The organism is Terrabacter sp. AAH1 (assembly GCF_054456855.1).
In genome coordinates this window covers 1-114073 of the sequence record NZ_JBTJJV010000009.1, presented here as the reverse complement: position 1 = coordinate 114073, position 114073 = coordinate 1, and the positions used below count along the sequence as shown (strand labels likewise).

Below are 114073 nucleotides of genomic sequence, written 5' to 3'. Positions count from 1 at the left end.
GCCACCTCGGAGAACAGGTGCCGGCCCATGCCGACCTCGACGCCGCGTTTGAGGTCGACGCCCCAGAGCCGGACCAGCCCAGCGCGGACAGCCGGTGCGAGGCCACCGCACACGCCCCAGAAGATCGACCCCTTCCCGGAGCCGGAGCAGCCGACCACGAGTGTGTGCCGGCCCGTTAGCGGCAGCAGCCAGCGTGACCCGTCCTGACGTCGACCGACCGAGACAGCGTCGACCGTGATGTCGAGCGGGGCTGCAGCGGGCCGGACCGGCGCGAGGCGGTCGGCCATGATCAGGACGTACTCGACGGTTGACGGCGAGAGGGCGCGGCAGCGGAACGAGCGCGCCGAGGCAGCAGCGGCCAGCGCGGGTGCGGCCTTCTCGAGGTCTTCGACCGTCTGCCCGGTCCGGGCACGCGCGGTGATGGTCAGGGCGACGCCGCGTGCCGTTACCGAGCACAGCCGTGGGTGCACCCACACCGTCGAGCCAGCGGCAGGACGTCGGTGGGCGATCGCTCGCATGGCGGAGGCGGACCAGCTCGCGCGCTCGTCACGCTGAACCGACAGGCCACACTCCCGAGCCAGCACGGGCCAACGGCGACGAGCCCAGCGACGCCACGAAGCCCGCTTCAGGGGGCCGGCTGCCCACCGCTCGTACGAAGCCGGCCACCAACGAGCCCACACCACCGCGACGAAGGCAGGGACAACCCAGCCCAAGATCAGCAGACGGATGGCGATCGGTTGGCCGCCCGGGAGCAACCGCACCGCGAACGCTAGGCCCGCGACCGAGACCACCCACCGCAGGTGCCGGTACGTCCAACGCACGAACAACCAGACGAGGACCGCAGCGACGCGCAGGGCGCAGGCAGCCTGGCTCGCAGCAGCAGCCAGACTCGGGACGCCCCGGGAGCGTTGGAGCCCGACTGGGATTGGGGCACCCATTACGCGGCCCCCTTGGCCTGGCCGGACGAGGCACCGGACTGGCTTGACTGGCCGGGAGCGGTCATCGACTCAGCACGGAAGGACCACGAGATCCGGCCGCGACCCATCGACGTCTCCTCGATCCACGGCAACGCAGTCAGACCGGTGAACTCGACCGGCGTCCAAGGGAACGGCGTCTTGTTCTCCGGCGGCACCGGCTGCACCTTCGCGAAGAACTTCACCGTCACTGCTGTCTCCCGCTTGCTGGCCTCTTCGTCCGCATCGAGCACCGTCACCGACCACACGAGCAGGCCCGTCTCCGGGTCGACCTGCTGGGGCCGGGACCCGTCCGCTCGCTTCTCCGCGTTGAAGTCCAGGACCGGCTCCACCGAGCCCTTGAGGAACGCACCGTTCGGGAACACGTTGCTGAACCCGACCTTGAATCGCTTCTGCATTGCCATGACTACTCCTTATCCAGTCGTCTAGAGCAGTTGCTCCGTGACAACAGTAGACCACTCATCTAGACAAGCAGCAAGGGATGGAGTCAGTTGGCCGGGAACCGGTACTCGAGGACGTAGCTCGGAGCCGCCTTAACGGTGTCGGTCAGTTCGACAGGCAATCCGTTGGTGTCAAAGGCGATTCGCCGCACGGTCAGGACTGGCGTTCCGGCTGGCAGACGCAGCCGGCGACGCTCCTCCGGCGAGGGCATCCGAGCAGCAACTTCCTCGGAGAACTCAGCCAGCGCGTGGCCGGCCTCCTCGATGCGCGCGTAAATGCCGCCTGGGCCGGTATCTGCGGCCTCGATTGCGGTTCCCTGCGCGATCGACAGCGGCACATAGGAGGACGCCAGCTCGACCGGCTGCCCATCCATTAGGTAGCGACGTCGACGCGCGACTACCCTCGACCGCGCCGGCAGGGAAAGAGCCTCGCGCACGTCGCCAGACGCCGCCTCACTGCCAACCTCGATCTCGTCGACGGAGGGGACGCCAACACCCTCGGCCTCAGCGATGAAGGCAGCCTGCCCGGCCTCGCGATGCCGCCGAGCGAAGCGATCGGAGGCGACGCGCCGCACCACGGGCCGTTCGCGGACGAACACACCACGCCCATGCTCAGCAACAAGCAGGCCCTCAGCGCTTAACTCCCCCAACGCCTGGCGAACGGTCATGCGGGCGACGCCGAAGTGCTCTCTCAGCTGCGTCTCGGACGGCACCTTGTCACCGGGAACAATACGACCTGACCCGATGGCCTCGCGGAGCGCCGCCGCGATCTGCTTGAAGGCAGGAGTGTCCGAGGTCTTGTCGACCTGGCCCAACTCCAGCATGGTTCACTCCTCCAGACGTCTGTAGTACCTACACTTTGACAGATGGGCACCCACGACGTCACCGAGACACCACGCCACTCGGTCAGCGTTGCCGCCGCGATCTTCGACGAGAGCGGCCAGAACGTCTTGCTCATCAAGCGCCGAGACAACGGCCATTGGGAGCCGCCGGGCGGTGTGCTCGAGCTCGGCGAGACGATCCAAGATGGTTTGCGACGCGAGGTCCGCGAAGAAACCGGCGGCGAGATCGAGATCGGCCCGCTCACCGGCGTCTACAAGAACATGCCCAGAGCAATAATCGCCCTCGTCTTCAGGTGCCGACTTACAGCAGGTCACGACCGCGACACACCCGAGGCGGAATCCATTCAATGGGTAGCATGCGATCTAGCGGGCGACAGGATGGCTCCGGCCTACGCGGTCAGGATTGCAGATGCGATTGGCGGCGCTGAGCCGACGCTGCGCACACACGACGGGAGTCAATTGCTCGAATGACTGCGGCTACAGGGGAATCAAAGCGCTACTTGGTGGCAGAGGACGTCATTCCAGACAAGGAATTGACGGAGACATCTGACGACCTCTTCGATCACGACGGCATAGCCGGTCGTGCCGCAGAGCTGCTCCTGAACAGTCAAGACCCAGTGCACATTGGCGTGTTCGGATCGTGGGGAGCAGGAAAGTCGAGTTTTCTCCAGCTCCTCGCTAACCGACTTAGCCGAATGGACGTCTCAAATACGTCACTGACCGAGAATCCAAAGCGAAGATTCAAGATCGTCTGGTACGACGCTTGGAGATTCTCGGGCACAGCCCTTCGACGCGACTTTATTGCCGTAGCCGCTCGGCAGCTTTCGCTTCATGGCCCCGCATATAGTTCCGGCCTGTTTGAGAGCAAACAGGTCGTAAAGCTCGACTTCGACGAACTCCTGCGCCGCACCATTGAATTCACTAAGGGGGTGCTCGCTCTCTTGGCTGGCTTGAGCATATCCGTCGGCATTCTGAGCCTGTTGGGCTTGGTAGTCGGAAGGTTCGCCGCCGGCATCCCGAGCGCCCAAGAGGTTTGGACCTCCACGGTGGCGCCTAATGCAGGAAAAATCTTCGCTCTAACTGGTGCCGCCATTGCGGCGCTAAACTTGCCTCGGCTCGTTGGAGTAAGCGTGAGTCGATCTTCGCCAAGTCAAGACGACGAATTCACGGACCTGCTCTCTAAGCTCCTGCTCCACGCAGAACTTCCCAAGTGGCTTCGGCCGCTTCGATGGAACCGAAGGTTGGCAGCATGGGTTAGGAAACGGAACGGGCACCGGGTCGTGTTCTTCATCGACGAACTTGACCGTGCGGCCAGCGCCGAATTGGTCGCCACGTTGACATCCCTCCAGACGATGCTGTCTACGGTAGGAGTCCCCGCCGTCTTGGCAGTGGATCGGTCTGTGGTAGAGCACGCGCTTTCAGAAAAGGCACATCAACCGGGACCCGTGCGCGAGCTTGAGCCGTATCTTGCCACTAACGACGCATTTTTGGACAAAGTCTTTCAACACCAGTTCCAGCTACCTCCTCTCCGTCATGAACGAGTACAAACTTTTGCAAAATCACTGGTCGCCGACAGGGGCGGCTTGTGGCAGCACGTAGCGCATCTAGGACGACTGGACGACGTCATCTACGCCCTGGTGCCGGCACACGTGCGCAACCCACGCCGCATCAAGGTGCTACTGAACGCCTTCGCTACTCAATATCGAGTGGCTGAGGCCCGTCAGATTCCGGTCGACGACCACGTCGCAGAGTTGGCTCAATGGGTTGTCCTGCAACTTGAGTTCCCTGACTATGCCAGGGATCTCCTGCATGAACCGCGACTAACGTCACTCCTTCGAACTGGGAAAGCCAGGTCAGAGATCCAGCAGCGCCTAATCTCCAAGCATTCGAAGCGCGCCCAGCCGGAGAGCGACGCTGACGACGTTGCCTGGAGGGACTGGGTAGAGTCCGACCAGTTGCATAGATACTTGGACCGTACGGCACACATCCCGGATGTAAGTCGCAGCCTCCTCTACGTCGAGTTGGCCGGCAACGCTTTGATCGAGGTAACACCGGAAACCTCCACCGTCCTCGACGAGGCGGGCGACCGCGACCCGGCAATGACCATTTCTGCACTGAAGGATCTCTCGGAAGCCGAGAGAGATGGCGCGATGAGGTTCCTCGCAGAACGCCTTCGCAGCGCCATCTCGGAGGGCAGCGACCGAATCGTTTCGGTCCTTGCGCAGCTAGCTGAACGGCAGGACCCGGACCGGCCGTTGCCACTCGCTTCTGCGATCGAGGCTCTCCGCTCCTATCGCTGCGAGCCCGAGAGTCGCACCCTGCCCGTCAACGCCCTCCCCGGTGTACTGAGGATTCTGTCCGAAGCGAAACAAGATGCATGGTTCAAGCGCGCACTGGAACAAGCGGGTGCCCTGACCCACCAAGCCCAAGCGGCTCTGGTCGGCTTGAGGCTTCCGAACACCCCGAAGGATCTGCTCGTTGCCGTCGACATGCTTGAAGCCCATCTGGACTTCGCGACAATCTCGGCCATAGCAGACGCGAGAAACACGCCGATGCTCTGTGCGGTCGCCAAGCACTTGCCTGAAGATGTCTTGGCCCAACTCATGCCTTTGGAGGACGAGGAGGACCTCGACGCAGTCTCGGCGATGTTTGAGGAGTTGGATCGAGATGCCCTACGATGCCTCGCTCTGGCCTTGCCCGCCTCTTTGGAGGATTCAGGAAGTGAGCCGGCATTTCTAGCGTTAATGGCCGACGCACCGGCCAGTGATTTGGACACCAGGTCCCGGATAGCCTTGGCAGCCCTCGCGATGCCTGAGGTGTCAATAGCAGAGTGGGCCCCCTTGATTACGACGGTCCCCACGGCCTGCGACTTCGCCCCAGCGTTTGCCACCATTGCCGCCGGAGTCTGGGAGGACGGCTCTTCGCAAAGGTATTGGGACGAGCTCCACCGACTTGGCGAGATTGGCCTTGGGGACCCTCTGGCTGGGTCCATGGCGACCGAATTTGGCACGAGCACCAACACGAGGGCCACGGATCTCTCACAGCGAGCCTCTTTAAGTACTCGAGTCGGGGAACTCCTTGAGTCTATCTCAGAGCCCAACGTCTCCGACGATTTTGCCAACGCCGAGGCCGAACTATCCGTGAAAGCAATCGTGGCTGGAACTCTACAATTCCAGGAGGTGCGGGATCATTTCGTGCGGGCAATGGCAAACCACGCCACAGATCTCGAAAAGTCCTTTGTCACAGCCAGCGACGGGCAGCCGCCTGCTTCAGTTGCACGCGCGTGCTCAGCACGTCTGCGCCTGAAGCAGCTTCACACCGATCTGCCCGGACCCACTCCTCGCGAAGTCGGCGAGATATACAAGGCCGAGCGGGCAACGACGACAGCCCAGTCAAAGATTGCCGGCGAGTTGGTCGAAGCCTTCTTCGCTACGGATCCGACAGATCGCGGCGTCATCACGTTCCAGGGCGCCTGCGGCTATGCATTCGGCGGGCGCCTCCGGACCTGGGCGGTCGCACATACGGCGACCCAAGTCACTAATGTTTGGATTAGTCTCTTTGATCAGGGGTTTCCCGCTTCATCGGCCGGACTCCTTTCGCGCGATCGGGAATTGAATGTCGCGAAGGCTACTAAGGCCTTGACCTCGCGCATGTCGTCGGGAACTGACGCAAGGGCGAAGGCCGCAGCGTTCGTTCGTGCGATAGGTGCTGGCAGGCCAGACAGTGGCGCTTTGGCGCAAGTTGTGGCGATCGCGCTGGCGGAGGCGGGAGGAGACGAGCGTTATGACGCGGTTCGCCTTGTCTCCGAGATGCGGCCTCGTGCGCTAAAGAAGGAGACGAAGGTGGCCCTTTCGAAGATTCCTCCCTCATTCTGGCGCAGCAGCGCCGCCAAGACCATGGCCCTCCGGGTAGGGGTGAAGTTACCTCGCAAACGCAGCCTGAAGCGATTCATCCAGGGCAACTCGTGAGTACTTTCTTTACTGGCTCAAGCGCGCCTCCGGCGCGAAGAAGCGCGGGACCCCGCGATGGGGACCCCGCGCTCCGGCGCTGGCGCGCCTACGCGCACCCCACCGCACCCCGCGCTATGGGCCGTTGTCGAGCCCAAACCGCCCGGAAACTGCGGCCCTCAAGCCGTCGTTGACCGCGATCACGGCCGGTGACACGATCCGAGGATGCCGAACACCGTGGCTCAGTGGTTGCCGTTCGTGGTGCTCATCCCCGCCCTGGCCTTCTGGGCCTACTCCCTGATCGACGTCTCGCGCACCCCGGACATCGAGATCCGGACCTTCCCACGCGATACCTGGTTGGTGATCCTGACCTTCGGGAGCGTCGTCGGCTGCGTTGCATGGTGGACGAATGGCCGGCCTCAGCACCATCGGCCCTGAGGACGCGTGCTGAGCGATGCCAGCAGGTGTCTGATCAGCCGTGACCGTTGTACGTGGCTGCGGCTCAGGCGCCCGGGAAGAGGGAGGCTCCAGCCGTCGTGTGCCGGGCCGGCTCCCGCGGAGGACCACTGCCCGCCTCGAGCGCATGGCAGTATCAACGACCCGCTCGGTCGACTTCCGCAAGCGCCTTCTGCGCGGCACCACCCGGCCCAGATCGTCCGGTTCACTGCGCAGACCCGCGTGGCGCATTTGTGGCACACGGCGTCCGAATCGGTCGCCCGCGAGACCCCAACAACAACAGACGAGCAGGCACACCCCCGACCACCCGAAACCCCCTGAAAACAGGGCATATTCGGCTCCTAAAGCGGGTGTCGCAGGTTCGAATCCTGCCGGGGGCACCACACGTTGTCTGACTTCGCCTGATGCTTGACCTTCGGGCTTGGCCCGATGCCCGACAGTGTTTCGGGTGATGGTTGACAGCTGCGTCGGCTGATCCTTGACGCTCTCCTGATGAAGGAGATGAGAGTGGCCGGGCAGCGATACAAGGCGGTCGAGTGCCCCAGCAAAGCCGACATCGCCAGACCATCAAGCACGACCCGCAAGCTCCAACCTTCTTGAGGGATGCGCCATCTCGAGTTGGCAGACAGGCGATATTGTGCCCGAGCACCACCACATAGACACCTGATGCACTGACGAGGATCCATGTTCGAGACTTGGCGCGACGAGTGGCGTAAGACGCCCGAGCCTCCCTTGTGGCGAGCGATCGTGTTCGCGGTTTGCGTCGTCCTCTTCCTAACGTGGCCGCTGCTTCGCGGCGAGCCCGTCAACGCTGTCCCGGTGGTAGTTGCCAGCCTCGCGGCCCTCGCGCTAGTCCACGACCTCGGACGACTGGGATGGTCAAAGCTGCGCCGTCGCTGAGCGAACTGACGACGTTCCGTGCCGCGGTACTGCCCCCGTCCTGAGGCTTGCAGTCTGACGGGCCCCAGGACGGGTACCTCAGAGGTCCCGGACGGTTCGAAGCAGCCAGAAACACCCGGCACACAGGTTGTCGGCGAACGGAACGGGTGGATGTCGTCGCGTGTCCGAGGACGTCGGACGTCCGCGCGCGTGCCTCCGTAGCGTGAGGCGCGCCGCAGGGAAGAGGCGGTTCTATGCGCCGCCAGCCGGCGTGCTCCAGACCTTTCATTCGTCGTGTGTGGAGAACGACGGGCAAGAGGTTGAGGAATGCCTGACGCAGAGGCGACCGCACAGTCCCTGCACCATGAAGGGCGGACCAGCGGATCTGGTCGTGCTCCAGACGTATAGCCGAGCCGAGCCGAACGTTGGCCCTGCACGTGGGATCGGCTGTCTGTACGGTGTCAACACCCGTCAGCGGACTGGCCGCGTCCTCCGGCCTTGCCGTTCCCCAAGATCCGAGCAACGCCAAGGAGCCCCAGCGATGAAGCTGCTTCTCACCTCGGGCGGCGTCACGAACACCAGCATTCGCGATGCGCTCGTGGGCATGTTGGGCAAGCCCATCTCGGAAGCTGCCGCGCTGTGCATCCCGACTGCGCAATGGGGGCATCCCAGTTGCGGTCCGCAATCGGTGCGCAGCTTCGTCAGTGGCGGGCGCCCAGGTGACGCCATGACGGCACTGGGGTGGAAGTCCGTGGGCGTGCTCGAGCTCACCGCCCTACCCACCATCGACCCGGAGCGATGGGTCCCATGGATCCGTGAGGCCGACGTGCTGCTCGTCGACGGCGGTGAGGCCACCTACCTCTGTCACTGGCTGCGGCAATCAGGCATGGCGGACCACCTGCCCTCTCTGACCGATACGACCTGGGTCGGCGTGAGCGCCGGCAGCATGGTCATGGCACCCCGAATCGGTTCCGACTTCGTCAAATGGCCGGCCGCCGTGGACGATCGGACTTTGGGGCTCGTGGACTTCGCGATCTTCCCGCACTTGAATGCGTTCCCGACGAACACCCTTGCGGACGCGGAACGCTGGGCCGCTGACATCGACGGACCGGCGTATGTCATCGACGAGCAGACCGCCATCCGAGTCGTCGGTGACTCTGTCGAGGTTGTTTCTGAAGGCGAGTGGCACGGCTTCGGGCTGTAACTCAACGCGTGCCCCGTGTTCGAGGGCATCACCCGCAGATCAGCTGATCATCGAGCATCCCGAGGCCGCTGTTCGCGACGGCGCAAGACCCGGGCGTCTTGCCGCAACCGTCCCCTGGCTAGTCAACGACGAAGGCGTGGATAGCTCGGGACACCGCTGGACGGTCGGGTCCCAGCCAGTAGAAGTGGCATGGCGCGTCGGTGTCGATCAGCTGGGCCCTCGGCACCGTGCGCACGAAGTCCTCCGCGTGTGCGAAAGACACGCCACCGTCATGTCGCGACGCCGTCACGAGGGTTGGGCAGGGAACCGAGCGCAGAACCGTCTGGCGGTAGTCCGCCCTGTCTGCTGCGCCTTGGCGCAAGTCCGTGACAAAGCCCGATCCCGAGCCCATGCCCGCGAAGGTCGCCCGAGCCGATGCGCGGTCCGCAGGCGTCCACTTCTTCCACCACGAGTCGACCGGGAGCTTCGACAGCGTGGACATCATCAGGCGCAGGCCCCTGTCCGAGGACGTCAGGGAGCGGATGGCCCGCCAGGTCAGGCCTTGAGTCAACGGAGAGAAGCCCAGCGGGCCGGCGGCCGCCTCGAGCTTGGTGTCGGGATAGGGCAACGTCGACGGAGCGCAGCTGTGCAGAACCAGACGAGGCGCCAGGTGCGCGAGCGCGACAGCGACGTGCACTGCCTGGAGGCCGCCGAAGCTGATTCCCACGGTTGCGGTGGCTTCGCCGATCCCAAGCCCGTCGCAGACCTCCGCCACGGCCGGGACGAACTCGGCCGCCGTGAGCGCACCTACGCGCGTGCTGCCGTACCCGGGGCGGGAGAAGGTCAACACCCGGAACCCCATGTCGGTGTAGAGGTCTGCACCGAGCGGCGTGGCCGCACAGCAGTGTCCCCCAGGAAAGACGAGGACGACGCCCCCTCCGGCGGGACCGGCCCAGGACACTTCCACAGGACCAAGTGACGTCGAGACCTCCTGCGTCTTCACTCCACGAGCATCGCACCGCCTGGACTGCAGCGCAGGCAGCCACTCGACCGCCCGACGCGGGTGGTGGACGTGGACCCTCCACCTCGAGTCCCTGACCTCGATTCGGTCTCGAGGAGGGCGCCGGGCCACCGACGAACGCTCCGCGGGCCCAACGCGCACGCGAGGGGCTCAGACGCGCAGGACGATGAGTGCGATGTCGTCACGCAGCGACGACATCGGTGGCAGCTCCGACAGCAGCCGGTCGGCGATCGAGTCGACGTCCAGCTCCCGCAACCTGACCAACGCGTCCGAGAGTCGGGCGATCCCGACGTCGAGGGGCTCGCCGCGTCGCTCGACGAGGCCGTCGGTGTAGAGCACGAGGGTGTCGCCGGCGCGGAGCATGGCCGTGCCGAGGGGCCGGCTCACCACCTTCTGGGTCACGGCCAACGGCGGGCCGAGCGCCTGGTTCATCGTGTGGATCGTGCCGTCGACTCGAAGGATGAGCGGCGGCAGGTGGCCGGCGCTGCTGTAGATGGCGAGGTCAAGCGCCGGGTCGACGACGACCTTCACAGCGGTCGACGCCGTCGCGTCGGGGCTGTGCCGCGCCACCCGGTCCAAGGCCGTCATGGCGGCGGCGGGGCCGACATCCGCGACGGTGAGCGCACTCAGGGCGCTGCGCAGCTGACCCATGACGGCAGCGGCGCGCAGTCCGTGGCCGACGACGTCACCCACGGCGACGGCGAGGCGCCCCTGGCCGAGGTCGGCGACGTCGTACCAGTCGCCGCCGACCCGCAGCGCATCCGACGCCGGCTGGTAGCGCACCGCGATCTGGACGGCCTCGCGCACGCTGAGCGGCACCTCGGCGGGGAGCATGACCTCCTGGACCGCGATGCCGAGCTGTCGCTGGGTCTCGAGCGCGAGGTCGAACAGTTGGCTCTGCTCGGCCACGGCCGTCGCGGCCACGACGGCGGCGCGCGCCTGCCGTCCAGCGGGCTCGAGTGGCTCGCTCAACGCGGTGGCGAGGTGCGGCACGAGGGCCGTCACGTCGTGCACGTTGTAGAGCACGTGCCGGGGCGCACCCCACGAGTTCGGCACTGGCACAGCGGTTCCGATCCAGTAGTGCCGCCCCGCGGCGTCCACCTCCGCCTCCACCTGGGCCTCCACCTTGGCCTCCGCCTTGACCTCGAGCTGGGCAGTCGTTCGGCCGGCGTCGACGTCGTAGCGCTGCAGGCCGACCACGACGGAGCGGCCGGTGTCCAGGGCGGTCCGCACGGCTCGCCGAACCGTCTCGACGACCGGCTCCGAACCGGGGATCGTGTCGGGCCCGGCCGGCCGGCTCGGCAGCAGGTCGGCGATGCTCGTGCCGACGAGCTCGCTCCGACGCCGGCTCGCGGCCTTGAGGTACGCGTCGTTGCAGGCCTGGATGATCAGGTCCGCGTCGAGCACGACACAGGGACTCGGCACCGCATGGAACAGCGCCCCGAAGTCGAGCGCCTCGGCCTCAGCGTCGGCGTCCAGGGCAGGCACCAGCCGTGGCTGGAACTCCGGACGTTGGTGCGGCGACGACACGAGGCAACGCTAGGCGCGGTCCGGCACACGTGCGGACCACTTCGGAAAACTCGTACGCCCACTTTCGCACGACCTTCCCCGCCACAGTGGGCGCGACACCCCTGCGCGACACCCTGCGCGACGCCCTGCGCGACAGCCCCGCGCGACACCCCGCCTGACACGTGCGCGACACCCGGGCGGCCCTGCCCCCTGCGTCAGACCGGGCCGCCCGAGCGGGTCAGGAGGGGTGACGCCCACCGCGCGAGCAGCCACCACGGGACGAGCCCGACCGCAGCGAGAACCAGGAAGGGAACCACCAGCGACGTCGACACCACGTCTGAGGCCGGGTCGGCGGTCGCCCCGAACCACTGGTCGACCGCGATGCTGAGGCTCTCGATGACCCACATGCCGAGCAGCGCCGTCACGACGACACCGCCGCGAGCCTCGCGCCGCCACAGCCAGAGCGCAGAGACCGCGGCGAGGGGCAGCCATACGCCGAGGTCCTGGACGAAGATGGCGTTGGTCTGCACACCGGTCCCCTCCAGCATCGGCGTGGGGTACTCCCCCATCGACGGCACGACCCGCGCCAGCCACGCCAGCGCGTTGAGCGCCGCGACCACCCAGACGTATGCCGCGACGCCGCGCACCGGCGCACGCTCGGTGACGCCCTCCCCGGCCACTCGCAGCTCGCGCGCGACGACCAGGTGCCCGACCGCCCAGAGCGCCGAGCCGAGGAGCGCGACGTAGACGAGGAAGGCGGCGTTGAACGGGGTGAGGAAGAGGAAGAGCACGGCGTTGTAGAGCACGTAGAGCAGCGCTCCGAGGGCTGCCAGCAGGGCCGCCCCTGACCCTCGTCCGGCTTTCCACCACGACCCGAGCAGCACCGGCAGGGCCACGACGAGCAGCACCAGCGCCGTGCCGCGCGCCGACCCCTGCATCGCATCGGGCCCGTGGAGCAGGCCCGGGTCTGCCAGCGTCCAGCCCCCGGCAGCGGCCCCCACCGCTGCCGTGACCACGGACAGCCTCCGCGCCGTCACCAGCGACTCACCGGCCATGGCCCCTCCTCTACTACACACGGTAGGAGCCGAGGGTGGGGCACGACGCCGAACGCCTTCGGACGTGACCTATCGCACCCGCCCCACCCCGGTCGGCGAGGAAGCAGACCCCACCGGACCCGGACAGTGTGTGCGAAACCCTCGTCATCCGAGCCGCTGATCCCTAGGCTCGCAGCCATGGGGACGCGCGGGCGCGCGGGAGGCGTCCGACCATGACGGTGCGCGTGGGGACGGTTGGGTCCTCGCGGCCCGTCGGCATGCTCGCCGAGCGGGTGGGCATCCGGCGCGCGGCACTCCTCGCCGCCATCGGAGTCACCTACTACTACGGCGGCAAGCTCGGGCTCGAGCTGTCACTGGTCGGCGACGACGTCACACCGCTGTGGCCCCCGACCGGCATCGCCGTGGCGGCCCTGCTCGTCTTCGGCCGGTCGTACTGGCCCGCCGTCGCGGTGGCCGCCCTCGCGATCAACCTCCCCATCAGCGCCACCTTCCTGGCCGCCCTCGCGACGGCGGTCGGCAACACGCTCGCACCGGTCGTCGCCGTGACGCTCCTGCACAAGGTCGGCTTCCGGCGCGAGCTCGACCGCCAGCACGACGCGCTCGCGTTCGTCTTCGTCGGAGCGCTCGCCAGCATGCTAGTCAGTGCCACCATCGGCTCCCTCGTCCTGGTCGCCTCCGGCTCGATCCAGGCGGGTCAGCTGCCCACCGCGTTCGCCGTCTGGTGGACCGGCGACGCCATGGGCGTGCTGGCCTTCACGCCGTTCCTGCTGTGCCTGCCGCTCTTCTGGGAGCAGCGACGCTGGCCCCTGCGTCAGTGGCTCGAGGGCGCCGTGATCCTCGTCGCCGTCGCGCTGACCCTCACGTGGACCGTCCTGCAGATGCGTGTCCTCTTCATCGCCCTGCCGTTCCTCGGCTGGGCGGCGTGGCGTCTGCAGCTGCGCGGCGCGGCACCCGCCGCCCTCATCGCGACGCTCGCCGCCACCTGGGCGGCCACGAAGCAGATCGGCCCCTTCGAGGGCACGACGCGCCTTGAACAGATGGTCACGCTGCAGGCCTTCAACGCCACGGTCGCCCTCACCTCGTTCTTCCTGGCCGCCCTCGTCAGCGAACGCGCCCAGGCCGCGAGCGACCTCGCCCTCGCGGCCGCCGAGCTGGAGCAGCGTGTCGAGAAGCGCACCGCGCAGCTCTCGGCCGCCAACGTGCGCCTCGTCCAGGAGATCCACGAGCGCTCCGAGGCCCAGGAGCTGCTGAGCCACGAGGAGGCCAGGGCGCAGCGCGAGCACCAGATCGCCGAGACCCTGCAGCGCAGCCTCCTGCCCGACCGGCTCCCCGACGTGCCCGGGGTGGGCCTGGCCGCCCGCTACGTCCCCGCCACGGCGGACGTGCAGGTCGGCGGCGACTGGTACGACGTGGTCCAGCTGCCCAAGGGGCTCCTCGCCCTGGCCATCGGCGATGTGGCCGGCCACGGCCTGCAGGCCGCCGCGACGATGGTGCAGGTGCGGATGGCGCTGCGCGCGTACGCCCTGCAGGACCCCTCGCCGCCAGCCGTGATGCACGGCGTCCACCAGCTCGTCGCCCAGCTGCCCGTCCCCGAGATGGTCACGCTCATCTACCTCGTCTACGACCCCTCCACCCGTGAGCTGCGCTGGACCAACGCCGGCCATCCGCCGGCCCTGGTCGTCACCGACGGCAGCGCCACCTACCTCACGGGCGCTCTCGCCCCACCCGTCGGCGTCACCCTCGACGGGTCCTTCGCCGAGAGCACGCACGTGCTCCAGCCGGGCTCGACGCTGCTGCTCTACACCGACGGCCTCGTCGAGCGGCGCGGAGTCTCGCTCTCCGCCGGGCTCGACCGCCTCAGCCGAGAAGCGACAGCCGCACCGGACGCGACGGCCGCACCGGACGCAACAGCCGCACCGGACGCGACGAACGCGACGGACAGCGCCCCCGCCGACGCGCTCGAGCGGCTGTGCGACCGGCTCCTCGCGACCTTCCTCGACGACGACCACATCCCCGACGACGTGGCCCTGCTCGCGATGCGCCCGGCCGTCTCCGTCGAGGGTGAGCTCACCCTCAGCCTGCCCGCAGAGGCGCGCAACCTCGTCAAGCTGCGGGGCGCCCTGCGGCGGTGGCTGCACGAGTCCGGCGTCCCCGAGAGCGAGGCCAACGAGGTGCTCGTCGCCTGCGGCGAGGCCTGCGCCAACGTCGTCCAGCACGCCTACAGCGGCGCGAACGCCGCGGGGCCCCTCGAGCTCTCCGCGCGCCTCGTCGGCGACGACCTCGAGCTCCGGGTGCGCGACCACGGCCAGTGGCGCCCGGCCGCCGACCGCGGCGGCGGGTGGGGACTGCAGCTCATGCACTCCCTCATGGACGACGTCGATGTCGGGCACACCCCGTCGGGCACCGAGGTGCGGCTCACCCGGCGCGTACGCCTGGGGAGCCTCGCGTGAGCGAGCTCGCCCGGGTGCGCACGCAGCGTGACGGGGCCACCCAGCTCGTGCGCATCTCGGGCGAGGTCGACCTGTCCAACGCACGCGACGTCATCGAAGCCGTCGCCCACGGTGTGCCGGACGACGTCACCCTCATCGTCCTCGACCTCACCGACACGACGTACATCGACAGTGCTGCCATCGCCACGCTCTTCCGCCTCTCCGAGCGTCTGCGCGACCGCCGCCAGGACCTGCGCCTCGTCGTGCCGCAGGCCTCCCCCATCCGCGCCGTCGTCGAGCTGACGCGCCTCAGCCAGGTGATCCCCGTCGACGAGGTCGCCCCAGCGGGTGCGCCGGGGACCCCCAGCTCTCCCCGGCCGTATGCCGCCATCCCCTCCTCCGACGCCGCCGCGCCGTCAGGGGCGGGCGAGGTCGACGGAGCGCGAGGTCCTGAGGACGCCGAGGTGGACGCCGACGAAGACGCCGACGATGAGGACGATGCCCCGCGTCAACGCAACGCGTAGGTGCCCGAACCGGGCAGCACCGAGCCCGACGGGCCCACGAACGACACCGACAGCAGCCCTGCCCCGGCCGAGCCGGCCGCCTTCGTGACCTCGACAATCACCCGACCCGCGTGCATCCGGTCGACGACCTCGGTGGACGGGGTCGCCACGTGCTCGACCGCCTGGGTGCCGCGCACGTCCACCACCGAGGTGAGCAGCCAGCCCTGGCTCACCGCCAGCGTCGCGACGAACGTCCCCTGGTCCGCGGGCACGAAGACCAGGGTGGTGACGGTGCCCTCTGGCGGCACGACCGGCCCGGGAGGCGGCGCCGTCGTGGTCGCTGCGGGTGGGGTGGTCGACGCCGTCGCAGGCGCGGTGGCCGACGCTCCAGGAGCTGAGGCAACCGGTGCCGAGGCCACGGGTGACGCGACAAAGGGCGGCGAGGTGACCGCTGAGGGACGCGTACGCAGCCCGACTGTCGCCCCGCCGCCGACGCCGGACGCCCCACGGCGCTGGGCGAAAGCAGCGCGGAGGCCGGCCGGCCCGTCGGGCCGCGAACCACCTGCGGGAAGGGACACCGTCCCACGGCGACCAGAGACCGACTCCGCCACGGCCACACCGATGACCGGCCGGGGTCCGGACGCCGCGGCGGCCGCGCGGTCCGAGTCGGGCGACGCGTCCACCGAGAGGGTCGCGACGGACGGCGGCCGAGGCGAGGGCGCCTCCGCCGTGAGTCCGCCGCCGGGGGCCCACGCGAGCCGGAGCATCACGGCAGCCAGCACGAGTGCCCCGGCAGCGGTGAGCAACGCGGCCGGTCGGCCCGGCATGGAGAGCACCCGCGCCGCCGGAGGCGTCGACGGCGCCGAGTCGACGGTGGCGGCCGAGGCCGGAGGAGCCCCGTCCTCGACCACGGCCGTGGTGAAGGCGCCGGGCAGCAGCGCCGGTGCAACGCGCGACCTGATCGCACCGTCCACGTCGTCCAGGAGCGCCACGGCGGTGCGACACCGCTCGCACACCTCGAGGTGCTGCTCCGCCTCCGGCGTACCCGGCCCGGACGGCAGGTGACGCAGGTGACCTGCGAGGGCGCGACGGGCGGCGGCGCACTCGGGGCCTTCCGCTCTCGCGACGAGCTCGGAGAGCAACCCGAGCCGCAACCGGTCGCGGGCACGCTCGGCCGGCGCGGCGACGCCCCGGCGCGACGGCCGGCGCGGCGGAGCGGGCCGGCCGAGGCCCTCGTCGTGCACCACGAGCTGCCAGAGCACCAAACGGTGCTCGCTCGGCAGCGACCGCCAGGCGGCGAGCACCGCCTCGTCCACCTCGTCGTGCTCGTCGCCCACGCGCTCCACGCTCTCCCGTCCCGAGCCCGGACTCACCGAGCCGTCGTCACGGCCACGCACCTGTGGGCATCCTCCACCCCGACCACCTGCGCTGTCGCCCGTCAGGGCGCGACATGCCAGCAGGTGGACGAATCGCGTTGCGCTATGGGCGATTCGCGGCTTTTGGCCGCAGCTCAGACTGTCTGGGTCGCCACTCCACGGAGGAGGGCGAGGTAGTCGTCGACGGGACGCGCACCCGACACGGCGGCATACGCGTTGGCGACGACGAAGGGCGTCGACGTCACGCCCATCGAGCGTGCCTTCTCCTCGTCGGCCCGCACCTGGTCGGCGTACGCGTCGGACGCGAGGACGGCCGAGACGCGCCGCTCGTCGAGGCCGCACTCGGCCGACAGCCGCTGGAGCACCTCGTGGTCGTCGATCGGCAGGCCCTCGCTGAAGTGCGCGGACTGGAAGCGCTCGACGGCCGCGGACCGCAGGGCCGGGCCGCCCATCTCGCCGGCCAGCGCGCACAGCCGGTGCGCGTCGAAGCTGTTGGCCCGCACGGCGCGGTCCCAGTCGAAGTAGAGGTCGTCGGCCTCGGCGACCTCGCTGGCCCGGGCGTTCATGAGCCGCCCTGCCTCCGCGTCGCCGCCGTGCCGCAGCGCCACGTGCTCGCTCACGGGAACACCGCCGCCCCGCGGGACGTCCGGGTCGAGCTCGAAGGAGCGCAGCCGCACGGTGACGTCGTGCGGTCGCTCGAAGGCCGCGACGGCCGCCTCGACCCGTCGCTTGGCCACCCACGACCAAGGGCAGACCAGGTCGCTCCAGAGGTCGAGCTCGATGAGGGTCGTGGACTCGGCAGCAGACTGGTCGGTCATCGACTCAGTCAACCACGGAGCCGGTGACGGGCCCGAAACGCGTTGTGCCCCCGCCGGAGTCGGCGAGGGCACAACGGCACGAGAGGTCGTGCGAGGCTCAGAAGCGGCCGTAGCCCGAGGGCCGCGTCCAGATCGAGTGGTTGCCGATGACGGTGCCGGGGCGCTGGGCGTCGATCATGCGGCCCGGGCTGACGTAGATGCCCACGTGGTACGCCGGCGAGCCGAAGAAGACGAGGTCGCCCGGCTGGGGGTCGCTGACGCGGGTCGCGGCGGCCTGCTGCGCGGAGGCCGTGCGCGGGATCGAGATGCCGGCCTGGCGGTAGACGTAGGAGGTCAGGCCCGAGCAGTCGAAGCCCGAGGGCGACGAGCCGCCGTAGACGTAGGGGACGCCGAAGAAGGACTGCGCGATGCCGACGATGCCGGAGGCGCTGGGGATCTTCGCGTCGTTGAGCGCGACGCGGGCGGTGGAGCGCGAGGCGCGCTCGGCCGCGGCGGCACGACGCTCGGCGGCGGCCTTGTCGGCGGCAGCCTCGGCGCGCTCGCGCTTGACCTTGATGTCCTCGATGACGAGGGGCTTGGTCTTGAGCGCCGGCTTGCCGTAGCCGATGGCCGACAGGGCGTTCGCGGCCTTGAGCGAGCCCACCTGGGGCCCGACGACCGCCGGGCCGGCAGCGGCGCTGACACCGTCAGCGGCGTTCGCCGTGCCGGCGAACGAGGCGACGAGGCCACCCGAGGCGGCAACGATCGCGGCGCCCTTGACGGCCGGCTGGGCCGACTCCTTCGCGATCGTCTTGAGCTCCGAGATCGCGTTGAATCGACCGGGGGCGCGGTGGCGCCCGGGAACGTTCTGAGCCACGTTTGACCTCTCGACGCCTACGAGGTGAGCTGTCGGGTTCGGGCTGGAGGTACTCGCCCGGCCTTCACTCGGACCGTTGCGGTCCACGGAGGGCTTCACCCCAAGGACGTCTCTCGACGCCCGGAGAAAGTGGTTCCCCCGCTCCTGCCATGCGGTTCGTCACTGGCCACAGGTCGATGGCAGGACTAGGCGGTCCGACCCGGGGCACCTGCTCGACGGGGAGAGCAAGTGCGGCCAAACTACCCAACCCGCCCCGAGTTGTCACCTCCGGGTCAGCACCAATTTCGGAAGCGTCCCGCGACTCGGACACGACGCGGACAACCCGTGGCAGGGTGTGCCAAAACGCCCCGGCCGATCGGGGCAGACCTTGACGTAGGCCGGTGGTCAGGCCGCGTGGTGACGCCTCGAGGCGAGGCGGGCGAGGCGGGGGGTCAGGCCGTCTGGCAGTAGACGTGGACGGCGACGTCGTCGGGCAGGGAGACGCCCGTCGAGGGCTCGCCGCCGTCGCGGACGACGACGACCCGGGACCCGTCGCGCGTGACGTCGACGCGCGCTCCGGGCACGACGCCGGCGCTCGTCAGCAGGCCGAGGGCCTCGGGGTCGACCTGGACCGGCTCGCCGATGCGGCGGATCGTCACGCTCGCGGCGCTGTCGCGCACGGCTGTCGTGAGCGGGATGAGGCCGGTGAGGAAGTCCTCGTCCTGGTGCATGCCGAGCTCGTCGAGGCCGGGGATGGGGTTGCCGTAGGGCGACTCGAGGCCACCGCCGATGAGGCCGAGGATCTTGCGCTCGACCTTCTCGGACATGACGTGCTCCCAGCGGCACGCCTCGTCGTGTGCGTACTCCCACTCGAGGCCAATGACGTCGACGAGGAGGCGCTCGGCCAGGCGGTGCTTGCGCATGACGCGGGTCGCGAGCAGGCGGCCGTGGTCGGACAGCTCGAGGTGACGGTCACCGGAGACGGCGACGAGCCCGTCACGCTCCATCCGGGCCACGGTCTGCGACACCGTCGGGCCCGAGTGGCCGAGACGCTCGGCGATACGAGCGCGCAGGGGCACGATGCCCTCTTCCTCGAGCTCGTAGATCGTCCGGAGGTACATCTCGGTGGTGTCGATCAGGTCCGTCACGGTCATACCCTCTCAGAGTTCTCGGACGGTCAGTGACCACCCGTCGCGGCGCCCGTCCCCGCCCCTGCCCTGGAGGCCCTGGTGGGGTCGTGCCGGGGCACCCAGATGCGCAGCCATCCCGCGCCGACCACCGCGCCCACGCCGAGCACGACGGCCGAGGCGCCGAGTGACATGACGGCGCTCAGCCCTGACAACGCCAGGGGCCCCGCAGCCCTTCCCAGGTCGGCGCAGAGTCGCCAGCCCCCGAGGAACTGCGCCCGCCCGTCGGCCGGGGACGCGTCCGCGCCCAACGTCATGATGAGGCCCGCCCCGAGCCCGTTGCCGACCCCGAGCACCGTGGCGGCGGCGGTCACCGCGACGAGGCTCGTGGCGAGCGGCAGCAGGGCCATCCCCAGCCCGAGCACGAGCATGCTCGGCACGGCCGCCGCGACCCGGCCGTAGCGGTCCATGAGCCAGCCGGACGGGTAGAAGAGCGCCATGTCGATGGCGCCGGCGACGCCGAAGACGAGCGAGGTCTGCGCCGGTGAGAAGCCGACCGACTCGGCCCACAGCGGCACGAGCGCCTCGCGGATGGCCCGCGCACCGGCCACACACATCGCCCCCGTGCCGAGCGTCAGCAGCACGTGGCGGTGCTGGGCCAGCACCGACATGACGCTCCGCGGGACGCCGGCCGTGGCCACCCGGTGCGCCGACCCGGTGATGTCCGGCGCCACGAGCACGAGCACGAAGGCCGCGAGGCTCGCGACCCCGCCGACGGCGTACGCGGACTCGATGCCCCAGCGCGAGATCACGACGGAGCCGAGGAACGGGCCGACGAAGTAGCCGATGCGGTGGACGCCTCCCAGCGTCGAGAGCGCCCGGGCGCGCATCGCGACCGGCACTGCCTCGGTGAGGTAGGCCTGCCGGGCGAGCCCGAAGAGCGACCCGGCGAGGCCGATGACGACCACCCCTGCGAAGAGCATGACCAGCCCGCCCGCGAGCGCCGAGACCAGCATGCCGACGGCCTCGACGACCGCCGCGGCCAGCAGGGCCCGGCGTTCCCCGATGCGGGCGGCGAGGGCCCCGGACGGCAGGTCGCCGAGCAGCTGCCCGACGCCCAGCATCGCGACGAGCAGGGCCGCGACGCCGATCGAGGCGCCGAGCTCGCGGGCCGACACCGCCACGATCGGCGAGACCGCGCCGGCCCCGGTCGAGCCGAGCAGGGTGGGGCCGTACGCCGACAGCGCGATCGCGCGGAGGCTGACGACCGGCTCGCCCTCGCCCTCGCGCTCCCGCTTCCGCCCGCCGGCACCCTCGCCGCCGCGGCCCCGAATCTCGGTCACGCCACAGGACCCTAACGATCGGGTTACTCGGGTGGCCCGCTCGTCCGGGCGACGGAACGATTGGCGCGTGACCGGGAGTCAGGGGACCAGCAGTCCCGCGGCGGTGGACAGGGCGTTGGCGGCGACGACCGCGAGTGCCAGCGTCGTGACGCCCTCCCGGCCCCGCACCCGCCACCACCACACGAGCACCGCGGCCTCCACGACGACCACGACGACCTCGGCGGCGACGAGCTGCAGCGGCGAGGTGAACCGGGTCGAGACGGCATACAGGAGCGGCTGCGTCAGCACGTTGACCCCGACGGCCGCGGCGACGGCGCGGCGCCAGGACGACCACCCAGCCAGGCGCGCGAACGCGACCAGCACGGGCGTCTCGACCACGACGGTCAGGGCGAACGCCACCCACGCGCGGGCGGTCACGGCGTGACCAGCGTGACCCGCGCGACCGACGCGGCACCGGGGACGCAGGGTTGGCGCACCGTGACGCTCCTCGTGCTCGGGGCCGTCGCCGCAGCGCTGGCGCTGGCGCTCGGGGCACCGGTCGCGACGGCCGTCATCGGCCTGATCCTCTTCGGCATCCTGCACAACCTGCTCGAGATCCGCTACGTGGCCGGCCGCTTCTCGGGCCTGTTCGGGCGCCCGTTCCTCGACCTGCTCGTTGCCCTCGTCACGGCGATCGTCGTCTGCCGCCTGCTCGCCGGCGTCGTGGGTCGGCCGGCGCAGCTGGCCGAGATCCTCCTCGGCTACGCAGTCATCGCCGTGGCCGCGCGCTACGGCCTCGAGGGTCGCCGCCGCCGCGTCGCCTGGGCGGTCGTCGCCGCCGCGGCGGTGGTGTCCTCGACCTTCCCGGCGTACCACTTCGTCGTGCTCACGCACCTGCACAACGTCGTGCCGCTCTTCTTCCTCTGGGAGTGGTCGCGCCGCATCGCCTCGCCGCGCGGCCGTCACGCCTTCCGCGCCGCGCAGCTGCTCTGGGTGGTCGCCATCCCCGCCGTCGTCCTGCTCGGGCTCCTCGACGGCACGCTCACGACCGACCCCGGCATCGTGCGCAGCGTCGTCGGCGACGGCCAGACGGTGCTCGCCGCGAGCGCGCCGCCCGGCGCCGCAGCGACCCTGCTCGGGACGCGCTTCCTCACCGTCTTCGCCTTCATGCAGACGATGCACTACGTCGTGTGGGTCGCCCTCATGCCGCGCGTCGCACCCGACGCCTCGGCGTCCTTCGAGGCGCGGGTCCCATGGGTGACCGGCCCCCGGCTGTGGGCCGTGGGGTTCCTCGCGGCGGCGGTGTTCGCCGTGCTCTTCGGCATCGACTTCGCGCAGGGCAAGGCGCTCTATGCCGCCCTGGCGAGCTACCACGCGTACCTCGAGCTGCCGGTGCTGCTGGCGATGCTCGTCGGGGCACGCAGCCTGTCAGCGCTGCCGACTACCCCACCGGCCGATGCCGAGCCGGGTGCGCCGGGCCCGCGACCGGTTCCCGTCCTGTCGCCGGGTGGCACGGGGTCGCTCGGCCCGACCCCCGAGACGGCCGCGGTCGCCGTGGCGCCCGAGCCCGAGGTCGGCACGTGACGCTGGTCGTCCCGTTCGACGCGGCAGCGCCCCCCGAGGACGCGTGGGGGCCCATGCTCGTGGTCGCGCTGGTCGTCGTGGCCGTCGTCGCCATGGTCGTCGGCTTCGGCCGGATCACCCGGGCAGGGCGCGCCGACCGCACGTCGCCGGGTGAGGGGCACCCCGGACCGGGGGACGGCGGGCGTCGCGACGGCACGTCCGGGGCCGGCACCGGCTCGTCGCCTGAGGCGACGGCGAGTGACGACGAGCTGCCCACCGACCCCGTGTAAAAGGTCTTGCCGCCCGATTCATCCCGACGTAGGTTCGAGGAGTCGAACCGAAGGGAGGTGATCCGAGAAGTGATTTCTTCCGGAACGTGTGAGGTGGCCACGCGATAGCCGCGTCCCCACCCACACCCAGGGATGAAGCAGGGCAGTCCGACTCGTCGGGCTGCCCTGTTCCGTGTCCGTTCCACCCCCGCTTCTTCCGGTACGTGAGGTGGGGGTCAGGGCTGCAGGCGCACGCGCGTCCACGCCGCCGGGTCCGCGAGGTCCCCGGCGCCGGTGCGTCGGAAGACGATGCGGTCGTGCAGGCGGTTGCTCCGGCCCGCCCAGAACTCCACCTCGTCGCAGACGATGCGCCAGCCGCCCCAGAAGTCGGGCACCGGCACGTCGTCGTCGCTGCCGGTGTCGGGGAACCGCTCCAGCACCTCCTGCCAACGGCGCTCGAGCTCGGCCCGGTCGGCGGCGGGGCGGGACTGGTCCGAGGCCCACGCCGAGAGCCGCGAGCCGTAGGGGCGCGACTCGAAGTACCGCTCGACCTCGTCGCGGTCGAGCGGCTCGGCCGTGCCACGGAACCGGATCGCCCGGTAGAGGGAGGGCCACGTCAGGCTGGCAGCGACCCGCGGGTCGCCTTGCAGCTGCTGGCTCTTCGTCGAGCCGAGGTTGGTGACGAAGCCGGGTCCGCGCTCGTCGAAGAAGCGCATGAGCACGGTACGCACGTCGGGGGCCCCGGACGCGTCGACCGTCGCCACCGACAGCGCCGACGGCTCCGGCACGTCCGCGCGCTCCTCGGCGGCAGCCAGGGCCGCGTCGACCCACGCGCGGGCCTGGAGGTAGGGCGACTCGGCCACGTCGGTCTCGACGAGCCCGTCACCGGTGTAGTCGAGGCGGCGCACGGCGTGGGCGACGCTCGTGGGCTTGCGATCCGGCTCGTCGGCCGACGCCACGGGGTGGGTGTCCATGAGCCCAGACTAGGGTTGGCGGCACGAAGGCCCGCACGAGCGTCAGGCCCACGGCGCGTGCGGTCCCAGCGAAAGCCCCGGCGCGGCCGGGGCGGGTGAGGAGTCACACGATGGCAGGCAAGGGAAAGCTCGTCACGCAGACCGTGAAGCTCGGGATCAAGTACGGCCCGCAGATCTGGGTGGCCAGCCAGGCGCTTCGCGAGCCTGCGAAGGAGGCCGCCAACAAGGCCATCTCGAGCGAGCGGGCCCGCCGCCAGGCGATGGACCACGCGCGGTCGCTCACCGACGGCAGCATCCTGAAGGTCTACAAGGGCGACGCCGCGCACTGGGTCGTCTTCAGCGGCGACGAGCCCGTCGCGGTCCACCCCGCGACCGACCTGCTGCTCGCGACCCTCGTCGAGCGCGCCGACCTCACCAAGCGCATCCGGCCCCAGGACAAGGTCAGGCCCACCGCGCGCGCGAAGGACGCCGCCGCCACCGCCCTGCGTCGCGGCAAGCCCAACCAGATCAACTGACCTTCTCCCGTTCGGGCAGTGCGGGCCTCAGTCGGTGACGACGATCCCGAGCTCGGCAGCGAGGGCGTCGGCGAGATCGATGACCTGCGGCCGGCTCAACGTCGCCCCCTTGAGACCGGCCAGCCCCACCGGCGACCTCAGCGTCGCCCCCGAGAGGTCGAGTCCGGCATACGTGCCGCGGCCGAACGACGGCTGCTGGAGGGTGCAGCCCTCGAACGTCAGCCCGTCGACCACGGCCTCCTGCAGGTCGAGCTCGACGACGACGCAGTCGACGAAGGCGACGTCCTTGAGCCGCGCGCCGCGCAGGTTGAGGAAGTCGACCTTGCCGCCGACCACCGTGACGTCGCGCCACGTCGAGCCCCATGCCGAGACGGCCGCGAGCCGACAGCCCTCGATCGTCGTCTCCACCAGGCTCGCCTCGACGAGCGTCACCCCGACCCCCTGGACGCGCCGCCACTCGCACTCCGACCAGCGCGAACCGGCGAGGTGGGCCCCGTCGAGGGTCGCGCCCACGAGCGAGCACTCGAGGAACGACGCGCCCTCGGCGTGCGCGCCCGTGAAGTCGGTGCCCTCGAAGCGGACGGCGTCCTGGTGGGGGTCTCGCGTGGCGAACACGGCGTCACGAAACACGGTCTGGTCGGCGGCTGACGGCATACGGTGAGTCTCGCAGCCACGACCCACTCCCAGCCCGATGGTCGACAGCTGCTGGCCTCCACACCGCGGTGGTACCGCCTGCACAGCAAGGACGCACATGGCAGACAGCACGCCCGACCCCGACTTCAAGCCAGGACTCGAGGGCGTCATCGCCTTCGAGTCGACGATCGCCGAGCCGGACAAGGAGGGTGGGGCGCTGCGCTACCGCGGCGTCGACATCAACGACCTCGTCGGCCACGTCGACTTCGGCCACGTCTGGGGGCTGCTCGTCGACAACGAGTTCGACCCCGGCCTCCCTCCCGCCGAGCCCTACCCGCTCCCCCTGCACACCGGCGACGTACGCGTCGACGTCCAGTCGGCCCTCGCGATGCTCGCGCCGGTGTGGGGTTTCAAGCCGACCCTCGACATCGACGCCGAGGAGGTGCGCGACAACCTCGCCCGGGCCGCCGTCATGGCCCTGTCGTTCGTCGGTCAGTCGGCCCGCGGCCTCGACAAGCCGATGGTGCCGCAGCGCGAGGTCGACAAGGCCTCCACCATCACCGAGCGCTTCATGATCCGGTGGCGCGGCGAGCCCGACCCCAAGCACGTCGAGGCCGTCGACGCGTACTGGGTCTCCGCCGCCGAGCACGGCATGAACGCCTCGACGTTCACTGCCCGCGTCATCACCTCGACCGGTGCCGACGTCGCGGCCGCGCTCTCGGGCGCCGTCGGCGCGATGAGCGGACCCCTCCACGGCGGGGCGCCCTCTCGCGTGCTGCACATGCTCGACGGCGTCGAGCAGCAGGGCGATGCCACCGCCTACGTCAAGGGAGTCCTCGACAAGGGCGAGCGCCTGATGGGCTTCGGCCACCGCGTCTACCGCGCCGAGGACCCTCGCGCGCGTGTGCTCCGGGCCGCCTGCGAGCGCCTCGGCGCCCCGCGCTACGAGGCCGCCGCCGCCCTCGAGAAGGCCGCGCTCGACGAGCTGCACGCCCGCCGACCCGACCGGGTGCTCGCCACCAACGTCGAGTTCTGGGCCGCCGTCATTCTCGACTTCGCACAGGTGCCGGCGTCGATGTTCACGCCGATGTTCACCTGCGCGCGCACCGCCGGGTGGTCGGCGCACATCCTCGAGCAGAAGCAGACGGGGCGCCTCATCCGGCCGTCGTCGCGCTACATCGGCGAGGGTCCGCGCAAGCCCGAGGACGTCGCGGGGTGGACGGCCGACATCGCCCACTGAGCGCGAGCCCCCTCGTCCCAGCGCAGGTGCGCTTTCCCGGCAGGGATGCGCTCTTCCGCCAGGAGTGGTTGGTGCACCGCCCACACCTGGAGTGAGCGTCCACCTCTGGAGCGAGCGGCCAGTCGTGAGGGTCCGGCTCAGGCGGCCCACCGTTGCGAGTCGCGGATCGCCTGGTCGACGCGTGCGCGGATCAGCTGGAGGTCGTCGAGCTCGCTCCACACGAAGCGGGCGAAGAACCAGCCCTTGCGGCGCATCGCGTCCTCGCGCCGCTTCTCGAGGAACGAAGCGCTGCTCCTCCCGGTCGGCGACCTGCCGTCGTCGTACTTCCGGGCGCCGTCGAACTCCACGAGGACACGGGCGCCCCTGACACGGAAGTCGGCGTACCTCGTGCCGACGTCGGTGTCGACCTCGAACTGAGGCTCGAGGGAGTGGCCGAGCGCTCGCAGGCGGTGCCCGATGACGCTCTCGCCCGGCGACTCGATGCGGGCATCGGCCTCGCGCAGGATCGAGCGCACCGGGCCGATGCCCCGACAGCGGGCGTGCAGGAGGCACGCTGCCTCCAGCTCGGCAGGTGTCACCAGCTCGCGGTGGAGCGCCGCGTCGGCAGCGACGAGCGCACTGAACGGCACTCCTTCGAGTCCGGCCTGGACGACCCCGATCGCCGTCGGCACCCGACCGGGGGAGGTCAGGACGAGCTCGGGCGGCAGGTCGCGAAACGGCCGGTGGACCTTCACGCCAGGGCTGTTGCGGGTCTGGCCCGGACCCCGGCGGGTGAGGTGCACCGTCGCGAGGTCGAGGCGGTAGTCGGGAAGGCCCTGCGCGACGAGCAGCGACTGGTGGCTGATGAGGGCGCGGCCCCCGAAGCGTCGCCGAGCCGCGACCGTGCGCAGCCAGTGGAGGTCACGGGCGTCGCGTGCCGGCCGGACGGCATACCAACCTCGGAGTAGCGGGACGAGCGCGCCCGCACGCACGGCGGCAGCGATCGCCTTGTCGGGATGGCCAGCGGCGCCCAGCTGGGCGGTGCTGACGACGTCGCCACGGGCGAGCTGCTCGAGATCCACCGGCCCATCGTGGCCCGTCGACGCCCGCGCCCGCAGACACCCTGTGGACAACGGTGCGTGCCCACGTCAGCGGTGGACGCCTGCGCCAGAGGTGGCTGGTGCACCGACCACCTGTGGCGCGAGCCCGCACCGTCGGCGCGCGGGTGCACTCGAACGACACCGTACGCGCGTCCACGCAGCGAGAGACGGTGTCCACGAAGTGGGCAGGTGGGGTTGAATAGGGACTCGTGACCGAAGCACCAGCCGTGACCCAGCCCATCACCATCCCGGCCGAGCTGCTGCCGGCAGACGGACGGTTCGGCTCCGGACCCAGCAAGGTCCGCCCCGAGCAGGTCGACTACCTCACCTCCCTCGGACGCACGGTCCTCGGCACCTCGCACCGCCAGGCACCGGTCAAGAACCTGGTAGGCGAGGTGCGCCAGGGTCTGCGCGACCTCTTCTCGCTGCCCGACGGCTACGAGATCGTGCTCGGCAACGGCGGCTCCACGGCGTTCTGGGACATCGCCGCCTTCGGCCTCGTCCGCGACCGCGCCCAGCACCTCGCGTTCGGTGAGTTCTCCAGCAAGTTCGGGGCCGTGACGACGGCCGCGCCCTTCCTCGGCGAGCCGACGATCGTCAAGGCCGACCCCGGCACCCTCGCCGCCCCGCACGCCGAGGCCGGCGTCGACGTCTACGCGTGGCCCCACAACGAGACCTCCACCGGCGTCATGGCCCCGGTCGAGCGGGTCGAGGGCGCCGACGAGGACGCGATCGTGCTCATCGACGCGACGTCGGGCGCCGGCGGCCTGCCCGTCGACATCACGCAGGCCGACGTCTACTACTTCGCCCCGCAGAAGTGCTTCGCCTCCGACGGCGGCCTGTGGTTCGCCGCCTTCTCCCCGGCGGCGCTCGCCCGGGTGGACGAGATCGCCGCGAGCGGCCGCTGGGTGCCCGACTTCTTCAGCCTGCCGACGGCGATCGACAACTCGCTGAAGAACCAGACGTACAACACCCCGGCCCTCTCGACGCTCGCGCTGATGAAGAGCCAGCTCGACTGGATGAACGGCAACGGCGGGCTCGCCTTCACGACCGGCCGCACCAAGGACTCGTCCACACGCCTCTACACGTGGGCCGAGGAGACCGACTACACGACGCCGTACGTCGCCGATCCCGCCGCCCGCTCGCACGTCGTCGGCACGGTCGACCTGGACGACGCGATCGACGCAGCGACAGTGGCCAGCACGCTGCGGGCCAACGGCATCGTCGACGTCGAGCCCTACCGCAAGCTCGGCCGCAACCAGCTGCGCGTCGCGATGTTCCCGGCCGTCGACCCCGAGGACGTCACGCAGCTGACGAGAGCCATCGACCACGTGGTGGCCCGCCTCGGCTGACCAAGGAGCCCCACCCGATCGACACAGCGATCCGTCCCCCCTCGCGCGAAGCCCGTCTTCGAGCCCCGGGGGACGGATCGCTTTCTCGACGGTCGCCGGCGACAGGCGGCTTGCTCACCTCGCGTGACTTTCGCGGGTATGGCTCGTTGACCAGCCCAGACCGCCAATGGGGGCGGCAGTCAACGAGGAGTCACCATGGTCCGCATCGTCCGCGCCGGCACCACCGCGCGCAGGGTCGCTGCCGCCGTGCCGGTCATCGCCCTGGCCACGGCCGGCATCGCCTTCGCCGCCACCCGCGGCTCCGACCAGACCACTGCGCCCACGTCGATCACCGTGCCCGACACGGCCATCACCCAGGGCAGCCCGACGTACCCGCAGGCGGGCCCCGCCCCCGCGCCGATGCAGCTGCCCCCGATCTACCAGACCTTCACCCAGGACTACGCCCGCGTCGACGTGCCCTCCGAGGCCCGCGCCGCGATCACCGCGATCGGCTCCTTCGCCCCCGTGCGGCTCGACGCGAACGGCATCCCGTCCGTGGCCGTCGCCGCCTACCAGCGCGCCGCCGGCGTGCTCAGCGGCATCAAGCCCGGCTGTGGCATCGACTGGGCGCTGCTCGGCGCCATCGGCCGCGTCGAGAGCAACCACGCCCGCTTCGGCGGCAACGTGCTCGACGCGAGCGGCATCGCCCGCCCCGGCATCATCGGCATCCCGCTCGACGGCTCGCGCGGCACCGCCCGCATCACCGACACCGACGGCGGCGCCCTCGACCGCGACACGACCTTCGACCGCGCCGTCGGCCCCATGCAGTTCATCCCCACGTCGTGGCAGATGGCCGGCCGCGACGGTGACGGCGACGGGGTCGCCAACCCGCAGAGCCTCACCGATGCCGTCACCGGCGCCGGGGTGCTGCTGTGCTCCGGCGGCACCGACCTGCGCACGCCCGGCGCCGCCTACCAGGCCGTGATGCGCTACAACCACTCCGACTCGTACGTCCGCACGGTGCTGTCGATCGCCGACGCCTACCGCCGCGGCGTCACCGTCGTGCCCATGAACGCCCTGCCCGCCGCCCGCCCCGCCTCCGGCACCGGGTCGGCCACCCCCGAGGGCTCGGGCTTCGCGTATGCCGGTTCGCCGGCTCCCCGTTCGACGGCTTCGCCGAGCGCCCGCCCCACACCGAGCGCCTCGGCGAAGCCGTCACCGTCGGGCAAGCCGTCGTCGACGAAGCCGGCGCCCAAGCCGGCCCCGACGCCGGCGCCCAAGCCGGCACCCGCGCCCAACAAGCCGGCGCCCGGTGTGCCGCTCCCCCTGCCGACGGTGCCCGGTGTGCCGCTGCCCTCGGTGACCGTGCCCAAGCCGACGGTGAAGCTGCCCAGCGCGACGCTGCCCGCCGAGATCGTGCGGCTGCTGGCGCTGCCCCACCTGCCACTGCTGCCCGGCGATCCCAAGGACCTCGTCCGGGTGCTCGACCCGCTCAAGGGCACCAACGGCACGCTCGTGTGCGTGCTCGACAACAAGGTCGTCACCTGCCCCTCCGGTGGCCTGCTCGGCTGACTCCCCCACCCCCGGCCGGGTTCGCGCCACGAGGCAGGAGCGGTCGCCCATGACGGGCGGCCGCTCCTGTGGCGTCGGCGTGGAGACGCGCGGGGACGTACGCGGTCGATGCGTCCGGCCGCGGTGGTCAGCGCTTGACGAAGGCGGCGACGACCGCGATCGCGATGAAGAGGACGAGCGCCGCGAGCGTGGCGCGGTGGCGGAACTTGAAGTTCACTTCGTCACCTCGGGGGACGTCGGCACCGCCGAGGCGAGCTGGATGCGCAGGCGGGGGTGCCGCTGGGTCTGGATGGTCACCGCGACATTCTGCCGACGCGCGAACCACAGGGCCACCGCCACCAGGCTGAGGCCGACGGCGATGGTGCCGATCGCGATGGTCCAGCGCGGGCCCCAGGCGTCGCCGATCCAGCCGATCATCGGCGCACCGAAGGGCGTGCCACCCATGAAGATCGCCATGTAGAGCGCCATGACGCGACCGCGCATCACCGGGTCGACGCTCACCTGCACCATGGCGTTGGCCGTGGTCAGGGCGGTGAGGGCCGACAGGCCGGTCGGCACGAGGAAGACCGCGAACAGGACGTAGTTGGCGGCCGTCGACAGCAGCGCGGTCGAGATGGTGAAGCCGACCAGAGCGGCGAGCAGGACACGCAGGCGGGGGCGGGCCCGACGGGCGGAGAGCAGCGCGGCGGTGAGCGAGCCGACCGCCATGATCGACCCGAGCAGGCCGTACTCCCCCGGCCCCTTGTCGAAGACCTTGGTGGCCATCAGCGCCATGGTGACCTGGAAGTTCATCCCGAAGGTGCCCAGCACGAAGACCAGCGCCATGATGAGCACGAGGTCGGGGCGCCCCTTGACGTAGCGCAGCCCCGCACGGATCTGGCCCTTGCCCCGTGCCCTCGGCGACGGGGTGAGCAGCTTCGTGTCGAGCCGCAGCAGCGCGACGAGCACGAAGACGAAGGTCGCGGCGTTGGCGTAGAGCGCCGGCGCGATGCCGAACCCTGCGATGACCAGGCCCGCAGCGGCCGGACCGATGAGCCGGCCCAGGTTGAACGAGGCGCTGTTGAGGGCCACCGCGTTGGGCAGGTGCTCGGTGTCGACCATCTCGGACACGAACGTCTGGCGCGCCGGGTTGTCGACCGCCGTCGCGACGCCCTGCAGGAACGCGAGGGCGTAGACGTGCCAGAGCTCGACGACTCCGGTCGCCGTCAGCACCGCGAGGAGCAGCGCCGTGACGAGCAGCGCGGTCTGGGTCAGGAAAAGGACGCGCCGCTTCGGGAAGCGGTCGACGATCATCCCGGCGAAGGGCGCGAGGAGCAGGAACGGCAGGAACTGCAGGCCGGTGACGACACCCAGCGCCGTGGCCGAGTGGTCGGTGAGGACCGTGAGCACGAGCCAGTCCTGGGCGACCCGGCCCATCCAGGTGCCGACGTTGGAGACGATCGCGCCCGAGGCGTACACCCGGTAGTTGGGGATGGACAGCGAGTGGAAGGTGGGGCTCACTTCGTGGCCACCTTCGCGAGGACGGCCGCGGCTTGCTGGAGCAGCTCCCTCTCTTCGTCGGTGAGCGTCTCGAAGCGCGCGAGCAGCCACTCGTCGCGGTGGCGGCGGATGCGGCGCAGCGCCTTGCGGCCCTCGCCGGTCAGCGACAGGATCACCTGCCGCCCGTCGGTGGGGTCGTCGGCGCGCGCGACGTAGCCGGCCTCGACGAGCGCGCTCGTGGTGCGCTTCATGCTCGGGGCCGACACCTGCTCGATCTCGGCGAGCTCGCTGTTGGTGCGAGGGGTGTCCTCGAGGCGCGCGAGCACCGAGAACTGGTGCGGCGGCAGCTCGCGGTCGGACTCGAACCGGACCCGGCGCGAGATGCGCATGCAGGCCAGTCGGATGTCGTTGGAGAGCGAGACGAGCTCGGCCCTGGAGAGGTGGGTGATCGGAGTCTTGGTACGCAAGGGGCGGGTCCTCGGAAGTGCTGTCTGGTGGTGCTTAGCCTAACTCATTACCTCGGCTAACCATTCCCGCGTGTCCAGGGTTGTGGGGGCGTGAGACGCACGAAGGCCCCCTCCCGAGCGGGAGGGGGCCTTCACGGCATACGTGCTCGGGTCGAGCAGTGGCAGGACGACTCAGGTGAAGAGCGCCTCGAGCGGGGTCTTCGCGAAGTAGAGCACGAAGAGACCCGAGACCACCCACAGCAGCGTGTGGATGCGGCGGGCGTGCCCCTTCGCGATCTTGACCAGCACCCACGCGATGAAGCCGGCGCCGATGCCCACCGTGATGTTGTAGGTGAACGGCATGAGCACGATCGTGAGGAACGCCGGCAGGGCGACCTCCATGTCGTGCCAGTCGATGTTCGTCACCTGGGTCATCATCAGGAAGCCGACGATGACGAGCGCCGGGGCCGCGGCCTCCGACGGCACGACGGCGAAGAGCGGCGCGAGGAACGTCGCGAGCAGGAAGAGCACCCCGGTGACGATCGACGCGAGGCCGGTGCGCGCACCCTCCTCGACGCCGGACGCCGACTCGATGTACGAGGTGTTGCTGCTGACGCCACCCGCGCCACCCGCGATCGCCGCGACCGAGTCGACGACGAGGATCCGGTCGGTGTGCGGCGGGTTGCCCTCGTCGTCGAGCAGCTCTGCCTCGGTGCCGATGGCCACGACCGTGCCCATCGTGTCGAAGAAGTCGGCGAGCAGCAGCGAGAAGACGAAGAGCGAGGCCGTGATGATGCCGAGCTTCTCGAACGAGCCGAGCAGGCTGAACTGCCCGAGGATGCCGAGGTCGGGCGTGTTCGTGATCGAGCTCGGCAGCGCGGGCACCGTGAGCACCCACGTGTCGGGGTTGGTGAGCGCACCCTTGTCGTCGTAGACGCGCGGACCGAGCTTGAAGATCGCCTCGAGCACCATGGCCAGCGCCGTCGCCGAGACGATGCCGATGAGGATCGCGCCCTTGACCTTGCGGATGAGCAGGATCGCGATGAGGAAGACGCCCACGACGAAGACGAGCGTCGGCCAGCCGGTGAGGCTGCCGCCGATACCGAGCTCGCTCGGCACCGACCCGGGGGTCGTGGGCCGGCGCGCGAAGCCCGCGTCGATGACGCCGATGAACGCGATGAACAGGCCGATGCCGACCGAGATGGCGACCTTGAGCGGCGGCGGGATCGCCTTGAAGACGGCCTTGCGGAAGCCGGTCAGCACGAGCACGAGGATGATGACGCCCTCGATGACCACGAGGCCCATGAGGTCGGCGTACGTGATCTTCTGCGACGCGTGGGTGATCACCATTCCGGTGATGAGGCCGTTTATGCCGAGGCCGGCCGCGAGCGCGATCGGGAAGTTCGCGAAGAGCCCCATAGCGATCGACATGACGCCGGCCACGACCGCGGTGCCCACCGCGACGAGCAGCTTGCTCTCGACGAGGTTGTCGACGCCGCCGATCATGTGCCCGGAGCCGTCGACGACACCCGAGAGGATGATCGGGTTGAGCACGACGATGTAGACCATCGTGAAGAAGGTGACGATGCCGCCCCGCACCTCGCGCGCCACGGTGGAGCCGCGCTCGGTGATCTTGAAGAAGCGGTCGAGCCCGGATGCCGTGTCCGGACGAGTGGTGGTATCGGCTGACATGCCGCACACCTTAGTGGTGCCGTGTTTCGGCTGCGTTGCCAGACCGTAGGCTGGCGGGCGTGACCGACCCGTCCCCGGCCCCCTCGGCAGCACCCGAGCAGATCGAGCCCCTGCACGTGCCGATGCTGCGCATCATCGAGGTCGGACTGGCCGCGTGGGTCGTCGCCCTCGTCGTGACGCTCGTCGTGCCCGCCCTGCACGAGGGAGACCGCGACTGGTGGCCGTGGGCGTGCGTCGCCGGCTTCGCGCTCGGCGGCATCGGCTGGGCCTACGTACGCCGGGGGCGCGGCAACGCGCGCGACGCCGCCTGAGCTGCCGCGACCGGTTCCGCTGGGCCCGCCCGGTCAGTCGGTGACCGGGTCGTCGGAGCCGTGCTGGCCCGGCTCGTCGACCTGGACCGCCTCGGCGGCCGGCTCGGCGTCGCTCTGGGCCTCGTCGCTCTGTGCCTTGTCGGCGGGCTGCTCGTCCGAGGTCTGGGCCGGCTCGGCCGCCTCGGCAGGCTCGAGGTCGACGGCGAACTCGTCGACGATCGGGTCGCCGACCGACGTCGGCTCCGGGTGCTCGACGTCGGTCTCGGAGTGCGCGCCGCAGCCGTGGTCGAGCGAGACGACCCGGCCGTCGGACGGGCTCCACTCGTTGGCGCACACGCCGAACGTGGCGCGCAGCGCACCGGCCATCGGCAGGAAGTAGCCGCAGGTCGTGCAGCGCTCGGTGGCCTTGGCCGCGACCTCGGACGTCGGGCCGTTGTCGCCGGCGTACCACCGCGTGGCCGCGGCCTCGCGGCCCTCGGCGGACAGCACGCGGGGCCGGCCGAGACCGAGCTCGAAGAAGGCCATCTGGTCGACGTCCTCGTCGCCGGTCGCCTCGAAGCCGGCCTCGAGGTTCGGGTCGTCGGGCCGGAAGGGCAGCACGTCGCCCGCGCCGAGGTCGCCGGGAGCCAGCCGGTCGGCATACGGGAGCCACTCGGGGGCGAGCACCGCCTCGGGACCGGGCAGCAGGTTCGTCTCGCAGACCGTCGCGACCTTGCCGCGCGGCACGCGCGCGACGCTGACGCCCCACCGCCACCCGCGGTAGCCCGGCGACGTGCACTCGAACCAGTGCATGCCGAGGCGCTCCTCGAGCAGGTCCATGCCGAGGTGGGCGCCGACGGTGCCCGGTTCGGCGACCTCCTCGAGGGCGGCACGGGCCAGGTCGGCCGCCGCGAGCAGCACGGCGTCCTTCTTCGTCGAGGCGGTGGCGGTCACGGTCATGGGGTCACTTCTCCAGCTCGTCCGCGAGCCCGCGGAGGGCGCGCGCGAGGTTCGAGGCCAGCTTGCGCTCGGGGCGACGGCCGGCGCGGTAGCCGGCGCTCGCGCCGTCGAGCAGCTGGACGACGTCCTCGATGATGACGACGAGCTCCTCGGGCGTCTTGCGGGTCTGCGCCGTCTTGTTGGCGACGACGGACTGCACCGGGTCGAGCACCTTCACGGAGAGCGCCTGCGGACCCTTGCGGCCGTCGACGACGCCGAACTCGACCCGGACGCCAGGCTTGACCGTGACGCCCGCCGGTAGGGCGTTCGCGTGCAGGAAGACGTCGGCACCGGACTCGTCGGTGATGAACCCGAAGCCCTTGTCGGCGTTGTAGAACCTGACCTTGCCAGTCGGCACAGTCCACCTCGTTGCATGTCGTCGGTCGCGCGGATGACGGCACGACTCGATGGCGCTCCTTGCGCTCGCTTCAAGCCTAACGGCTCCGGGCAAGCCGGACTTCCGTCTGCCGTCAGGCGGGGCTGATGCCCCACGTGCCGGTCCACTCCTCGCCGGGCTCGAGCACGACGAGCCCGGCGCCGGAGTTGAAGGCGTCGGCGGGGCAGCTCATCGGCTCGACGGCGATGCCGACCTCGCCCTTGCGGTCCTCGGCGATGGCCGTGAAGACCTGCAGCCAGGGGAAGGCCGCGTCGGCCCACAGGGTGGCGGCGCGGTCGGCGGCGGCCACCGTGCACCGCCACATGCCGTCGTCGTCGCGCACCACGTCGGTGTAGGCGGTGTCGAGGCGCACGTCACCGACCGCGTGCGGGCGGAGGAAGTCGAGCGGCTGCCCCTCGACCGGGAGGGTCGCGCTCGGCAGCAGCCGGTCGTCGACCTGCACCCAGCTGCGGGCCGGGATCGTCAGCTCGACCTCGGGCAGGAGGGTCTCGCCGATCGCCAGGTAGGGGTGGGCGCCGTAGCCGAAGGGCGCGGGCGACGGGCCGACGTTGCGCGCCGCCGTCGTGACGACGAGGCCGGAGTCGTCGAGCAGGTACGTGGTGCGCAGGTCGAGGAAGTGGTCCCAGCCCGGCTGCGGGTGCAGCCGGTAGCCGACGGTGACCATGTCGTCCTCGATCTCGACGAGCTCCCAGAGCGCCCAGCGCACGAGGCCGTGGCTCGCGTTGCCGCGCGGCACCTCGGTGATGGAGAGCTGGTGCTCGGTGCCCCCGAAGGTGTACTTGCCGTCGCGGATCCGGTTCGGCCAGGGCATCAGCTGCTGGCCGCGGCCCGACGCGCAGGCCTCGTCGGCGGCGTACCCGGCCACGACGTCGACACCGTCACGGGTCATCGTGCGCAGCCCGCCCCCGACCTCGACGACGGTCGCCTCGAACGGACCGTGCCCGATGGTCCACTGCTGCCCGGTGGGCTGGGCCGATGCGGCACCGGCGGCGGACGCGGGCGAGAGCGCGCTCATGCGCCCAACGCTAGCGGCCGACCCGGGTCGGTGCCGCGGAGGCCCGACGAAACGGGCACTAGGTTGGGAGGATGGCCACCCCGAGCCGCAGCCTCGCCGACGACATCCGCGGTCGCAGCGACGCCCAGCTCATCGACCTCGTGCTCGCGCGCCCCGATCTCGCGCGCCCCGCACCGGCCGACCTCACCTCGCTCGCGGCGCGGGCCGGCACGCGCGCGAGCATCCAGCGAGCCGTCGAGGCCCTCGACCGAGGGCACCTGCAGGTGCTCGAGGCCCTGGTCGTGGCAGGTGACGCCGCCGACCGCGCCGACCTGCTGCGCCTGCTGGGCTCCGACGACGAGTCGACGGTCGACTCGCTCGTGGAGGACCTCTGGAGGTCGGCGCTCGTCTGGCGCGGCGCCGACGGCCACCACGTGGTGCGCACGGTGCCCGAGGTGCTCGGCACGTCCGTCGCCGGCCTGGGGGCGCCGATGCGCGAGCTGCGCCCGTCGGCGCCGGCCGAGCACTCGTCCCCGGAGCACGTCGCGGCCGTCATCGCCGAGGCACCCGACGACGCCCGGGCGATGCTCGAGCGCATGACGTGGGGCCCGGCGTTCGGGGTGCTGCCCACCGCGACCCCCGGCCGCACCACCGCCCGCTGGCTGCTTGAGCACCACCTGCTCGTGCCCGTCTCCGCCGACCGGGTCGCCCTGCCGCGCGAGGTCGGTCTCGTGCTGCGCGACGGCCGGCTGCACCGCGCCCCGGAGCTCACCCCACCGGTGGTCGAGGCGCGCACGGTCTCGCTCGTCGACGCGGCGGCCGGCGGGGCTGCGAGCGAGTGCCTCACCCACCTCGACGAGCTCACGGCCGCGTGGGGTGCCGAGCCCCCACGGGTGCTGCGGGCTGGCGGGCTGTCGGTCCGCGACCTCCGCCTGGCCCAGACGGCGCTCGACCTCGACCCCGAGCACACGGCCTTCGTCGTCGAGCTCGCGTATGCCGCCGGGCTCGTCGCCGACGACGGCGAGGTCGTGCCGGTGTGGGCTCCCACGTCGGAGATCGACGACTGGAGCTCGAGCGAGGCCGGCCACCGGTGGGCCACGCTCGCCCTGGCGTGGCTCGCGTCGACGCGCGCGCCGCACCTCGTGGGGCGGCGCAGCACGGGCACCGGACCGGTCAACGCGCTCGGCCCCGACGTGCAGTGGCCCGCCATCCGCGGCATCCGCCGCGAGGTGCTGCGCGAGCTCGCCTCGCTCGAGCTCGGCCGTGCACCAGCACCGGACTCGCTTCGCGAGCGCCTCGCCTGGCGGCGCCCGAACCGGTCCGCCGGGGTGCTCGACGAGGCCGTCGACGCCGTGCTCCGCGAGGCCGAGTGGCTGGGGGTCACGGGTCGCGGTGCGCTCTCGCAGGCCGGACGCGTCCTCGTCCCGGCACCCGTCCCGGGCACGGGGGCGGCGCCGGCCGGGGCCGACACCGAGCCCGACGCCCCGTCCCTGCTCGACCGCGCGGCGGCCGCGATGTCACCGCACCTGCCGTCGCCCGTCGACCACATCCTCGTCCAGGCCGACCTCACCGCCGTCGCACCCGGTCCGCTCGTGGGTGGCCTCGGGTCGTTCATGCGGCTCGCCGCCGACGTCGAGTCGCGCGGCGGCGCGACCGTCTACCGCTTCACCCCAGAGTCCGTGCGGCGCGCACTCGACGCGGGCTGGACGGCCGCCGACTTCATCGAGACCGTGCGCCGCTCGAGCCGCACGCCGCTGCCCCAGCCCCTCGAGTACCTCGTGTCGGACGTCGCACGACGGCACGGGCAGACCCGCATCGGCGGCGCGGCGGCATACGTCCGCTCGGACGACGAGTCGGTGCTCGACACGATGCTGGCCTCGCGCGAGCTCGCGCCCTTGCGGCTGCGGCGCCTCGCGCCGACGGTGCTCGTGTCGTCGGCCGACCCGCGGGTGCTCGTCGACCTGCTCCGCGACAGCGGTTTCGCGCCGGTGCACGAGGGCCAGGACGGCACGGTCGTGCACGCCGAGGCACCGCGGCGCCGCGCCGGCGCACGCCGCCGGGGCCCGGGCCCCGCGGTCTCTCCCGTCGATCGCGCCTACACGCAGACCCTCGTCGACGGGCTGCGGGCCGCCGAGGCCACCGCGGACCAGAGACGGGCCGAGGACGAGTCGCGGCCCGGTCCCCGCATCCAGGCGATGGACCCGGTCGTCACGCTCTCGCTGCTGCGCGACGCGGTCGCCGACCGGCACGGCGTGTGGATCGGCTACTCCGACGGGCACGGCGCGACGAGCCGCCACCTGATCCACCCGCAGCGGGTGGAGGGCGGCCGGGTGCGCGCCACGGACGAGTCCGGCCACGAGAAGTCCTTCTCGGTGCACCGCATCGTCGGCGCGACGCTCGAGAGCTGAGCCGCCTTGGCAGGCAAGGGAACAGGCGGAGGTCACCGGCCGGCATACGTGCTCCACGACCACCGGAAGCCGCGGCCGCACTTCGACCTGCGGCTCGAGGAGGGCGGCGTGCTGCGCTCGTGGGCGGTGCCCAAGGGCCTGCCCACGTCGAGCCGGCACGACCGGCTGGCCGTTGCGGTCGACGACCACGACCTCGACCACCTCACCTACGCCGACGAGCACAAGACGGTCGCCGAGACGGGCTGGTGGGAGGAGGAGTCACGCGACGACCACCGCATCGTCTTCGTGCTCCACGGCGGCTCGGGGGCGCGTCGCTACGCCCTGATCCGCACCGACCGTGACTGGCTGCTCCACCTCGTGAAGGACCAGCCACCCCGCTGAGCGGGTGACTCGCTCGGGCTCAGGCGCCGGCGAGCGCCCGCACGACGTTGCTCGGTGACGGCCGACCGAGCTGACCGGCCATCCACACCGATGTCTCGACGAGGGCGTCGAGGTCGACGCCGGTCTCGACGCCGGCGCCGTGCAGCGCCCAGACGAGGTCCTCGGTGGCGAGGTTGCCGGTGGCCGACTTCGCGTACGGGCAGCCGCCCAGGCCCCCGGCTGCCGCGTCGACGACCGAGACGCCGTCGCGCAGCGCGGCCATGGTGTTGGCGAGGGCCTGGCCGTAGGTGTCGTGGAAGTGCACCGCGACCCGGTCGGTGCCGATGCCCCGGGCGTCGAGCGCCTCGAGCAGCCGGTGCACGTGACCGGTGGTGCCGACGCCGATGGTGTCGCCGAGGCTCAGCTCGTGGCAGCCGAGGTCCATGAGCCGCTCTGCGGTGTCGACGACCTGCTCGACCGGCACCGGTCCCTCCCACGGGTCCCCGAAGCACATCGAGACGTAGGCGCGCACCCACATGTCGTCGGCGAGTGCGCGCTTGACGACCGGCTCGAACATCGCGTACTGCTCGGCGACGGACCGGTTGAGGTTCTTCTGCGCGAAGGTCTCGGTGGCGGAGCCGAAGATCGCGATGGCCGTGAGGCCGAGCTCCTCGGCGCGGTCGAGGCCGCGCTCGTTCGGCACGAGAGCGGGCCGGCGGCGGCCGCGGCCGTCTTCGCCGAGCGCCCCGAGCACCTCCTCGGCGTCGCCCATCTGCGGCACCCACTTCGCCGGCACGAACGAGGTCGTCTCGATGGTGCCGAGCCCGGCCGCCTCGAGCCGCCGGATGAACTCGACCTTCGTCGCGGCCGGCACGACGGTCTTCTCGTTCTGGAGGCCGTCGCGCGGACCGACCTCGTAGATCGTCACCTTCGTCGGCAGCCCCGTCGCCGCCTCGACCTGGGGGGATCGCATTCGCCCATACTGTCACCACGGCATCCGGCGCCCCTCGACCCCCGTTCGATGTGTTCGGGGGTCACCGGTCACCGCGGAATACATCGAACCGAGAGCTGGGTTGAGCCTGACGATGAATGACGGACCCCTGATCGTCCAGAGCGACAAGACCCTCCTCCTCGAGGTCGAGCACCCGCGCGCCGAGGAGGCCCGTCGCGCCATCGCGCCGTTCGCCGAGCTCGAGCGCGCTCCTGAGCACGTGCACACCTACCGCATCACCCCGCTCGGCCTGTGGAACGCCCGCGCCGCCGGGCACGACGCCGAGCAGGTCGTCGACGCCCTCATGACCTTCAGCAGGTATGCCGTCCCGCACGCCCTGCTCGTCGACGTGGCCGACACGATGGACCGATACGGGCGCCTCACCCTCGAGAAGGAGGGCTTCGCGGACTCCGAGGAGGGCACGCGGCTCGTGCTGCGCACGACCGACCGCCCGGTGCTCGAGGAGGTGCTGCGGCACAAGAAGATCAAGCCGCTCACCGGCGAGCGCATCGACGACCTCGCCGTCACCGTGCACCCGAGCGAGCGCGGCACTCTCAAGCAGGAGCTGCTCAAGGTGGGCTGGCCGGCCGAGGACCTCGCCGGCTACGTCGACGGCGAGGCGCACCCCATCGACCTCCAGCAGGACGGGTGGCACCTGCGGCCCTACCAGCAGCATGCCGTCGACGGCTTCTGGCACGGCGGCTCGGGCGTCGTCGTGCTCCCCTGCGGCGCCGGCAAGACGCTCGTGGGTGCGGGCGCGATGGCCGCCGCGAAGGCGACGACCCTCATCCTCGTCACCAACACGGTCAGCGCCCGGCAGTGGAAGGACGAGCTGCTGCGCCGCACCACCCTGACGGAGGACGAGATCGGCGAGTACTCCGGAGCCCGCAAGGAGATCCGCCCCGTCACCATCGCGACCTACCAGGTGCTGACGACGAAGCGGAAGGGCGCGTACGCCCACCTCGACCTGCTCGACGCGCGCGACTGGGGCCTGGTGGTCTACGACGAGGTGCACCTGCTGCCCGCGCCGATCTTCCGCATGACGGCCGACCTGCAGGCGCGCCGCCGGCTCGGGCTCACGGCCACGCTCGTGCGCGAGGACGGGCGCGAGGCCGACGTCTTCAGCCTCATCGGCCCGAAGCGCTTCGACGCGCCGTGGAAGGACATCGAGGCGCAGGGCTACATCGCTCCCGCGGACTGCGTCGAGGTGCGGGTGACCCTCCCCGAGGGCCAGCGGATGGCGTACGCCGTCAGCGAGCCCGACGAGCGCTACCGCCTCGCGTCGTGCACCGACGCGAAGCTCGGGGTCATCGAGAAGCTCGCCGCCAAGCACGTCGGCGAGCCGACGCTGGTGATCGGGCAGTACCTCGACCAGCTGCACGAGGTGGCCGAGCGGCTCGGCGCCGACGTCATCACCGGCGAGACCTCCGTCAAGGAGCGCCAGCGGCTCTACGACGCGTTCCGCACCGGCGAGATCAGCACGCTCGTCGTCAGCAAGGTCGCGAACTTCTCGATCGACCTGCCCGAGGCGAGCGTCGCGATCCAGATCAGCGGCACCTTCGGCTCGCGGCAGGAGGAGGCGCAGCGTCTCGGACGGGTGCTGCGCCCCAAGGGCGACGGACGCACCGCGCACTTCTACACGATCGTGAGCCGCGACACCGTCGACGCCGACTTCGCCGCGCATCGCCAGCGCTTCCTCGCGGAGCAGGGGTACGCGTACCGGATCGTCGACGCGGACGACCTCTGAGCCCGCCGGGACCCGGGAGGCTGTCAGGCGCGTAGCGCCTCGGCGCCGACGACGACGGCGAGCACGGCGAGGAAGACCGCGAAGGCACGCAGCAGCACCGGCCCGGCGGCACGCCCGGACACCCGGCTGCCGAGCCAGGTGCCGAGGCCGGTGCCGAGCGCGAACGTGACGACGAGGTCCCACGGCACGTCGCCGACGCCGCCGCCGAGGACCCGGGTCGCCAGCGCGGCCGTCGCGTTGACCGCGATGACGACGAGGCTCGTCGACGTGGCGACGACGACGGGCAGCCGCATGACGAGGGTGAGAGCGGGCACGGCGACGAAACCGCCGCCCACGCCGAAGAACCCGGTCAGGGCGCCCACGCCGAAGGCCGTCGGCACGAGCTGGGTCAGTGAGACCTCACCGGCGCCCTCCGCGGACGCCTCCGGTCGCCGCGCGTGCAGCCAGGTGAGCACCCCGACGACGGCGAGCAGCACGGCGAAGCCGGCCAGGAGCACGCGCGGGTCGACCAGCACCGACGCCCGCGACCCGAGCACCGATCCGCCCAGGCCGAGGCCGCCGAAGACGAGGCCGGTCCTCCAGTCGACCCGGCCGCTGCCGCGCAGGCCGACCAGCCCGACCACGGCGCCGAAGAGGACGACGACGAGCGAGATCGTCGTCGCCTCACGCACCGGCTGGTGGAGCAGGTAGACGAGCACCGGCACCGCGACGACGGCGCCGCCCCCGCCGAGTGCGCCCATCACGAGCCCGACGAGGAGGCCGAGCAGCGGTGCCAGCAGCAGGACTGTCATCGGCGCCCACGCTAGGCCACCGCGATCTCCCACCCCGCGGACGGGTGATCGGCCTGCGCAACTCTCCCAGCGAACTCCCAGCAAACACCCTGACACTGGGACCGTGGACACCCAGACCGCACCCGCGCCCGAGGCGCGCCTGCTCGTCGTCGAGGACGAGCCGAACATCCGTGAGCTGCTCGCGACCTCGCTGCGCTTCGCCGGCTTCGAGGTCGAGACCGCCGGCGACGGCACCACCGCCCTCGCCATCGCCGCGGAGTCCGAGCCCGACCTCGTCGTCCTCGACGTCATGCTCCCCGACGTCGACGGCTTCGAGGTGACCCGCCGGCTGCGCGACCGCGGCCGCCAGCAGCCCATCGTCTTCGTCACGGCACGCGACGCCACCGGCGACAAGATCCAGGGCCTCACCGTGGGCGGCGACGACTACGTCACCAAGCCGTTCAGCCTCGAGGAGGTCATCGCCCGCATCCGCGCGGTGCTGCGCCGCACGCGCGGCCAGGTCGACGACGGCGCGACCCTCAAGTTCCACGACCTCGAGCTCAACGAGGACTCCCACGAGGTGCGGCGCGCCGGCCGGGTCATCGACCTGTCCCCCACCGAGTTCAAGCTGCTGCGCTACCTGCTGCTCAACCCGAACCGGGTGCTGTCGAAGCTGCAGATCCTCGACCACGTGTGGGACTACGACTTCCGCGGCGAGTCCGGCATCGTCGAGTCGTACATCTCCTACCTGCGCCGCAAGATCGACGCCGACGGGCCGTCACTCATCCACACCAAGCGCGGCGTGGGTTACGTTCTGCGAGTGCCCCCAGAGCCCACCACCGCCTGACCCGGGCCCGACGTGACGTCACGGACGGCCTCCTCGCCCGCGACCGGCCGGCGGTCCCTGTCGCGTCGGCTCGGCGCAGTGTCGCTGCGCTGGCGCCTGCTCGGCGTCACCCTCGGGCTCATCGCCGTGGCGCTCGCCGTCACCTCGATCGTCGTCAGCGCCCTGCTCCGTGCCTACCTCGTCAACCAGACCGAGCAGGAGCTGGACGTCTACGCGACGAGCCTGGCGTCCGTCGACCTCGCCGAGCTGCAGCGCACCAGCTCGGGGCTGCCCTCGAACTTCACGGCCATCGCGTCGGTCATCTCGACGAAAGAGCAGATCGAGCTGGGCCAGGCCACCCTCGAGCCCGCACCGCCCGCCATCCCGGCCGTCACGCCTGACGACCAGAACGTCATCAGCAAGCTGCCGTTCCGCGTCGGCTCGCGAGACGGTGAGGGCACTTGGATCGCGGTCGCGAGGTTGAACGACGAGGGCACCGCCGTCGTCGTCGTCGCGCTCCCGGTGCGCCCGCTCGACGCCACAGTCACCCAGTTCCTCCTGTATGCCGCGGGCATCGGGGCGATCGCGCTGCTGCTCACGGCCCTGCTCGGCTGGTACCTCGTGCGCCGCACCTTCCGGCCGCTCACCCGCATCGAGGACACCGCCGCCAAGATCGCTGTGGGCGACCTCACCCAGCGCATCGACGTGCCCGACACCGACGACGAGGTCGCCTCGCTCTCCCGGTCGCTCAACGCCATGCTCGCCCGCATCGAGCAGAGCTTCGCCGTGCGCGAGGCGAACGAGGCCAAGATGCGCCGCTTCATCGCCGACGCCTCGCACGAGCTGCGCACCCCTCTGGCAGCCGTCGGCGGCTACGCCGAGCTCTACCGCCAGGGCGCCCTGCCCACCGCCGACGCCGTCACCGGTGCGATGGGCCGCATCGAGTCCGAGGCGACCCGGATGAGCGGCCTCGTCGAGGACCTGCTGACCCTGGCCCGCCTCGACGGCGAGCGCCCGCTCGAGCTGCAGCCGGTCGACCTCGCGGTGCTCGCGGCAGACGCCGCGCAGGACGCCCGCACCATCGCACCCGGACGCCACATCGTCGCGACCGGCATCAACGGCCCGATCGAGCCGACCGAGCTGCGGGCCGACGAGCAGCAGCTGCGCCAGGTCGTGACGAACCTCGTGACCAACGCCCGGGTGCACACGCCCGACGGCACACCGATCGAGATCCTCGTCGGCCGGGTCGACGTCGACCACGTCGCGCTCCACGTCCGCGACCACGGTGCCGGCATACCGGTGCAGGACCGCCAGAACGTCTTCGAGCGCTTCTACCGCGCCGACTGGTCGCGCAGCCGCGGCAAGGGCGGCGGCAACGGGCTGGGGCTCGCCATCGTGCAGGCCATCGTCGCGGCGCACGGCGGGCGCGTGCGCGTCCAGGAGACCCCCGGCGGGGGCGCGACCATCGTCGTGGAGCTGCCACGCCGGGCCGCCGCAGAGCAGGGCGCGACCGTGTCGTCGGGCACCCGGCGCCAAGGCACAGCGGATTCTTAGGAACGGCACAACGCGGACCCAAGCTGGGTGGATGTCATGGGAGGCAACAGCCCAGATCGAGGAGGAGCCATGACCCTGGCACCCGAGGACCGCACGCAGCAGATTCCGCAGGCCGACTACTACAGCCAGGCCGCACCCACGTCTCCGCCGGCGCCGCCCTCACCGCCCACGCCGCCTCTCGGCGAGGGCAGCCGCCCCGCCCCGAAGCGGGACCGGCGGCTCGGCCAGACGGTCAGCGTCGCCCTCCTGGCGGCCGTGCTCGCGAGCGGCGGCACCTACGCCGTCACCCAGCTCGACGGCCAGGGGACGTCGACCACCACGACCCCGTCCGCCACGGCGACGGCCAGCACGAACCAGAACTCCTCGCCCACCGTGGTGCAGGGCAACGCGACGGCACCCGACTGGGGGGCCGTGGCGGCAGCCGTCGCGCCGAGCGTCGTCAGCATCGACGTGACGACGCAGCAGAGCTCCGGCGCCGGCTCGGGCGTCGTCTTCGACAAGAGCGGCCACATCCTCACCAACAACCACGTCGTGGAGGGCGCGGGCGGCAACGGGTCGATCACCGTGACGCTCAGCGACGGCCGCACCTACGACGCCACGGTCGTCGGCACCGACCCGTCGACCGACCTCGCCGTCATCAAGCTGACGAGCGCGCCGAGCGACCTGACGCCGATCACCCTCGGAGACTCCGAGTCGCTCAAGGTCGGCGACCCGACCATGGCCGTCGGCAACCCGCTCGGCCTGTCGGGCACCGTGACGACCGGCATCGTCTCGGCGCTCAACCGTCCTGTGAGCACCGGCAGCTCGAACGAGTCGCCGTTCGGGCAGCAGTCGTCGGGCAACGAGGTCGTCACGAACGCCATCCAGACCTCGGCGGCGATCAACCCCGGCAACTCCGGCGGCGCCCTCGTCAACGCCAAGGGCGAGCTCATCGGGATCAACTCCTCGATCGCCTCGCTGGGCCAGAGCCAGGGCAGCCAGAGCGGCAACATCGGCATCGGCTTCGCGATCCCCGTCAAGGAGGCCAAGTCGATCGCCGACCAGCTGATCAAGAGCGGCAAGGCGCAGCACGCGTTCCTCGGCGTCAGCACCCGCGACACGACCGTGACCGACGGGGCTGCCAAGCGCGCCGGCGCCCAGGTGGTGGCGGTCACCGGCGGCACCCCGGCCGCCAACGCCGGCATCAAGACCGGCGACGTCATCATCGCCGTCGACGGTCAGCACGTCGACTCCGCGACGGCCCTCGTCGCGCAGATACGCGAGATGACGGCGGGCGAGAAGACGAAGCTGACGATCATCCGCGGCGGCTCCCGCCAGGACGTCGAGGTCACCCTGGCCGTCCGGCCCGACAGCACCAGCTGACGCCCCCCGATCCCCGCGCCGGGGACGCGAGAGGGTGTGCACCGCCCCCACGCGACCCCGGGCGAGGCCAACCACCCCGACGCCCCTGGGCACGTATGCCGTCGGGTCGCCTCCGTCGCCGGCCACCACGCTCCCGGTGGCTGGCGACGACGCTGCCCAGCGGCATACGCAGGCGGGGGGCGCGACGATTCGGGGCGCACCCGGCCACACGCGTACCCTTGCGCGGTGAGTGAGACCGAGACCGAGCCCAGCGGGCTCGACGAGCTGGACCCCGCCGCCGTCGTGCGCCTCGACCCCGAGGACGTCGCGACCGCTGTGCGGGTGCTCGCCCTCGCCCCGTCGCTGGAGCTCGACGACCCCGACTTCGAGACCCTGAAGCGCGCGGCGTCGCTGATGTACAAGCGGCTGAAGAAGGACCGGCGCAACGCCAAGACGTGGGCCGAGCGCAAGGCCGACCGGCAGGTCATCGAGTCGACGGCCACCGGGTCGCCGATGCGCATCGACGACGAGACCAAGGGAATTCCCCTGGTGTCCAACGCTTCCGGCGCCTTCGCGGGTGAACTGGTCAACCCGCGCGGGTGCTACATCTGCAAGAAGGACTACACGCTCGTCGACGCCTTCTACCACTGGCTCTGCCCCGACTGCGCGGCCGCGAGCCACGCCAAGCGCGACCAGCGCACCGACCTCACGGGCAAGCGCGCCCTGCTCACCGGCGGCCGGGCAAAGATCGGCATGTACATCGCGCTGCGGCTGCTGCGCGACGGCGCCCACACGACGATCACGACGCGCTTCCCCAAGGACGCGATGCGCCGGTTCGCCTCGATGGACGACTCGGCCGACTGGATCCACCGGCTCAAGATCGTCGGCATCGACCTGCGCGACCCCACGCAGGTCGTCGCCCTGGCCGACGAGGTGTCCGCCGCCGGACCGCTCGACATCCTCATCAACAACGCCGCCCAGACGGTGCGCCGCTCCCCCGGCGCCTACAGCAACCTCGTCGAGCTCGAGTCGGCGCCGCTGCCCGACGGCGTGGTGCTTCCCGAGATGGTGACGTTCGACCGCATCAGCGAGGCCCACCCTGCCTCGATCGCCGGCGCACTGGAGAACCACGCGGTCGCCCACCACGACGGCGAGAGCGTCGAGCACGCCGTCGCGGCGCAGACCGCGGCGTCGATGACGGCGCTGGCCCTCCAGGCCGGTCACGCGAGTCTCGAGGCGCACCTCGCCGGCACCGCGGTCGACGCCGGCGGCCTGCTGCCCGACCTGCAGCGCAACAACTCGTGGACGCAGAAGGTCGAGGAGGTCGACCCGCTCGAGCTGCTCGAGGTCCAGCTGTGCAACTCCACAGCGCCGTTCATCCTCGTGTCACGGCTGCGCCCGGCGATGCGCGCCGCGATCGCGGGAGGCGCACGACGCGCGTACGTCGTCAACGTCTCGGCGATGGAGGGGCAGTTCTCGCGCCGCTACAAGGGTCCCGGGCACCCGCACACCAACATGGCCAAGGCCGCCCTCAACATGCTGACCCGCACGAGCGCCGGTGAGATGTTCGAGTCCGACCGCATCCTCATGACCGCGGTCGACACCGGCTGGATCACCGACGAGCGGCCCCACGACGAGAAGCTGCGCATCGCGGCGGAGGGCTGGCACGCGCCGCTCGACCTCGTCGACGGTGCCGCGCGCGTGTACGACCCGATCGTGCGCGGCGAGGCCGGCGAGGACCTCTACGGCTGCTTCGTCAAGGACTACGCGCCCAGCCCGTGGTGACCCTGTCGGGCTCGTGGCCGGCCGACCGTCACTGACCGCGGCCGCAGCGGCTCGCTGCGCTCGACGTTCCCTCCTCGCCCCGAAGAAGTGGCACGCCTTTCCTCGGCTCGTTCCGGGACAGAGTGGGACCCGCTGGGTACAGGCATCGCAGGGCGTCGGGTCAAAAAGCGGCTCGGCGCCCGTCCTCGTGGATCACCGACTGCCCAGGTCGTGGGGGTTCTGCGGCGCCAGGTGCCGCAGAACCTCCACGACCGTCAGGCGTCGTCCTGCCGGGCCAGCTCCTTGGCGTACCAGACCTCGGCGTAGGGGCCGTCGTTGAAGGGCGGCACCTCAGCCCACCCGTGGCGCACATAGAGGGCCCGGGCCTCGACGAGGTCGCGGCGGGTGTCGAGCCGCACCGCCTCCACGCCCCACACCCGGGCGATCTCCTCGGCGCACAGCACCAACGCCGAGCCGAGCCCTGTCCCGCGGTGCTCGGGCCGCACGTACAAGCGGCGCAGGTCGGCCACGCGGCGCCCACGGTCGTCCCGGAGTCGGCGCAGGCCCACGCAGCCCGCGAGCAGCGACGGGTCGTCCGCCGACCGCGCCACGACGAACTCGCCCGTCGGTGGCGCGAGGTCATCGCTGCGCATCCGTGGGAAGCCCGACTCGATCTCGTCCGGGGTGGAGTCGCGGCCGTGGTGCAGCCGGTGCCACCGGTCGCTCACCTCGACGTAGTAGTCGCGGAGCAGCTGCTCGCACTCCGCCGAGCCGACGTCGGCCAGCTCGACGACCCACGGCCCGGCCGCTGCACCGGTCATGGCGTCGGCACTCGCCCGAGCGGCGGCCACGGGAGGGCGACGCCGTCGGCGATCCTCGCGCATCAGCGCGACGAGGTCACGGCGCCTGCGGTCGGGCTCTGCGGCATACGTCGAGGGGCCCTCGGGGCGCTCCCTCACCCGCAGCGCCTCCTCGAGGATCTCGCGGTGGTGGGGGTAGGCGTCGAGAGCCCAGCGACCCGCGCCCGACTTGGAGGTCGGCACACCCGTGGCGAGCAGGTGCACGAGACGCGGAGCGCCCAGCCCTCCCCACTCCGCAGCCTGCGGGAGGGACGCCTCACGGGGGTGGTGCTCCATCGCCTCGAGCTGCGCACGCCAGTAGGTGTCGAGGTTGTCGCGCGTCGACCGGTGCAGTGCCTCGTCGTCGCTCCAGACCGTCGTCTCACCGAGACCGTCACCGAGACCCTCGCCGAGACCCTCGCCGAGACCGTCGCCGTGCACCGTGATCCCGTGGTCGCGCAGCTCGCGCCACGTGATGTGGGTGACGTCGGCGTGGGTGCCGACGTGGAACCAGCCGTGCAGCACGCCCGGCACGTCGGGCACGGCGTCGGGGCTGCCGGCCAGGTCCTCGGCCAGGCAGTAGAACCCGTCGTATGCCGGCTGCGGCCACTGCTTGTCGACGTCGGCGTGCACCCTGCGGAGCACCTCACAGTCCGCCTCGGTGGGGCGCCTGCCCACCACCGCGACGAAGTCGACGTCGCTGCCACCGTGGAACTCGCCACCGAAGCCGAGCGACCCGTGGAGGTGGAGGGCGTCGAGCAGGCCCGGCAGCCGTTCGTCGAGCAGCCGCACGTGGGCGTCGCACACCGCGAGCACGGCCTCGGGCAGGTCGGCGCGCGTGGGCACCGCCACGACGGTCAGACCGCCGCGCCGAACGTGGCCCTCGAGGCCAGGGCCTCGCGCAGCTCGGCATCGGCGTCGACGAGCGAGCGGCGCACCGCCGGCGTCAGGTCGTCGCGCGACATGGCCTCGGCGCTCAGCTGCGCCGTCTCCTCGGTGAAGACCCTCGGGAACGCGACGAGCACGACCCGCGAGAGGGCGTCCTCGCCGACCCACCCCGACATGGCCGGGACGTCGGTGAAGAACCGCGGCACGTAGTCGGCGACCAGGTCGTCGTCGGGCGCGGTCCAGAAGCCCCGCGCGAGGTGGATCATCTCGTAGTTCGAGCGGCCCTCGCGGCCCGTGAGCTGCTGCCAGGCCCAGGCCTTGGCGTCGGGCTCGGGCAGGCTCGCCCGGCACATGAGCGCGTTGAGGCCGCCCTGGAGGGTGTCGTCCTTCGCGCGGAAGGCCTCGATGTCGCGGGCCTCGACCAGGCCGCGCGAGGCGAGGTTGCGCACGACGATCCAGCGGAAGTCGCCGTCCTCCTCGAGGCCGGCGGGCAGACCGTGTCCGTCGGCCCAGGCCCGCAGCAGCACCTCGTCGTCGCTGGTGCCGGCGACGAGACGTGCTGCCGCCAGGGACTCGGTGGTGCCCGGCCCGGAGCGCTCGAGCAGTCCGGTGCCGTCGCGGTTGAGCCGGTCGAGGGCGTCGTCCTGTGAGGCCCGGGGAACGAACCACGGCACGATGCGGTGCTCGGCGTACGCCGCGACCCGGGTCAGGATGGAGGAGTTCGACTCGTGCGGCCACGCCGCGTCGAAGACGTCGAGGAACGCGTCGGGAGAGACGGTCGCGCCGTGCACGCCGTCGATGAGCGCCGACCACACGACGGCCCGTGCCTGGGCGTCGGGCACCTGCGCCAGCTGCACCGGCAGCGCCGCCACCGTCTGGTCGGAGAGGCGCACCCGCGCCCACGTCAGGTCGGAGGCGTTGGGCACCACGATGGCCGGCTCGGGTGTGCCCTCCAGCTCGGCGAGGGTCGTCTCGGGTCCGGTGACCGTCACCGAGGCCCGGGCGAGCTCGCGCCCGTCGGTCCAGCCCGCCACGTCGAAGGCGTGCGGCCGGTCGGCCGGGCGCTCGGCGGGCGACTCGCGCCGCACGACGGCGGACTCGACGACGCCGCCCTGCTCCTCGAGGTCGACCGAGATCGTGTCGCGGTCGGCGGTGAGCAGCCAGGCGCGCGACCAGGCGTCGAGGTCCTTGCCGCTCGCCGTCTCGATGGCGCCGAGGAAGTCGGCGAGCGTGCCGTTGCCGTAGGACTTGTCGGTCAGGTAGGCGCGCACCCCGGCGATGAACTGCTCGTCACCGACGTACGCGATGAGCTGGCGCAGCGTGGCCGCGCCCTTGGCGTACGAGATGCCGTCGAAGTTCTGCAGCGCGCTCTGCGCGTCGAGCGCCTCGACACCGGCGACGGGGTGGGTCGACGGCGAGCGCTCGGCGCCGTAGCCCCACACTTTGCGCACGATCGAGGAGTCGACCCACGCGTCGGTGTACTCGGTCGCGTCGACGAGCGCGCGGTGCGACATGTACTCGGCGAACGACTCGTTGAGCCACAGGTCGTCCCACCAGCGCATCGTGACGATGTCGCCGAACCACATGTGCGACATCTCGTGGCTCACCGTGTTGGCGCGCGTCAGCAGCTCGTCGCGGGTAGCGGCGCCCCGGTAGAGGTACTGGTCTCGGAAGGTGACGCAGCCCGGGTTCTCCATCGCGCCGGCGTTGAACTCGGGGACGAACACCTGGTGGTACTCCCCGAACGGGTAGCGGATGCCGAAGAGCCCGTGGAAGTAGTCGAACGACCGCTTCGTCACGTCGAAGAGCTCGGCCGCGTGACGCTCGAGGGGCTCGCGCAGCGAGGCGCGGGAGTGGATGCCGAGCGGTATGCCGTCGTGCTCGTCGCGCACGGAGACGTACGGTCCTGCGCAGACGGTCACGAAGTACGTCGCGAGCGGCTTGGTCTTCGCGAGGGTCCACGTGCCCGGGGCCGTACGCGTGGCGGCGCCGTTGCCCAGGACGGTCCAGTCGAGGGGCGCACGCACCGTGACGTCGTAGGGGGCCTTGAGGTCGGGCTGGTCGAAGCACGCGAAGACGCTCGGCGCCGCGTCGAGGAAGAGGTGGCCGTAGACGTAGTCGAGGTCGTCGGCGGGGTCGGTGGCCCGGTGCAGCCCCTGTCCGTCGTGGCTGTAGGCCATCGTCGCGGCGACGACGAGCTCGTTCTCGCTCGCGAGGTGAGCCAGGGGCAGGCGCCCGTCGGACAGCTGGTCGGGCTCGATCGGCTCGCCGTTGAGCGTGACCGTCTCGACCGAGTGCGCCTTGAGGTCGACCCACGTCGCGGCGCCGGGCTGCTCGCACGTGAACCGCACCGTCGTGTGCGAGCCGAAGACCTCGGCACCCTGGTCGAGGTCGAGCTCGACGGCATACGACGTGACGGTGATCAGCGAGGATCGCTCGCGGGCTTCGGCCAGGGTGAGACTGCGCATAGGGGCGAGCCTGCCAGATCGGCGGGCCCGCCGTCGCACAGGTTGCGCAGCGCCCTCTCGGACGCGCCGCACCAGGTCGGGTCAGCGCTGGAAGGGGCCGCCCGCCATGTTCTCGAGGCGCGCGATCCGCTGCTCCATCGGCGGGTGCGTCGACAGGAAGCGCGTGACGTCCTGGGCACGGAAGGGGCTGGCGATCATCATGTGGCTGGCGTTGACGATGTCCTGCTGGGGTGCCAGCGGGGCCCGCGCCACCCCGGACTCGAGCTTGCGCAGGGCGGACGCGAGGGCCAGCGGGTCGCCGGTGAGCTTGGCACCGTCCTCGTCGGCGTCGTACTCGCGGGTGCGGCTGATCGCCATCTGGATCATCATCGCGGCCATCGGCGCGAGCAGGCTCATCGCGAGCAGGGCGATGGGGTTGGGACGGTCGTCGTCGGAGCTGCCGCCGCCGAACATGCTCGTGAACATGAGCATCTGGCCGATCGAGGTGATGACACCGGCGATGGCGGCCGCGACCGAGCTGGTGAGGATGTCGCGGTTGTAGACGTGCATCAGCTCGTGCCCGAGCACGCCTCGCAGCTCACGCTCGTCGAGCAGGCCGAGGATGCCCTCGGTGCAGCAGACGGCGGCGTTCTGCGGGTTGCGGCCGGTCGCGAAGGCGTTCGGGGCCTGGGTGGGGCTGATGTAGAGCCGCGGCATGGGCTTGCCTGCGGCAGTGGAGAGCTCGCGCACGATGCGGTACATCACCGGCGCCTGCGCCTCGCTCACGGGGTAGGCGTGCATGGCCCGGATGGCGAGCTTGTCGCTGTTCCAGTAGCCGTAGAAGGTCGTCGCGACGCCGATCAGCGCGAAGAGCCAGATGAACCGCCCGCCGCCGACCAGCGCGCCGATGCCGAGCAGGAGGGCCCAGATGCCGCCGAAGAGCGCGGCGGTCTTGAGCCCGTTGAAGTGGTTGTGCATGCCGGTTGAACGAGCGGTCCGGGGCAACTGTTCCCAGCCGACACCCAGACAGGAGCCGGCCGTGGGCCGCCTGAGAGCCGGCTGTGACACGGATCTCTCTCATTACGTTTTTCAACTACTACGTGTAGTAGTAGTTTTGAGCCAACGGGGAGGCCGACACTCCCCACCGAAGAAAGAAGAGAGCGATGCGTAAGACCCTCGACAAGCTGATCTCCTGGACCGGCCTCATCCTCGCCGCCGTCCTCGTCGTGGCGGGTGGTCTGCTGACGTACGCCAGCAGCTTCGTCGCCGACAACGTCAAGCAGCAGCTGAGCCAGCAGAACATCACGATGCCCGCCGCGGCGGCTCTCGAGACGCAGGAGCAGAAGGACGCGCTCCTCCAGTTCGCGGGTCAGAAGATGGAGAACGGCGCGCAGGCCAAGGCCTTCGCGGACCACTACATCCTCGTGCACATGAACACCCAGTCGAACAACCGGACCTACTCCGAGGTCTCGGGCGAGTTCATCAAGCTCTCCAAGGACCCGAACGCCGACCAGGCGCAGGTCAAGGCCCTCGGTGAGCTCCGCCAGAGCCTGTTCATGGGCAACACCCTCCGTGGCCTGCTCCTCAACGCCTACGCCTTCGGCACCATGGGCACGATCGCCCTCTACGCCGGCATCGGCGCCTTCATCGCAGCAGCGATCTTCCTGGTGCTGGGCCTGCTCGGCCTGCGGCACGCGAGGACGGCGTCCGACTTCCCGGCCGTGGCGCAGCGGGCTCCCGCGACCGTCTGAGTCTCCTGGGGGAGAACGAAGGGGCCGTCCAGAAGCGGGCGGCCCCTTCGCCGTGCCCGCACCCGGTCAGCCTGCCCGAGCGCTCAGCCGAGCGCTCAGCCGAGCCGCTCAACCCAGCAGGCGCAGGAGCAGGTCGGGCTGGACGCTGACGACGACGAGGACCGCTGCGGACAGGGCGAGTCCGGCCACGACGACCGGACGGCGCGCGGCTGCGACCGTGCGTCCGGCCCGCTGACTCGCGCCGTCGGCCTCCCCTGCCGCGGACGCCTCACGCTCGGTGATCACGGCCCGCAGCCAGCGCAGGTAGACGGCGACCCCGATGACGGCGTTGACGGCCGCGATGACGGCGAGCCACACCCAGCCCTCGGCGAGCACCGGCCGCAGCGCGGTGACCTTGCCGACGAGGCCGATGACGCCCGGCGGCAGGCCGGCGAGCGAGGTCAGCGCGAGCACGAGCGCACCGCCCCGCCACGGGCTGCGCTGCCAGAGCCCCTCGTAGGCGGCGAGCGTGCGACCGTCGGTGCCCCGGTCGCGCAGCGTCACCGCGACGACCGCGAAGGCGACGAGGGTGGCGACGACGTAGGTGAGCAGGTAGGTCGCGCTGGCCCCGACTCCCAGCGCCGAGATGCTCACGAGCGGGAGCACGACCCAGCCGGCCTGCGCGACGGTGGACCAGGCGAGCAGGCGCACGACGTCGTCCTGCCGCAGCGCCATGACGTTGCCGAGCGTCATGCTCAGGGCGGCGAGGACGGCGATCGCGAGCAGCGCCGGTGTGCCGAGGACCGCGACGGCGCGGAGCACGACGAGGAGCGCCGCGAGCGCGGCCACCTTCGAGACCGTCGCGAGGAACGTCGCGACCGGCACCGACGAGCCGGCGTATGCCGTCGGCGTCCACGCGTGGAACGGCACCAGCGAGAGCTTGAAGCCGACGCCGGCCATGACGAGCACCGTCGCGAGGGCCACGAGACCCGAGGACACCGACGGGAGGACGACGTTCGTCGGCGCACCGGCTGCGGAGAAGGCCCCCGCGGACGACAGGGCGGCGTCGGGGGTGAGGAACGGGCTTCCGGTGGCGGCGAACCACAGCGCGACACCGAGCACGAGCAGCGCGAAGGAGACGAGCGAGGTCACGAGCAGCTGGGTCGCCCCGGCGGCGGCCGACCTCCGTCCGGACAGGGCGACGAGGGCGATGACCGGCAGGGTGGCCAGCTCGAGCGCGACGAGCCAGGTACCGACGTCGCGGCTGGCCGCGACGACGACCGTGCCGGCGAGGGCCGCGAGGAGCAGCACCGCCTCGACCGGCTCGCGCGTGCCACCGTCGGGGCGCCGGCGCCGGGCACGCGGCCAGGCGAGGGCGATGCACACGAGCGCCGAGACCGCGGCCGCGAGCTGCAGGGTCGAGCCGAGGGCGTCGGCCTGCCAGAGGCACACCTGCGGCAGTCCCTCGACGGGCGGCAGCGTGCCCCTGCCGCCGGCCGCTGCGACGGGCGTCAGGCAGAACGTCTGGCGGGTCGACCCGCCACCCAGAGCCAGCCCGGGCACCGTGGCGACGGCCGAGCCGGCCGTCGCGAGCGCCGCGATGCCCCAAGGCAGCCGGCGTCCTCGCGGGGAGAACAGGTCGGCCACGAGCACCAGCACCAGACCCGCGACGGGGAGCAGCGCGGGCAACAGGGTGGCGTAGTCGATGGTCAGGCCCTTCACGGCGCCACCCCCAGCCCGGCGAGCAGACCCGAGGTGGCACTGTCGGAGAGGCCCAGCAGCAGGTGCGGCAGCACCCCGAGCCCGACGATGACGACGACGAGCGTCAGCACGACGGCCCACCGGGCGCCGTGCGCGTCACCGACCGGCTCGCCGGCAGCCCCGTCGGCACGGTCGCTCCCCTCGCCGGCCCAGACGATGCGCGCCACGCGCAGGGAGTAGGCCGCCGCGAGCGCGAGCCCGACGGCGCCCAGCACGACACAGACCCGCATCAGCGCCACGGGACGCCCGGGCGCGGGCGACCAGGCGGCATACAGGGCGAGGAACTCACCCCAGAAGCTGACCAGCCCCGGCAGGCCGAGGGCCGCTGCCAGTCCGACGACGAGCGCCAGCCCGAAGCGAGGCGCCTTGTCGCGCAGGGCCGCCCGCGCCACCCGGAGGTCGGCGGAGCCCCACTGCTCCTTGAGGTCACCGACGACGAAGAAGAGCAGTGCCGCGACGACGCCGTGGGCGATGTTGCCGAAGAGGGCGGCCTGCAGGCCGGTCTCGCTGCCCGAGGCGATGGCCAGCGCGACGAACCCCATGTGTGCGACCGAGCTGTAGGCGATGAGGCGCTTGAGGTCGCGCTCGACGAGGCACGCGAGCCCTCCCCAGAGGATGCCGACGACGCCGAGCAGCGCCAGCAGGGGGCTCAGCTCGGCGACGCCGACGGGCACGGTCGCGACCGCGAGCCGCACGATGCCGTAGGTGCCCATCTTGAGCAGCACGGCGGCGAGCAGCACCGAGCCCGCCGTCGGGGCGATGGTGTGCGCGGACGGCAGCCAGGTGTGCAGCGGCCAGAGCGGCACCTTGATGCCGAGGCCGAGCAGCAGCACGCTCGCGATGGCGACCTGCAGCGACCGCGACAGCCCGGCGCCGTGCCGGTCGGCGAGCACGGTGAGGTCGCTCGTGCCCTGGTGGTGCACGAGCAGCAGGATGCCGACGAGCATGAGCGTCGAGCCGAGCACGGTGAAGAGCACGAAGCGGCCGGCCGCGTCGGCGCGCGTCTCGTCGCGCACGTGGTCGTCGCCGAACCGTCGCACGAGCACCCACATCGGCACGAGGACGACCTCGAAGGCGACGAAGAAGAGGATCGCGTCGCGGGCCAGGAACGTTGCGAGAGCGCCGGTCTCGACGAGCAGGATGCAACCGAGGAACGTCGAGCCGGTGCCGCCCTTCGGGATCGGTCCCGACAGTGCGTGCGCGACGACCGCCACGGTGAGCAGCGCGGTCATCAGCACGAGCGCTGCGGAGATGCCGTCGACGCCGAAGTGCCAGCGCACGCCGAGGGCGCGGATCCACGGCACGTCGACCTCGTGGCGTCCCCACACGACGACGACGGCGAGGACGGCGGTCACGACCGTGGCGCCGAGCGCGATGGCGCGCTCGACCCGCGTCTCACCGGGGATGGCGATGAGGGCGATCGCCCCGAGCAGCGGCAGCAGGAGCATGAGCGTCAGCGCCATGCGGTCACCCCCAGGATCGCGATGACGACGACGCCACCGAGAAGCCCCAGCAGCGAGAGCGACGGAACGGCCCGGTGGCTGCGCTCCCCCACGCGGCCGGCGGCACGCGCGACGACGGCGGTGGCTCGCGGGTAGGCGTCGACGACGTCGCGGTCGAGCGTCACGACGAGCCGGGCGAGCGCGGTCACGGCCCGCCCGATGCCGACGTATGCCGTGTCGGCACCGAAGCCGCGCACGGCCCGGTCGCGCAGGGGCCCGGGCACGCGGTCGGCGACGTCGGAGCGGCCGCGGTCGCCGGCGACCCACACCGCTGCGGCGGCTCCCGCGACGAGCAGCAGCGAGACCAGGGCCGTGAGCACGCCGACGTGCACGCCGCCGCGCAGGCTCGCGAGGAACAGGGTCGCTACGACCGTGAGGACGGCCAGCACCGAGACGACGAGGGCGGCCGAGAGGGTGATCGGCGCGTGGCCGTGCGCGTGGACGCGCTCGACCTCGGCGTCATCGGCGCTGTCGGCGACCGTGACGACCGCGACCTGCTCCGCGGGGACGACGGGGTCGGGCTGCGCGACGGGCGAAACGGCGGGCGAAACGGCGGGCGAAGCGGCGGCCGAGCCGGGTGCCGGGTCGGCTGCACCGGCTGCCGGGCCGGCTGCCGTGCCGGTCGGCGGGACGACCGCGAGCGGGGTGTCGAGGAGCAGCCAGGCCCGCGTGCAGTACGCCGCGGTGAGGGCCACCGTGAGGAGGAGGGCGATCGTCACGACCACCGACCCCGCGCCAGTGCCTTCGAGTGCGGCGTCGATGACGGTGTCCTTGGAGAAGAACCCGACGAGCGGAGGGACGCCTGCCAGCGACGCCAGACCGATGCCGGTCGCCCACCGGAGCGCACCCGTCGGCCGCAGCCGGCCACGCAGTGCCGCGAGCGCCGTGGCGCCACCGAGCACCGACAACCACCCGGCGGCGAGGAAGAGGAGGGCCTTGAAGAAGGCGTGGCCGAGGAGGTGCGAGAGCCCGGCGCCGGGACCGAGCTCGGCCGGGGCAGCAGCCAGCGCCGACAGCATGATCGCGATCTGGCTCAGCGTCGAGTAGGCCAGCATCCGCTTGAGGTCGGTCTGCACGAGGGCGAGCACGGCGGCATACACCATCGTCAGGGCCGCGAGCACCGCCAGCAGCAGGCGAGCGCCGTCGTGCTCGGCGTAGAGGGTGAAGAGCCTGGCGACGAGGTAGGTGCCGGCCGCGACCATCGTGGCGGCGTGGATCAGCGCCGACGCGGGGGTGGGGCCCTCCATGGCGTCGGGCAGCCAGTCGTGGAACGGGACGAGACCCGACTTGCCGGCCACCCCGACCAGCACGCCGACGAGGCCGACGGTCAGCGCCGTGTCGTGCCCGGACGCGGTGAGCACCGCCATGAGGTCGGTGCTGCCCGCCCGAACTGCGAGCGCGACGAGCCCGACCACCATGCCGATGTCGGCGACACGCGTGACGAGGAAGGCCTTGTAGGCGGCACGTCGTGCCGCGGGCCGCTCGCTGTCGTGGCCGATGAGCAGCCACGAGCACCAGCCCATGATCTCCCAGCCGACGAGCATGAGCACGAGGTCGCCCGCCTGGACGAGGAGCAGCATGCCGGCGGCGAAGAGCGAGACGGTCGCGGCGAACCGGCCGTAGCGCGGGTCGTCGCGCAGGTACCAGACGGTGAAGACCTGGATCGCGAGCACGACGAGGGCCACGACGAAGGAGACCAGGCCCGAGACCCGGTCGGACAGCAGGTGCAGCGGCACCGCGAGGCCACCGCCGAGGGGCAGGCTGCCGAGGCTGTCGATGTCGGCGGCACGCGCCGGCGCGACCCACTGGATCAGCCCGAGCACCATGACGTACGCCGAGACCGAGACCGCGACCGCGGCCGCCACCAGGCGCCGACGGTGCATGACCAGCCCGAGCAGGCCGGCGAGCGCCGGCAGCACGACGATCATCCGCACGATCCAGCTCACGCGGCCCCCTCCCCCGACCGGGCGGCCGTCGGCTCCGCCGTGCCGTCTGCGTCGTCGGCCTCGTCGGTGCCGTCGTCAGTGCCGTCGTCGGCGCCGTCCGGGGTCCCCCAGCTCTCGACCTCGTCGTCGAGGTCTCCGGGGTCGTCGGGGTCGTCGGGGTCGTCGGGGTCGTCGGTGAGGTCCGGCACGGCCGTCAGGTCGATGTGACCCGCCCGGCGGAACAGCACGAGGATGATCGCCAGAGCGACGGTGATCTCGGCGGCCGCGATGGTGATGACGAAGAGCGTCAGGACCGGCCCGGCGGAGAACGGCGCCCCCGGCCGTGAACCGGCCGTCACCAGAAGCAGGTTCGCGGCGTTGAGGATCAGCTCGACGCCGATGAGCACGAGCACGGCATTGCGGCGGGCGAGCACGCCGTAGACGCCGATGCCCGCGAGCAGGGCCACGAGGGCACCCGGGAGCGCGAGGTGGATCACCGGCGCACACCATCGACCGGGCGCACACCTTCGGCCCGGCGGACGGCACCGTCGGCGGCCGGGTCCTCCCGGTGCAGGACGAGCCGCGACACGGCGAAGGCGCCGACCAGCGCGACGAGCAGCAGCACCGACAGCAGCTCAAACGGCCAGACCCACGTGCCGAAGACCGCCTGGGCGATGCGCGGCGTCGTCGCCGCCGGGGCGTCGAGGTCGACGGTGGCACCCGAGAGCAGCGGCAGCAGCAAGGAGGCGAGCAGCGCCGTGGTCGCCGCACCGAGCACGGCACCCGCCGCTCGCTGCCACCACGGCGTGTCGATCTCTGCGTGCGGTCCGATGGGCGCCCGGGTGAGCATCAGCGCGAAGAGCACGAGCACGACGATCGCGCCGACGTAGACGAGCAGCTGGACGAGGCCGACGAGCTCCTGGCCGAGAACCAGGTAGGCACCCGCCAGCGACCCGAGGGAGACGAGCAGCCACAGCGCCGCGTGCACCACGTGCTTCGTCGTCACCGAGAGCAGGGCCGAGAGAGCGGTCACGACGCCGACGGCGACGAAGACGATGTCGCGGGTCGTCACTCGCGGCCCTCCTCGTCGGGCGTCACCGCGGGGAGCACCTGCGTCGAGTCGCCCTCTGCTGCAGGGCTTCCCGTGTCGCCGAGCGCGGGCATGGGCTTCGTCGCGTCGACGGCCCTGTCTGCGGCCGGACGTTCGGGTGCGGCAGCGGAGGCGCCTTGGCCCGACCCGGCAGCCTGGTCGGAGCCGGCGGCCTGGTCGGAGCCGGCGGGACTCTCGGGGCGCACCCGGGTCGGGCGGGCAGCGGGACCGTCGCCACGCGTACGGCCGGGGGCACCCGCTCCCGCACGCAGGGCGCTGCCGGCACGCGGACCCGCACCGGCGGCTCCGCGAGGTGGCTTGGCTGCGGCGGTCACCTCGGCCGGGTCGACGCTGCCGGGGTCGAGGGCCGGCGGCGGGGGCACGGTGGCCATCCACGCGCCGAGCCGGTCCTTCTCGTGCAGCAGGTCGCGGATGTCGGTCTCGGCGTACTCGAACTCGGGGCTCCAGTGCAGGGCGTCGAACGGGCAGGCCTCGATGCAGATGCCGCAGTACATGCAGAGCGAGAAGTCGATGGCGAAGCGGTCGAGCACGTTGCGCTGGCGGGCGCGGCCACCCGGGGTCGTCGGTGGCAGCTCCTCCTTGTGCGAGTCGATGTAGATGCACCAGTCGGGGCACTCACGGGCGCAGAGCATGCACGAGGTGCAGTTCTCCTCGGTGAGCGCGATGACGCCACGCGACCGAGGCGGCAGTGCGGGCGCGACGTCGGGGTACTCCGCAGTGTGCGTGCGCCGGGTCAGCGACCGAGCCGTCGTGCCCAGTCCCTTGACCAGTCCGGGCAGGATGCCGTCACCCACGTCGGTTCACCGTCCTCGTGCTCATCGGGGGAACACCACCACGCCGACGGCGGTGATGGCGAGCTGGAACAGCGCCACCGGGACGAGCCACACCCAGGCGAGACGCTGGAGCTGGTCCTCGCGCATGCGCGGCCACGAGACGCGCAGCCAGATGACGACGACCGCGACGAGGAAGCCCTTGAGCAGGGTCCACACCCAGCCGACCCACGGCTCGAACGGGCCGTGCCACCCACCGAGGAAGAGCACGGCGAAGAGCAGCGACATGACGACGATGCCGGCGTACTCGGCGAGCAGGAAGAAGGCGAACCGCAGCCCGGTGTACTCGGTGAAGGCGCCGAAGACGATCTCGGAGTCGGCGAGCGGCATGTCGAACGGCGGTCGCTGCAGCTCGGCGAGCGCCGAGACGAGGAAGACCACGGCCCCCGGGAGCTGCCACAGCAGCCACCACGGGTTCCACGCGTTGCCGATGCCGACGAGCGAGAGGGTGCCGGCCGCGAGCGCCACCGACGCTACGGCCAGGACCATCGGCAGCTCGTACGACACGAGCTGGGCGGCCGCGCGCATCGCGCCGAGGAGGGAGTACTTGTTGGCCGAGGCCCACCCCGCCATGAGCGTGCCGATGATGCCGACACCGATGACCGCCAGCACGAGCACGACGCTCGCGTCGACCGTGGCCCCGACGACCTTCGGCGACAGCGGGATGACGGCGAGGGCGACGAGGTACGGGATGAGGGCCACGAAGGGCGCGAGCCGGAAGACCTGGCGGTCGGCTCGGGCCGGGGTGATGTCCTCCTTCTGGACGAACTTCACCCCGTCGGCGACGAGCTGGGCCCAGCCGTGGAAGCCGCCGGCATACATCGGCCCGAGGCGGCCCTGCATGTGCGCCATCACCTTGTGCTCGGTCTGGCCGACGAGCAGGGGCAGCACGAGGAAGGCGACGAGCACGGCGAGCGCCCGCAGCACCACCTCGAGCCACGGGGCGAGGACGAGGTTCATCGCGGACCCCACTCGGGGCCGGGCACGCCCGGGGCCTGCACGCGGCGCCGGCCCGGAGCCCGCGCGGAGTCGTGGCCCTCGCCCGGCTCCTTCGCGCCGGGCCAGGCCTTGGATGCGCGGGCGGCGAGCACGAACGACTTGCGCAGCGGCGTGCCCTCGAAACCCTCGGGCAGCAGGAGCGGTCGCAGGCCGAGGCCGGTGCCGTCGTCGAAGCCGTCGAAGTCGATGCCGAACATCTCGTGGGTCTCGCGCTCGTGCCACGCAGCGCCGCGGAAGATCGGCGTCAGCGACGGCACCGGTACGCCCTCGGGCGCGCGGGTGCGCACGAGCACCGACGGGACCCGGCCCGGCTCGCGCGTGTCGACCAGGTGGCAGACGACGTCGAAGCCCGCCGCGTCGCGCTCGTCGGCCGAGTCGCGGCCCCCACCCTCGCGGTCGGTCTCGTCGACGGCGGTCAGCCAGTCGAAGTACGCGTAGCCCTCCTCGCGGAGCGCGAGCACCGTGCTCGACCACTCCCCGAACGGCACGTCACGCACGTCGGTCACCCTCATCGGTCACCGCCGCCGGCCACGGCACCGCGCTGCAGCAGGGGCCGGCGCACGTCGCCGGCGCTCCCGACCCGCGTGCCGGCATACCTGCCCTTGAGCTTCTGCGCCGACAGGCGCTCGTTCGCGATCTGCTCCTGGAGGCGGATGATGCCGTGCAGCAGCGCCTCGGGGCGCGGCGGGCAGCCGGGCACGTAGACGTCGACGGGAACGATCTGGTCGACGCCCTTCGTCACCGAGTAGGAGTCCCAGTAGGGGCCGCCGGAGTTGGAGCAGGCGCCGAACGAGATGACGTACTTCGGCTCGGGCATCTGGTCGTAGAGGCGCCGGATCGCGGGCGCCATCTTGTCGGTGACGGTGCCCGACACGACCATCAGGTCGGCCTGCCGCGGACCGGGCGCGAAGGGGATGACGCCGAGGCGGATGAAGTCGTGGCGCCCCATCGAGGCGGCGATGAACTCGATGGCGCAGCAGGCGAGCCCGAAGTTGAAGACCCAGAGGGAGTAGCGCCGGCCCCAGTTGAGCACGACCTTGACCGGCTTCGGGGTGTGGCCGCCGAGCACGCCCATCGACGCCGGACCGACGGTCGGCATCGGCAGGTCGACCGGACGGCCGGGCTGGCCGGACTCGTTCGCGTTGGGCTCGCTGGCCATCACACCCACCTCAGCAGTCCGCGGCGGGCGGCGTGGGCCAGCCCGAGCACGATGACCCCGATGAAGATCGCCATCTCGACGAGGCTGGCGCGGCCGAGGTCGGCGTCGCGGATCACCGTCGCCCACGGGAAGAGGTAGACGGCGTCGACGGCGAAGACGACGTAGAGGAAGGAGAAGACGAAGTAGCGGACCTTCGTCTGGGCCCAGCCCTCGCCGACCGGGTCGACGCCCGACTCGTAGGTCGTCAGCTTGGCCGCGTGCGGCGCGCGCGGTGCCAGCAGGCGCCGGGCGACCATCGCGGCCGTGACGAGCAGCACGCCTGCGCCCAGCACCGCTGCGACGGCAAGGTACCCGGACATGTCGGCCAGCCTATCCATGCGCGGTCCCGGTATGCCGTGTGGTCGCGGCACGCTCCCCCGGCCGGTGAGGAGCCGGCCGCGTGTCGAGACTCCGTGATGTCCACGTGATGTCCACGTGATGGCAACTGCGCAAAGTTGAACAAGGCACGAACTAGCATGGAAATTGCCCGCCGCAAAGGGCAACGGGCCCGCAAATCGTACGGAAGTTCGAGGACGTCTCAGAGCATGAGCACCAAACTGGTCCAGAAGCTCGATCGCGTGGTCATCCGATTCGCCGGCGACTCCGGCGACGGCATGCAGCTGACCGGCGACCGCTTCACGTCGCAGACCGCCCTGCTGGGCAACGACCTGTCGACGCTGCCGAACTTCCCCGCCGAGATCCGGGCGCCCCAGGGCACCCTGCCGGGCGTGTCGAGCTTCCAGCTGCACTTCGCCGACCACAACGTCCTGACACCGGGCGATGCCCCCGACGTGCTCGTCGCGATGAACCCGGCCGCTCTCAAGGCGAACCTGCGCGACCTGCCGCGCGGCGCGACGATCATCGTCAACACCGACGAGTTCACCAAGCGCAACCTCTCCAAGGTCGGCTACGCCGAGAGCCCCGTCGACGACGGCTCGCTCGAGAGCTACCACGTGCACCCGGTGGCGCTGACGTCGATCGCCGTCGAGGCGCTCGCGTCGTTCACCGACCTGACCCGCAAGGAGAAGGAGCGCGCGAAGAACATGTTCGCGCTGGGCCTGCTGTCGTGGCTCTACACGCGGCCCATGGACGGCACGGAGGCCTTCCTCAAGGCGAAGTTCGCCGACAAGCCCGTCATCCTCGAGGCCAACCTCGCGGCGCTGCGGGCCGGCTTCAACTACGGCGAGACCACCGAGGACTTCGCCGTCTCCTACGAGGTGGCACCCGCCTCGATGGCGGCGGGCACCTACCGCAACGTCACGGGCAACGTCGCGCTGTCGCTCGGCCTCGTGGCCGCGGCGCACCGCGCGCACCTGCCGCTCTTCCTCGGCAGCTACCCGATCACGCCCGCCTCCGACATCCTGCACACACTCGCGGGGCTCAAGCGCTACGGCGTGGCGACGATGCAGGCCGAGGACGAGATCGCCGGTGTCGGCGCGGCCCTCGGCGCGAGCTTCGGCGGCGCGCTCGGCGTCACGACGACGTCCGGCCCCGGCCTGGCCCTCAAGGCGGAGACGATCGGCCTCGCCGTCTCGCTCGAGCTGCCGCTCATCGTGTGCGACATCCAGCGGGGCGGACCCTCGACGGGCCTGCCGACGAAGACCGAGCAGGCCGACCTGCTCCAGGCGCTCTTCGGCCGCAACGGCGAGTCGCCGGTCGCCGTCGTCGCACCGTCGACGCCGGCCGACTGCTTCGACATCGCCGTCGAGGCGGTCCGCATCGCGACGACCTACCGCACGCCCGTCATCGTGCTCTCCGACGGCTACCTCGCCAACGGCTCCGAGCCGTGGCGGCTGCCGCGCACGGCCGAGCTGCCTGACATCTCGGTCGAGTTCGCGACCGAGCCGAACGCGACCGACGACAAGGGTGAGCCCGTCTTCCACCCCTACCTGCGCGACCCCGAGACGCTGGCGAGGCCCTGGGCCATCCCCGGCACGCCCGGCCTCGAACACCGCGTCGGGGGCATCGAGAAGGCCGACATCACCGGCAACATCTCCTACGACCCCGACAACCACGACCACATGACGCGGCTGCGGCAGGCCAAGATCGACGGCATCGCCGACACGATCGCGCCACTCGAGGTCGACGACCCCGCCGGCGACGCCGACGTGCTCGTGCTCGGGTGGGGCTCGACCTTCGGGCCGATCTCGGCCGCGGTGCGACTCGCCCGCAACGCCGGCGCCCGGGTCGCCCAGGCGCACCTGCGCCACCTCAACCCGTTCCCCGCCAACACCGGCGAGGTGCTGCGCCGCTACGAGCGCGTCATCGTGCCCGAGATGAACCTCGGCCAGCTCGCCCTGCTGCTCCGCGCGAGGTACCTCGTCGACATCGAGTCGCACACGTCGGTCCGCGGCCTGCCCTTCCAGGCGGGCGAGCTCGCCGACGTCATCGCGACCGCCGTCGCCTCGCTCGGCGACGCGCACCTGAAGGAGACCGCCCAGTGACCACCGACCTGCCCGTCGACCTCGGTATGCCGCTCAGCTCGCCCGGTGCCACCGGCACGACCGGTGTCCCGCGCCTTGCCGACGGCACCGCCCTGACGAAGAAGGACTTCACGTCCGACCAGGAGGTGCGCTGGTGCCCGGGCTGCGGCGACTACGCGATCCTCGCCGCCGTGCAGGGCTTCCTGCCCGAGCTCGGCCTCAAGCGCGAGAACATCGTCTTCGTCTCGGGCATCGGGTGCAGCTCGCGCTTCCCGTACTACCTCGACACGTACGGCATGCACTCGATCCACGGTCGGGCCCCGGCCATCGCGACCGGCCTCGCCGCGACGCGTGAGGACCTCTCCGTGTGGGTCGTCACCGGTGACGGCGACGCGCTGTCGATCGGCGGCAACCACCTCATCCACGCGCTGCGCCGCAACGTCAACCTCAAGATCCTGCTCTTCAACAACGAGATCTATGGTCTGACCAAGGGCCAGTACTCCCCCACCTCGCACGTCGGCCAGGTGACGAAGTCGACCCCGCTCGGCTCGCTCGACACGCCGTTCAACCCGGTGTCGCTCGCGCTCGGGGCCGAGGCCAGCTTCGTCGCCCGCACCATGGACTCCGACCGGCAGCACCTCACGTCGGTGCTGCGCGCCGCGGCCGAGCACCGTGGTTCGGCGCTGGTGGAGATCTACCAGAACTGCCCGATCTTCAACGACGGCGTCTTCGACGTCCTCAAGGACCGCACCGAGGCAGCCGCCCGCATCCTGCACCTCACCGACGGCGAGGAGGTCTCGGCGGGCGACAACGTCGTGGTGCGTGACGACAGCGGGTCACTGGCCGTCGTGCCACGTGCCGACGCCGACCCTGCTCGCATCGTGCGGCACGACGCGTCGGCGCAGGACCCGTCGGCGGCGTTCGCGCTCTCCCGTCTCGACAGCCCAGACCTCGGCCACGTGCCGATGGGCATCTTCCGCAACGTCCAGCGCCCGACCTACGACGACGCGCTGCGCGAGCAGATCTCCTCCGCCCGCACCAACGAGATCACCGACGCCGACATCGACGCCCTGCTCGCCGGACGCGACACCTGGACGGTCGGCACGCCGGCGGGTTCGTGACCTCCGCCGGACGCGACACGACTCGCGGCACCGGGCTCGCCTCCGCGCGCACCGACACGGTCGGCGACACGGTCGGCGACACGGTCAGCGACACGGGGGCGGTCTCGTCCGCGCCCCACGCCGAGGTGAGGCGCGGCACCCTGCTCGGCTTCGCGGCATACGGCATGTGGGGGCTCTTCCCGCTCTACTTCGACGCGCTCAAGCCTGCGGGCGCCTGGGAGATCCTCGCCCATCGGATCCTCTGGACGCTGCTCTTCTGCGTCGCCGTGCTGCTCGTCGGGCGCGACCTCGGCTGGGTGCGACCGCTGCTGCGCCGACCGCGGCTGCTCGCGGGCACCGCGGTCGCGGCCGTCCTCATCGCCGTGAACTGGGTGGTCTACGTCGGGGCGGTGACGTCGGGCAACACGTCGGAGGCGGCGCTCGGCTACTTCCTCAACCCGCTCGTCACCGTCGCGCTCGGGGTGGTCGTCCTCGGCGAGCGGCTTCGGTGGCTGCAGTGGGTCGCCGTAGGCATCGGCTGCGTCGCGGCCGCCTTCCTCGGCATCGTCGGCGGACGCGTGCCGTGGGTCGCGCTCACGCTGGCCTGCTCCTTCGCGCTCTACAGCCTCACGAAGAAGAAGGTGGGCGTGAGCCTCGACGCCGTGCACGGGCTCACCGTCGAGACGGTCGTGCTGGCACCGGTGGCCGTCGTGCTGCTCTTCGTGGTGTCGGCGCAGCGCGGCCTCGAGGTCGGTCACCACGGCGCGACCCACACCGCCCTGCTCGTGCTCTCGGGTGTCGTCACCGCCGTGCCGCTGCTGTGCTTCGCCGCGGCCGCCCGACGCATCCCGCTCGTCACCATCGGCCTCATCCAGTTCTTCACCCCCGTCATGCAGCTGCTGTGCGCGGTGCTGCTGCTCGACGAGCACATGCCGCGGGAGCGCTGGATCGGCTTCGGCATCGTCTGGCTCGCCCTCCTGGTGCTCACGGTCGACTCGATGGTGAGCCTGCGGGGAGCCCGGGCCGCCCGTCGCGACCTGCCGGTCGACGACTGCCCGCGCTGAGCGGAGCCGCAGCGGGCGCGGCGCCCCGCGCTGGTGACACACTGCTGGGGTGAGCGACCTCGCCCTCGACTCTCGCGCCGGACGGTCCGTCATCGCGGCCGCGGTGCTCGGGTCGGGGATGGCCCTGCTCGACGGCACGGTCGTCAACGTGGCACTCGTGCGCATCGGCGAGGAGCTCCGCGCCGGCATGAGCGACCTCCAGTGGATCACGAACGGCTACCTGCTCGCCCTCGCGTCGCTCATCCTGCTCGGGGGCTCGCTCGGCGACCGCTTCGGCCGCCGGCGCGTCTTCGTCGTCGGCGTCGCCTGGTTCACCCTCGCCTCGGCGGCGTGCGGCCTGGCGCAGTCACCCGGGCAGCTCGTCGTGGCGCGCGTGCTCCAGGGCGTGGGCGGTGCCCTGCTCACGCCGGGCAGCCTCTCGCTGATCCAGTCGTCGTTCCGGCCCGGCGACCGCGGCAAGGCGATCGGCGCATGGTCCGGCCTCGGCGGGATCGCCTCAGCCGCAGGGCCGTTCGTCGGCGGCTGGCTGGTGCAGTACGCGAGCTGGCGGTGGGCGTTCCTCGTCAACGTGCCCCTCGGCGTGGCGACGATCTGGATCGCCCAGCTGCACGTGCCAGAGAGCCGCGACGAGCGGGCCGACCACCACTTCGACGTGCCCGGCGCGACCCTCGCCACCCTCGCGCTCGGTGTCACGACCTTCGCGCTCATCCAGCACGAGGCCCTCGGGGCCGGGCCGACCGTGGGGGTGCTCGCGCTCGGGCTCGCGATCGGGGTCGCCTTCGTCGTCGTCGAGCGGCGCACGCCCCACCCGATGGTGCAGCCCGCGCTCTTCGCCTCGCGCCAGTTCAGCGCCGCCAACGCGATGACCCTGCTGGTGTATGCCGCCCTGGGAGCAGTCGTCTTCTTCCTCACCCTCCAGCTCCAGACGGTGCTCGGCTACGGGCCGATGCTGGCCGGGATGGCGTCGCTTCCCGTCACCGTGCTCATGCTCTTCCTCGCCTCGAAGGGCGGCGAGCTCGCCTCTCGCATCGGGCCGCGGCTGCCGATGACCCTCGGACCGGTCGTGTGCGGCGTCGGCACGGTCCTGCTGGCCGGCGTCGGTCCCGGGTCGACGTACTGGCTGGGCGTGCTCCCCGGCATCACCGTCTTCGGCCTGGGCCTGGTGCTCCTCGTCGCGCCCCTCACGGCCACCGTGCTCGCTGCCGCCCCCGACCGGTATGCCGGGGTCGCCAGTGGCGTCAACAACGCCGTCGCGCGAGCCGGGAGCCTGCTGGCCGTGGCCGCGCTGCCCGCGGCGGTCGGGCTGAGTGGCACCGACTACGCCGACCCGGAGGCCTTCTCGTCGGCCTATCGCGCGGCCATGCTGCTCTGTGCGGTGCTGCTCGTCGCGGGCGGCGCCGTCTCGTGGCTGCTCATCCGCAACCCGGAGGCTGAGCCGTCCGAGCCCGTGCCCGCTGAGCCCGTGCCCGCGGAGGAGGCGGCTGTCGGGGTTCACGAGGGCGGCCTCGAGGGCGCCCTCGACCGGACTCATGACGGCATTCCGGCACTGGCACCGGAGGTGGCTCGGGGCGCCGTGCCCGCCCGACGGCATACGCGATCGGTGCAGGCGGGGTGGTCCTGCGCGGGATCCGAGGGCTGCCCCGGCACGAGCCACCGCGAGGACGACGACCTCGCCTCGACGTCCGGAGCGCGCTGACCCGAGGCTCGCCCCACTCGCCGGGGAACACTGCGTCACTGTTGCATCCCGGGCAACAGTGACGCGCATGATGGGGGCATGAGCGACGCCGCAGCGACAGGCTTCCGGACCGAGCACGACTCGATGGGCGAGGTGCAGGTGCCCGCCCAGGCGCTCTGGGGCGCCCAGACGGCACGGGCCGTCGAGAACTTCCCGATCAGCGGACAACCGGTGCCGCCCGGCGTCGTCCACGCCCTCGCCCAGCTCAAGGCGGCGGCAGCGGAGGTGAACGCCGAGCTCGGCGTGCTCGACCGCGACCGCGCCGACGCCATCGCCTTCGCCGCGGGCGAGGTCGCGGAGGGCCTCCACGACGACGAGTTCCCGGTCGACGTCTTCCAGACCGGTTCGGGAACGTCGACGAACATGAACGTCAACGAGGTCGTCGCCCGCCTCGCCCACCTCTCGAGCGGCCTCGAGATCCATCCGAACGACCACGTCAACGCCGGTCAGTCGAGCAACGACACCTTCCCGAGCGCCCTGCGCATCGCGGCCACGACCGCGGCGGTCTCCGACCTCGTGCCTGCCCTCGAGCACCTCGCCACGGCGCTCGGGCGCAAGGCCGGCGAGTTCGCCGACGTGGTCAAGGCGGGGCGCACCCACCTGATGGACGCGGTGCCGGTGACGCTCGGCCAGGAGTTCGGCGGCTACGTGCGGCAGGTCGAGCTCGGCGCGAGCCGGGTGCGTACAGCGGCCGACGCCACGAGCGAGCTGCCGCTCGGGGGCACGGCCGCCGGCACCGGGCTCAACGCGGCACCGGGCTTCGCCCGCAAGGTGATCGAGCGCGTCGCCGGGGTCACCGGCTTACCCTTCCGGGAGGCCGTGGACCACTTCGAGGCGCAGTCTGCCCAGGACGCCGTCGTCGAGCTGTCCGGGGCGCTGAAGGTCGTCGCCGTCAGTCTCACGAAGATCTGCAACGACCTGCGCTGGATGAGCTCCGGCCCGCGCACCGGTCTCGGCGAGATCCACCTGCCCGACCTTCAGCCCGGCTCGAGCATCATGCCGGGCAAGGTCAACCCGGTCGTGCCCGAGGCAACCCTCATGGCATGCGCGCAGGTCATCGGCAACGACGTCACCATCACGACCGCCGGGGCCGCCGGCAACTTCGAGCTCAACGTCATGCTGCCGGTCATGGCCAAGAACGTGCTCGAGTCGATCGGGCTGCTCGCTGCGACGTCACGGCTGCTCGCCGACCGCTGCATCGACGGCATCACCGCCGAGGTCGACCACGCGCGCGCCCTGGCCGAGGGATCCCCGTCGATCGTCACCCCCCTCAACCGCTACATCGGCTACGAGGCGGCCGCCGCCGTGGTGAAGCAGGCTGTCAGGGAGCGCCGCACCATCCGTGAGGTCGTCATCGACCAGGGCCACGTCGCGGCGGGCCGGCTCACCGAGCAGCAGCTCGACGAAGCCCTCGACGTGCTCTCGATGACGCGCCCCGAGCAGGGCCCCTGACCCAGGGTCCGATCACGTATGCCGTGCGGCCGGCCCGGTGACGGCCGCTCAGCCCAAGAACTGGCTCGCCGTGAAAAGGGCGCCCTGCGGATCGCGGACGAGCGCCGTCCGGGTCCAGTCGTTCTCGTCGGTGCGCACCAGCGTCGCACCGAGCTCGACCGCGCGCGCTGCGGTGGCGTCGCGGTCGGCGACGGTGAAGGTCACCTTCCAGCCGGGGTCATCGCCCGGCGCGACCGGCACCAGCCAACCGATCGCGTCGGCGAAGCCCGGCGGCACGCCCACGCCTGACTGTCGCGCGTGGATGCCGGGATCGACGGTCGCGGCCAGGTGGTCGCCGTAGCCCGGAACACGGATCATCGTCGCGAAGCCGCTGTCGGCGAACTCCCAACCGAAGACGCCGGCATAGAACGCCTGCGCGGCGGCGGGCTCCTCCGTGTGCAGGTCGCTGAAGTTCCAGGCGCCGGGCCCATTGGTGACCTGCGCCCCCAAGCGACGCTTCGCCTCCCAGAGCCGGATCTCCAGGCCTTGGGGTCCCGGGCTACGCTCGGGCGATGACCTTGGACGACGTCGACGCGTACCTCGGTGCCCTCGACGGCTGCCGGGCGCGGAGGGTCGAGGGGCGACGGGCCTGGTACGTCGACGGTCTGCTCGTGGCACGCGAGGATGCCCCGGGCACCCTGCTCGTCCGCCTCGGCGGCGCCGAGCGCGAACGCGTCGTGACGGCGCACCCCGAGACGTTCGGGGTCCCGCCCCGTTGGGAGGCGCACACCAAGGTGCAGGCCGACCTCTCAGGCGACCCCGACGCCGTCCGTGCGGCACTCCACCGGGCCTTGGGAGGGACAGCGCTCGGCGCGCGCGTGACCCGGCCGGCGACCCGAGCCAAGGGCCGAGCCGGCGACTCAACGGCGTTCCGGCGAGCGGGTCAGGAGCCGAGCGCGCGCTCCAGGTAGGGGTTGCCGAAGAGCCGGTCGGGGTCGACGCGGTCGCGCACGGCGACGAAGTCGTCGAAGCGCGGGTAGACGGAGCGCAGGTAGTCGGCGTCGCGGGTGTGCAGCTTGCCCCAGTGCGGCCGACCGCCGTGCTCGGTCGCGATCGCCTCGAACGCGTCGAAGTAGGCCCCCTTGGCCTGCCGGTGGTACTTGTGGATCGCGATGTAGCAGCTCTGCCGCTCGTGCGCCGTCGAGAGCCACACGTCGTCGGCGGCGGCGAACCGGCACTCGACGGGGAACGAGATCTGCTCGTCGTGCGCGTCCACCCACCGTCGCAGCTCGAGCAGCACGTCACGCAGCGCCTCGCGCGGGAACGCCCACTCGGACTCCATGAAGCGGACCTCGCGGGCCGTCACGAACACCTTGTGCGAGCTGTCGGTGAACTGGCGCTCACTGAGCACCCGGGACGCGATCCCGTTGATGCCGCGCGTCGAGCGCGGCAGGCGAGTCGCGACGCGGTTGGTCATCTCGAAGAACCGGTTGCTGAGCAGGTCGTCGTCGAGCTTCTCGCGCCAGGCCGGCAGCGGCCGCTTCTGCGTGCCCTCGGGCACGCGGTTGTTGCGCTTCGTCAGGGTGCGGTCGGTGTGCGGGAACCAGTAGAACTCGAAGTGGTCGTTGGCCTCCGCCGAGACGTCGGCGTGCTCGAGGACATCGAGGAGAGGCTCGGGTCGCTCGACTGCATGCAGCAGGAACGCCGGCACGACGGCCAGGGTGATCTCGGTGACGATGCCGAGGGCACCCAGCCCGAGCCGCGCCGCCTGGAACAGCTCGGGCTCACGGGTCGGCGAGCAGTCGACGACCGAACCGTCGGCGAGCACGAGCCTCAGCGCGCGGATGCCGGCCGACAGCCCCGTGAGGCGCAGGCCGGTGCCGTGCGTGCCGGTGGCGGTCGCACCGGCGAGGCTCTGCCGGTCGATGTCACCCAGGTTGGGCAGGGCATACCCGAAGGCCGCGAGCTCCTCGTTGAGCACGTGCAGGGGCGTGCCGGCCCGGACCGTGGCCTCGCCGCGGGTCGAGTCGATGGACGTGACACCCGTGAGGGCACCGAGGCGCAGCTGCACACCATCGGTGACGCCGACGCCGGTGAAGGAGTGCCCGGCGCCGATCGCCTTGACCCGCAGGCCGTTCGCACGGGCCCGCGACACCTCGTCGACGACCTCTGCCTCGCTGCGCGGCGTCGCGACCCGCGCGAGTCTCGACGTCTCGGTGCCGGCCCAGTTGGTCCACTCGATGCTGCGGACGACGCTGCTCTTCACCACGCTCATGCTCTCAGCCAAAACACTGCCCTTCACCACGGTAGGTCGCCGCTCGCCCGACGACCCGGTCGCCTCCGTCGCTGCTGACGAGCGCGAACTCCGTGAACCGCTCGGCCAGCTCCCCTGCCTTGGCGTGCCGGAACCATATCCGATCTCCCAGTGAGAGCCGGTCTGCACCCGGCCCGGTCAGCGGCGTCTGCACCTCTCCGGCGCCCTCCCGGCGCACCAGGGAGAGGTCCTGGTCGGCCAACGGGCTCGGCACGCGGGACCCGCCGGGCTGGCCCGAGGCGATGTAGCCGCCGCCGTATGCCGTCACGATCCCTTCGCCGGGACGCCTCACCACCGGTGCCGCGAAGTAGGCCGCCGGGCGCAGGTCGAGGTCGTCGTAGCCGTCGAAGAGGGTCGGCGCGAACAGGCCCGAGCCGGCGGCCAGCTCGGTCAGCGACGGGTCGTGGTGGGTGACGTGCAGGCTGCCGGTGCCGCCGCCGTTGACGACCTCGAGGTCGGCCAGGGCCTTCGCTGCGGCCACGACCTCGCTGCGCCGCGCCAGGAGCTCCTTGGCCGAGACCTTCTTCATCCGCCGGACGACCGTCGAGGAGTCGGGCAGCCCGGCGATCTGCGCGTCGTAGAACATCAAGCCGGCGACCTCGAGACCGCGTTCCTGCGCTCGGCGGATCACGGCTTCGACCTCGTCGGCGTTTCGTGTCGGCGAGCGACGCACACCCATGTGCGCCGGGCCGACCCGCAGCGACGCGTCGACGTCGACGGCCACGCGCAGACTCTCGTGGCCGACCACCTCCCGAGCCAGGAAGTCCACGTGCTCCACGCTGTCGATCATGAGGAGAACGGCGCGCTTCAGAGCCGGATCGGCGGCCAGCTCGGTCAGGGCCGGGACGTCGACGCTGGGATAGGCGACGAGCAGGCCGGTGTGGCCGTCACGAGCCCACCACAGGGCCTCGCGCACGGCGTAGCACATGAGTCCGGCGAAGCCGTCGTGACCGAGGGCTCGCTCGATGAGCGGACGTGAGCGCAGCGACTTGGTCGCGATGCGAATGGGCAGGCCCCCTGCCAGCGACACGAGCGTGCGCGCGTTGGCGTCGAACGCATCGAGGTCGACGACGGCGAGGGGGGCCGAGAGCTCCGCGGTCGCCGCGGACAGGCTGGCGGCCGTCCGCGTCGGAGGGGTGCGACGTGGCATTCCCGCACCCTACCGAGCGTCACCTCCCGACCGGCCCCTTGGCATGCCCCGTCTCAGGAAGCCCCGGGTCGAGAACTGGCCACTCGACGCGAGGACGGCGTCAAGAAACTGAGCACTCGACGGGACGGGCGCGTCGGGAACTGAGCACTCGACGCACGTCTCTAGTCGAGTGCCCACTTTCCGACACCGGCACCCGCGCGCAGGTCCGATCGAGAGAACGCTCCGTCACCTCGGGCGTGACGGAGCGTTCTCTCGATCAAAGAGGGAGGGTGGGTGCGCTCAGCCGACGCGGTCGACGACGCTGAGGGCGAGGGCCTGCAGGGCCGCCTTGGCGTCGCTGTCGGGCAGCGGGTCGAGCAGGGCCTGCGCCTCGCGGGCGACGGCATACGTCTCCTCGCGGGCACGCTCGAGCGCCGGGTGCGCCCGCAGCAGCTCGAGCGCCTCGGCCACGGCGGCGTCGTCGGCAGCCAGGTCGCTGTCGAGCAGCGCCAGCAGCCGCGCGTCGGTGGCGTCGGCGGGGTCGGCCATGGCGCGGAAGCGCAGCACCGCGAGGGTGTCGACGCCTTCACGCAGGTCGGTGCCGGGCACCTTGCCGCTCGCGTCGGAGTCGGACGCGATGTCGATGAGGTCGTCGGCGAGCTGGAAGGCGATGCCGACCTTCTCGCCGTACGAGCGCATGATCTCGACCGACTCGGGCGAGCCGCCGCTGAACATGACGCCGTAGCGCCCGGCGGTCGCGATGAGCACGCCGGTCTTGTCGGCCAGCACGCCGAGGTAGTAGTCGACGGGGTCCACGCCCTTTGGGCACGCGCGGTCGTCGCGGATCTGGCCGGAGCAGAGCCGCACGAACGTCTGTGCCTGGATGAGCACCGCCTCGGCGCCGAGCCCGGCGACGAGCTCGGACGCCTTGCCGAAGAGCAGGTCGCCCACGAGGATCGCGGTCGAGTTGTCGTAGGCGGCGTTGACCGATGGCACCCCGCGGCGCACGGTCGCCTCGTCCATGACGTCGTCGTGGTAGAGCGAGGCGAGGTGCGTGAGCTCGACACCGGCAGCGGCCGCCACGACCTCGTCGGTGATGCCGTCGCCGAGCTCCGCGGCGAGCAGCGTCAGCAGCGGCCGGAACCGCTTGCCGCCCGCCTCGACGAGGTGCGCCGAGGCACGAGCGATGAACGGGTCGTCGTGGTCGACGACCTCGGTCAACAGCGCGTCGACCCGGGCGAGCCCGTCCCGCAGGCGCGCCGAGAGCTCCGCGGTGGCCCCGGGGATCCCCAGGACCGGCGGGGTGGCGTGCGTCGTCATCGGCTCCCGATCACCGCACGAACTGCGAGGCCCGGTCGGCCAGGTCGAGCAGGGCGGACGGCAGCACGCCGAGGGCGAGCGTGACGAGCGTGCCGATGGCGATGGAGAACGTCGTCGACACCGACGGCGTCACCACCTCGACCGCGTCGTCGGGGGCGTCGCTGAAGAACATCAGGACGATGACCCGGGCGTAGACGAACACCGTGATCGCGCTGCAGACGACACCGACGACGGCCAGGACCGTGCCGGTGGCGCCGCCCGTGCCGACGGCCGCCGAGAACACCGCGAACTTCGACACGAAGCCCGAGGTCAGCGGGATGCCGGCGAAGGCGAGCATGAGGAAGGCGAACGCGCCGGCCACGACCGGGTAGCGCTTGCCGAGCCCGGCCCACTGCGACAGGTGCGTCGCCTCGGCGCCGTTCTGGCGCACCAGCGAGACGATGGCGAACGCGGCGATCGTCGCGAAGCCGTAGGCGACGAGGTAGAAGAGCACGGCGCCGATCGCCTTGCGGTCGAAGGCGAGCACGCCGACGAGGATGAAGCCCGCGTGGGCGATCGAGGAGTAGGCCAGCAGGCGCTTCATGTCGGTCTGGGTGACCGAGAGCACCGCGCCGACGACCATCGTCAGCAGGGCGACGAGCACGAGCGCGTTGGTCCACTCCCAGCGGCCGGTGTCGAGGCCCACGTACGCGAGTCGCAGGATCGCGCCGAACGCCGCGGCCTTCGTGCAAGCCGCCATGAAGCCGGTGACCGGGGTGGGAGCGCCCTGGTAGACGTCGGGCGTCCACGCGTGGAACGGCACCGCACCGACCTTGAAGAGCAGGCCGACGAAGACGAGGAACGCGCCCGGCAGCAGCAGGCCGTTCATCGCGAGCGGGCCGCTCGCGATGGCACGGCTGAGATCACCGAAGTAGACCGAGCCGGCGTAGCCGTAGAGCAGGGCCGTGCCGAAGAGGAAGAAGGCCGAGCTGAACGCGCCGAGCAGGAAGTACTTGAGCGATGCCTCCTGCGAGAGCAGGCGACGACGGCGGGCGAGTCCGGAGAGGATGTAGAGCGGCAGCGAGAGCACCTCGAGCGCGACGAACATGCCGATGAGGTCGTTCGTCGTCGGGAAGAGCATCATGCCGAAGATCGCGAACATCGTCAGCGGGAAGACCTCGGAGGTCAGCGCGCCCGCGCGGGCGGCCGCCGTCTCGTTCGCCGAGCCGGGGGTCGAGGCGCCGCTGGGCGTGAACGCGTCAGGCCCGGTGCCGCCGAAGCGCTCGGCCATCGTCAGGATGCCGAGCACGCCCATGAGCACGATCGTGCCCTGCATGAACAGGGCCGGTCCGTCGACGGCGAGGGCGAACATCTGGCGGTTGGTCGAGCCGTCGGCGAGCCCCATGGTGACGCCCTGGTGCCCGGCCGCGGGGATGATCGCCACGGCGGCACCGAGCAGCCCGACGACCGCGAGGCCGACCTGGATCACGTGGCGTCGCTCGCGCGGGGCGAACGCCTCGACGAGGACGCCGACGAGCGCGGCACCGAAGACGATGAGCAGCGGCAGGATCGCGAGGTAGTCGACGTTCGACGGCTGGAACGCTGCGGGCAGCGCCAGCGGAGCGACGGCGGTCACTTCGAGCTCCCTTCGGCCAGGGTGCCGGCCGGGTTGAGGTTCGGGATGGCTTTCTGGACGTGCGACAGGGTCTGGTCGACGGCCGGGTTGATCACGTCGAGCGCGAGGTTCGGCAGGAAGCCGAGCACCAGGAACGCGGCGATCAGGGGCGCGGCGACGATCTTCTCGCGCGTCGTGAGGTCACGCACCGCGGTGAGGCCACGGCGGCCGGACTCGTCGAGGCGGTCGTGCTCGCGGACGCCCACGAGACCCTCGGGCTTCGGACCCGTCATGACCTTCTTGTACATGAGCAGGATGTAGAGCGCCGCGAGGATGATGCCGGACGTCGCGATGACGGCCGCCACCGGCTGGGTCGGGAAGCTGCCCACGAGCACCAGGAACTCCGAGACGAAGCTCGAGAGGCCCGGCAGGGCGAGGCCCGAGAGGCCGGCCACGAGGAAGATGCCCGCGAGAGCGGGCGTGACCCGCTGCCAGCCGCCGAAGTCGGGGATGCGCTTGCTCCCCCGACGGCGCACGAGCATCGCGGCGAAGAGGAACAGCGCCGCCGTCGAGAAGCCGTGGTTGACCATGTAGAGGTTGGCGCCCGCGTGGCCGACGTTCGTGAAGGCGAAGATGCCGAGGACGATGAAGCCGAAGTGGCTCACCGACGTGTAGGACACCAGGCGCATCATGTCGGTCTGGCCGATGGCGAGCAGCGCGCCGTAGATGACCGAGAGGACGGCCAGCGCGACGACGACCGGGGTGGCCCACTCGCTCGCCTGCGGGAAGAGCTGCAGGCAGAAGCGGATCATCCCGAACGTGCCGACCTTGTCGAGCACGCCGACGAGCAGGGTCGCCGTCGCCGGCGAGGACTCGGTGGCGGCGTCGGGCAGCCACGTGTGGAACGGCACCATCGGCGCCTTCACCGCGAAGGCGAAGAAGAAGCCGACGAAGAGCAGACGCTCGGTGGTCGGGTCGAGCGAGAGACCGGTGAGGCGCTCGATGAGGAAGCCGTCGCTGCCGCCGGGGCCCTGCAGGTAGAGGGCGATGACGGCGACGAGCATGATGAGGCCGCCGGCCAGCGAGAAGAGCAGGAACTTCATCGCGGCGTACTGCCTGCGCGCACCGCCGAAGCGGCCGATGAGGAAGTAGACCGGGATGAGCATGGCCTCGAAGAAGACGTAGAAGAGGAACACGTCGGTGGCCGCGAAGACCCCCACCATGAACGTCTCCAGCACGAGGAGCAGCGCGAAGTACGTCTTGGTGCGCCGGGCACCACCGGGGCCGGCCTCCTCGGGCACGTCGCGCCAGGCCGCCAGCAGGCAGATCGGCGTGAGGACGAGCGCCATGAGGATGAGCACGAGGGCGATGCCGTCGACGCCGAGCGAGTAGCTGACGCCGAACTGCGGGATCCACGAGTGCTGCTCACCGAGCTGGAACTGGGTGCTCGCACCGCGGTCGAACTGCGTCGCGGCCACGATGCCCACGACGAGCGTGACGAGGGAGAACCCGAGCGCCATCCGCTTGGCGTTCTCGGCGCTGCCCGGCACGAAGGCGACGAGGAGCGCGCCGACGAGCGGGACCAGGCCCACGATCGTCAGCCACGGGACGCTGGACATGGTCGTCATCAGGAGATCACCCACAGTGCACCGAGGATGGCGACGACACCGGCGAGCATCGTCAGGGCATAGGAACGCGCGAAGCCGTTCTGCAGCTTGCGCAGGCGTGAGCTCGTGCCGCCCACGAGGGCAGCGAGCCCGCCGGCCGCACCGTCGACGCCCTTGCCGTCGGCGAAGACGAGCGAGCGCGTGAGGTGGATGCCGGGTCGCATGAGGAGGGCCTCGTTGACCTGGTCCTGGTAGAGGTCCTTGCGGGCGGCCTGCGTGAGCAGGTTGCCGGCGGGGGCCGTGACCGCGACCTCGTCGCGCCAGTAGCGCAGCCACGCGAACGCGGCACCGCCGGCGACGAGGACCAGCGTCAGCGCCATGAGCACCGGCACCGGGATGACCGGGTGCGCGCCCTCGGGCTCGGCGCCGGTGACCGGCTCGAGCCACGAGGTGAACAGGCCGGTCGGGCCGATGATGAGGCCGAGGAAGGCGGATCCGAGGGCGAGCACCATCATCGGGACGGTCATGAGCTTGCCCGACTCGTGCGGGTGGACGTCGTCGGTCCAGCGCTTCTTGCCGTGGAAGGTCATGAAGAAGAGGCGCGACATGTAGAAGGCCGTGATGCCGGCGCCGATGAGGGTGGCGAGGCCGAAGACCCACGGACGCCAGCCCTCGCCGATGAACGCGGCCTCGATGATCTTGTCCTTGGACCAGAAGCCCGAGAACGGGGGCACGCCGAGGATGGCGAGCCAGCCGAGGGCGAAGGTGGCCCACGTGATCTTCATGGCGCCCGAGAGGCCACCGAAGCGGCGCATGTCGACCTGGTCGTTCATGCCGTGCATGACCGAGCCGGCGCCGAGGAACATGCCGGCCTTGAAGAAGCCGTGCGTCAGCAGGTGGAAGATCGCGAAGGCGTAGCCGACGGGGCCGAGGCCCGCGGCCAGCATCATGTAGCCGATCTGGCTCATCGTCGAGGCGGCGAGGGCCTTCTTGATGTCGTCCTTGGCGCAGCCGACGATCGCCCCGAAGAGCAGCGTGATGGCGCCGACGATGACGACGACGAGCTGCGCGGTGGGGGCGGCCTCGAAGATCGGCGCCGAGCGCACGACGAGGTAGACACCGGCGGTGACCATGGTCGCCGCGTGGATGAGCGCCGAGACCGGGGTCGGGCCGGCCATGGCGTCGCCGAGCCAGCTCTGCAGCGGGAACTGCGCCGACTTGCCGCAGGCACCGAGCAGGAGCATGAGGCCGATGGCGGTCATGAAGCCCTGGTTGGCGTTCGTGCCCGCCTCCCCCAGCACCGTCGCGAAGTCGACGGCGCCGAAGTGGAAGAACATCACCATGATGGCGATGGACAGGCCGAAGTCACCGACACGGTTGGCGACGAAGGCCTTGTTGGCGGCCGTCGCGTACGCCGGGTTCCAGTTCCAGAAGCCGATGAGCAGGTACGACGCGAGACCGACGCCCTCCCAGCCGACGTAGAGGAGCAGGTAGGAGTTGGCGAGGACGAGCAGCAGCATCGCCGCGACGAAGAGGTTGAGGTAGGCGAAGAACCGCCGCTTGTCGGGGTCGTGCTCCATGTACCCGAGGGAGTACACGTGGATGAGCGAGCCGACGAAGGTGATGAGCAGCACGAAGGTCATCGACAGCTGGTCGACGAGCAGGCCCGCGCTCACCTTGAAGGCGCCGGCGGCGACCCAGTCGAACAGGTCGATGCCGACGGCGCGGTCCTCGGGGCCACGCCCCAGCATCGCGAGGAAGACGAGCGCGCCGACGACGAACGCACCCCAGGAGAGGGCGGTCGCGAGCACGGGCCCGAACTTGTCGGTGCGACGGCCGCCGACGAGGAGCACGGCGGCACCGAGCAGCGGCAGCGCGACGAGCAGCCACGCGTATGCCGTCACCCCGGTCGCGGCGTGCGCCTCGCCTTCGTGCGTGGCGAAGCCCGCGGCATACGTGCTCAGCGCGCTCGGTGAGCTCGCAAGCGTCTGGACGAGAGTTCCCATTCTGGCCGGCGCTCCTTACAGCTTCAGCAGGTTGGCGTCGTCGACCGAGGCCGACCGGCGGGCGCGGAAGATCGCCATGATGATGGCGAGGCCCACGACGACCTCCGCGGCGGCGACGACCATGACGAACAGGGCCATGACCTGCCCGTCGAGGGCGCCGTGCATCCGGGAGAAGGTGACGAGGGCGAGGTTCGTCGCGTTGAGCATGAGCTCGACGCCCATGAAGACGATGATCGCGTTGCGACGCGTCAGCACCGCGGCCGCGCCGATCGCGAAGAGCAGCACCGCCAGGTAGACGTAGTGCATGGGGCTCACTTGGACCCACCCTCCTCGATCTCGCGCGCCATGTGGCGCTCGACGTCCCGCAGGGCGTCGGTGGTCGCGACCTGGTCGCGCGCGACGAGGACGCGCGAGACGGACAGGTCGCTCGGCGTGCCGTCGGGCAGCAGCGCGGGGGTGTCGACCGCGTTGTGGCGGGCGTAGACGCCCGGGGCGGGCAGGCCGGCGACGTTCTTGTTGTCGCGCACGCGCTTGGCGGCCCACTCGGCCTGCGTGATGCGCGGGCTGAGCCGCTCGCGGTGGGCGAGCACCATCGCGCCGAGGGCTGCGGTGATGAGCAGCGCGGAGGTGACCTCGAAGATCCAGACGTACTGGCCGAAGATCAGCTCGGCGAGGCCGGTGACGTTGCCGGTCTCCTTATTGGTGGCCACGAGCTTGTCCATGCCGGACTGCACGGTCGTCTCGTCGATGACCGCGGCGCCGATGGCGAAGAACAGCACGGCGGCGAGGCCGATCACGAGCAGGAACGACGCCCAGCGCTGTCCCTTGATCGTCTCGACGACCGAGTCGGACGAGTCGACGCCGACGAGCATCAGCACGAAGAGGAAGAGCATCATCACGGCGCCGGTGTAGACGAACACCTGGATGACGCCGAGGAAGTCGGCCTTCTGCATGATGTAGAAGATGCCGAGGATGCACATGACGAGCGCCATGCCGAGGGCGGCGTGGACCGCCTTCTTGGCGAAGAGCAGGCCCAGCGCGGCGATGACCGCGATCGGCGCGAGCACCCAGAAGCCGACGGCTTCGGCGGTGGAGGTCACGGGTTGGCCCCTTCCCGGGTCTGCGGCGCGGTCGGGTTCGACGAGTGCACGAGGTCGTGGGCGCCGGGCACCGCGGCAGCGGCGTTGCCCGGACGGCCGGCGGCGCCCGTGATCGACGGCGCGGTGCTGCCGTCGTCGTCGAGGCCGTCACCGTCGGAGGCGGCGGCGTCACGGTCGTGGACGTACGCCTTCTGCGCGTCCGTGGGACCACTGACCTTGCCCTGGTAGTAGTCGCGCTCCTCGAGGCCGTCGGCCATCGGGAACGGCGGCGTGAGCATGCCGGTCTGCAGCGGAGCGAGCAGCTGGTCCTTGGTGAAGATCAGCTTGCCGCGGTCGTTGTCGGCGAGCTCGTAGAAGTTCGTCATCGTCAGCGCACGGGTGGGGCACGCCTCGATGCACAGGCCGCAGAAGATGCAGCGCAGGTAGTTGATCTGGTAGACGCGGCCGTAGCGCTCACCGGGGCTGAACCGACCGGCGCCACCGGGGGTGTCGTCGTTGTCGGCGCCCTCGACGAGGATCGCGTCGGCCGGGCAGGCCCACGCGCACAGCTCGCAGCCGACGCACTTCTCGAGGCCGTCCGGGTGACGGTTCAGCTGGTGGCGGCCGTGGAAGCGCGGCGCGGTCGGGCGCGGCTTCTCGGGGTACTCCTCGGTCGCGACCTTGCGGAACATCGTGCCGAAGGACACGCCGAAGCCGGCGACGGGGGCGAAGAGCTCGGAGAGGAAGCCCTTCTCACGGTCGTCGGAGCCGGATCGCTGCGCGCGCGGCGCACCGACCTCGGAGCCCTTGGGCCCCGCTGGGGTGACGTCCTTGCCGACGGTGTCGTCAGCCATGGTCCTCCTCCTTGGCGAAAGTCGAGGTGGCGGAAGTCGTGCTGGCGGTCGAGAGGACCGGCTCGCGCGTCGCGCTGATGCGCGGCCCTGGCTCGGCAAGGCGCTGGCCGGGCAGCGGCGGCACCGGGTAGCCACCCTCGAAGGGGTCGATCTCCTCCGGCGGGGCCTCGTCCTCGGCGGCGGCCTTGGCGGCGCGCTTGTCGTCCCAGATCCAGGCCGCGGCGAGCGCGATGACGGCCACGATGCTCACGATGACGACGGTGGCCACGGACAGCTCCCGCCCGGCGAACGTCAGCTTGCTGTCACCGAGGAAGCCGAGCTGCGCGCCGCGGATGAAGGCGACGGCGACGACCCACGCGAGCGTGATCGGGATGAGGAACTTCCAGCCGAAGCGCATGAACTGGTCGTAGCGCACGCGCGGCAGCGAGCCGCGCAGCCAGACGAAGATGAACATGAAGACCCAGAGCTTGAGGGTGAACCACAGCAGGCCCCACCAGCCGCCGCCGAACATGTTGTCGTTGATCGCCGAGATGAGCGGCGGGGCCTGCGGGCCACCGAGGAACAGCGTGGTGGCCAGGGCCGAGACGGTGAACATGTTGACGTACTCGCCGAGGAAGAACATGGCGAAGCGCATCGAGGAGTACTCGGTGTGGAAGCCACCGGTGAGCTCGCCCTCGCCCTCGGCGAGGTCGAACGGGAGACGGTTGGTCTCGCCGACCATCGTGATGACGTAGACGGCGAAGGAGAAGAACGCCGGCAGGATGTACCAGAGCGAGCTCTGCGCCGAGACGATCGCCGAGGTCGACATCGAGCCGCTGTAGAGGAAGATCGCGACGAGCGAGAGGCCCATGGCGATCTCGTAGCTGATGACCTGGGCGGTCGAGCGCAGGCCACCGAGCAGCGGGTAGGTGGAGCCGGAGCTCCAGCCGGCGAGGATGATGCCGTAGACGCCGACGGAGGCGACCGCGAGCACGAGCAGCACGGCGATCGGCACGTCGGTGACCTGCAGCGGGGTCTCGTGGCCGAACATCGACACGGTGCCGCCGAGCGGGATGATCGCGAACGACACGAAGGCCATCGTCGCGGCGATGAGCGGCGCCAGCGTGTAGATGAACTTCTCGGCGTTGGCCGGGGTGATGTCTTCCTTGAGCATCGACTTCATGCCGTCGGCGAGCGTCTGCAGCAGGCCGAAGGGCCCGTTGCGGTTGGGGCCGGGGCGCTGCTGCATGCGACCGATGACGCGGCGCTCGAACCAGATGACGAGCAGCGTCGAGATCAGCAGGTAGACGAAGACGCCGACGGCCTTGATCAGGGCCACCCACCAGGGGGTGTCGCTGAAGTCGGCCGTGGGGTTCTCCATGGGCAGCGCGGCGGCCACCCCGTATGCCGTCACGAAGCTCATGCGGCACCACCCTTCGTGACGGTGACGCGTCCACCGGCATCGCTGCCGAGGCCCGCGCGCACGGAACAGATCTGGTCGGCCCCACGGGAGTTGGTCGGCAGCCACACGACGCCGTCGACCATGCCGACGGTGACGGCGGCGGGCAGCGTGACGCTACCGGCCGGACCGGTGACCGTGACGAGGTCGCCGTCGGCGACGCCGAGCCCGGCCGCGGAGGCCTCGGACAGGCGGGCGACGGCCAGCGGCGCGGTGCCGGCGAGGAACGGCTCGCCGTCCTGCATGCGGCCGGCATCGAGGAGCGTCGCCCACGTCGACAGGACGAAATCGCCCTCGCCGTAGGGCGCCCCGGCGGCGCGCTGGCCGGCGGGTGCCGTCGTGGCTCGCGCACCGGTCCACGGCCCGAGGGCCACGAACTGGTCGCGGATCTCGCGCTGGGTGCGGGTCTCGAGGAAGAAGCCCATCTCGCTCGCGAGCATGTCGAGGGCGCGGTGGTCGCTCACGGCGCCACTCTCGAGCGCCTCCTCGAAGGCGCGGACGCGGCCCTCCCAGTCGACGTAGCTGCCGGCCTTCTCCGCCTGGGCGGCGACCGGGAGCACGACGTCGGCGACGGCGGTGACGGCCGACTCGCGCAGCTCGAGCGAGACGACGAACGCCTTCTCGAGGGCGGCAGCGGCAGCCGGCTCGCCGATGTCGGCGGGGTCGACGCCACCGACGACGAGCGCGTCGAGGTCACCCGTTGCGGCCGCGGCGAGGATGCCGGCCGTGTCGCGGGCCGCGGCCTGCGGCAGGTGGTCGACGTCCCAGACGCGGGCGACGTCGGCCACGGCAGTGGCGTCGGAGACCGGACGCCCGCCGGGCAGCAGGGCACCGAGCGCACCGGCCTCGAGCGCGCCGCGCTCCCCCGCCCGTCGCGGCACCCACGCGAGGCGGGACCCGGTGGCGGCGGCGAGGTCGGCCGCGGCACGGAGCGCGCCGGGCGACGTCGCGAGACGCTCACCGACGAGCACGATGCCGCCGGTGCCGAGCGCTTCACGTGCCTTGGCGCCGGCCTCGGTCGAGCCGAGGTCGCCGAGCACGGCGGCCTCGTTGCCCGGCACCGTCGGGATGAGCGTGCCGCCCAGCTTGGTCAGTCCGCGCGTCGGGTGCGACGAGACGGCATACACCTGCGTCTTGCGACGACGGAACGCCTTGCGCAGCCGCAGGAAGACGATCGGGCTCTCGTCCTCGGGCTCGAAGCCGACGAGCAGGACGGCGCCCGCCGCCTCGAGGTCGGCGTACGTGACGGCGCCGCCCTCGGGACCCGTCGCGGCGACGTGCTCGGCGAGGAAGGCGACCTCCTCGGCCGAGTGCGGCCGGGAGCGGAAGTCGACGTCGTTCGTGCCCAGCACGACACGGGCGAACTTGCCGTACGCGTACGCGTCCTCCGTGGTCACGCGACCGCCGACGAGCACGCCCGCCTTCTTGCCGGCGAGACCCGCCGCGGCGGCGGCGAGGGCCTCGGGCCAGCCGACGACCTTGAGCCGGCCGTCGGTGTCGCGCACCATCGGCAGCTCGATGCGGTCGGGCAGCGTGGCGTACGTGAACGCCCAGCGGCCCTTGTCGCAGTTCCACTCCTCGTTGACCAGCTGGTCCTCGGCGGCCATGCGGCGCAGCACGACACCGCGGCGGTGGTCGGTGCGCATGGCGCAGCCGCTCGCGCAGTGCTCGCAGACCGACGGCGTCGACACGAGGTCGAAGGGGCGGCTGCGGAAGCGGTAGGCCGCACCGGTGAGGGCACCGACCGGGCAGATCTGCACGGTGTTGCCGGAGAAGTAGCTCTCGAAGGGCTTCTCCTCGTAGATGCCGATCTGCTGGAGCGCGCCGCGCTCGACGAGGGCGATGAACGGGTCACCGGCGACCTGGTCGGAGAAGCGGGTGCACCGCGCGCAGAGCACGCAGCGCTCGCGGTCGAGCAGGACCTGCGAGGAGATGTTGACCGGCTTCGGGTAGGTGCGCTTGACGTCCTCGAAGCGCGACACCGGACGACCGGCGCTCATCGCCTGGTTCTGCAGGGGGCACTCGCCGCCCTTGTCGCAGACCGGGCAGTCGAGCGGGTGGTTGATGAGCAGCAGCTCCATGACACCCTGCTGCGCCTTGTCGGCCACCGGCGAGGTGTTCTGCGTGTTGACGACCATGCCCTCGGACACCGTCATCGTGCACGAGGCCTGCGGCTTCGGCATCGGGCGGACGTTGCCCTCGCGGTCGGGCATCGCGACGTCGACGAGGCACTGGCGGCACGCCCCGACGGGGTCGAGCAGCGGGTGGTCGCAGAAGCGCGGGATCTCGATGCCGACCTGCTCGGCGGCCCGGATGACGAGCGTGCCCTTGGGGACGCTGACGGGCACGCCGTCGATCGTCAGGCTCACCTGGTCGGGCTTGGTCTCCGTGGGGGTGGAGGCGGTCGTCGTCATGCGGACACCATCCCGCTGGACTCCTTGGTCTGGACGGGGAAGAGGACCGAGTTCTCCGGCGGGAACAGCTCGTGGGCCGGCGTGTGCATGCCGGCCTCGAACTCCTCGCGGAAGTACTTGACGGCCGAGGTGATCGGGCTCGTGGCCGCGTCGCCGAGGGCGCAGAAGCTGCGGCCGAGGATGTTGTCGCAGATGTCGACGAGCTTGTCGATGTCGTCCTGCGTGCCCTGGCCGTTCTCGATGCGGTCCATGATCTGGCGCAGCCACCACGTGCCCTCACGGCACGGGGTGCACTTGCCGCAGGACTCGTGGGCGTAGAAGTCGGTCCAGCGGGCGACGGCGCGCACGACCGAGACGGTCTCGTCGAAGACCTGCAGGGCACGCGTGCCGAGCATCGACCCGGCCGCGGCGACCGAGTCGAAGTCGAGCGGCACGTCGAGGTGCTCGTCGGTGAAGATCGGCGTGGAGGAGCCACCCGGCGTCCAGAACTTCAGCTTCTTGCCGCCGCGCATGCCGCCCGCGAGCTCGATGAGCTCGCGCATCGTGATGCCGAGCGGCGCCTCGAACTGGCCGGGGTTGGTGACGTGGCCCGAGAGGCTGAAGATGCCGAAGCCCGTGGACTTCTCGGTGCCCATGCCCTTGAACCAGTCGGCGCCCTCGAGGATGATCCCGGGCACCGAGGCGATGGACTCGACGTTGTTGACCGACGTGGGCCGGGCGTAGAGACCGGCCGCGCCGGGGAACGGGGGCTTGAGGCGCGGCTGGCCGCGACGGCCCTCGAGCGAGTCGAGCAGCGCGGTCTCCTCGCCGCAGATGTACGCGCCGGCGCCGGCGTGCACCGTGATGTCGACCTTGACGCCCTTGCCGCCGACGTTGTCGCCGAGGTAGCCCGCGGCACGGGCCTCCTCGACGGCGCGCAGCAGGCGGCGGTAGACGTGGACGACCTCACCGCGGAGGTAGATGAAGGCGTGCTCGCAGCCGATGGCGTACGAGGAGATGGCCACCCCCTCGATGAGCGAGTGCGGGTTGGCCATCATGAGCGGCACGTCCTTGCACGTGCCCGGCTCGGACTCGTCGGCGTTGACGACGAGGTAGCGCGGGCCGCCGTCGGGGGGGCTCATGAACGACCACTTCATGCCGGTCGGGAAGCCCGCACCGCCGCGGCCGCGGATGCTCGAGTCCTTGACGGCATCGATGATCGCCTGCGGCTCCATGTCCAGCGCCTTCTTGAGGGCCTTGTAGCCGTCGTGGCGCTCGTAGGTCGCGAGGGTCCAGGACTGGGGGTCGTCCCAGAACTTGGTGAGGATCGGGGTCAGCGTGTCGGTCACTTCGAGCCCTTCCCGTCTGAGGTGGCGCCGGAGCCGTCGGAACGGCCGGAACCGTTGGAGCTCGGGGCGACCCAGCCGTTCTCGTTGGCGATCTTGAGGCCGAGCAGCGAGGCCGGCCCGGCGCCCACGCCCTCGTCGCCGCGTCCGTCGTGGAAGCCCGCGAGCACCCGCGAGACCTCCTTGAACGTGCAGACCTTCGCGGCGCCGCGCGTCGGGGCGACGTCGTTGCCGGCACGCAGGTCCTCGACGAGGCCGATCGTGCTCTCGGGCGTCTGGTTGTCGAAGAACTCCCAGTTGGCCATGACGACCGGCGCGTAGTCGCACGCGGCGTTGCACTCGACGCGCTCGAGGGTGATCTTGCCGTCCTCGGTCGTCTCGTCGTGACCGATGCCGAGGTGCTCGGAGACCCGGTCGAAGATCAGGTCGCCGCCCATGATCGCGCAGAGCGTGTTGGTGCAGACCCCGACGGTGTACTCACCGTTGGGGTGGCGCTTGTACTGGGTGTAGAACGTCGCGACGCCGCTGACCTCGGCCTCGGTGAGGTCGAGCACCTCGGCGCAGAAGCTCACGCCGCGGCCGGTGACGTAGCCGTCGACCGACTGCACGAGGTGCAGCAGCGGCAGCAGCGCCGAGCGCTTCTGCGGGTAGCGCGCGACCACCTCGGCGGCGTCGGCGTAGAGGTTCTCGAGGACGTCGGCGGCATACGGCGCCTTGGACTCGGGGCTGACGTGCAGGTGGCCTGAAGCGTCGTGACCGCTCATACGTGCTTGTCCTTTCGCGCGCCGACGTGCGTTCCGGTCCTCGCTCGCTGGCGCTCGCTGCGATCCTCGCGCACTACCGCGCTCATCGGTCCACACCTCCCATGACGGGGTCGATCGAGGCCACGGCGACGATGACGTCGGCGATCTGGCTGCCCTCGCACATGGCGGCCACGGCCTGCAGGTTGTTGAAGCTGGGGTCGCGGAAGTGCGCGCGGTAGGGGCGCGTGCCGCCGTCGGAGACGAGGTGGCAGCCGAGCTCGCCCTTGGGCGACTCCACCGCGACGTACGCCTGGCCCGGCGGGACCCGGAAACCCTCGGTGACGAGCTTGAAGTGGTGGATCAGCGACTCCATCGAGGTGCCCATGATCTCGCGGATGTGGTCGAGGCTGTTGCCGAGGCCGTCGCTGCCGAGCGCGAGCTGCGCCGGCCAGGCGATCTTCTTGTCCTCGACCATGACCGCGTTGTTGCCGCCCTCGTTCGCCTGGAGACGGTCGGTGGCCTGCTCGATGATGCGCAGCGACTGGTACATCTCGTCGATGCGGATGCGCAGACGGCCGTAGGCGTCCTGGCTCGTGCGGGTGACGACGTCGAAGTCGTACGTCTCGTAGCCGCAGTACGGGTCGAGCTTGCGCAGGTCGTGCGGCAGGCCGGTCGAGCGGAGCACCGGACCGGTGATGCCGAGCGCCATGCAGCCGGCGAGGCTGAGGACGCCGACATCGACGGTGCGGCCCTTGAGGATCGGGTTCTCGTTGAGCAGCGCCTCGAGCTCGCCCAGGCCGCGACGGACCTCGGGCACCATCTCGCGCAGCGCGTCGATCGAGCCCGGGGGCAGGTCGACGGCCACGCCACCGGGGCGGATGTAGGCGTTGTTCATGCGCAGGCCGGTCACCATCTCGATGACCCGCAGCAGTCGCTCGCGCTCGCGGAACGCGACGGTCATGACGGTCGTCGCGCCCATCTCCATGCCACCCGTGCCGAGGCAGATGAGGTGGCTGCTGATGCGCGTCATCTCCATCATGAGGACGCGGATGTCGTTGGCGCGCTGCGGGATCTGGTCGGTGATGCCGAGCAGCTTCTCGATGGCGAGGCAGTAGGCCGCCTCCTGGAACATCGGGGTCAGGTAGTCCATGCGCGTGCAGAACGTGACGCCCTGCACCCAGCTGCGGTACTCCATGTTCTTCTCGATGCCGGTGTGGAGGTAGCCGATGCCCGCGCGGGCCTCGGTCACCGTCTCGCCGTCGATCTCGAGGATGAGGCGGAGCACGCCGTGCGTCGACGGGTGCTGCGGCCCCATGTTGACGACGATGCGCTCCTCGTTGAGCGAGGTGGCCTCGTCGACGAGGTCGTTCCAGTCGCCGCCGGCGGCGTTGAAGACGTGCGCGCCCTCGCTGGCGGACTCGTCGGCCGCCGACGTGGCGTAGACGTCGTTGGCGCCCGGCTCGGGCACCTCGGTCTGGGTGAACTCGGTGTGCGTGCTCATCAGTTGTACGACCTCCGCTGGTCGGGCGGCGGGACGGTGGCGCCCTTGTACTCGACGGGGACGCCGCCGAGGGGGTAGTCCTTGCGCTGCGGGTGGCCCGGCCAGTCGTCGGGCATGAGGATGCGGGTCAGGGCCGGGTGGCCGTCGAACTCGATGCCGAACATGTCCCACGTCTCGCGCTCGTGCCAGTCGTTGGCCGGGTAGATCGAGACGATCGAGGGGATGTGGCGGTCGTCGTCGGGGCAGCTGACCTCGACGCGGACCCGCCGCCCCCCGTGGGTGATCGACAGGAAGTGGTAGACCGCGTGGAGCTCCTCGCCGGCGCGGTCGGGGTAGTGCACGCCGGAGACCCCGGTGCAGATCTCGAAGCGGAGCGACGCGTCGTCGCGCAGCACGCGGGCGACGGCCGGCAGGTGCTCGCGGCGCACGTGCAGCGTCATCTCGCCGCGGTCGACGACGACGCTCGCGATGGCCTCGGCGTACGAGGCGGTGCCACCGACGAGGCCGCGCTCGAGGTTGTCGGCGATCTCGTCGAAGTAGCCGCCGTAGGGACGCTCCGCGGCGCCGGCGACGATGATCGGCCGCAGCAGCCCGGAGTAGCCGGTGGTGTCGGCGCCGCGGGTGGCCCCGAACATGCCGCGACGCATGCCGACGACGCGCGCCTCGCTGCCGGTGCCGGACTGGGCCAGCTCGACCTCACCGGGCGTGATGCCGGACGTCTGGTCCTTCGTCGTGTCGGCGTTGACCGCCGGCGTCGTGTCCTTCTTCTCGCCGTCGCTCATGCGAGCAGGCCCTTCATCTGGTGGGTCGGGGTCGCGGAGAGCGCCGCGGCCTCGGCGGCGCGGGCCGCCTCCTCGCGGTTGACACCGAGCGGCGAGGTCTCGATCTGGTGGTGCAGCTCGATGATCGCGTTGAGCAGCATCTGCGGCCGCGGCGGACAGCCGGGCAGGTAGATGTCGACCGGGATGATGTGGTCGACGCCCTGGACGATCGCGTAGTTGTTGAACATGCCGCCCGAGCTGGCGCAGACACCCATCGAGATGACCCACTTGGGGTTGGGCATCTGGTCGTAGACCTGGCGCACGACGGGGGCCATCTTCTGGCTGACGCGGCCGGCGACGATCATCAGGTCGGCCTGGCGCGGCGTCGCCGAGAAGCGCTCCATGCCGAAGCGGGCGATGTCGTAGTCGGGGGTGCCGACGGCCATCATCTCGATGGCGCAGCACGCGAGGCCGAACGTGGCCGGCCAGATCGAGGCCTTGCGCATGTAGCCGGCGAGGCCCTCGACGGTCGAGAGCAGGAACCCGGCTGGGAGCTTCTCTTCGAGACCCATTGCTTACTCCTTACCTTTCCTGACGGACCCGGTGGACGCGTGCCCGTTGGTGCGGGCGCTCACGTGCGGCAACGGGCGTCAGTCCCACTCGAGGCCGCCGCGGCGCCAGACGTAGGCGTACGCGATGAAGACCGTGAGGATGAACAGGACCATCTCCACCAGCGCGAAGAGGCCCAGCTTGTTGAAGGCCACCGCGAACGGATAGAGGAAGATCGACTCGATGTCGAAGATGATGAAGAGCATCGCCGTCAGGTAGTACTTGATCGGCACGCGCCCACCGCCCGCCGCGTGGGGCGTCGGCTGGATGCCGCACTCGTAGGCCTCGAGCTTGGCGCGGTTGTAGCGCTTCGGGCCGACGACGAGCGAGGTGAAGACCGACAGCGCGGCGAACGCGAAGCCGAGCCCCAGCATGAACAGGATCGGGACGTAGGAGTTCATCCGAGGTCACGTGCCTTTCGGTCGTGCGAGACGTGCAGAGCAGGGGCGAACATGCGCGGCGCACCCATCCTAGGGGCGTCTATGACGATTGTGCTCGGCGTCACAATGGGGGTGGCCGCGGGGGTGCCGGTGGTGTCGGTGGCGAGGTGGTTCATGCGCTCGGCGCCAGCCTCGAGAGCGTGTGGATGATGCGGTCGCTCGCACCCTTGCCTGCCGGGTCGGCGAGGTTGGCCATGATCTTGAGCAGGAACGGCATGAGCCTGGTGCGCGGCAGGCCGTACTTCGTCGCGAGGCGCATGACCTCGGGGTTGCCGATCGCGTGGGCGAACCAGCGGCCGAGGGTGAAGTAGCCGCCGAGCTCGTCCTTCATGACCTTCGGGTATGCCGCGAGCACCCGCTCGCGCTCGGCGTCGCTGGGCCGCGCCATGGCCTGGGCGACGAGCTCGGCACCGACGCGGGCCGCCTCGAGGGCGTAGTCGATGCCCTCGCCGTTGAAGGGGTTGACCATGCCGCCGGAGTCGCCGACGAGCAGCAGGCCGTCGGCGTAGAGCGGCGTGCGGTTGAAGCCCATCGGCAGGGCCGCACCGCGGATCGGGCCGGCGGACTCGTCGTGCTCGAGCTGCCACTCGGGGTTGATGTCCTCGACCCAGCGGCGCATGACGTCCTTGTAGTCCGTCTTCTGGAAGGCGGCCGTGGTGTCGAGCGTGCCGAGGCCGACGTTGGTGCGGCCGTCCTCGAGCGGGAAGAGCCAGCCGTAGCCGGGCATGAGGATGCGGTTGCCGTTGTCGTCGCGGGTCCACAGCTCGAGGTGGCTCTCGAGGTAGTCGTCGCGCTTCGGCGTCGTGTAGTAGGCGCGCACGGCAACGCCCATGACGCGGTCCTCGCGCTTGGGTCGGCCGACGGCGGTGGCGAGGCGGCTGGAGACGCCGTCGCTGGCGACGACGACGGGCGCCCGGTAGGTGACGGTCTCACCGGTGGCTCGCCCGGAGTCGTCGAGGCGCTTGGCGATGACACCGGTGACGCGGCCGGCGGCGTCGCGCACCGGGGCGGTGACGCTCGTGCGCTCGTGCAGGCGGGCACCGCGCTTCTCGGCGTGCCGCGCCAGGGCCTCGTCGAGCTGGGCGCGGGTGCGCACCATGCCGTAGCCGGGGAAGGCGTCGGACTCGGGCCAGTCGAGCTGCAGCGTGTGGCCGCCGCCCTTGATGCGCAGGCCCTTGGTGCGCTGCCAGCCGGTGGTGTCGACGCCGAGGGAGATGAGCTCCTTGGTGGCGCGCGGGGTCAGGCCGTCGCCGCAGATCTTGTCGCGGGGGAATGCGGACTTCTCGAGGAGGACGACGTCGAGACCGTGGTCGGCGAGGTAGGCGGCGGTGGCGCTGCCACCCGGGCCGGCACCGACGACGACGACGTCGGCCCGCTCGACGGGTGCACCGCCGCCCTCACCGGGGCTGGGCGCCTCGCTCGAACTGGTCATGTCTCCTGCACGCTTCCGAACCGCTTGTGAAGATCTTCACGAACTCTCGAGGGAGTCTATTCCCGCAATTTCGCCCTTGTCAGATAAGGCATGCCTAACAAGCCCCTCCGCTCCCCCTCGGGAGGCCACCTCCGGCAGCCGACGGAGAGGACGGCATACGCCCTCGGCCCGGTCGGGAGACGCCGTCAGCGCTTCGTGCCGTGGTGCAGCGCGACGATGCCGCCCGTGAGGTTGGTCCAGCCGACCTGCTGCCAGCCGGCGCCCTCGATGATGCCGGCGAGCTCGCCCTGCGGGGGCCACGCGCGGATCGACTCGGCGAGGTAGACGTACGAGTCGGGGTTGCTCGACGTGCGGCGGGCGACCGGCGGCAGCGCGCGCATGAGGTAGTTCGTGTAGACGGTGCGGAAGACCTTGTTGACCGGCTGGCTGAACTCGCAGACGAGCAGGCGCCCACCAGGCTTGGTCACCCGGAGGAACTCGCGCAGGGCCACCTCGGGGTCGGCGACGTTGCGCAGCCCGAAGCTCATCGTGACGACGTCGAAGCTCTCGTCGGCGAACGGCAGGCTCATCGCGTCGGCGGCGGTGAAAGCCATGTCGGGACGACGGCGGCGGCCCACCCGCAGCATGCCGAGCGAGAAGTCCGCCGGCACGACCTCGATCTCCTCGTCGGCCCACGGCTCGCTCGAGGTGCCCGTGCCGGCGGCGATGTCGAGGATCCGCTCGCCCCGGCGCGCGGCGACGGCCTTGACGACGGCGCGGCGCCACAGCCGGTCCTGCCCGAGGGAGAGCACGTCGTTGGTCACGTCGTACTTCTCGGCGACGGTGTCGAACATCGACGCGACGTCGACCGGCTTCTTGTCCAGCTGCGCACGACTCATGCGCTCATCCTCGCACCGGCGCGTGTGCGTTCGGTCGCAAGGGGCTGCCACGCGGCGGGGGCAGGGGTCGTTCGGCCGTAGAGTTGCAACCGATGTCCACGCTTCCCGCTCCCGAAGCGCCGTCCCCCACCGCGGGGCCGACGGTCGTCGTCCGCACCGTCCCGATCGAGGCCGCGGACCCCCTGCTCGCCTACCTGCCGGCCGACCACGCGCACGACGACCTCGTCTCGTGGGTGCGCCGTGGCGACGGGCTCGTCGGCTGGGGCACCGCGCTGACGTTCGAGGCCCACGGCGAGGGCCGCTTCCGCGAGGCCGAGGCGTGGTGGCGCGACGTCAGCCACCACGCCGTGGTGCGCGACGAGGTCGGGCGCCCGGGCACGGGCCTCGTCTGCTTCGGGTCGTTCCCCTTCGCCGACGACTCGGCCGAAGCGGCCCGGCTCGTCGTGCCCTCGACCATCGTCGGGCGCCGTGACGGGCAGACCTGGCTCACCACCGTGTCCCTCGACCCGCAGCTGACCCTCCTCGAGAAACCCTCTCTCGCAGACGATCCCGAGCCGCCCCGTGGGGTCGCCTTCGCCGACGGCTCGGTCTCCCCCGCCGACTACGCGCACGCCGTGGCCGAGGCCGTGGAGCGCATCGGGGCGGGCGAGGTCGACAAGGTGGTCCTCGCCCGTGACCTCGTCGCCACGGCGTCGGGACCCATCGACCCGCGATGGCTGCTGCGCCGCCTCGCCGAGCGCTACGAGAACACCTGGGTCTTCGCCGTCGCCGGGCTCGTCGGCGCGACGCCGGAGCTGCTCGTCCGCCGCGACCAGGGGCTCATCACCTCACGCGTGCTGGCCGGGACGATCCGCCGCACCGGCGACGACGACAAGGACACCGCCCTCGCCGGCTCGCTCGCCCGCTCGTCCAAGGACCTCGAGGAGCACGAGTACGCCGTCCGCTCCGTCGCCGAGGCCCTGGCCCCGCACTGCTCGTCGATGAACGTGCCCGAGGCCCCCTTCGTGCTGCACCTTCCCAACGTCATGCACCTCGCGACCGACGTCGCCGCGGTCAGCGCCGACGACGCCTCGTCGCTCACGCTCGCCGCGTCGCTGCACCCGTCGGCCGCCGTCGGCGGCACCCCGACCGTGCGGGCGGTCGAGCTCATCGCAGAGCTCGAGCACATGGACCGCGGCCGCTACGCCGGTCCGGTCGGCTGGATGGACGCCCACGGCGACGGAGCCTGGGGAATCGCCCTGCGCAGCGGCGCCTTCGCCCCGGGCGACCCGTCGCAGATCACCCTGTATGCCGGCTGCGGCATCGTCGCGGGGTCCGACCCCGAGTCCGAGGTGGCCGAGTCCAACGCCAAGCTCATCCCCATGCGCGACGCGCTCGCGAGCGACTGAACGGCCGCCGTGTCCGCCGCCCGCACGGCCTCGGAGCTCGCCCTCCGAATCGTCCAGTCCCTGTGGCTCTGCGGGGTCCGTGACGTCGTGCTCGCGCCGGGCTCGCGGTCCGCTCCCCTGGCCCTGACGCTCGACGCGGCCGACCGTGCCGGTGACGTGCGCCTGCACGTACGCGTGGACGAGCGTTCAGCTGCCTTCCTCGCCCTCGGCCTGACCACCGGTTCGCGCCGACCCGTCGCCGTCGTCACGACGTCGGGCACGGCCGTCGGCAACCTGCTGCCGGCCGTCATGGAGGCGCACCACACCGGCCGGCGGCTCGTGGTCGTCAGCGCAGACCGTCCCGACCGGCTGCGCGGGACGGGGGCCAACCAGACCACCCAGCAGGCGGGCCTCTTCGGGGTCTTCGCCGAGTGCGACGACCTGACGCCCGAGGTGTCGGACGCCGAGCTGGATGCCGCTGTCGCACGGGCCTGCTCGCGCCGCGGTCCGACGCAGCTGAACGTCCAGCTCGACGGCGACCTCCTGCCCCCGGACCCCGACCCGACCACCTGGTGGCACCGCCCTGACGACCTCGAGCACCGCAACGACTCCGCCGGGGCGGAGTTGCGGGCCGAAGCGGAGTCAGATCCGCGCAGCACGTCAACGGGGGCGGACCCTGCTTCGGCGTCGGGGGTCGACGTCGAGCCGTCGGTGTCGATCTCGACGGACGGCGAGGTGCTGCCCCTGGGGCCGCGCACCGTCGTCGTGGCGGGTGACGACGCAGGGCCCGCAGCCCGGATGCTCGCCGAGGCGGCCGGCTGGCCGATGCTCGCCGAGCCGACGTCGGGAGCACGCATCGGGCGGCAGGCGCTGCGAACCGGCCGGCTGCTCCTCACGACCGACCTCCGGGGCACGATCGAGCGCGTCGTCGTCATCGGCCATCCGACCCTCTCCCGACCGGTCACGAGCCTCATCAGCGACCCATCCCTCGAGGTGCTGGCCGTGCGAGGCCGCGACGGCGTGGCCACCGACCCGGGCAGGGTCGCCCGCGTGCTCGACGTGGTGCCGCGAGTCGAGGCCGCCGACGACACCACCTGGTTCGACTCCTGGCACGACGCCGACGTCCGGCTCTCGGCGCTCATCGACGCCGGTCTGGCTGCCGCGCAAGGAGATCCGCAGCGTGCACCGGGCCTCGACGTCGGCCTGTCGCCCCTCTCCGTCGCCGCAGTCGTCGCCTCCGCCGTCGAGGCCGACACCTCGCTCGTCGTCGGCTCGTCCAACGCCGTACGCGACCTCGACGTCATGGGGTCGCCCTGGCCACCGCTGCAGCACCGCTTCGTCGTGGGCAACCGCGGCCTGGCCGGCATCGACGGCACGGTGTCGACGGCGATCGGCATCGCGCTCGGCCGCCCGCGGGCCGCCCGCACCATCGCCTACCTCGGCGACCTGACCTTCCTGCACGACAGCAACGGCCTGCTCGTCGGCAGTGGTCAGCCGCGGCCCGACCTCACCTTCGTCGTCCTGAACGACGACGGCGGCGCCATCTTCAGCACGCTCGAGCAGGGCGACCCGCGCTACTCGAGCGCGTTCGAACGCGTCTTCGCAACGCCTCATGGCACCGACCTGGCAGCGCTCTGCGCGGCCCACCACGCGGCACACGAACGTGTCGAAGACCTCGATCGGCTGGCCCGAGCGCTCGCCGAGTCACCGACCGGCATCAGGGTTCTCGAGGTGCCGGTGTCCCGGGCCGATCGCCGGGCAGAGGCGGCGTGGCTGCGGTCGCTCGCCCAGCAGGCCCTGTCGCGCGCGACGGGCGACGCCGAGCGATCCTGAGCGACGCCGAGCGACGCTGGCGACACTGGGCGACACTGGGCGACACTGGGCGAACCGTCGGTCTCGACTCAGCCGGGCGGGTCGGGCACCGGCCACTGGGACGGGGTGCTGGGCTCGGACGTCGCGGCGGCTCGCACGAGCTCGGCGTTGTCCCGGGCCTCCCGCCCGCTCGCCAGGTGCAGCGTGTCCTCGAGCCCGACGCGCACGTCGTAGCCGGCGGCCTGGGCCCAACGCAGCACCGGCCAGGTCCACCGCTCCTCGCCGTGGACGACGACCGGCACCGGCGACATCCCCAGCGCGGCGAGGATGCGCTCCGCGGCCCAGGGGCCGTCGGAGCCCGGGGTGACGCCGGGGATGAGCTCGACGAGCACCCGCTCGACCTGCCACGGCCAGTTCGTGGCGACGAAGAGGCTCGCAGCCTTCGGCGTCCAGATGCCGGCCTCGACGCCGGAACCGTTGTCGCGCAGGGCTTCTGCCACCTCGACGGCGGCTTCCTCGTGCCAGTTGACGCTCGCGCAGTCGGGACCTCCGAGGTCGGGCGTCGGCCACTCCGCGATGTGCGCGAGCTTGCGGCGGGCACTGTCGACGATGCCGTCCCGCGTCGACACGCTGACCCGCAGGCCGGGCGTCCGCGAACGGATGGCGACCACCGCGTCGACGACGTGCCGCGTCTCGAGGGTCTCCCGACCGGACTCGTCACGCGGGTGGACGTGGACCATGAAGGCGCCGGCGGCAGCCGCGTCGGCAGCCGCCAGCGCCAGCTCCTGGGGTGTCAGCGGCACCCCACGGTGCTGACGGCGGGTGCGGGAGCCGTTGAGGCAGGCCTTGATCACCGTGCGCTCCCCGCGGCGAGCAGCGCGGCGCACCGGGTGAGCCGGTCGCGCCACCACTGCCGGCGTGCCGGAGGCGCCGCCAGCTCCTCCAGCGCCACCGGGTCCGGCACCGGCCTGGTCACCACGAGGCGGCCGGCTGTGGGTCGCAACGCGTCCCGTGCGACGTCACGCTCGAAGAGGCTGACGGTGCCGAGGCCGCACGCGTGGTCGAGCTGCGGCAGGGCGGCCGCGAGCGCGACGCCGGCCGCGATGCCGATGCTCGTGTCGAGGGCCGACGACACGACCGCGGGCAGGCCGCACGCCTCGACGACCTCGAGGGCGGCCTCGACGCCGCCCAACGGGGCCACCTTGACGACGACGAGGTCTGCCGCGCCGAGACGGGCGACCCGAACCGGGTCCTCGGCCTTGCGGATCGACTCGTCCGCAGCAATCGGGACGTCGATGCCGTTGCGCGCCAGCGTCTTTCGCAGACGAGCCAGCTCTTCGACGGTTGCGCAGGGCTGCTCGGCGTACTCGAGGTCGTAGGCCGCCAGCCTGGCGAGTGCGTCCGCGGCGCTGCTCTCGTCCCAGCCGCCGTTCGCGTCGACGCGGATGCGGGCGTCCGCGCCCATGACGTCCCGGACGGCCGCCACCCGGTCGACGTCGTCGTCGATGCCCTGACCACGCTCGGCGACCTTCACCTTGGCCGTCGTGCAGCCGTCGAAGCGGGCGAGCACCTCGGCCACTCGGTCCGCCGGCACGGCAGGGACCGTCGCGTTGACGGGCACGACGTCGCGGACGGCCGCAGGCCACCCGGCATACGCGGCCTCGATGCCCGCAGCGAGCCAGCGAGCCGCCTCGTCGTCGGGGTACTCCGGGAAGGGTGCGAACTCGCCCCAGCCGCAGGGTCCCTCGAAGACGACCGCCTCGCGCACGTCGACACCGCGGAAGCGCACCCGCATCGGCAGGGCGACGACGTGGGCTGACGCGAGCAGGTCGGCGGCGCTGTGCGGGGGCGTCATGCCCCCATCATCACCGACGGGCCTTCCGGCACCGGTCAGCGCACGGGGAACGCCTCGTGGCGGTCGTGGGTGGGGTCGGGCTGCGCCACCGGCCCGCGAGCCGTCGGGCTCGAGACGGGCTGGTCGTCGGGCCGGTCGTCGAGCCGGCCGTCGAGCCGGTCGTCGAGCCGGGGCTCGGCGCGATGGCGACGCCTGCCGACGTGGCAGGACCGCCGACCGTCGTGCATCCAGCCGAACGCCCAGACGAGACCGATGAGCCACCAGAGGCCGTGGCCCGAGGCGCCGAGCGAGATCGCGATGAGGGCGATGCCGGCGACGATGAACGTGCGTGGGACGAACACGATGACCTCCGTTGCTCCGCCGGACCACCCGGCGTGCCTCCACGCTAGGCACGGAGCGCACCCACTCCCTGCGTCCCCTGTCACGACCTGCCCCTGACAGATGTCACCCCGACGCGGCCCGACGGGTGTGCCGGCCCGACCGACAGCCCGTCCGGCGCCACGCCAACTGCGTCCGAAAGTCAGCGGCCCAGCCGCACGTCCGCCGGGTTGTCGGCTGCCACCGTGATGCGCTCCCGGTGCAGGTCGGCCATGGGTGGGAGCGCGTCGAGCGCGAACCAGGCGGCATCAGTGGACTCGTCGTCGCCGGGGCGTGGCTCGCCCTCGACCCAGCGGCACCGGAACGTGTGGTCGAGGTACTGCCCGAGGTCACCGTTGACGTGCGTGACGACGCCGGTGGCAGCGACCCAGACGAGCCGCTCCACCTCGGCGACGACGCACGCCTCCTCCTCGACCTCTCGCACGGCGGTGACGTGGGGGTCCTCGCCGGGGTCGACGATGCCGGTCACGGGGGTCCACTGGCCGTTGTCGGAGCGCTTCACGAGCAGGACCTCGTCCACGCCGCGAGCGCCCTCGCGCAGCACGACCGCGGTGATGCCCGGCATCCACAGCAGCTCGGTGCCGACCATGGATCGCAGGTGCAGGACGTAGGGAGGGATCGGCATGCCGCCACGCTAGCCGCACGATCCGGACCCTTCCGGCCCGGCCGACCGCCGCGCGGTCGTAGCGTGATCCCGAGAGGCGGTGACATCGACCGCACAGGAGGAAGCGATGGACGCCCGGTCCGCAGCCCTCGGCACGACCGTCTTCGCCGCCGTCCCAACCACCATGGGCCTCGGCACCCCCTCGCCCACCGCCCCGACCGAGCACCTCGTCGTCACCGGCCCGTACCGCTTCGTGCGCAACCCGATGTACGTCGCCGTGCTGGCGGTCATCGTGGGCCAGGCGCTGCTGTGGCGCAGCGTCGCCGTCCTCGCGTATGCCGGCCTCTTCGTCGTCGCGGTCACCGCTTTTGTCGCGCTGTACGAGGAGCCGACGCTGCGCGAGGCGCACGGCGAGGAGTACGCCCGCTATGTCACCACCGTGCCGCGGTGGCTGCCCCGCCCCGGCCGCGTGTGGCCGCGCGGGACCGGAACCTCACCCCACCCACGGCACTGAGCCGGACGGCATACGTGCTCGGGGCCACGCTGTCGCGGGCCAGCCCCAGGCCCGCGGGCCCGCGGACCAGCCGCCCACCTCGCGGTCACCTCCGCACCGGCCACGAGGTGCAGGCGACCCCGAGGTGTGTGTCCGGCCACACGCGGCGCGCGCGTAGGCTGCCCGCCGTGAGCACCGAACGCGCGACCGTCTCCGAGACCTTCGACCCCTCCGAGTGGGACGAGGTGCCGGGCTTCGACCTCACCGACATCACCTACCACCGGCGCCGCCCCGTCGAGGGCCGCCCGCACGCCGAGTCGGGCGTCGTCCGCATCGCCTTCGACCGACCCGAGGTGCTCAACGCGTTCCGCCCCCACACCGTCGACGAGCTCTACCGCGCGCTCGACCACGCCCGCATGACCCCCGACGTCGGGGTCGTGCTCATCACCGGCAACGGCCCCAGCCCCAAGGACGGCAAGTGGGCCTTCTGCTCGGGTGGCGACCAGCGCATCCGCGGCCGCTCCGGCTACCAGTACGCGACGTCGCCCGACGCCGACGCCACGTCCGCCGGGATCGACGAGGCGCGGGTCAAGGCCCAGGGCGGTCGCCTGCACATCCTCGAGGTGCAGCGCCTCATCCGGACCATGCCGAAGGTCGTCATCGCCGTCGTGGGCGGCTGGGCGGCCGGGGGCGGCCACTCGCTCCACGTCGTGTGCGACCTCACGATCGCGAGCCGCGAGCACGCCCGGTTCAAGCAGACCGACGCCGACGTGGGCAGCTTCGACGCCGGCTACGGCAGCGCCTACCTCGCCAAGATGGTCGGCCAGAAGTTCGCCCGCGAGATCTTCTTCCTCGGCCGCACCTACTCCGCCGAGGACATGCACCGGATGGGCGCGGTCAACATCGTCGCCGACCACGCCGACCTCGAGGCCGAGGCGCTGCAGGTCGCGAGCGAGATCATGGGCAAGAGCCCGCAGGCGCAGCGCATGCTGAAGTTCGCGTTCAACCTCACCGACGACGGGCTCATGGGCCAGCAGGTCTTCGCCGGTGAGGCCACCCGCCTCGCGTACATGACCGACGAGGCCGTCGAGGGCCGTGACCAGTTCCTCGAGAAGCGCGACCCCGACTGGTCCCCGTTCCCCTGGTACTTCTGAGCCGCACGGCTCAGAGGGACAGCATCAGGTGCACCGTCGCGTCGACGACCTGCCGCTGCGCCTGGGTCCGTGACACCGTCGGCGACCCGTCGCCCGGCTGCTGGCCGTAGTCGCCGAAGAACGAGTGCACGGCCCCCTCGACGCGGGTGTATGCCGTCGCGCGGGGCAGCAGGGCCCGGCTGGCCGCGACGTCGGCCGGGGTCGTGAACGCGTCGCGCGTTCCGCTCACCGAGGCGACCTGCAGCTCGGTGCGGCCGGCGAGGGACTGGTCGGGGTAGGAGGCCCAGAGCACGAGGCCCTTGACGAGCCGCGGGTTGTCGAGCGCGAACCGCGCCGCCGCGACCCCGCCGAGGCTGTGGCCACCGACGGCCCAGAACTTCACCTCGGGGTGCTCGTCGACGAAGGACTGCGGTGCCGTTGTGGCGAGCAGGCCGATGTCGAAGGGCTGCTTGACGACGACGACCAGCACCCCTTGCCTCGACACCTGCGAGAGCATCGGGACGTACGCGCGTGGGTCGACGCGAGCGCCGGGCTGGAACACCAGCCCACGATCCGGGGTGCCCGCCCTCGGCGCGATCGTGATGCTTGCGGCAGCGTCGATGACACGCACGTCGGAGCCACCCACGAGGGACGAGACGGCGGAGGGGGTCGCGGCGAAGGGGCGCAGCCAGACCAGGGCGCCGAGCACGACCACGGTGGCGACGACCCCCAGGACCTGTCCGACCACTCGCACCGAGCGCGACCGGCGACGGTGGCGCCTCCGGTCGTCCGGTTTGTCGTTGACGAGCAGGACGACGCCGACGAGACCGCTCGCGGCGAGCGCGATGACGTGGGCCGGGTTGCCGGACAGCAAGATCGGCCGGTCCAGGAGGAAGAGCACGAGCGGCACGACGAGCCAGACGACGCCCAGCACGAGACCGAGGCGCGTGCGAGACCGTCGGCGGGCGACGGCAGCCGAGCCCTCGGCCCCCTCGTTGCCACCGACTCCCTCGTCGGCCCCTCCGACCCCCTCGAAACCCGCGTCCCCCACGGTTCTCACCCGTCGAGCGTAGCGAGGGCGCGGAGGACGATTCGGTCATCGTCACGGGCGATTTCAGGAGTCCGTCCACGCGTGCCCGGGGCGGCGCGGCCGTTGCCCGGCCCGAGCGGAGCCTCGGCCCCTGGACCGGCCCACGGCCTGCCACCGGGTCAGGTGTCGCTCCACCCCCGGGCCCGCCGAGGGGGCAGGATGAAGGGGTGGGACCTCGCGACGACAGCAGCGCCGGCAGCGGACGCCGCGCGCCCGCGAGCGACGACCCGGTGCTGCGCGCGGCGGAGAGCGGTGCGGATCCCGATGTGCCCGAGGGGGGCCGACCCGCGAGCTTCCGCCAGCCACCGCGCACCACCGCCCTGAACGCGACCCGCGCCATCGGACGGGGGCTGGGGCGTGCGGCGACCGGGACCGCACGCGCCACGGCCCGAACCGGCCGCTTCGCCGCGACGAAGGCGCACGCGTTCACGCACTCGGGTGGCGCTGGGGAGACGGGCCTTGCCCGCGTCACCGAGCTGCACGCGAGCCACACCGCCGGCGACACGATCATGACGCTGGCCCTCGCCGGCACGCTGTTCTTCAACCCCCAGACGGCGCAGGCACGCGGCGACGTCGCGACGTTCCTGCTCCTGACGATGGTCCCGTTCGTCCTCGTCGCCCCGCTCATCGGGCCGCTGCTCGACCGCTTCTCGCACGGCCGCCGCTGGGCCATCGGCACGACCCTCGCGTCACGCGCCTTCCTCTGCTGGGTGCTGGCCGAGGCGGTGAACAACGACAGCAGCTGGCTCTTCCCCGCCGCCTTGGGCTGCCTCGTCGCGTCCCGCGCCTACAACATCACCCGCGCCGCCGCCGTGCCCCGTCTGCTGCCCGCCGGCACGACGCTCGTCCGGGCCAACTCCCGCGTCTCGATGGCCGGGGTCGTGGGGGCGGTCGTCGGCGGCGCGCTCGGTGGGCTCGGCATGCTCGCCGGTCCGGCCTGGGCACTGCGCATCGGGTTCGTCGTGTTCGTCGTCGGCACCGTGCAGGCCATCCGCCTGCCGGCCCAGGTGGACTCATCGGCCGGTGAGGTGCCCATCGAGGACACCGCCCCGATCGCGGTCCGGTCCCCGCACGCGCCCCGACGGCTCGATCCGGGCGGGCCCGACTCGCTCAGGGGCACCCGGCGTGGGTGGACCTCGGACGGCGCCGGACGGCATACGCCCGCGGAGCACGAGGCCCTCACCGTCGACTCGCTCGGCCCCGTCGGCCGCTTCCGCCGGCGCAAGCAGGCGATCCCGTGGCCGGTCATGCACGCCATGTGGTCGACGGGCGGCACGCGGGTGCTCACCGGCTTCCTCATCATGTTCATGGCCTTCCTCGCCAAGGAGCACCCGATCGACGGGTTCCGCGGCGAGCTCGTGCTCGCCTTCATCGCCGTGGGGATCGGGGTCGGCAACGGCCTCGGCAGCGTCGTCGGCAACGTCGTGCGCGACCAGCGGCCCGAGCGCATCGCGATGGTGTCGGTGCTCGCGGCCACGCTCAGCTGCCTCGCCACCGGGATCTGGTACGGCGTCTGGACGCTCGTGGTGCTCGGGCTCGTGCAGGGGCTCTCCGCGCAGCTGGCCAAGCTCTGCTTCGACGCCCTCGTGCAGCGCGAGGTCCCCGAGAACGTGCGGACGTCGGTCTTCGCGTGGTCCGAGACGATGCTGCAGGTGCTCTGGGTCGTCGGCGGCGCGCTCGGCATCGTGCTCCCGCTCAACCCCTACGTGGGCTTCCCGGTGTGCGCGGCGGCGCTCGTGTGGACCGTCTTCATGGCCGCCCGGCAGCGGCACCGGGCACGACCTGCTCGCTCCGCTCGCCGTCCTGCCCACTGACCCGGGAGGCCGTCGAGAGTTCCGGCCGGAGGGGCGGCAACCCGCAGGTTTCCGACCCGTCACGCAGGGCCGCGGTCGATGGGTCGTGTCCGAGGCGAGCCGAGACCGCAGGCACAATGGGGTCCATGACGGCGCTGCAGCTGCTTCCGGTCCCTGCCGGACCGGACGTCCTCGACGTGCTGCCCGCCCTGGAGAACGCGCTCGCCGGCCGGTCGCCGGTGCTGCCGTATGCCGCCGCCGACGCCCCGCCGTCCGTGCCGTCCCACGACCCCTCCGACCTCCCCGACGGCCTCGCGGTCGCGATCGGGACGTCGGGTTCCACGGGTCGACCCAAGCGCGCCCTGCTCACCGCCGAGGCGCTCGAGCGCTCCGCGTGGGCGACCCATCAGGTGCTCGGTGGCAGCGGCGCCTGGCTGCTGGCGATGCCGGCGCACCACATCGCGGGTCTCCAGGTGCTCCTGCGCTCCGTCGCTGCCGGTGTGGCGCCGACCGTCCTCGACCTGCGCGACGGCTTCTCGCCCCGGGCCTTCGCAGCAGCGGCGGCGGCCGTGCGCCCGACGGGGTCGGCTCGGCGTCGCTACACCTCCCTCGTGCCGACCCAGCTGACGCGGCTCGTCGACGATCCTGAGGGCCTCGAGGCGCTGCGCGGGTTCGACGGCGTGCTCGTGGGTGGCGCTGCGACCCCGGGCGCCCTCGTCGAGCGGGCACGCGACGCCGGGGTGAACCTGAGCCTGACCTACGGCATGAGCGAGACGGCGGGCGGCTGTGTCTACGACGGCACGCCGCTGCCGGTGAGCCGCATCCACGTCGACAACGACCGGCACGTCGTGCTCGGTGGCGACACCGTCGCCCACGGCTACCTCGGCGGACCGGTCCTGAGCCGCGACGCCTTCACCGTCGACCTCGACGGCGTCCGCTGGTTCCGCACCGATGACCTCGGCCACTTCGACGACGACGGCCTGCTCGTGATCGACGGGCGAGCCGACGACGTCATCAACACCGGAGGCCTCAAGGTGAACCCGGGGGTCGTCGAGGACGCCATGTCGCGGCACCTCGACGACGTGCTCGACGTCGTGGTCGTCGGCCTGCCCGATCCCGAGTGGGGCGAGTCCGTCTGCGCCGCAGTGACGCTCGTCGACCCGACGGGGCACCTGACCACGGGGCAGGTGCGGGAGCGGCTGCGCGGCATCCTGCCCGACGCAGCCCTGCCGAGGCGCGTGCTCGTGCTCCCGGCGATCCCGCAGCGCGGCCCGGGGAAGCCCGACCGGTCGGCCATCCGACGCGCTGTGCAGGGCTCCGCCTGAGCGGTGGCAAGATGGGGGTGTCCACCCGGTCGACGAAGGAGATCAACGTGCCACGCGTCGTGCTCGTCGCCCTCGTGGTCTTCGCCTCGATCTACGCCTTCGTGGACTGCGTGCAGACCAACAGCCGTCTCGTGCGCATCATGCCGAAGCCGGTCTGGCTCCTCGCCACCCTCGTCCCGGTGCTGGGGCCGATCTTCTGGCTGGTCGCCGGCCGCAGCGACGCCCGCGGCGGCCCCGCCCCGCGCGGTCCCGGGCGCCAGCCGCCCGGTCCCCGTGGCCCGGCGGGCCCGCGTGGCCCCGACGACGACCCCGACTTCCTCCGCAAGCTGTAGAAGGACTCCCCCAGACCCCATGGCCACCTTGTCCCAGTGGATCGAGGGCGCTCGTCCACGCACGCTGCCTGCTGCCGTCTCCCCCATCCTCGTCGGCACCGGCGCCGCCTACCAGACCGGTCACGTCGTCTGGGCGTATGCCGTCCTCGCCCTCGTCGTCGCCCTCGCCCTCCAGGTCGGGGTCAACTACGCGAACGACTACTCCGACGGGATCCGCGGCACCGACGAGGTGCGCGTCGGTCCGGTCCGGCTCGTGGGGCAGCGCCTCGCCGCCCCTCGCTCGGTCAAGATCGCCGCGTTCTCGTGCTTCTTCTTCGCCGCGCTCATGGGGCTGGCGCTCGTCGGGCTCTCCGGCCTCTGGGTGATGATCCCCATCGGCGCGGCTGCCATCGTCGCGGCGTGGTACTACACGGGCGGCTCCCGGCCCTACGGCTACCTCGGGCTGGGCGAGGTGTTCGTCTTCGTCTTCTTCGGGCTCGTCGCCACGCTCGGCACGATGGCGACCATGACGCCAGCCACCGCCGCGGGCTGGTGGGGCGCCATCGGCGTGGGCGCACTGTCGTCGGCGATCCTCGTGGCCAACAACCTGCGCGACATCCCCACCGACCGCGAGCACGGCAAGCGCACCCTCGCGGTGCGCATGGGCGAGTCCGGCACCCGTTGGTTCTACGTCGCCCTCGTCGCCGTGGCCTTCGTGATGACCGGCCTCGCGTCCTTCACCTCGCCATGGGCGCTGCTCGCGCTGCTCGCCGCACCGCTGGTGCTCAAGCCGATGCAGGCCGTGGTGGGCCGGGCCACGGGGCGCGGTCTCATCCCCGCGCTGGCCGGCACCGGGCAGTTCCTGCTGGCCTGGTCGCTGCTCCTCGCCGTCGGGCTCGCAGCCGGCCGCGCCTGACCTGATGCCCCCGGCGGGTCGAGGTGATCCGTCGCGACCCGGCGCGACGGCATACCTCGACCCCTCCTCGGCCCGTCGGTCCCGTTTCGCTGACGGCTCGCCGCGCGAGTGCCACCGTTGAGACGTGCACGAGGAGATCGACGTCGTCGTCATCGGTGCCGGGCAGGCCGGCCTCGCAGCGAGCCACGAGCTGGGCCTTCGCGGCGTCGAGCACGTCGTGCTGGAGGCGGAGTCGCCGGGCTCGTCGTGGGCCCACCGGTGGGACAGCTTCACCCTGGTGGGCCCGAACCACCTGCTGCTGCTGCCAGGGGCGCCCTACGAGGGTGATGACCCAGACGGCTTCATGTCGCGCGAGCAGATCACCCGCCACCTCGAGGACTACGCTTCGCGCCTGACCGCGCAGGTGCGGCACGGCACTCCCGTCCGCGCGCTGCGTCCGGGACGGGACGGCGGCTACGACCTCGAGACCGACGACAGCACCGTGCGCAGCCGCGTGGTCATCGTCGCCACCGGCGCCTACCAGCGCCCGAACCTGCCTGCGGCCGTGCGGTCGCTTCCCGCCCGATCGGCGTGCGTCGACGTGTCGCAGTACCGCAACCCCGCCGCGCTCCCCGACGGTCAGGTGCTCGTCGTCGGCTCGGGTCAGAGCGCGTGCCAGATCGCCGAGGAGCTCGCCGAGGCCGGTCGCGACGTCGTCATGGCCTGCGGCCGGGCGCCCTGGTTCCCGCGGCGTACCGGAGGACGCGACGTCTTCGAGTGGCTCCTCGACACCCCGTTCTTCGACCAGCGGGTCACCGACCTGCCGTCGCCGGCCGCACGGCTCGGCGCCAACCCACAGGTCACCGGCCGCGACGGCGGGCACGACCTCAGCTTCCGCACCCTGCACGGCCTCGGGGTGCGCCTCGGTGGCCATCTGGTCGGCGCGGACGACACGACCGTCCACCTGGCACCCGACCTCGAGGCGACCCTCGCGATGTCCGACGCGGCCCACGACGGCATCCGCGACCTCATCGTCGCGTCCTGCGCGCGGGCAGGTCGGACGCCGCCGGACGTGCCCGACCCGGGCCCGTTCGCACCGCGGGCCGTCGAGAGCGTCGCCGTACGCGACCTCGGCGCCGTCGTCGTCGCCGCCGGGTTCCGCAGCCGCTACGCCGAGTGGATCGACGTGCCGGGCCTCGTCGACGAGCAGGGGTTCCCCCGCCACGACGACGGCGAGAGCCTGGTCGCGCCCGACCTGCACTTCGTCGGGGTGCACTTCCTCCGGAGCCGGCGCTCGGCGCTGCTCTTCGGCGTCGGCGACGACGCGCGCGTCACTGCGACGAGGATCGCCGTGAGGCTCGGCCTCACGGCGTGACGACGATCAGCGCCCGGGGCTGCGCGGGCCGTCGTACCCGGCGTCCTCGGCGTCCTCGGCCGCCTCGTCGCTCGTCGGGTCGGCCTGCAGACGGCGACCCTCGACCTTGGCCTCGTGGCGCTCGACGAGCTTCGCCGTGATCTCGTCGCGCATGCCCCGGAGCAGGATGTACGAGGCGGCCGCGGAGGCGATCGCCGCGAGGCCGAGGAGCAGCCACGGCTGGTCGCGCAGGCCGATGAGCCAGAAGAGGAAGAAGAACCCGAAGAAGATCAGGATTCGCAGCAGGGTGTAGCGGACCACGTTTTCAGACCCTCAGCTCATGCCGGAGTAGTTGTGCATGCCGACGAACGTCGACACGAGGTTGACCAGGGTGAAGTTGATGATGACGGCCACGTAGCCGGCGAGCGCGATGTACATCGACCTGCGCGGGTCGACACCGGCCGTGGCGCGACCGTGCATGTAGGCGGCGTAGACCGTCCAGATGACGAAGGTCCACACCTCCTTGGGGTCCCACTGCCAGTAGGCGCCCCACGCCTGCTTCGCCCAGATGGCGCCTGCGATGAGGGTGAACGTCCAGAGGATGAAGCCGACCATGTTGAGGCTGTATGCCGTCCGCTCGAGCGCCGCTGCCGACGGCAGGGACTCGAGGACGCCGGGCTTCGCAGGCGGCTTGTCCTCGCGGCGCAGCCGCATGAGGTAGAGGACGCCGACGGCGAAGGCAAGGGTGAAGAACGCGACCGCGAGGAACGCGACGGAGACGTGGATGCCGAGCCAGTACGACTTGAGGGCCGGCATGAGCTCGCCGGCCTCCGTGTAGAGCACGGTGAGGGACAGGCCGAGCACGAGGAGGATCGGGGTGACGATGAAGACGCCCAGCCACTCCCAGCGGTTGCGCCGGGCCAGCACGCTGTAGGCGACGCCGACAGCGGCAGCCGCAGCGGTCGCGAACTCGAACATGTTGCCCCACGGCGGACGCGACACCGCGACGCCGCGCATGACCACGGACGCGACGAGCAGCGCCGTCGCGAGGTAGGTCAGCATCAGCGCGATGCTCCCCCGCTGCCGGCTGCGGAGGCTCTCCTCGAAGGCCGGCCCGGCGGCGTACGGGGTCGCGGGGCGACGCTCGGCGGGTGCCGGAGCCCCTGCCGCCGCTCCCGCGCCGACGAGCTCGCGCTCGGCGACGGTCGACTCGGCGAGGACCTTGGATTCGGCCACCTTCGGCGCGCGCGCGGCGAGGTGCCACGTGAACGCGAGCATGGCGAGCGTGTAGACGATCATCGACGCGTAGAGCGCGATGTTGGCGTTGGCGGCGAGCGAGTTCGGCACTAGCTTTCGGTCCGTTCTGCGGGGCGGTCGGGCTCGGCGGTCGCGGTGGCGGTGTCGATCGTCGTGTGGAACGCGGTGACGATCGCCGTCACGATCGCGGCCAGCCCGGGGTCGGAGTCCTTGGAGAGGCCACCGATGGTCACCACGGTAGCCGGTGAGCCCGCACGACCCCCAGCGCCACCGTCGGTGGCCGTCGGGTCGGCGGCAGGGCGGACGCGCACGAAGACGCGTCGGCGCTTGATCGTGAGGCCGAGGATCAGGCCCAGCGTGGCGAGGATCGCGCTGACCAGGCTGATCGGGGCCCCGGGGTCGGTGCGCACCGAGAGGCCGGCGAAGCGCTTGACGTTGTCGAAGGTGATGGACCCCCGGTCGCCCGGGAGCTGGTAGGTCTGGCCCGGCTTGAGACGGACCAGGGCGGGCGACCCGTCGGCCTTGGTCACTTGCTTCATCTCGTCGGTGTTGAGCGTGTAGACCGACTGCGGCGCGCCGCCCGGGAAGAGGTTGCCCTCCCACACCGACAGGGCGAGCTCGGGGTTCTTGGCGTCGGGGAAGATCGACGCCGGGCCGTTGGCGAAGGTGGGCTCGGCGGTCGGCAGGAAGAAGCCGGTGAAGCCGAGCTGCTTCGGCGACGCGGACGGCACCTTGATGACCCCGAGGGAGCGGTAGTTGCCGTCCTGCGGCAGGAAGGGCGTCGCCTCGCGGTAGAGGACGGTGCCCTTGGCGTCGCGCACCGTGACGACCGGCGTGTAGCCGTTGCCGAGCAGGAAGATGTCGGCGCCGTCCACGGCGATCGGGTGGTTGACCGAGACGGTCTCCTCGCTGGCCGGCGAGCCGGGGTCGCGCTGGAGCCGCGTCTGGGCATCGAAGAGGCGCGGCTGCCCGAAACCGCGACCGGGCGTCTCGTTGAACTCCACGTGGAGCTTGTCGAGCGAGAGCACGAACGGCGGCAGGCTCTCGGTGTCGACCCAGGGACCGGGCGAGATCGTGTTGTACGTGCCCGCCGACGACGCGAACTTGTCGCCCTCGGCGAGGATGATGTCGCCGCGCCAGCCGAACACGTGGCCGACGGCCATGCCGATGATGATGCCGGTCAGCGCGAGGTGGAAGAGCAGGTTGCCCGTCTCACGCAGGTAGCCGGACTCGCCGGACAGGCTCACGCCGTCGTGGGAGTGGAGTCGGAACCGCTTGCGCTTCAGGGCGGCACGCGCGACCGCGAGGGCCTCGTCGGGCGACAGCGAGGTCGTCAGCTCGGCGTGCTCGTCGAGGCGGTGCAGTCTCGCCGGCGCCTTCGGGGGGCGCGCCCGAAGGGCTGCCACGTGCACCTTGGTGCGCGGCACGATGCAGCCGACCAGCGAGATGAAGAGCAACAGGTAGATGGCGGAGAACCACACCGACGCGTAGACGTCGAAGAAGCCGAGGCGGTCGAGCCACGGGCTCGTCGTGGGGTTCTGGGCGATGTAGTCGGCGACCCGGCCGGCGTCGATGTTGCGCTGCGGGAAGATCGACCCCGGCACGGCCGCGATGGACAGCAGGAGCAGCAGGAAGAGCGCGGTGCGCATGCTCGTCAGCTGGCGCCAGCCCCACCGCAGCAGCCCGAGCGGTCCGAGATCGGGCAGCGCCGGCTCGGGGCGCTGGTCCTTGGCGCGGCTCTTGCCCTTGCGCGGCTTCACGGGTGTGTCGGTGCTCATCTCAGATCGCCACCTGGAAACCGTTGACGAGGCGCACCTGGAGCCAGACCACGACCGTCTCCCACACCCCGGTCAGCATGAGCAGGCCCACGACGACGAGCAGCAGGCCGCCGACGGTCTGCAGCACGCGGCGGTGACGACGCAGCCAGTCGCTCGCGCGCCCCGCCCGCTCCCACAACGCGGCCATGAGGACGAACGGCAGCCCCAGCCCGATCGAGTAGACCGCTGCGAGCGCAAGCCCCCGGCCGATCGACCCGGACTCGGCCGAGATCGGCGCCGCCATCGCCTGGATCGCCCCGAGCGTCGGGCCCATGCAGGGCGACCAGCCGACGGCGAACGCCGCGCCGAGCAGGGGCGCGCCGGCGAGACCAGCACGCGGTCGCCAGCTCACCGGGACGGCATACGACCGGCCCACGCCGAGGAAGAGCACACCCATGACGAGCACGACCGCGCCACCGATCCGGAGCAGCACGCTCTGGTGCTCGCGGAAGGCGAGGCCCACGGCCGAGACCGCTGCCGCCGCGATGAGGAAGACGACGGTGAAGCCGAGCACGAAGAGCAGCGCCCCGAGCACGAGCCGGCCCCGGGAGCGCTTCTCGAGCGACACGTCCGACAGGCCGGTGACGTAGCCGAGGAAGCCTGGCACCAGCGGTAGCACGCACGGCGAGGCGAACGAGACGAAGCCGGCCACGAGGGCGACGGCCGCCGCGACGAGCAGCGACCCGGTGGCGATCTCGGCGCCCACGGGGAGTCAGGCCTTCCCGGTGAGCACGTCGTCGACGAGCCCCAGGAGAGTCGTCGTCGAGACCGGCCCGGAGACGCGGGCGGCGATGCGGGCCTCACCGTCGAGGACGAGCGTGGTCGGGGTCGCCGACGCCTTGCCCTGGAGGGCGAGCAACGGCACCCCGCCGTCGTAGGCGAGCGAGGGATAGGTGACCTTGTTGGCGGTCTGGAAGGCGAGACCGGTCTCCGGGGACTCGAGCTTGTCGAGGCCGATGAACTCGACCTTCTTGCCCTTGGCCTGGACGGTCTCCCACGCCTTCTGCAGGGCCGGGGTCTCCTCGATGCACGGTGGGCACCACGAGCCCCACACGTTGACGACGAGCACCGTGCCGGCACGCTCGGCGATGTCCCACGGCTTGCCCTCGAGCGTGGTGCCGCTCAAGCGCACGGGCTCGCCGCGCTCGGCCACAGGCACCTGCTCGATGGAGCCGTCACCCGCGACGTAGCCCTTGCGGTCACCCGAACGGGCCTGGTCGGCCACGGAGTTCGGGTCGGACGAGCACGCCGCGGCAAAGGTCACGAGACCACCGGCCATGGCGGCGGCGCCCCACCGCAGTGCGGTGCGTCGGTCGACGTGCTCCATCAGGCGCCCACGCTCTTGCTCGCGCCGACGAGCAGCGAGGCCGCCGGCTCCGAGTACGTGATCGAGGCCAGCTCGTCGCCCTGGTAGGTCAGCGACGTGAGCGAGGCGAGAGTGCACTCGCGCTTGCGGGGGTCGTGCCACAGGCGGCGACCCTCGAGCTTGTTGCGCACGGTCCAGACGGGCAGCTGGTGGCTGACGATGACGGCCTCGTGCCCACGTGCGGCATCGCGCGCGTCGGCGATGGCCGCGAGCATGCGGACCGCGATCTGCTCGTAGGGCTCACCCCACGACGGCTTGGTCACGTCACGGAACAGGTGCCAGTTGCGCGGGTGGAGGAGCTCGCCGGCGCTGACCCCACGGCCCTCGAACCGGTTCTCGGACTCGATGACCCGCGGGTCGGTGCGGATCTCGACGTCGTGGTCGGCCGCGATGGGGGCGGCGGTCTCCTGCGCCCGTTCGAGGGGGGACGCGACGACGCACGTGATGTCGTTGGTCGCCAGGTGGGCCGCGACGAGGCGGGCCATGTCGGTGCCGAGGGTGGAGAGGTGGAAGCCGTCGAGGCGCCCGTAGAGGACGCCCTCCGGGTTGTGGACCTCACCGTGTCGCATGAGGTGCACGACCGTGAGGTCGTCGGCGCGCGCCGCCGCCCCGTCCGTGCTCTGACCCATGGGCGACAGTCTCTCAAACGTCGTGCTCAGGACCGAATCCGCACCCGCTCCTGTGCACCCCCTGTGACCCGTTCCACGGGGCGTGCACGCAGGCCGCTGACCCCGCCGGGGTCGGGGCGGGGTGCGGGGCGGGGTCATCTGGTGTGCCAGGTGACCCCGGCCGCGGTGACGGTCGCGGTGAGGTCGTGCTGGTGGACGTGGGTGTGGTGGTGGGGGC

103 protein-coding genes and 1 riboswitch (1 of these 104 cut by a window edge) are annotated in these 114073 nt (G+C 71.5%); of the genes, 36 read left to right on the top strand and 67 right to left on the bottom strand.

Going from position 1 to position 114073, the window contains the following annotated elements; all coding sequences use genetic code 11:
• From ACXR8F_RS14680 to ACXR8F_RS14670, 3 genes are all read right to left on the bottom strand, one after another.
• Nucleotides 1-518 carry the beginning of an FtsK/SpoIIIE domain-containing protein gene (locus ACXR8F_RS14680; RefSeq protein WP_458801516.1) on the bottom strand. It extends 721 nt beyond the left edge of the window, so the window shows 518 of its 1239 coding nt (coding positions 1-518); the start codon lies at nt 516-518; its stop codon lies beyond the left edge, outside the window.
• Nucleotides 519-937: 419 nt separating this feature from the next.
• The gene (locus ACXR8F_RS14675; protein WP_458801514.1) at nt 938-1378 is read right to left on the bottom strand and encodes a plasmid replication, integration and excision activator; all 441 of its coding nucleotides are present in this window, start codon (nt 1376-1378) and stop codon (nt 938-940) included.
• Between the two features lie 83 nt (nt 1379-1461).
• Entirely contained in the window at nt 1462-2238 is a 777-nt protein-coding gene (locus ACXR8F_RS14670) for a GntR family transcriptional regulator (RefSeq protein ID WP_458801512.1), read from the bottom strand.
• 42 nt (nt 2239-2280) lie between these two features.
• On the opposite strand from ACXR8F_RS14670, the gene ACXR8F_RS14665 reads away from it, so the two are divergent.
• From ACXR8F_RS14665 to ACXR8F_RS14650, 4 genes are all read left to right on the top strand, one after another.
• Nucleotides 2281-2727, top strand: coding sequence for an NUDIX hydrolase (locus tag ACXR8F_RS14665; protein ID WP_458801510.1), 447 nt, complete (start codon nt 2281-2283; stop codon nt 2725-2727).
• Nucleotides 2728-2759: 32 nt separating this feature from the next.
• Nucleotides 2760-6224, top strand: a complete 3465-nt coding sequence (locus tag ACXR8F_RS14660) for a P-loop NTPase fold protein (protein ID WP_458801508.1) — start codon at nt 2760-2762, stop codon at nt 6222-6224.
• 204 nt (nt 6225-6428) lie between these two features.
• On the top strand, nt 6429-6641 hold the full coding sequence (locus ACXR8F_RS14655; protein WP_458801506.1) for a hypothetical protein: 213 nt from the start codon (nt 6429-6431) through the stop codon (nt 6639-6641).
• 1438 nt (nt 6642-8079) lie between these two features.
• A complete protein-coding gene (locus tag ACXR8F_RS14650) occupies nt 8080-8742 on the top strand; it encodes a Type 1 glutamine amidotransferase-like domain-containing protein (protein ID WP_458801504.1) in 663 nt (220 codons plus the stop codon).
• 118 nt (nt 8743-8860) lie between these two features.
• On the opposite strand, the gene ACXR8F_RS14645 is transcribed toward ACXR8F_RS14650, so the two are convergent.
• The 3 genes from ACXR8F_RS14645 to ACXR8F_RS14635 all read right to left on the bottom strand — a co-directional run bounded on the left by ACXR8F_RS14645 (nt 8861) and on the right by ACXR8F_RS14635 (nt 12306).
• On the bottom strand, nt 8861-9724 hold the full coding sequence (locus ACXR8F_RS14645) for an alpha/beta fold hydrolase (protein ID WP_458801503.1): 864 nt from the start codon (nt 9722-9724) through the stop codon (nt 8861-8863).
• A 168-nt stretch (nt 9725-9892) separates the two neighbouring features.
• Complete coding sequence (locus ACXR8F_RS14640) at nt 9893-11272, bottom strand: SpoIIE family protein phosphatase (protein ID WP_458801501.1); 1380 nt, start codon at nt 11270-11272, stop codon at nt 9893-9895.
• 194 nt (nt 11273-11466) lie between these two features.
• Nucleotides 11467-12306, bottom strand: coding sequence for a hypothetical protein (locus ACXR8F_RS14635; RefSeq protein WP_458801499.1), 840 nt, complete (start codon nt 12304-12306; stop codon nt 11467-11469).
• A gap of 212 nt (nt 12307-12518) precedes the next feature.
• On the opposite strand from ACXR8F_RS14635, the gene ACXR8F_RS14630 reads away from it, so the two are divergent.
• Complete coding sequence (locus ACXR8F_RS14630) at nt 12519-14756, top strand: ATP-binding SpoIIE family protein phosphatase (protein WP_458801498.1); 2238 nt, start codon at nt 12519-12521, stop codon at nt 14754-14756.
• Nucleotides 14753-15259, top strand: coding sequence for an STAS domain-containing protein (locus ACXR8F_RS14625; protein ID WP_458801497.1), 507 nt, complete (start codon nt 14753-14755; stop codon nt 15257-15259). Before ACXR8F_RS14630 ends, ACXR8F_RS14625 begins: the two co-directional genes overlap by 4 nt.
• Here the strand turns inward: ACXR8F_RS14625 and ACXR8F_RS14620 are convergent.
• The 6 genes from ACXR8F_RS14620 to ACXR8F_RS14595 all read right to left on the bottom strand — a co-directional run bounded on the left by ACXR8F_RS14620 (nt 15244) and on the right by ACXR8F_RS14595 (nt 21154).
• A complete protein-coding gene (locus ACXR8F_RS14620; RefSeq protein WP_458801494.1) occupies nt 15244-16575 on the bottom strand; it encodes a hypothetical protein in 1332 nt (443 codons plus the stop codon). The two genes, ACXR8F_RS14625 and ACXR8F_RS14620, sit on opposite strands and share 16 nt — an antisense overlap.
• A gap of 173 nt (nt 16576-16748) precedes the next feature.
• The gene (locus ACXR8F_RS14615) at nt 16749-17432 is read right to left on the bottom strand and encodes a DsbA family oxidoreductase (protein ID WP_458801492.1); all 684 of its coding nucleotides are present in this window, start codon (nt 17430-17432) and stop codon (nt 16749-16751) included.
• A gap of 97 nt (nt 17433-17529) precedes the next feature.
• Nucleotides 17530-18288, bottom strand: coding sequence for a C40 family peptidase (locus tag ACXR8F_RS14610; protein WP_045186879.1), 759 nt, complete (start codon nt 18286-18288; stop codon nt 17530-17532).
• A 2-nt stretch (nt 18289-18290) separates the two neighbouring features.
• Nucleotides 18291-18460: riboswitch (cyclic di-AMP (ydaO/yuaA leader) on the bottom strand.
• A gap of 259 nt (nt 18461-18719) precedes the next feature.
• Nucleotides 18720-19415, bottom strand: coding sequence for a metal-dependent transcriptional regulator (locus ACXR8F_RS14605; protein WP_045187296.1), 696 nt, complete (start codon nt 19413-19415; stop codon nt 18720-18722).
• A 29-nt stretch (nt 19416-19444) separates the two neighbouring features.
• Nucleotides 19445-20737 (bottom strand): MFS transporter, encoded by a 1293-nt coding sequence (locus ACXR8F_RS14600; RefSeq protein ID WP_458801490.1) that lies wholly within the window; start codon nt 20735-20737, stop codon nt 19445-19447.
• A gap of 78 nt (nt 20738-20815) precedes the next feature.
• Complete coding sequence (locus ACXR8F_RS14595; RefSeq protein ID WP_458801488.1) at nt 20816-21154, bottom strand: hypothetical protein; 339 nt, start codon at nt 21152-21154, stop codon at nt 20816-20818.
• Nucleotides 21155-21157: 3 nt separating this feature from the next.
• Between ACXR8F_RS14595 and ACXR8F_RS14590 the strand changes: the two genes are divergently transcribed.
• Together ACXR8F_RS14590 and ACXR8F_RS14585 are read left to right on the top strand one after the other, a co-directional pair.
• Complete coding sequence (locus tag ACXR8F_RS14590) at nt 21158-22300, top strand: hypothetical protein (protein WP_458801486.1); 1143 nt, start codon at nt 21158-21160, stop codon at nt 22298-22300.
• Nucleotides 22297-22569 (top strand): hypothetical protein, encoded by a 273-nt coding sequence (locus tag ACXR8F_RS14585; RefSeq protein WP_458801484.1) that lies wholly within the window; start codon nt 22297-22299, stop codon nt 22567-22569. Before ACXR8F_RS14590 ends, ACXR8F_RS14585 begins: the two co-directional genes overlap by 4 nt.
• A gap of 215 nt (nt 22570-22784) precedes the next feature.
• Here the strand turns inward: ACXR8F_RS14585 and pdxH are convergent, their stop codons facing one another.
• Entirely contained in the window at nt 22785-23522 is a 738-nt protein-coding gene (pdxH, locus tag ACXR8F_RS14580; RefSeq protein ID WP_458801482.1) for a pyridoxamine 5'-phosphate oxidase, read from the bottom strand.
• Between the two features lie 110 nt (nt 23523-23632).
• Here pdxH and ACXR8F_RS14575 point away from each other — a divergent pair, with 110 nt between their 5' ends.
• A complete protein-coding gene (locus ACXR8F_RS14575; RefSeq protein WP_045186888.1) occupies nt 23633-24037 on the top strand; it encodes a hypothetical protein in 405 nt (134 codons plus the stop codon).
• 27 nt (nt 24038-24064) lie between these two features.
• Here the strand turns inward: ACXR8F_RS14575 and ACXR8F_RS14570 are convergent, their stop codons facing one another.
• Complete coding sequence (locus ACXR8F_RS14570; protein ID WP_458801480.1) at nt 24065-24691, bottom strand: pentapeptide repeat-containing protein; 627 nt, start codon at nt 24689-24691, stop codon at nt 24065-24067.
• Nucleotides 24692-24788: 97 nt separating this feature from the next.
• On the opposite strand from ACXR8F_RS14570, the gene ACXR8F_RS14565 reads away from it, so the two are divergent.
• A complete protein-coding gene (locus ACXR8F_RS14565) occupies nt 24789-25910 on the top strand; it encodes a citrate synthase 2 (protein WP_045186892.1) in 1122 nt (373 codons plus the stop codon).
• A 137-nt stretch (nt 25911-26047) separates the two neighbouring features.
• Here the strand turns inward: ACXR8F_RS14565 and ACXR8F_RS14560 are convergent, their stop codons facing one another.
• Nucleotides 26048-26971, bottom strand: coding sequence for a hypothetical protein (locus ACXR8F_RS14560; RefSeq protein WP_045186895.1), 924 nt, complete (start codon nt 26969-26971; stop codon nt 26048-26050).
• Between the two features lie 245 nt (nt 26972-27216).
• Between ACXR8F_RS14560 and serC the strand changes: the two genes are divergently transcribed.
• Nucleotides 27217-28341: a phosphoserine transaminase gene (serC, locus tag ACXR8F_RS14555; RefSeq protein ID WP_458801617.1), complete on the top strand. Its 1125-nt coding sequence runs from the start codon at nt 27217-27219 to the stop codon at nt 28339-28341.
• Between the two features lie 195 nt (nt 28342-28536).
• Nucleotides 28537-29892: a lytic transglycosylase domain-containing protein gene (locus tag ACXR8F_RS14550; RefSeq protein WP_458801477.1), complete on the top strand. Its 1356-nt coding sequence runs from the start codon at nt 28537-28539 to the stop codon at nt 29890-29892.
• A gap of 213 nt (nt 29893-30105) precedes the next feature.
• On the opposite strand, the gene ACXR8F_RS14545 is transcribed toward ACXR8F_RS14550, so the two are convergent.
• The 3 genes from ACXR8F_RS14545 to ACXR8F_RS14535 form a co-directional block, all read right to left on the bottom strand.
• The gene (locus ACXR8F_RS14545; RefSeq protein WP_045186898.1) at nt 30106-31392 is read right to left on the bottom strand and encodes an MFS transporter; all 1287 of its coding nucleotides are present in this window, start codon (nt 31390-31392) and stop codon (nt 30106-30108) included.
• Nucleotides 31389-31838: a MarR family winged helix-turn-helix transcriptional regulator gene (locus ACXR8F_RS14540; RefSeq protein ID WP_045186900.1), complete on the bottom strand. Its 450-nt coding sequence runs from the start codon at nt 31836-31838 to the stop codon at nt 31389-31391. The genes ACXR8F_RS14545 and ACXR8F_RS14540 overlap by 4 nt, the downstream gene beginning before the upstream one ends.
• A 171-nt stretch (nt 31839-32009) precedes the next feature.
• Nucleotides 32010-33509 carry an NCS2 family permease gene (locus ACXR8F_RS14535; protein WP_458801475.1) on the bottom strand — a complete coding sequence of 500 codons (1500 nt, stop codon included), beginning with the start codon at nt 33507-33509 and terminating at the stop codon, nt 32010-32012.
• A 59-nt stretch (nt 33510-33568) separates the two neighbouring features.
• Here ACXR8F_RS14535 and ACXR8F_RS14530 point away from each other — a divergent pair, with 59 nt between their 5' ends.
• Nucleotides 33569-33820, top strand: a complete 252-nt coding sequence (locus ACXR8F_RS14530; protein ID WP_458801473.1) for a DUF2530 domain-containing protein — start codon at nt 33569-33571, stop codon at nt 33818-33820.
• Between the two features lie 33 nt (nt 33821-33853).
• Here the strand turns inward: ACXR8F_RS14530 and ACXR8F_RS14525 are convergent, their stop codons facing one another.
• The 3 genes from ACXR8F_RS14525 to ACXR8F_RS14515 form a co-directional block, all read right to left on the bottom strand.
• On the bottom strand, nt 33854-34759 hold the full coding sequence (locus ACXR8F_RS14525) for a DUF3027 domain-containing protein (protein WP_458801471.1): 906 nt from the start codon (nt 34757-34759) through the stop codon (nt 33854-33856).
• A 4-nt stretch (nt 34760-34763) separates the two neighbouring features.
• A complete protein-coding gene (locus tag ACXR8F_RS14520) occupies nt 34764-35156 on the bottom strand; it encodes a cold-shock protein (RefSeq protein WP_045186909.1) in 393 nt (130 codons plus the stop codon).
• Nucleotides 35157-35268: 112 nt separating this feature from the next.
• Nucleotides 35269-36210 (bottom strand): aldose 1-epimerase family protein, encoded by a 942-nt coding sequence (locus ACXR8F_RS14515; protein ID WP_458801469.1) that lies wholly within the window; start codon nt 36208-36210, stop codon nt 35269-35271.
• Nucleotides 36211-36281: 71 nt separating this feature from the next.
• Between ACXR8F_RS14515 and ACXR8F_RS14510 the strand changes: the two genes are divergently transcribed.
• On the top strand, nt 36282-38597 hold the full coding sequence (locus tag ACXR8F_RS14510; RefSeq protein ID WP_458801467.1) for a helicase-associated domain-containing protein: 2316 nt from the start codon (nt 36282-36284) through the stop codon (nt 38595-38597).
• A 6-nt stretch (nt 38598-38603) separates the two neighbouring features.
• Nucleotides 38604-38978: a DNA polymerase ligase N-terminal domain-containing protein gene (locus tag ACXR8F_RS14505; protein ID WP_045186918.1), complete on the top strand. Its 375-nt coding sequence runs from the start codon at nt 38604-38606 to the stop codon at nt 38976-38978.
• 19 nt (nt 38979-38997) lie between these two features.
• On the opposite strand, the gene ACXR8F_RS14500 is transcribed toward ACXR8F_RS14505, so the two are convergent.
• Nucleotides 38998-39930, bottom strand: a complete 933-nt coding sequence (locus ACXR8F_RS14500) for a hydroxymethylglutaryl-CoA lyase (RefSeq protein ID WP_045186921.1) — start codon at nt 39928-39930, stop codon at nt 38998-39000.
• A gap of 112 nt (nt 39931-40042) precedes the next feature.
• Between ACXR8F_RS14500 and ACXR8F_RS14495 the strand changes: the two genes are divergently transcribed.
• Nucleotides 40043-41695 (top strand): DNA repair helicase XPB, encoded by a 1653-nt coding sequence (locus tag ACXR8F_RS14495; protein WP_045186923.1) that lies wholly within the window; start codon nt 40043-40045, stop codon nt 41693-41695.
• 23 nt (nt 41696-41718) lie between these two features.
• Here the strand turns inward: ACXR8F_RS14495 and ACXR8F_RS14490 are convergent, their stop codons facing one another.
• Nucleotides 41719-42486, bottom strand: coding sequence for a sulfite exporter TauE/SafE family protein (locus ACXR8F_RS14490; RefSeq protein ID WP_458801466.1), 768 nt, complete (start codon nt 42484-42486; stop codon nt 41719-41721).
• Nucleotides 42487-42589: 103 nt separating this feature from the next.
• Here ACXR8F_RS14490 and ACXR8F_RS14485 point away from each other — a divergent pair, with 103 nt between their 5' ends.
• The 4 genes from ACXR8F_RS14485 (at nt 42590) to ACXR8F_RS14470 (ending at nt 47971) form a co-directional block, all read left to right on the top strand.
• Nucleotides 42590-43312: a response regulator transcription factor gene (locus ACXR8F_RS14485; RefSeq protein WP_458801464.1), complete on the top strand. Its 723-nt coding sequence runs from the start codon at nt 42590-42592 to the stop codon at nt 43310-43312.
• 78 nt (nt 43313-43390) lie between these two features.
• On the top strand, nt 43391-44845 hold the full coding sequence (locus ACXR8F_RS14480; RefSeq protein ID WP_458801462.1) for a sensor histidine kinase: 1455 nt from the start codon (nt 43391-43393) through the stop codon (nt 44843-44845).
• Between the two features lie 69 nt (nt 44846-44914).
• Nucleotides 44915-46207, top strand: a complete 1293-nt coding sequence (locus tag ACXR8F_RS14475; RefSeq protein ID WP_458801460.1) for a S1C family serine protease — start codon at nt 44915-44917, stop codon at nt 46205-46207.
• Nucleotides 46208-46432: 225 nt separating this feature from the next.
• Complete coding sequence (locus tag ACXR8F_RS14470; RefSeq protein WP_082080630.1) at nt 46433-47971, top strand: SDR family NAD(P)-dependent oxidoreductase; 1539 nt, start codon at nt 46433-46435, stop codon at nt 47969-47971.
• A gap of 254 nt (nt 47972-48225) precedes the next feature.
• On the opposite strand, the gene ACXR8F_RS14465 is transcribed toward ACXR8F_RS14470, so the two are convergent.
• From ACXR8F_RS14465 to htpX, 3 genes are all read right to left on the bottom strand, one after another.
• Nucleotides 48226-49635, bottom strand: a complete 1410-nt coding sequence (locus tag ACXR8F_RS14465) for a GNAT family N-acetyltransferase (protein ID WP_458801458.1) — start codon at nt 49633-49635, stop codon at nt 48226-48228.
• Nucleotides 49636-49646: 11 nt separating this feature from the next.
• Nucleotides 49647-52145 carry an aminopeptidase N gene (gene pepN, locus ACXR8F_RS14460; protein WP_458801456.1) on the bottom strand — a complete coding sequence of 833 codons (2499 nt, stop codon included), beginning with the start codon at nt 52143-52145 and terminating at the stop codon, nt 49647-49649.
• Nucleotides 52146-52226: 81 nt separating this feature from the next.
• Nucleotides 52227-53102 (bottom strand): zinc metalloprotease HtpX, encoded by an 876-nt coding sequence (gene htpX, locus ACXR8F_RS14455; RefSeq protein WP_045186936.1) that lies wholly within the window; start codon nt 53100-53102, stop codon nt 52227-52229.
• A gap of 185 nt (nt 53103-53287) precedes the next feature.
• Here htpX and ACXR8F_RS14450 point away from each other — a divergent pair, with 185 nt between their 5' ends.
• Nucleotides 53288-53875, top strand: a complete 588-nt coding sequence (locus tag ACXR8F_RS14450) for a hypothetical protein (RefSeq protein WP_045186939.1) — start codon at nt 53288-53290, stop codon at nt 53873-53875.
• A gap of 108 nt (nt 53876-53983) precedes the next feature.
• On the opposite strand, the gene ACXR8F_RS14445 is transcribed toward ACXR8F_RS14450, so the two are convergent.
• Genes ACXR8F_RS14445 through ACXR8F_RS14400 form a run of 10 tightly spaced genes read right to left on the bottom strand, consistent with a single transcriptional unit; the run spans nt 53984 to nt 63500 of the window.
• Entirely contained in the window at nt 53984-55576 is a 1593-nt protein-coding gene (locus ACXR8F_RS14445; RefSeq protein WP_458801454.1) for an NADH-quinone oxidoreductase subunit N, read from the bottom strand.
• Nucleotides 55573-57078, bottom strand: coding sequence for a complex I subunit 4 family protein (locus ACXR8F_RS14440; RefSeq protein WP_458801452.1), 1506 nt, complete (start codon nt 57076-57078; stop codon nt 55573-55575). The genes ACXR8F_RS14445 and ACXR8F_RS14440 overlap by 4 nt, the downstream gene beginning before the upstream one ends.
• Nucleotides 57069-59063 (bottom strand): NADH-quinone oxidoreductase subunit 5 family protein, encoded by a 1995-nt coding sequence (locus tag ACXR8F_RS14435; protein ID WP_458801451.1) that lies wholly within the window; start codon nt 59061-59063, stop codon nt 57069-57071. The genes ACXR8F_RS14440 and ACXR8F_RS14435 overlap by 10 nt, the downstream gene beginning before the upstream one ends.
• Nucleotides 59060-59539 carry an NADH-quinone oxidoreductase subunit NuoK gene (nuoK, locus tag ACXR8F_RS14430; RefSeq protein WP_458801449.1) on the bottom strand — a complete coding sequence of 160 codons (480 nt, stop codon included), beginning with the start codon at nt 59537-59539 and terminating at the stop codon, nt 59060-59062. The genes ACXR8F_RS14435 and nuoK (ACXR8F_RS14430) overlap by 4 nt, the downstream gene beginning before the upstream one ends.
• Entirely contained in the window at nt 59536-60114 is a 579-nt protein-coding gene (locus ACXR8F_RS14425) for an NADH-quinone oxidoreductase subunit J family protein (RefSeq protein ID WP_458801447.1), read from the bottom strand. Before ACXR8F_RS14425 ends, nuoK (ACXR8F_RS14430) begins: the two co-directional genes overlap by 4 nt.
• Complete coding sequence (locus ACXR8F_RS14420) at nt 60111-60947, bottom strand: NuoI/complex I 23 kDa subunit family protein (protein WP_458801445.1); 837 nt, start codon at nt 60945-60947, stop codon at nt 60111-60113. Before ACXR8F_RS14420 ends, ACXR8F_RS14425 begins: the two co-directional genes overlap by 4 nt.
• A 21-nt stretch (nt 60948-60968) precedes the next feature.
• Nucleotides 60969-61943, bottom strand: a complete 975-nt coding sequence (gene nuoH / locus ACXR8F_RS14415) for an NADH-quinone oxidoreductase subunit NuoH (protein WP_458801443.1) — start codon at nt 61941-61943, stop codon at nt 60969-60971.
• Nucleotides 61940-62494 carry an NADH-quinone oxidoreductase subunit C gene (locus tag ACXR8F_RS14410; protein WP_458801442.1) on the bottom strand — a complete coding sequence of 185 codons (555 nt, stop codon included), beginning with the start codon at nt 62492-62494 and terminating at the stop codon, nt 61940-61942. The genes nuoH (ACXR8F_RS14415) and ACXR8F_RS14410 overlap by 4 nt, the downstream gene beginning before the upstream one ends.
• On the bottom strand, nt 62491-63141 hold the full coding sequence (locus ACXR8F_RS14405) for an NADH-quinone oxidoreductase subunit B (RefSeq protein WP_458801440.1): 651 nt from the start codon (nt 63139-63141) through the stop codon (nt 62491-62493). The genes ACXR8F_RS14410 and ACXR8F_RS14405 overlap by 4 nt, the downstream gene beginning before the upstream one ends.
• A complete protein-coding gene (locus ACXR8F_RS14400) occupies nt 63141-63500 on the bottom strand; it encodes an NADH-quinone oxidoreductase subunit A (RefSeq protein ID WP_045186959.1) in 360 nt (119 codons plus the stop codon). The genes ACXR8F_RS14405 and ACXR8F_RS14400 overlap by 1 nt, the downstream gene beginning before the upstream one ends.
• Nucleotides 63501-63725: 225 nt before the next feature.
• Here ACXR8F_RS14400 and ACXR8F_RS14395 point away from each other — a divergent pair, with 225 nt between their 5' ends.
• From ACXR8F_RS14395 to ACXR8F_RS14375, 5 genes are all read left to right on the top strand, one after another.
• The gene (locus tag ACXR8F_RS14395; RefSeq protein ID WP_045186960.1) at nt 63726-65624 is read left to right on the top strand and encodes a 2-oxoacid:acceptor oxidoreductase subunit alpha; all 1899 of its coding nucleotides are present in this window, start codon (nt 63726-63728) and stop codon (nt 65622-65624) included.
• Between the two features lie 8 nt (nt 65625-65632).
• Nucleotides 65633-66724: a 2-oxoacid:ferredoxin oxidoreductase subunit beta gene (locus ACXR8F_RS14390; protein WP_458801615.1), complete on the top strand. Its 1092-nt coding sequence runs from the start codon at nt 65633-65635 to the stop codon at nt 66722-66724.
• A 125-nt stretch (nt 66725-66849) separates the two neighbouring features.
• Nucleotides 66850-67767, top strand: a complete 918-nt coding sequence (gene rarD, locus ACXR8F_RS14385; protein ID WP_458801614.1) for an EamA family transporter RarD — start codon at nt 66850-66852, stop codon at nt 67765-67767.
• Nucleotides 67768-67816: 49 nt separating this feature from the next.
• Nucleotides 67817-69463 (top strand): MFS transporter, encoded by a 1647-nt coding sequence (locus ACXR8F_RS14380; RefSeq protein ID WP_458801438.1) that lies wholly within the window; start codon nt 67817-67819, stop codon nt 69461-69463.
• 78 nt (nt 69464-69541) lie between these two features.
• The gene (locus tag ACXR8F_RS14375) at nt 69542-70954 is read left to right on the top strand and encodes a class II fumarate hydratase (protein ID WP_458801436.1); all 1413 of its coding nucleotides are present in this window, start codon (nt 69542-69544) and stop codon (nt 70952-70954) included.
• Between the two features lie 48 nt (nt 70955-71002).
• Here the strand turns inward: ACXR8F_RS14375 and ACXR8F_RS14370 are convergent, their stop codons facing one another.
• On the bottom strand, nt 71003-71443 hold the full coding sequence (locus ACXR8F_RS14370) for a VOC family protein (protein ID WP_458801434.1): 441 nt from the start codon (nt 71441-71443) through the stop codon (nt 71003-71005).
• A gap of 62 nt (nt 71444-71505) precedes the next feature.
• Here ACXR8F_RS14370 and ACXR8F_RS14365 point away from each other — a divergent pair, with 62 nt between their 5' ends.
• On the top strand, nt 71506-71904 hold the full coding sequence (locus ACXR8F_RS14365; RefSeq protein WP_458801433.1) for a hypothetical protein: 399 nt from the start codon (nt 71506-71508) through the stop codon (nt 71902-71904).
• On the opposite strand, the gene ACXR8F_RS14360 is transcribed toward ACXR8F_RS14365, so the two are convergent.
• The 19 genes from ACXR8F_RS14360 to ACXR8F_RS14270 form a co-directional block, all read right to left on the bottom strand.
• The gene (locus tag ACXR8F_RS14360; RefSeq protein WP_458801431.1) at nt 71877-73208 is read right to left on the bottom strand and encodes a D-arabinono-1,4-lactone oxidase; all 1332 of its coding nucleotides are present in this window, start codon (nt 73206-73208) and stop codon (nt 71877-71879) included. The genes ACXR8F_RS14365 and ACXR8F_RS14360 overlap by 28 nt on opposite strands.
• 4 nt (nt 73209-73212) lie before the next feature.
• Complete coding sequence (locus tag ACXR8F_RS14355) at nt 73213-74397, bottom strand: alanine racemase (protein WP_458801430.1); 1185 nt, start codon at nt 74395-74397, stop codon at nt 73213-73215.
• A gap of 279 nt (nt 74398-74676) precedes the next feature.
• Nucleotides 74677-75696 carry a polyprenyl synthetase family protein gene (locus ACXR8F_RS14350; RefSeq protein ID WP_458801428.1) on the bottom strand — a complete coding sequence of 340 codons (1020 nt, stop codon included), beginning with the start codon at nt 75694-75696 and terminating at the stop codon, nt 74677-74679.
• 10 nt (nt 75697-75706) lie between these two features.
• Nucleotides 75707-77311: an NADH-quinone oxidoreductase subunit NuoN gene (gene nuoN, locus ACXR8F_RS14345; RefSeq protein ID WP_045186980.1), complete on the bottom strand. Its 1605-nt coding sequence runs from the start codon at nt 77309-77311 to the stop codon at nt 75707-75709.
• Nucleotides 77308-78909 (bottom strand): NADH-quinone oxidoreductase subunit M, encoded by a 1602-nt coding sequence (locus tag ACXR8F_RS14340; RefSeq protein ID WP_458801612.1) that lies wholly within the window; start codon nt 78907-78909, stop codon nt 77308-77310. The genes nuoN and ACXR8F_RS14340 overlap by 4 nt, the downstream gene beginning before the upstream one ends.
• 8 nt (nt 78910-78917) lie before the next feature.
• Nucleotides 78918-80903 (bottom strand): NADH-quinone oxidoreductase subunit L, encoded by a 1986-nt coding sequence (gene nuoL / locus ACXR8F_RS14335; protein WP_045186982.1) that lies wholly within the window; start codon nt 80901-80903, stop codon nt 78918-78920.
• A gap of 15 nt (nt 80904-80918) precedes the next feature.
• Nucleotides 80919-81209, bottom strand: coding sequence for an NADH-quinone oxidoreductase subunit NuoK (nuoK, locus tag ACXR8F_RS14330; protein ID WP_371860843.1), 291 nt, complete (start codon nt 81207-81209; stop codon nt 80919-80921).
• Between the two features lie 5 nt (nt 81210-81214).
• A complete protein-coding gene (locus ACXR8F_RS14325) occupies nt 81215-82003 on the bottom strand; it encodes an NADH-quinone oxidoreductase subunit J (protein WP_458801425.1) in 789 nt (262 codons plus the stop codon).
• The gene (gene nuoI, locus ACXR8F_RS14320) at nt 82000-82836 is read right to left on the bottom strand and encodes an NADH-quinone oxidoreductase subunit NuoI (protein WP_458801423.1); all 837 of its coding nucleotides are present in this window, start codon (nt 82834-82836) and stop codon (nt 82000-82002) included. Before nuoI ends, ACXR8F_RS14325 begins: the two co-directional genes overlap by 4 nt.
• Nucleotides 82829-84238, bottom strand: a complete 1410-nt coding sequence (nuoH, locus tag ACXR8F_RS14315; RefSeq protein WP_045186990.1) for an NADH-quinone oxidoreductase subunit NuoH — start codon at nt 84236-84238, stop codon at nt 82829-82831. Before nuoH (ACXR8F_RS14315) ends, nuoI begins: the two co-directional genes overlap by 8 nt.
• Nucleotides 84235-86688 (bottom strand): NADH-quinone oxidoreductase subunit G, encoded by a 2454-nt coding sequence (locus ACXR8F_RS14310; RefSeq protein WP_458801421.1) that lies wholly within the window; start codon nt 86686-86688, stop codon nt 84235-84237. The genes nuoH (ACXR8F_RS14315) and ACXR8F_RS14310 overlap by 4 nt, the downstream gene beginning before the upstream one ends.
• On the bottom strand, nt 86685-88016 hold the full coding sequence (gene nuoF, locus ACXR8F_RS14305) for an NADH-quinone oxidoreductase subunit NuoF (RefSeq protein WP_045186994.1): 1332 nt from the start codon (nt 88014-88016) through the stop codon (nt 86685-86687). Before nuoF ends, ACXR8F_RS14310 begins: the two co-directional genes overlap by 4 nt.
• Entirely contained in the window at nt 88013-88777 is a 765-nt protein-coding gene (nuoE, locus tag ACXR8F_RS14300; protein ID WP_458801419.1) for an NADH-quinone oxidoreductase subunit NuoE, read from the bottom strand. Before nuoE ends, nuoF begins: the two co-directional genes overlap by 4 nt.
• 82 nt (nt 88778-88859) lie before the next feature.
• A complete protein-coding gene (locus ACXR8F_RS14295; RefSeq protein ID WP_458801417.1) occupies nt 88860-90257 on the bottom strand; it encodes an NADH-quinone oxidoreductase subunit D in 1398 nt (465 codons plus the stop codon).
• Nucleotides 90257-91039, bottom strand: coding sequence for an NADH-quinone oxidoreductase subunit C (locus tag ACXR8F_RS14290; protein ID WP_458801415.1), 783 nt, complete (start codon nt 91037-91039; stop codon nt 90257-90259). The genes ACXR8F_RS14295 and ACXR8F_RS14290 overlap by 1 nt, the downstream gene beginning before the upstream one ends.
• Nucleotides 91036-91590 (bottom strand): NuoB/complex I 20 kDa subunit family protein, encoded by a 555-nt coding sequence (locus ACXR8F_RS14285; protein WP_150987411.1) that lies wholly within the window; start codon nt 91588-91590, stop codon nt 91036-91038. The genes ACXR8F_RS14290 and ACXR8F_RS14285 overlap by 4 nt, the downstream gene beginning before the upstream one ends.
• A gap of 78 nt (nt 91591-91668) precedes the next feature.
• A complete protein-coding gene (locus ACXR8F_RS14280; protein ID WP_045187001.1) occupies nt 91669-92028 on the bottom strand; it encodes an NADH-quinone oxidoreductase subunit A in 360 nt (119 codons plus the stop codon).
• Nucleotides 92029-92179: 151 nt separating this feature from the next.
• Nucleotides 92180-93499, bottom strand: a complete 1320-nt coding sequence (locus ACXR8F_RS14275) for a geranylgeranyl reductase family protein (RefSeq protein WP_458801412.1) — start codon at nt 93497-93499, stop codon at nt 92180-92182.
• A 185-nt stretch (nt 93500-93684) separates the two neighbouring features.
• Complete coding sequence (locus ACXR8F_RS14270; RefSeq protein ID WP_458801410.1) at nt 93685-94377, bottom strand: demethylmenaquinone methyltransferase; 693 nt, start codon at nt 94375-94377, stop codon at nt 93685-93687.
• 92 nt (nt 94378-94469) lie between these two features.
• Between ACXR8F_RS14270 and ACXR8F_RS14265 the strand changes: the two genes are divergently transcribed.
• Both ACXR8F_RS14265 and menD read left to right on the top strand, forming a co-directional pair.
• Nucleotides 94470-95765 (top strand): isochorismate synthase, encoded by a 1296-nt coding sequence (locus ACXR8F_RS14265; protein WP_045187006.1) that lies wholly within the window; start codon nt 94470-94472, stop codon nt 95763-95765.
• A 9-nt stretch (nt 95766-95774) separates the two neighbouring features.
• Nucleotides 95775-97577, top strand: a complete 1803-nt coding sequence (gene menD, locus ACXR8F_RS14260; protein WP_458801408.1) for a 2-succinyl-5-enolpyruvyl-6-hydroxy-3-cyclohexene-1-carboxylic-acid synthase — start codon at nt 95775-95777, stop codon at nt 97575-97577.
• A 68-nt stretch (nt 97578-97645) separates the two neighbouring features.
• Here the strand turns inward: menD and ACXR8F_RS14255 are convergent, their stop codons facing one another.
• From ACXR8F_RS14255 to ACXR8F_RS14240, 4 genes are all read right to left on the bottom strand, one after another.
• Nucleotides 97646-98410: a 3-keto-5-aminohexanoate cleavage protein gene (locus ACXR8F_RS14255; RefSeq protein WP_045187327.1), complete on the bottom strand. Its 765-nt coding sequence runs from the start codon at nt 98408-98410 to the stop codon at nt 97646-97648.
• Nucleotides 98407-99411, bottom strand: a complete 1005-nt coding sequence (locus ACXR8F_RS14250; RefSeq protein ID WP_045187014.1) for an o-succinylbenzoate synthase — start codon at nt 99409-99411, stop codon at nt 98407-98409. The genes ACXR8F_RS14255 and ACXR8F_RS14250 overlap by 4 nt, the downstream gene beginning before the upstream one ends.
• A 35-nt stretch (nt 99412-99446) precedes the next feature.
• Nucleotides 99447-99752 (bottom strand): hypothetical protein, encoded by a 306-nt coding sequence (locus ACXR8F_RS14245; RefSeq protein WP_458801405.1) that lies wholly within the window; start codon nt 99750-99752, stop codon nt 99447-99449.
• A gap of 179 nt (nt 99753-99931) precedes the next feature.
• A complete protein-coding gene (locus tag ACXR8F_RS14240) occupies nt 99932-100414 on the bottom strand; it encodes an NUDIX hydrolase (protein ID WP_045187019.1) in 483 nt (160 codons plus the stop codon).
• A 106-nt stretch (nt 100415-100520) separates the two neighbouring features.
• On the opposite strand from ACXR8F_RS14240, the gene ACXR8F_RS14235 reads away from it, so the two are divergent.
• Entirely contained in the window at nt 100521-100907 is a 387-nt protein-coding gene (locus ACXR8F_RS14235) for a methyltransferase family protein (RefSeq protein WP_458801404.1), read from the top strand.
• A gap of 167 nt (nt 100908-101074) precedes the next feature.
• Entirely contained in the window at nt 101075-102040 is a 966-nt protein-coding gene (locus ACXR8F_RS14230) for a 1,4-dihydroxy-2-naphthoyl-CoA synthase (protein WP_045187331.1), read from the top strand.
• A 10-nt stretch (nt 102041-102050) separates the two neighbouring features.
• Here ACXR8F_RS14230 and ACXR8F_RS14225 read toward each other — a convergent pair whose 3' ends face one another.
• On the bottom strand, nt 102051-103079 hold the full coding sequence (locus ACXR8F_RS14225) for an alpha/beta hydrolase (protein WP_458801402.1): 1029 nt from the start codon (nt 103077-103079) through the stop codon (nt 102051-102053).
• Nucleotides 103080-103276: 197 nt separating this feature from the next.
• Here ACXR8F_RS14225 and ACXR8F_RS14220 point away from each other — a divergent pair, with 197 nt between their 5' ends.
• From ACXR8F_RS14220 to ACXR8F_RS14200, 5 genes are all read left to right on the top strand, one after another.
• Nucleotides 103277-104923 carry an MFS transporter gene (locus ACXR8F_RS14220; protein ID WP_458801400.1) on the top strand — a complete coding sequence of 549 codons (1647 nt, stop codon included), beginning with the start codon at nt 103277-103279 and terminating at the stop codon, nt 104921-104923.
• A 125-nt stretch (nt 104924-105048) separates the two neighbouring features.
• The gene (gene menE, locus ACXR8F_RS14215) at nt 105049-106227 is read left to right on the top strand and encodes an o-succinylbenzoate--CoA ligase (RefSeq protein ID WP_458801398.1); all 1179 of its coding nucleotides are present in this window, start codon (nt 105049-105051) and stop codon (nt 106225-106227) included.
• A gap of 47 nt (nt 106228-106274) precedes the next feature.
• Complete coding sequence (locus ACXR8F_RS14210; RefSeq protein ID WP_045187336.1) at nt 106275-106559, top strand: PLD nuclease N-terminal domain-containing protein; 285 nt, start codon at nt 106275-106277, stop codon at nt 106557-106559.
• 19 nt (nt 106560-106578) lie between these two features.
• Entirely contained in the window at nt 106579-107454 is an 876-nt protein-coding gene (locus ACXR8F_RS14205; protein ID WP_458801396.1) for a 1,4-dihydroxy-2-naphthoate polyprenyltransferase, read from the top strand.
• A 124-nt stretch (nt 107455-107578) separates the two neighbouring features.
• On the top strand, nt 107579-108808 hold the full coding sequence (locus tag ACXR8F_RS14200; RefSeq protein WP_458801394.1) for a flavin-containing monooxygenase: 1230 nt from the start codon (nt 107579-107581) through the stop codon (nt 108806-108808).
• A 6-nt stretch (nt 108809-108814) separates the two neighbouring features.
• Here ACXR8F_RS14200 and ACXR8F_RS14195 read toward each other — a convergent pair whose 3' ends face one another.
• The 6 genes from ACXR8F_RS14195 to ACXR8F_RS14170 are packed head-to-tail and all read right to left on the bottom strand — an operon-like array spanning nt 108815 to nt 113856.
• Nucleotides 108815-109108 (bottom strand): DUF4229 domain-containing protein, encoded by a 294-nt coding sequence (locus ACXR8F_RS14195; protein ID WP_045187024.1) that lies wholly within the window; start codon nt 109106-109108, stop codon nt 108815-108817.
• Nucleotides 109109-109120: 12 nt separating this feature from the next.
• On the bottom strand, nt 109121-110134 hold the full coding sequence (gene ccsB / locus ACXR8F_RS14190) for a c-type cytochrome biogenesis protein CcsB (RefSeq protein ID WP_458801392.1): 1014 nt from the start codon (nt 110132-110134) through the stop codon (nt 109121-109123).
• Complete coding sequence (resB, locus tag ACXR8F_RS14185; protein ID WP_458801390.1) at nt 110134-111822, bottom strand: cytochrome c biogenesis protein ResB; 1689 nt, start codon at nt 111820-111822, stop codon at nt 110134-110136. The genes ccsB and resB overlap by 1 nt, the downstream gene beginning before the upstream one ends.
• 1 nt (nt 111823) lies before the next feature.
• Nucleotides 111824-112567 carry a cytochrome c biogenesis CcdA family protein gene (locus ACXR8F_RS14180; protein WP_045187025.1) on the bottom strand — a complete coding sequence of 248 codons (744 nt, stop codon included), beginning with the start codon at nt 112565-112567 and terminating at the stop codon, nt 111824-111826.
• Between the two features lie 6 nt (nt 112568-112573).
• Nucleotides 112574-113188 (bottom strand): TlpA family protein disulfide reductase, encoded by a 615-nt coding sequence (locus ACXR8F_RS14175; RefSeq protein WP_458801388.1) that lies wholly within the window; start codon nt 113186-113188, stop codon nt 112574-112576.
• Nucleotides 113188-113856 carry a histidine phosphatase family protein gene (locus ACXR8F_RS14170; RefSeq protein ID WP_458801386.1) on the bottom strand — a complete coding sequence of 223 codons (669 nt, stop codon included), beginning with the start codon at nt 113854-113856 and terminating at the stop codon, nt 113188-113190. The genes ACXR8F_RS14175 and ACXR8F_RS14170 overlap by 1 nt, the downstream gene beginning before the upstream one ends.
• Nucleotides 113857-114073: the final 217 nt, after the last annotated feature.

Bases quoted from the DNA above. Each gene is read 5' to 3' on its own strand.
- ACXR8F_RS14675 (WP_458801514.1), bottom strand. From the start codon at position 1,378: ATGGCAATGCAGAAGCGATTCAAGGTCGGGTTCAGCAACGTGTTCCCG.
- ACXR8F_RS14670 (WP_458801512.1), bottom strand. From the start codon at position 2,238: ATGCTGGAGTTGGGCCAGGTCGACAAGACCTCGGACACTCCTGCCTTC.
- ACXR8F_RS14665 (WP_458801510.1), top strand. From the start codon at position 2,281: ATGGGCACCCACGACGTCACCGAGACACCACGCCACTCGGTCAGCGTT.
- ACXR8F_RS14655 (WP_458801506.1), top strand. From the start codon at position 6,429: ATGCCGAACACCGTGGCTCAGTGGTTGCCGTTCGTGGTGCTCATCCCC.
- ACXR8F_RS14650 (WP_458801504.1), top strand. From the start codon at position 8,080: ATGAAGCTGCTTCTCACCTCGGGCGGCGTCACGAACACCAGCATTCGC.
- ACXR8F_RS14635 (WP_458801499.1), bottom strand. From the start codon at position 12,306: ATGGCCGGTGAGTCGCTGGTGACGGCGCGGAGGCTGTCCGTGGTCACG.
- ACXR8F_RS14630 (WP_458801498.1), top strand. From the start codon at position 12,519: ATGACGGTGCGCGTGGGGACGGTTGGGTCCTCGCGGCCCGTCGGCATG.
- ACXR8F_RS14615 (WP_458801492.1), bottom strand. From the start codon at position 17,432: ATGACCGACCAGTCTGCTGCCGAGTCCACGACCCTCATCGAGCTCGAC.
- pdxH (WP_458801482.1), bottom strand. From the start codon at position 23,522: ATGGACACCCACCCCGTGGCGTCGGCCGACGAGCCGGATCGCAAGCCC.
- ACXR8F_RS14575 (WP_045186888.1), top strand. From the start codon at position 23,633: ATGGCAGGCAAGGGAAAGCTCGTCACGCAGACCGTGAAGCTCGGGATC.
- ACXR8F_RS14570 (WP_458801480.1), bottom strand. From the start codon at position 24,691: ATGCCGTCAGCCGCCGACCAGACCGTGTTTCGTGACGCCGTGTTCGCC.
- ACXR8F_RS14565 (WP_045186892.1), top strand. From the start codon at position 24,789: ATGGCAGACAGCACGCCCGACCCCGACTTCAAGCCAGGACTCGAGGGC.
- ACXR8F_RS14550 (WP_458801477.1), top strand. From the start codon at position 28,537: ATGGTCCGCATCGTCCGCGCCGGCACCACCGCGCGCAGGGTCGCTGCC.
- ACXR8F_RS14535 (WP_458801475.1), bottom strand. From the start codon at position 33,509: ATGTCAGCCGATACCACCACTCGTCCGGACACGGCATCCGGGCTCGAC.
- ACXR8F_RS14525 (WP_458801471.1), bottom strand. From the start codon at position 34,759: ATGACCGTGACCGCCACCGCCTCGACGAAGAAGGACGCCGTGCTGCTC.
- ACXR8F_RS14515 (WP_458801469.1), bottom strand. From the start codon at position 36,210: ATGAGCGCGCTCTCGCCCGCGTCCGCCGCCGGTGCCGCATCGGCCCAG.
- ACXR8F_RS14510 (WP_458801467.1), top strand. From the start codon at position 36,282: ATGGCCACCCCGAGCCGCAGCCTCGCCGACGACATCCGCGGTCGCAGC.
- ACXR8F_RS14500 (WP_045186921.1), bottom strand. From the start codon at position 39,930: ATGCGATCCCCCCAGGTCGAGGCGGCGACGGGGCTGCCGACGAAGGTG.
- ACXR8F_RS14495 (WP_045186923.1), top strand. From the start codon at position 40,043: ATGAATGACGGACCCCTGATCGTCCAGAGCGACAAGACCCTCCTCCTC.
- ACXR8F_RS14490 (WP_458801466.1), bottom strand. From the start codon at position 42,486: ATGACAGTCCTGCTGCTGGCACCGCTGCTCGGCCTCCTCGTCGGGCTC.
- ACXR8F_RS14475 (WP_458801460.1), top strand. From the start codon at position 44,915: ATGACCCTGGCACCCGAGGACCGCACGCAGCAGATTCCGCAGGCCGAC.
- pepN (WP_458801456.1), bottom strand. From the start codon at position 52,145: ATGCGCAGTCTCACCCTGGCCGAAGCCCGCGAGCGATCCTCGCTGATC.
- htpX (WP_045186936.1), bottom strand. From the start codon at position 53,102: ATGCACAACCACTTCAACGGGCTCAAGACCGCCGCGCTCTTCGGCGGC.
- ACXR8F_RS14450 (WP_045186939.1), top strand. From the start codon at position 53,288: ATGCGTAAGACCCTCGACAAGCTGATCTCCTGGACCGGCCTCATCCTC.
- ACXR8F_RS14440 (WP_458801452.1), bottom strand. From the start codon at position 57,078: ATGGCGCTGACGCTCATGCTCCTGCTGCCGCTGCTCGGGGCGATCGCC.
- nuoH (WP_458801443.1), bottom strand. From the start codon at position 61,943: ATGAACCTCGTCCTCGCCCCGTGGCTCGAGGTGGTGCTGCGGGCGCTC.
- ACXR8F_RS14410 (WP_458801442.1), bottom strand. From the start codon at position 62,494: ATGAGGGTGACCGACGTGCGTGACGTGCCGTTCGGGGAGTGGTCGAGC.
- ACXR8F_RS14405 (WP_458801440.1), bottom strand. From the start codon at position 63,141: ATGGCCAGCGAGCCCAACGCGAACGAGTCCGGCCAGCCCGGCCGTCCG.
- ACXR8F_RS14400 (WP_045186959.1), bottom strand. From the start codon at position 63,500: ATGTCCGGGTACCTTGCCGTCGCAGCGGTGCTGGGCGCAGGCGTGCTG.
- ACXR8F_RS14395 (WP_045186960.1), top strand. From the start codon at position 63,726: ATGAGCACCAAACTGGTCCAGAAGCTCGATCGCGTGGTCATCCGATTC.
- ACXR8F_RS14375 (WP_458801436.1), top strand. From the start codon at position 69,542: ATGAGCGACGCCGCAGCGACAGGCTTCCGGACCGAGCACGACTCGATG.
- ACXR8F_RS14365 (WP_458801433.1), top strand. From the start codon at position 71,506: ATGACCTTGGACGACGTCGACGCGTACCTCGGTGCCCTCGACGGCTGC.
- ACXR8F_RS14360 (WP_458801431.1), bottom strand. From the start codon at position 73,208: ATGAGCGTGGTGAAGAGCAGCGTCGTCCGCAGCATCGAGTGGACCAAC.
- ACXR8F_RS14355 (WP_458801430.1), bottom strand. From the start codon at position 74,397: ATGCCACGTCGCACCCCTCCGACGCGGACGGCCGCCAGCCTGTCCGCG.
- ACXR8F_RS14350 (WP_458801428.1), bottom strand. From the start codon at position 75,696: ATGACGACGCACGCCACCCCGCCGGTCCTGGGGATCCCCGGGGCCACC.
- ACXR8F_RS14340 (WP_458801612.1), bottom strand. From the start codon at position 78,909: ATGTCCAGCGTCCCGTGGCTGACGATCGTGGGCCTGGTCCCGCTCGTC.
- nuoL (WP_045186982.1), bottom strand. From the start codon at position 80,903: ATGGGAACTCTCGTCCAGACGCTTGCGAGCTCACCGAGCGCGCTGAGC.
- nuoK (WP_371860843.1), bottom strand. From the start codon at position 81,209: ATGCACTACGTCTACCTGGCGGTGCTGCTCTTCGCGATCGGCGCGGCC.
- nuoI (WP_458801423.1), bottom strand. From the start codon at position 82,836: ATGGCTGACGACACCGTCGGCAAGGACGTCACCCCAGCGGGGCCCAAG.
- nuoH (WP_045186990.1), bottom strand. From the start codon at position 84,238: ATGAGCTTCGTGACGGCATACGGGGTGGCCGCCGCGCTGCCCATGGAG.
- ACXR8F_RS14310 (WP_458801421.1), bottom strand. From the start codon at position 86,688: ATGACGACGACCGCCTCCACCCCCACGGAGACCAAGCCCGACCAGGTG.
- nuoE (WP_458801419.1), bottom strand. From the start codon at position 88,777: ATGAGCGGTCACGACGCTTCAGGCCACCTGCACGTCAGCCCCGAGTCC.
- ACXR8F_RS14295 (WP_458801417.1), bottom strand. From the start codon at position 90,257: ATGAGCACGCACACCGAGTTCACCCAGACCGAGGTGCCCGAGCCGGGC.
- ACXR8F_RS14290 (WP_458801415.1), bottom strand. From the start codon at position 91,039: ATGAGCGACGGCGAGAAGAAGGACACGACGCCGGCGGTCAACGCCGAC.
- ACXR8F_RS14285 (WP_150987411.1), bottom strand. From the start codon at position 91,590: ATGGGTCTCGAAGAGAAGCTCCCAGCCGGGTTCCTGCTCTCGACCGTC.
- ACXR8F_RS14280 (WP_045187001.1), bottom strand. From the start codon at position 92,028: ATGAACTCCTACGTCCCGATCCTGTTCATGCTGGGGCTCGGCTTCGCG.
- ACXR8F_RS14275 (WP_458801412.1), bottom strand. From the start codon at position 93,499: ATGACCAGTTCGAGCGAGGCGCCCAGCCCCGGTGAGGGCGGCGGTGCA.
- ACXR8F_RS14270 (WP_458801410.1), bottom strand. From the start codon at position 94,377: ATGAGTCGTGCGCAGCTGGACAAGAAGCCGGTCGACGTCGCGTCGATG.
- ACXR8F_RS14265 (WP_045187006.1), top strand. From the start codon at position 94,470: ATGTCCACGCTTCCCGCTCCCGAAGCGCCGTCCCCCACCGCGGGGCCG.
- ACXR8F_RS14250 (WP_045187014.1), bottom strand. From the start codon at position 99,411: ATGACGCCCCCGCACAGCGCCGCCGACCTGCTCGCGTCAGCCCACGTC.
- ACXR8F_RS14240 (WP_045187019.1), bottom strand. From the start codon at position 100,414: ATGCCGATCCCTCCCTACGTCCTGCACCTGCGATCCATGGTCGGCACC.
- ACXR8F_RS14235 (WP_458801404.1), top strand. From the start codon at position 100,521: ATGGACGCCCGGTCCGCAGCCCTCGGCACGACCGTCTTCGCCGCCGTC.
- menE (WP_458801398.1), top strand. From the start codon at position 105,049: ATGACGGCGCTGCAGCTGCTTCCGGTCCCTGCCGGACCGGACGTCCTC.
- ACXR8F_RS14205 (WP_458801396.1), top strand. From the start codon at position 106,579: ATGGCCACCTTGTCCCAGTGGATCGAGGGCGCTCGTCCACGCACGCTG.
- resB (WP_458801390.1), bottom strand. From the start codon at position 111,822: ATGAGCACCGACACACCCGTGAAGCCGCGCAAGGGCAAGAGCCGCGCC.
- ACXR8F_RS14175 (WP_458801388.1), bottom strand. From the start codon at position 113,188: ATGGAGCACGTCGACCGACGCACCGCACTGCGGTGGGGCGCCGCCGCC.
- ACXR8F_RS14170 (WP_458801386.1), bottom strand. From the start codon at position 113,856: ATGGGTCAGAGCACGGACGGGGCGGCGGCGCGCGCCGACGACCTCACG.